The organism is Hominisplanchenecus murintestinalis (assembly GCF_943193015.1).
In the GTDB taxonomy this organism is placed as follows: Bacteria; Bacillota; Clostridia; order Lachnospirales; family Lachnospiraceae; genus Hominisplanchenecus_A; species Hominisplanchenecus_A murintestinalis.
This window is the reverse complement of the sequence record NZ_CALPCM010000011.1, coordinates 1-93,448: the sequence shown is the minus strand read 5'-3', so window position 1 is coordinate 93,448 and position 93,448 is coordinate 1. Positions and strand designations below refer to the sequence as shown.

Here is a 93,448-nt window from a genome sequence, read left to right as displayed (position 1 = left end):
AATCTATGCGAAAGGAGGACGCACCCTATGTCAAATTGCAAAGTAATCGCTTTAACCAACCAGAAAGGCGGCGTTGGCAAGACCACCACGGCGGTCAATCTGGGCGTGGCTCTGGCACAGCAGGGCAAAAAAGTTCTGCTCATTGATGCCGATGCACAGGCAAATTTAACCATGTCGCTCGGTTACAGCCGACCAGACGACTTGCCCGACACACTCTCCACCATCATGCAGGACATCATTGATGATAAGCCCGTCGATGTTTCCAGAAGCATCCTGCACCATGACGAGGGCGTTGACCTGCTCCCGTCCAACATTGAACTGTCGGGACTGGAAGTAAGGCTGATAAACGCCATAAGCCGTGAAAGCGTATTGAAAACCTGCATCAATGAAGTGAAAAAGAATTACAATACTGTCCTCATTGACTGTATGCCGAGCTTGGGTATGCTGACAATCAATGCACTTGCGGCTGCTGACAGCGTGGTTATCCCGACACAGCCCCATTATCTTTCTGCCAAAGGCTTAGAGCTGTTGCTTCGCTCCGTGTTTAAAGTGAAACGGCAGATTAACCCGCACCTGCGGATTGACGGCATCCTTATGACGATGGTAATGCCACGCACGAACATCTCTAAGGAAATCACGGCAACGGTAAAAAGTGCCTACGGGCAGAGAATCAAGGTATTCGATGCACAGATACCCCACTCCATCCGTGCTGTGGAAGCCACCGCAGAGGGAAAGAGCATTTTTGCCTACGACAAGGGCGGCAAGGTAGCCGCCGCTTACGAGCAGTTCGGAAAGGAGGTGGCAGAGCTTGGCGAGAAGCAGAGAAAGCAAAATCGAGCTGACCGCATACGATGACCTCTTTGAAACGGACGAGAGCCGTGCGGAAGCGAATCTAAGCAAAATAAGGGAAATCCCGATTGCGGAGATTGACGAGTTCCCAGACCACCCGTTCAAGGTCTTAATGGACGAGGACATGGAGCAGCTTGTGGACAGCGTAAGGCGGAGCGGCGTGATGACCCCTGCCACTGTCCGCCAGAAAGAGGATGGGCGGTATGAGCTTATCAGCGGTCACAGGAGGAAAAAGGCTTGCGAGATTGCAGGGCTTGAAACGCTCAAATGCGAAGTTAAGGAGCTGACCCGTGACGAAGCGATTATCGTCATGGTTGAGAGTAATCTCCAAAGGACTACTATCTTGCCGAGTGAGAAAGCCTTTGCGTATAAGATGCGGCTTGAAGCGATGAAGCGACAAGGACAGCGTACAGATTTAACTTGTTCCCCAGTGGGTAACAAGTTGCAAGGCGTAAAATCATCAGATGAACTTGCCGAGAAAGTCGGGGAAAGTAAAAATCAGATTTTCCGCTATATCCGTCTGACCGAGCTTGTACCCGAAATCCTGCAAATGGTTGATGAACGCCAAATTGCTTTCCGCCCTGCGGTGGAAATCTCCTATTTGTCCGAGGAACAGCAATATACGCTTTTAGAAGCGATGGGCTACAACGATGCGACGCCCTCTCTTGCACAGGCTATCAAGATGAAAAAGTTCATGCAGGAGGGAAAGCTCACGGATGAGGTTATCCAGAGCATCATGCAGGAGGAAAAGCCAAACCAGAAAGAAAAACCCGCCTTTAAGGACGAGCGGATAACCAAGCTCATACCGAAATCCATTCCCAGAGGGCAGGAAACGGATTTTGTCGTAAAGGCGTTGGAGTTTTACAACCGCCACTTACAGCGGAGCAAGGCTCACGAGAGGTAAGGCAGGAAAAATAGGGATTTTGGAGATGGACGCCGAGGGGAAAGTCTGCCCTTTGGGAAACAGAAAAAATTTTTTGACTTCCCCCTCTCCACACCTCTCCCCCTAGATACTGCCAGTAACTATCCGAGAAAAGAAATATTAAAAGCTGTCCAGATGGGCGGCTTTTTTTCTGCCAGAAAGTCAGCTATCAACATGAGAACGAACAGGAGGTAATGAATGAAGATATGTAAATTATTGAGGAGAGCTGCGGCGTTTGCTTTAGCTGCGGTCACGGCACTGTCCGCCGTCCCTGCCACGACAGCGTTTGCGGCAGGCGACATCGGCACGATTTCCTTTACCCACACTTACGACGGCGCAGGGAACGCAATCAGATATAATTCCAGTGCGAACATCGGCGGTCATACCGCAGGAGGGACGGGCGAATATAAGTACCGCATGTATGTGGACGGGGAAACGGCGTTCTGCCTTCAGCCAGGAGTGCCGCTGAAAACAGGAAATACGCTTGCAAAAGCGTCTTCCAACGCTTGGAACTCCCTTTCCGCAGAACAGAAAAAGGCGGTGGGGCTTGCCCTGCTTTACGGCTATCAGGGCAACAGCGGGAATCTGTCTGGAAGCGATGACGAGAAATGGCTTGCCACCCAGACCCTTGTATGGGAGTTCGTCACGGGATGCCGCAATTCTGCAAGCCCGTACAGCCAGACAAGCACGACCGTTTACAGCCTGCACTTTGGCTCGAACTATGCCAACAGCGGGGCGAGGGCGGCTTACGACCAGATTGTATCATTCATGACAAGGCACAGCACAATTCCGAGTTTTATGTCAGCAGGCAAGAAAGACATTACAAAGGAGCTTGCCTATAAGGACGGGAAATACAGCCTGACGCTGACGGATAAAAATAATTCCCTCTCCGAGTATTCCTTTACCAGCTCCGACAGCAATGTGAAAGTTTCCAAGTCTGGGAACAAGCTCACCATCACGTCAAAGAAAGCCATTGACGGCAAGGCGAGGATTACGGCGACAAGAAATAATACGCCGACGGTCAGCAGCGGGGCGATGATGATTGCCTATGGCGACCCGAACTTGCAGGATGTCATTACAGGCGTGGAGAACGTGGACACCATGACGGCGTATATCAACGTGGAAACGCCGACAGGGACGGTCGCACTGAAAAAGACTTCCGAGGACGGCGTTGTCAGCGGGATTTCCTTTACCATCAAAGGCGACGGCTTCAACAAGACCGTAAAGACAGATAAAGACGGAAATATCACGGTGGAGGGCTTATTCCCCGGCACTTACACCGTCACGGAGCAGTCCATCGACCGCTATGAGCCGCAGAAAACCCAGACCGTGACGATTATCGGGGGAAAGACTTCTACGGTCACATTCAGCAATACTTTGAAGCGTGGCAGTCTGGAAGTCGTCAAAACATCCGAGGACAATCTTGTGGAGGGCGTGAAGTTCCACCTTTACGGCACTTCTTTAAGCGGATTGGCGGTGGATGAATACGCCGTGACCGATAAGAACGGGCTGGCAAAGTTTGAGAATGTCCTTATCAGCGGCAGCACGCCGTACACCCTTGAGGAAGTGGACACGGCTATCCGCTACGTTGTCCCCGCATCCCAGACCGCCCCGATTGAGTGGAAAAAGGTCACAAAACGCAGTTTTACCAACATCTTAAAGAAATTCAATGTCACGGTATTAAAGACCGACATGGAAACGGGGAAGAAGCCGCAGGGCGACGCTTCCCTTGCAGGTGCGGTTTACGGCATCTATCAGGGCGAGGAATTAGTTGACACTTATACCACCGATGAAAACGGGCAGTTCACAACGAAGTATTATATCTGCGGGAACGATTGGAGCATCCGTGAGATTACCCCGTCCGAGGGCTATCTTTTAGATACTACAATCCACCATGTAGGGGCAGAGCCAGAGCTTTACACCGTGGAATATAATTCTGCCAAGAATGATGTAAACGAGCAGGTTATCAAAGGCAATATCGCCATCATCAAGCACACCGACAACGGCGAAACCCAGATTGAAACGCCAGAGGAGGGGGCTGTCTTTGAGGTATATCTGAAATCCGCAGGCGGCTTCGATGCGGCGGAGGAAACCGAGCGTGACACGCTTATCTGCGATGAAAACGGCTTTGCCCAGACAAAGGATATGCCGTATGGCATCTACACCGTACACCAGACCTCTGGATGGGACGGGCGTGAGCTGATGAAAGACTTTGACGTGTTCATCTGCAAGGACAGCCAGACTTACCGCTACCTTATCAACAACGCCAACTTCGAGAGCTATATTAAAATTGTTAAGAAAGACGTGGAAACGGGCAAAGTTATCCCCTATGCAGGGGCAGGCTTCCAGATTTACGACCCAGAGGGAAACCTTGTAACAATGAAATTCACTTATCCAGAAGTGACGGAGATTGACACGTTCTACACCACGGCAGACGGCGGTCTTATCACGCCGCAGACTTTGGAATACGGCAAGGGCTATTCTCTCGTTGAGGTGCAAGCTCCATACGGCTATGTCCTCGACTCCGAGCCAGTCTATTTTGATGTGGAGCAGGAAAACTCCGAGGAGGAAAGCGGTATTACCATTGTCAAGGTGGAACGCTCCAATATGGCACAGAAAGGAAAGATTACAGTATCCAAGTCTGGCGAGGTATTCAGTAGGGTATCAGGAAACAAGGGGCTGTACCAGCCGATTTTTGCCGTGGATAATTTAGAGGGTGCAGTTTACGAGATTACCGCAGCCGAGGACATTATTACAACCGATGGCACGGTCAGAGCCGAGAAAGGCGAAGTCGTAGATACGCTTACCACAGGGGAAGATGGTACGGCGGAATCCAAAGAGCTTTATCTCGGAAAGTATGAGGTAAAGGAAGTGACTGCCCCGTATGGCATGGTATTAAACGATGAAATCCATGCCGTGGAGCTTGTGTATGCGGGGCAGGAAATCGAAGTGACGGAAACAGGCACGGAATTTTACAATGAGCGTCAGCGTGTGGAAATCGACCTCAATAAAACTCTTGAGGTGGACGAAGCATACGGCGTAGGCAGCAACGGAGAAATCAAAGACGTCACGTTTGGTTTGTATGCAGCCGAGGAGCTGACCGCAGCCGACGGCTCTGTTATCCCTGCGGACGGATTGATTGAAGTCATCTTCCTTGATGAGAACGGTCACGGAAAGGCAATCAGCGACCTGCCGATGGGCAGCTATTATGTGCAGGAAATATCAACAAACGCAGCTTACCTTGTAAGCGATGAGAAATACCCTGTTGACTTTGAGTACGCAGGACAGGAAACAGCCGTCGTGAACATCACGGCAAATGAGGGAGAAGCCATTGAAAACGAACTGATTTACGGCTCTGTCAGCGGCAGGAAATCCAACGAGGACGGTGAGGATTTAGGCGGTGCGTTAATCGGCATCTTTCAGACGGGGACAACGGAATATACAAAGGAAAATGCGATTGCGACTGCCACATCTGAGGATGACGGCAGTTTTTCTTTTGGCGAAGTTCCGTATGGCACATGGGTAATCCGTGAAATCGAAAGCCCGAAAGGATATGTACTCTCCGAGGAAGAAATCAGCGTAACAATCGGCGAAGTAGATGAGGTTGTGGAAATCGAGCTTGTCAATTATTTCATCAAAGGCAATATTGCTCTGACAAAAGTAGACAAGGACTATCCCGACAACAAGCTCACAGGTGCGGTATTCGAGGTCTACTCTGATGCCAACGGCGACGGAAAACTGGACAAGAAAGATGAGCTGCTCGGCGAGATGGGCGAGGTGGAAAAAGGCGTGTACCAGATGAGCGACCTCAGATACGGCAAGTACCTTGTCCGTGAGAAAACCGCCCCGACAGGCTTTGTTCTGGACGAGAATGTTTATCCCGTATCCATCGAGGAAAACGGCAAGACCTACAACGTGGAGAATGAAGCGGGCAAAGGATTTTTAAATGAAGCGCAGAAAGGCTCATTAAAAATCGTCAAGACATCCTCTGACGGCAAAGTGGAGGGCTTCTCTTTCCGTGTGATTGGAAAAGATTACGACCAGACATTCAAGACGGACAAAAACGGCGAAATCGCCATTGACGGCTTGCGTATCGGCGAGTACACCGTGTCCGAAGTCAGCGATAAGGCATCCTCTGGCTATATCCTGCCCGCCGACCAGAAAGTGACCATCAAGACGGACGAAACGGCAACCGTAACCATGCACAACGAGCTGCGTGATACACCAAAAACAGGCGACGATTTTAACCTCGGCTTGTGGGTAAGCCTTGCGGCGGCATTTACAGTCGGTGCGGGAATCTTCGGGTTTGCAGGCTACCAGTGCGGAAGAAAGAAAAAGGAGGACTAAGGGATGAGGGCAAAGACAATCATTGCTGCCATTCTTGCCGTATTCATGGTAAGTGCGGCGGTATGGCTGAAAATCCGTAACAGGAAGAAATAAATTAAGACAGATTGATGTAGATCGGGGCGGTTGGAAGATACCGCCCTCTTTTCATGTATGGAGGTAATTATGGACAGTCTGAAAACCATTGAGGGCAAAGTCAGAGCCGTCCTGCAAGAGAATGAGGACGCCAGAAATGACGACATGGTGCTGTACCTTGCCCTCTGCAATCTTTATCTGAAAGGTGCTGGAGCTATGCCGCTTGCCCAGATACTTTTGAACCATAAGGAGCTTGGCTTGCCGAGCTTTGAGAGCGTGGGCAGGACACGCCGCAAATTGCAGGAGAAATGCCCAGAGCTTTTAGGGAGCGTGCGGATGCAGAAAGTCAGAGCCAAAGGCGAAAAGGCATACCGCAGATATGCAAAAGAATCGTGAGGTGAAAGATGCAGGATAAGTCTTTTGAATATGGTGGGCATCATTTTATCCCAGAGCGGCAGTTTACAAAGCGGGAAGATGATTTTTTTAAGATTACCCGCAGATTAAAGACAGATAGGGAACTTGGCTTTTTCGCCGCCGACTATTACGGCAGGGGAAGCCAGAAATTCCCTTATTCTTATGATGATTTTTATGCTGCATCCACGGACAGGAAGTGCGATATTTTCCGCTGCGTGGAGAACGGCAGGCTGTACGTCCCCTGCCAGTATGAATTGCAGCAATATATGGACGAAAAGCAAAAAGAGAGGAGGAACGCCTATGAACGGTGAAACACGCTCCAATCAGGGCTATGAAATCATAGAGGGCTGCACTATCGGGAACACGGAGCTTGTCATCGGGCATCACCCGAAAGCCCCGAACCCTTATGTATGCTGGTACTGCAAGGGCGGCGACAACTACTATTGGGGCTGCTACTGCAACACACTCGAAGCGGCGAGGGAAAAGTTGAATGAACGCTACCAGTCGGAGTGCCAGATGCCATATAACCAACAGCACGATAAAAAGGCGAAGCAGCGCGATGGGCGTGAGCGGTAGTATGGGCAGCAATGAAAACAACAAGAAGTATGACTGCACGATTTGTCCTTACCCCCGATATAAGGACAGCCGTGTTATCTTCTGCGACGTCTGCATCCGAAAGGTTTTGGACTGGCAGAGGGAGAAAAAGCAAAGAAAGGAGAAGCCCGATGGAGAATGAAGAAAAACGGATGATTAGCTCCTATGAGGTCACGCAGAGCATCCACATCGGCAAAAAGGAAGTCGTGTTCGGCATAGATGAGAAAGAGGAATACCCGTATCTTGTCTGCTGTTGCACTTACGACAACCCGCTGTCCGCAGAATGGGTGACCGATGCGGTCGGCTCTGACGACTATCTGGAAGCCATGCAGATGTTTACCGACAGGGTGCAGGAACAGATAGAAAGTGTAAGAGCCGAGCAGGAACAGTTCAAGTTTGACATGACCCCGTTTACCATAGACGACTGCATCCCAGACGACAAAAGCGGCAGCATTGTGGGCAAGGTCGTTGTCATCAATGCCGAGGTCAACCGCCATGAGTACAGGCATTCCGCCTACCAGCTTGTACTGGCGGACGGCGGTCACGGAGCGTTGGGCGGCAGGGGGCAGGCGGTGTTCGGCACTTCCCTTGCGGACGGCAAGCACGCCCGATGGGAACGGTGCGACGTGCTTGGGGAAATCAAGCCAGAGAAGATGCCCGTCTGGGCAAAGGAAGCACTCGCAAAAATCAAGGAACAGGAAAAGGCGAAAAAATCAAAGAGCAGGGAGGAACGCTGATGGAGGTACGGGCTTTGACGCAATCCGAACAGAAATACACCTACGCCCAGAGTATGCAGCTTGAGGGGCAGACGGGGTGCATCGGTCATCTCCGTGGGGACTTTGGCGGCTCTGGAAACGAGTTTCATACCGATTGGTCTGACACAAGGGAACAGTGGAAAACCGATGAATTTAAGGCAGGGCTTGACGATGTAATCAACGCCCTGCGTGAAGATAAGGGGCTTCTGCACAGCCGCCGTGATATGTCGTCGGCTGCAAGGCAATCCCCCGATGCCGCCTTTATGGGGAATTACTGTACTGAGTACGGCTTCCGTGTAGATACTGACAAACACGCTTTCCTGCTCCGTTGCAACCCGACAAAGGGCGACTATAACTTTTACTGCTACTGCTATGTGAAAGAATGGCTCGATAAGCATATATCCAGAGCGGAACAGGGAATCCACTTTATAGACCCCCATTACAAAGAGCTGTTCCGCATCCCCGATGGCGGGAAAATCATTATCAACTATGCGTGGGGAGAAAAGGCGGAAAAGACCTGCCGTTTCATTGACGAATGCCATACCGAGGTGGGCAGCAATCTCTACCATATCTGCGAGTTTGCCGAGCGTATGGAAAGGAACGGGCATAGCTGCGAGCCGAAGCCGCAAGAGCCGCCGTCCGCACAGAAAGCCCCGAAACACAAAGACCATGAACGATAGGAGATGTGACTATGAATATTCAGGATATAGCAAAAAGCAAGGAAAAGAAAGCGGTTTTTCATATGGTATTGGAGGAAGCCTGCCGGCAGTGGTGCGATGGCATTGAAGATGCGCCAGAGAGGAAAGACGGTGAGGGCTTTGCCGATTTTTTCTATGAGATTTTTGAGGATAAGGAAAAGGAATATGTTCAGCAGGTAAAAGAGATGAATGGCGGCAGGCTTCCCCTTTTACAGCCAAAAGACAAAGACCATGAACGATAGGAGGTATGGGATATGGCAGTCAACCCAAAAGCCATAAGAACCTTAAACAAGGTTCTGGACGCAGGCTTTACCGAAGAAAAAGCCATCGCCGCCATGACGATGGACGACATTCTCTCCATGCAGGGCATCACAGTGGCGGACATCACGCTCATCAACGAGCTGCAAAAGAGCATCAAGGGGAACAAGGTTATCTCCTTTCTGGGAGGTGGCATGGAATGAGCGCAGCAAGGCAGGTCTGCATGACGGACAGCAAAGGCAGGACGCTTTTTTCTGTTCCCGATGGCGGTATCATCCGTATGTTTTATGGGAACGGGGAGGATTATTTTGCCGTCTGCCGCTATCTGGACGAAACCCATGCAGAGATTGACGGCGTAAGGTACGCCGTTCGGGAGTTCGCAAGGCGAATGGAAAGAAATAAAATCAACTATGCCCCTGCTTAAATGTGGGGCATGGACAACAGGAGGATTGATATTTTTATGGAACAGATTGTTTTGTCGGGCGGTGATAAAGAGTGAGTACCGAGTTAATCAACCGCATCACGGTAAAAAAAGACGGCGTGTATGTATCTTCCCACAGCTCCAACGACACCTCGCCCTACCATTCATGGAGGTGCAAGGGCTTGTCGGAAATCTATGATGCCGAGGGTCAGAAAGGGCTTGACCGTGAGGTTATCCGTATGCTCTATGAGTATGCCGAGCTTCGTGGGACGCATAAGAGCCTTGCCCGTTACCGCTACGCAAAGGACGCCCCCGCTGCCCATGCCATTTATCAGAAATATATGGACAAAATAGACGACCGCTACGGGCAGATGGACGAAGCCGACCAGAACAGCGTCTGGTACAAGCCCACGGAAAAGGCAAAGGAGTACCGAGCCTATGAGCGGGACATGCGGGAAAAGATGTATTCCGAAATCGCTGAAAGATGCGGGGAATACGACAGGAAGCAGAAAAACAAAGATTTGGAACGATAAGGAGGTGTGAGCCTATGGCTGCAAAGTACCAGCTTATTACGGAGCTGTACCGCCGCACGGGAATGGCGGTCGCAAAGAACCCGCAGGCTTGGCAGGGCTTTTTATCCTCTGCCTGCCACAATTACAAGTGCCGCTTTGACGAGCAGCTCTTGATTTACGCCCAACGCCCCGATGCCACCGCCGTAGCCGAGATTGGCACATGGAACAGGCTCTTTAAGCGTTGGGTGAACAAGGACAGCAAGGGGATTGCGGTCTTTGACCCGAAAGGGCGCAGGAACACGCTGAAATACTATTTTGACGTTTCCGACACCCATGAGGGCTACTACGGCAGCCGAGCCGTCCCGATATGGCAGATGGATAAGCGGTATGAGCAGCCCGTCATGGAACGGCTTGCGGACAGGTTCGGCGGCACGGAGGGCGGCGACCTTGCCACGTTTTTAATTCAGACAGCGGAGAACGCCGTGGAGGGCAATTTACCCGATTACCTCTCACAGCTAAAGGGCTGCACGAAAGACAGCTTTTTAGAGGAACTGGACGACTATAATATAGAAGTGATTTACAAACGGCTTGCCGCAAACAGCGTCGCCTATATGCTGTTAAGCCGCTGCGGTCTGGATGCGGGAGGATATTTTGAGCGTGAGGACTTTGCGGAGATTATAAATTTTAACACGCCCCAGACATTGAACGCCATCGGCATCGCCACAAGTGACATTTCCGAGATGGCGTTAAGGGAAATCTCTGCGGCAGTCCGAAATGTGCAAATCGAAGCAAAATGTCAGAACCGCACATTTGCAAGGAACATTGCAAGCCAGTATGATAAAGGCAGGAAACAACCCGAAAGGAGCGAAAATAATGAGCGAAATCACTTACACGAAACAGGCGGACTACCTTATACCCGACCTGACATTACCGACAGAGCCAGAGCTTCCGCTTGGCAGGTACGCTTTGATGCACAGGGATTATCTGGAACAGCACAAAAGAGTGACCTATCTCAATCTGCTGACAGCGGGCAGACTGAACGCACACCTTTACCAGACCGAGCAGACGGCGTTGCAGAGGTTAGAGCTTCTGACGAAGCAGTTAGCAGCCGAGCAGGGAGTGACGGAGGAGCTGAAAGAGAAAGCCCCGATGCAGTGGCTCGGCATGATGAACAACATCCGCAGCCAAGCGGAGGAAACCATCTTGAGCGAACTGATTTACAATTAGAAAATTCAGAACCAGAACCAGAGCCGCAGTCGGACGGCGGCAGGCAGGAAGATAAAACAGACACGGCACAGACCGCAGAGCCAGAGGGACAGACGGAAAAAGGCAGCGTTGCCAACGAGGAAGAAGTTGCCGTCAATCTCCCGACCGTAGACGAACAGATTGAAAGGATAGCTGAAGCAGAGGACGAAAAAGCCTCTGCTTTTGTTGTTTCACAGGAGGACATTGATGCCGTCCTTGTAAAAGGGAACAGCGTTGCGAACGGGAAATACCGCATTTACCACCAGTTCCAGAAGCAGGAAGATAAAAAGAAGAACATTGATTTTCTGAAAAGGGAATATGGCACGGGCGGATTTTTTGTTAATTTTTCAGACGGCACGGAGGGGTATGTGTGGTACAGCGGCAAGGGCATCTCCATTGACCGTGACGGCATCTCCACCGAACACGACCTTGTTTTGAGCTGGTCGAAAGCGGAAAAACGGCTGCGGGAGCTGGTTAAGGATAACCGCTACCTCAATCCCAAAGAGAAAGACCATTACGCCGACTATCTGGAAAGCATCTCTGCCCCGCAGCATGAAATCGACACCCAGAGGAAACTGGCAAGGCAGCGTTTTATTGAGGAAAAAAGGGAGCTGCCCCCTGCGGACAAGCGGGACACGCTCGCCCTGCGGCTCTCCGACTTCATCCGTGACTTGGACGGCTATGAAAAAGACTTGTTGGGCGTGATTGGATGCAGGGATTTTGCGGATATGCCCGCCGACCTTATGGAACAGGCATTACAGCATCCCGACAACGTGCAGGAACTGTTAGACTTCCTCTCCCTTGTGCAGAAAAAGACGACCAGCGTTTACAGCCGCAGCAATGCGTGGCGATTCTCGCAGGAGCTTACGGAGCTGTACCCTCTCCGCTACCTCTACCACGAGGGCGACGTGGTGTATATCGGGGCGGACAAATATGAGATTACCGCCTTTGATGAGAACGCCGTGTCCCTGCGAAATGCGGAGTTCCCGTTGTTCGGAAAAGAGTTTAGCAGGGAGGATTTTGAGCAGAAATTAAAGGAGAACCCTGCGAACGACCATTTAAAAACGGTCATCACCGAAAGCCAGAAAACAGAAACACTTGCCGAGGAAAAGCCCGACAGCATCACCCTCTCAATCGGCTTCTCCGAGCATCCCGCTTTTTATGACAAGGAGCTGAACGACCGATTTACGGATTTGAGTTTCGCTCTGGGAAATAAACTGCTCGGCATTCTGGACGAAAAACAGAACCGTGAAAGGGAGAATGAGGAGAACCATGTCGGATGGTATCATAAGACCGATTTTGAAATCCATGCCGTCATCGGCGGCGAGGAATTTAATTATGAAGGGCGGTTTGACATCGGCGACGGCGAGGGGGATTTAATCGCCCATATCCGAAATTTTTATGAATATTCCCTCTCCCCCGACTGCCCGTTTATCCCAGAATGGAAACGGCAGGGCGAAGATTATTACCGAGAGAAAATGGAATCCCTGCGTCTGGGGCATGACGTGTTCATCCCATTCTTGGAGCGGAACACGGGGCTGACCCAAGAGGATGAAAAGCGGCTTGGCGATATAATGGCTACCGAGGAGGACTGGTTTCACAGGAGGAAAGAACCCACCGAGGAAGAACTATTGGAACAGGCGAAAGGCTGCATTGACGCATACTGCGATGCGGAGTTTGGCGGCGACGCCGAAGTGGACTATACGGATTTATCCAACGTCAAGATTGCCTTTCAGAATACCGAGGACGGCTTGCATGGGATACAGGTATCCGTCAACCTCTTGCAGTATCGCATGGAAACGTATGTGGACGGCGTTCTTGCAGAATATACGCAGTATAATGACCTTGCCGACCTTATCCAGAACGCACTTTCCAATCTGTACTACCACGATTTAGTGTCCTTGACGGAGGAACAGCTTGAGCCGTTCTATTGGGAGGAAAACAAAAAGGCGGCTGAAAACCCAAGCCCAGACATCATCTCTGATGAAACAGAACAGAAGCCCCATTACACGGTAGAGCAGACTTCCGATGCTTTTGCTGACCCATTTATCATACGGAATAATGAAGCCCCAGAGGACAGTGCCGACCGATATTACGACGTAGGCGGCATCTACCAGACCTTTGAAACCGAGGAAGAAGCACAGGAATACGCCGACACCTTAAACAGTGCGGAGCATATCACGGAGCTATTTGCAGCGAAAGATGCGGAGCGTGAGGAACAGCAGAAATCAGAGTCTGCCCCGTCTGGGACGGATGAAAAGCAGGATAATTCTGACCTTATCGGCAAAGAGCTTATGATTGACAACCGCCGTTATCTTATTGAGAGCGTCGGGAAAATCAGCGGCGACGTTTCCATGCGTGACATCACATTTCAGAACAACGTAGGCTTCCCGATAAACCGTGTGGAGAAAGTCGGCTATGTCCGCAGGCTCTTGGAGCAGGCAGAGAAAGAATTACCATCCGAAGAAAAAACAGAATCCCCCGCAGAGCCGACCACGGAAACCGTGGCGGAATACCCCGCCGTGGAGAACGGGCTTCCCTATGACATTGTGGTGGAGAAGATACGCTTTGACGAGCCAGAGCAGAAACCGCAGAGCCAGAATCTGGCAGACACGCTCCGCTCCAGACTGGAAAGGGCAAAAGACAGTGCGGGACATGCCGCATTGCAAGAGGATATAGACACCCTTTTCATGGATAAGAACGGCGACAGCCTTGTGGGGATTGCTTCGGACGAATGGCTGAAACAGCTTGCGTATATGCCCGATGATGAGTTCCGCAAATATGCGGACAGTTACCAGAAAGGCACTCTGAACGCCTATAAGCTGCTCCCCCTCTCCGCCGACTGCCATAACTACCGCATTACCGATGATACGTTAGGCGTTGGCGGCGCAAAAGAAAAGTTCCGAAACAATATGTCCGCAATAAGGCTTCTCCACGACCTTCAGATAGAAAACCGCCTTGCCACGCCCGAAGAACAGGAAACCCTTGCAAAATATGTCGGGTGGGGCGGTCTGTCGATGGCGTTTGACAGCAATAATGCGGCATGGGAGAACGAATATAAAGAATTAAAATCAGCACTCTCCGATGAGGAATACCATGCCGCTATGGAATCCACGCTGACAGCTTTTTATACGCCGCCTATTGTCATTAAGGCGATGTATGAAGCACTTGACCATTTGGGATTTTCACAGGGGAATATTTTAGAGCCGTCCTGCGGCACGGGCAATTTTTTAGGGTTGTTACCCGACAGCATGGAGAAATCAAAGCTGCATGGCATTGAGATTGACCCGTTATCGGGCAGGATTGCGAAGCAGCTCTACCAGAAAGCCAGCATTGCTATTGAGGGGTTTGAGGAAACGAAGCTCCCAGACAATCATTTTGACGTGGTGCTTGGCAACATCCCGTTCGGGGAGTTCAAAGTCAACGACAGCCGCTACAACGCCCAGAAGTTCCTAATCCACGACTATTTTATTGCAAAGGCACTGGACAAGGTGCGCTCAGGCGGCGTTGTGATGTTCATCACCTCTAAGGGGACGATGGACAAGACAAGCCCAGAAGTGCGGAAATATATCGCACAGAGAGCCGAGCTTTTAGGTGCGGTGAGGCTTCCCGACAGCACGTTTCGGGCAAATGCAGGAACGGAAGTCACGAGCGATATCCTTATTTTACAGAAACGTGACCGCATCATAGAGATAGAGCCAGAGTGGGTACACCTCGACACAGACGAAAACGGCGTCACGATGAACAGCTACTTTGTCCAGCATCCAGAGATGGTGCTTGGCGAGATGAAGATGGAAAGCACGAGGTTCGGCATGGACAGTGCCTGCAAAGCCTACCCCGACGTGCCGCTTGCGGGGCTTCTCCATGAAGCCATTCAGCGGATAAATGGCGAAATCCCAGAGATAGAAAATGAGGTTGACCGTATCTCTGATGAGCAGGAGAAAGCCATCCCCGCCGACCCGAACGTGCGGAACTTCTCTTTTGCCCTTGTGGGCGGCAAGGTCTACTTCCGAGAGAATAACGAGATGACCCCTGCAAACGTGTCCATGACGGCGGAGAACCGCATCAGGGGACTGTTGGAAATCCGTGACTGCGTGAGGAAGCTCATCCAGTACCAGACCGACGACTGCCCAGAGGAAATGATACAGACCGAGCAGGAAAACCTAAACCGATTATATGATGCCTTTACCAAAAGGTACGGCTTAATCAACAGCAGGGGGAACTACCTCGCTTTTGGGGCAGATGAAAGTTATTTCTTACTCTGTTCCCTTGAAGTGCTTGACGACGAGGGGAAATTCAAACGCAAGGCGGATATGTTCACGAAACGGACGATAAAGCCCCACCGAGAAGTGACTTTTGTGGAAACCGCCAGCGAAGCCCTCGCCCTCTCCATCGGGGAGAAAGCCCGTGTCGATTTGCCCTATATGGCACGGCTCACTTGCAGGTCAGAGGAAGAAATCATTAAGGAATTGCAGGGCGTTATCTACAAAGTGCCGTCTTGTGAGCCTGCAAGGTATGTGACCGCAGACGAGTATTTATCGGGGAATGTGCGGGAGAAACTGAAAGTTGCAGGGATAGCGGCAAAGTCAGACCCAGAGCTTGCAGTCAACGTGGCGGCTCTGGAAAAAGTCATCCCAAAGGATTTGCCTGCAAGCGAAATCTCCGTCCGTCTCGGCACGACATGGATACCGCAGGAGGATATACAGCAGTTTATGATGGAGCTTTTAACGCCGTCAAGCTATGCGGCGGGCAGGCTGCAAGTGCGCTACACGGCATATAACGGCGACTGGTTCATCGAGAATAAGAGTTCCGACATTGGGAATGTCAAGGCGGACAGCACTTACGGCACGAAGCGGGCGAGCGCATACCGCATTATGGAGGACACTTTAAATCTCCGTGACACCCGCATCTTTGACTATGTTTATGATGAACACAACAATAAAAAAGCGGTGCTGAACCATAAGGAAACCACGGCGGCGCAGGCAAAGCAGGAGGTGATAAAGCAGGCGTTTCAGGACTGGATTTGGAAAGACCCAGAGCGGAGGAACAGGCTTGTACGCTATTATAATGACACATTTAATTCCATCCGTCCCCGTGAATACGACGGAAGCCATATCACATTTGGAGGCATCAGCCCAGAAATCCAGCTAAGACCGCATCAAGTGAACGCCATCGCCCATATCCTATACGGCGGCAACACGCTCCTTGCCCACAAGGTAGGTGCGGGAAAAACCTTTGAAATGGTAGCCGCCGCACAGGAAAGCAAGCGGCTCGGCTTATGCCAGAAATCCATGTTTGTTGTGCCGAATCACCTTGTCGGGCAGTGGGCGTCGGAGTATTTAAGGCTCTATCCATCTGCCAATATCCTTGTGACTACCAAGCGGGATTTTGAAACGGGAAACCGCAAAAAGTTCTGCGGCAGGATTGCGACGGGGGCGTATGATGCGGTGATTATCGGGCATAGCCAGTTCGAGAAAATCCCCATCAGCGAGGAACGCCAGAGGGAACAGCTCATGCGGCAGCTTGACGATATAGAGATGGGGATAGACGACGTGCAGGCATCCCACGGGGAGCAGTTCACGGTCAAGCAGCTCATGAAAACGAGGAAAGCAATCAAGGCGAAGCTCGATAAACTCAACGACACCAAACGGAAAGACAGCGTGATAAACTTTGAGGAACTGGGCATAGACAGGCTCTTTATAGATGAGAGCCATTTTTACAAGAACCTTTACCTTTACACAAAGATGCGGAACGTCGGCGGCATCGCCCAGACCGAAGCCCAGAAGTCAAGCGATTTGTTTATGAAATGCCGTTATCTGGACGAAATCACGGGCAACCGTGGCGTGGTTTTCGCAACGGGAACGCCTATAAGTAACTCAATGGTCGAGATGTATTCCGTGCAGCGGTACTTGCAGTATGACACCCTCGCAAGGAACGGGTTGCAGCATTTTGACAGTTGGGCTTCCACGTTCGGCGAAACAGTCACGGCTCTGGAACTCGCCCCCGAAGGCACGAATTACCGAGCCAAGACGAGGTTTGCGAAGTTCTACAACCTGCCAGAACTGATGCAGATGTTCCGTGAGGTTGCGGACATCCAGACTGCCGATATGCTAAAGCTCCCCGTGCCAAAGGTCAATTACCACAACATCAAGACCAAACCGAGTGAAATTCAGAGCGAAATGGTGGCGGGGCTTGCGAAGCGGGCAGAGAAAATCCGTGCAAGACTGGTAAAACCACAAACAGATAATATGCTCAAAGTGACAAACGACGGGCGGCAGCTTGCCCTAGACCAGAGATTGATTGACCCGATGCTGCCAGACGACCCGAACAGCAAAGTCAACGCCTGCGTGGAAAATATGTACCGCATCTGGGAGGGACACGCCGACACAAAGGCTGCACAGCTCTTGTTTTGCGACCTCAGCACACCGAAAAATGACGGCATGTTTAATGTCTACGATGACATGAGGGAAAAGTTGATACGGCGTGGAATCCCTGCGGAGCAAGTGCGTTTCATCCATGAAGCGAATACCGACGCACAGAAAAAGGAGCTGTTCGCAAAGGTAAGGAGCGGCGAAGTGCGTATATTGTTCGGCTCTACCCAGAAGATGGGCGCAGGTACAAACGTGCAGGACAGGCTGATTGCCATTCATAACCTCGACTGCCCGTGGAAGCCGTCATGCTTGGAACAGCGTCAAGGTCGTCTGGAACGTCAGGGCAATATGTTTCCCGAAGTGGAAGTTTACCGCTATGTGACAGAACAGACATTTGATGCGTATCTCTATCAGCTTGTCGAGGGAAAGCAGAAATTCATCTCCCAGATAATGACGAGCAAAAGCCCCGTGCGTTCTGCCGAGGACGTGGACGAGGTCGCCCTCTCTTTTGCGGAGGTGAAAATGCTTGCCACGGGCGATGAACGCTTTAAGGAAAAAATGGATTTGGATATGCAGGTGGCGAAGCTGAAAGTCTTGAAGCAGAGCTACCTTTCCGAGCATTACGACCTTGAGGACAGGATACTGAAGCACTACCCGCAGGAGATTAAGGAGTATGGGGAACGCATTGTAGGATATGGAAATGATGCCAAGATTGCAAGCCAGCATATGCCGCAGGGCGAGGATAAATTCTGCCCGATGACCTTAAACGGCGTGACCTACAAAGAAAAAGCGGACGCAGGCGAAATGCTCCTTGCCATCTGCAAGGAAAACCCGCTGTCACAGCCGATACAAATCGGCAGCTACCGTGGCTTCCAGATGGAGGTTTTCTATGATACGGTCAATGCCCACTACTGCTTAAATTTATGCGGAATGAGGAAATACAAAGTGGATTTAGGAACGGATGCCCTCGGCAATTTAACGAGAATTGAGAATGAGATTGCCAAACTTCCCGCAAGACTGGAAGCCGCCAAGACCAGAAAGGAGGAAACCACCGCACAGCTTGAAACCGCAAAAGAGGAAGTGAAGAAGCCGTTTGCCTTTGAAAATGAGCTGAAAGAAAAGACGGAACGGCTGAACGCCCTCAATATCGAACTGAATCTGAATGAAAAAGACAAGACTGTTATTGACGATGAGCCAGAGCAGAACGATGAGCAGCCAGAGAAAAAAAGTGCGGACAGGGAGCGTTAAATCCAGTTTGCACATTTGTATTGAGTATTTCTGGGCAGTATAATAAAGGACGATTAGAAAAAATCGGAGGTGAGGAAGAATGTCTGATGCGTTCAGATTTGAAACTTTTGTAGATGTTCATGACAATGTTTTTAATGAATATCTCGGCTCTGTCATCGCAAAACTGTCCAAAGAAAATGAGGAATACCGTGCCATAAGAGCCGAGATTGAGGGCTTATATGAGAAACATCCGAAAGTCTTAGGCGTGTTTGACACGGAAACAGCGGCGGAACTGACCGAGGAAGAATGTGCCGCACTGATTAAAGTGATGGAGCTTAGGAACAAACTTACAGACATGGAGATGCAGTCGGTCTACTTCCGTGGCTGCTATGACAGCGTGGGGTATCTGAAAAAGGCAGGGATTTTATAACGGACTGACCGAGAAAAAGGCGGTATTGGCGTGAGTGTTGATGCCGTCTTTTTATATAGCTTAAAAGGAATAATATTTCTATGGAGCAGAAATGCAATAGCTTGACTGGCTTGAAAAATTCATAATCTGGATGTACAATAAGAGCAATAAATAAGAAGTTGCAGGTGAGAATATGAAAATAATATGGATAGATGGAACTTTTGGGAGTGGAAAGACTGCTGTTGCCAATGTAATTGCTAAAAGAATTAATAATATGTGTTTACTTGAGTTTGATGCTTTGCAAAAGGAATATAAACCAAATTCTATTTCTGATTTTTTTGGAGAAAGGTATCCTGAAGCGAAAAGATATTTGATTGATGCACTTAGAAATAAAATATTGACTTTGATACAAGGCGGAGATTATGATTATATAATTGTTCCGATTGCATTGATTAATGATTATTGTAATCAGAAACTTGTAAATACTTTTGTAGATGTTGAATGCTATCATTTTATCTTAACTGCATCAGAAAAGATTTTGTATCAACGTATAGAAAACCAAGAAAATAGAGATGTGGATTTAGCAAAAACGTATTTTCAAACTGCAACTATATATTTGAAAAATCATTATTCTGATGCAGTTAGAATAGATACATCAGATATGAATATAGATAGTGTCGCAGAGAAAATTATTAAAATGATAAAATAATAAACGGTAAAAATTGATTAAGAAGATTTCTATGAAGGAGCAGACGGTGGCATTTGAAAAGGCGGTTGAGTAAATGAAAAATGAAATGGATATATCGCGATTTGGAAAGAATCAATTAAAACGCAAAAAGAAAAAATGGATAAAGCCAGTTTTAATGGGTATCATTATCGCTATTTTATTTGTATTATTGTCCTTGAAGTGTGAAGAGGTGATACGATGTAGTATAGGCAAATTATCCATTGATAATGATGCTAACGCAACTTGGATTGGGTCGCTAGCATCGTACTGGGGTGGCATCATTGGTGGTGTATTTTCTGGAACGATTGCAATTTTTGGTGTTTTTTATACAATACAGTTTACCCGTGAAGCTGATAGAAAAAAGGAAAGACAAAGTATTCAGCCATTTCTTAATGTAGAAGTGGTGGGAAAACCATCTGGAACTGTAAAAAAATTTCAAATCGCAGATGAGCCAAAATATGTAGAGGGAAAAGCTACACAAGAGTTTTATCCTATATATTTATCTATTACAAATATAGGAAACGGATTTGCAAACACTTTAACTTTTGGAACGGGAGAAAACTTAACTGGTATAAGCTTTAAAGAAGTATTTACAGTAAATCAGAAAAAAGAAATATTACTAAATGTTCAAACATACAAAATGGGAAAAAGAGTCACATTTTTTATCTGGTTTGCGGACAGCATGACAAACGAGTATATTCAATATTACGAATTAAAACGAAATGAAGATGGTACAGGATATGATTTAGATGTAGGATATCCTAATTTAATAGAATAAATATTTTCTTTAGTCATTATAATTGAGAGAATGTTGTAGATTGAAACAGAAAGAATGCTGTCAAACAATAAATTACGGTTTTCAGACAACTTAAATTAGAATTAATATTGAATTTATTACATAGCCGAGAGGTTTTCATTAGCGAAAATCCTTCGGCTAAATTCATTTCTGGAGGTGATTTTATTTGAATGAGAAGTAACAGACCCTATGTGCAGATTGACCCCGACGTGCTTGAGCAGGCAAGGCAGATAGATTTACTCTCCTATCTTAGAGCCTATGAGCCGAGCAACCTTGTCAAAGTCAAAGGCACGACGAACGTCTACTGTACCGCCGAGCATGACAGCCTAAAGATTTCCAACGGAAAATGGTACTGGTGGTCGAGGGGCTTCGGCGGCTATTCTGCCCTTGACTATCTGATGAAAGTCAAGGAATACGGATTTGTGGAAGCCGTGGAAACCCTCACGGGGCAGACGATGGCGGACTGGAAACCGCCGCCCCCTGCCGTGAAGAAAGACGAGCCAAAGGTGCTGCTCCTGCCGCCGAAGAACAAAAATTGTGACAGGGTGGCAGAGTATCTTTTCGGGCGTGGCATTGACTACCAGATTATTCAAGAGTGCATTGCCGAGGGGATTATTTTCGAGAGTGCCGACTACCACAACGCCGTTTTTATCGGGAAAGATGAGAACGGAACGCCAAAATATGCTGCCTGCCGTGGCACGATGGGGAACTTCAAGCGTGACGCATCGGGCAGCGACAAGCGGTATTCGTTTCGGCTTCTGGCAAAAGACCCGACCGATGCCGTGCATTTATTTGAAGCCGCCATTGATTTATTATCCTATGCCACCTATTTAAAATGCGAGGGAAAGGATTATAAGGCAGAGAATCTTCTCTCGTTGTCGGGCGTATATCAGCCGAAGAAAGAGCTGAAAGAAAGCAAAATTCCTATTGCCCTCACGACTTTTTTGAAAGCAAATCCACAAATCAAGACCATATTTCTGCATCTGGATAAGGACAGGGCAGGTCGTTTATGTACCGCCGCATTGAAAGAATTATTGCAGAAAGACTACCAAATCGTTGATGAACCGCCGCCAGTTGGCAAGGACTTCAACGATTTTTTAATGTCCTATCTGGGGATTGCAAGGCAGAAACCGAGCCGTGAAAGAAGGGATGCCCGCTGACTGCGTGAAGATTTTTCTGTTAGGAACAACGTAACTATCATTAAATTTAAGACCAAAAGGGAGGAAAGACCGATTGAAAAACTATGAAGTGACCCTTGTCGCCCACTATGCAAAGACCGTTTCCATCCATGCCGACAGCCCCGAACAGGCGGCGGAGAAGTTAAAGACCGTCCTGTTTGATACCGACCTTGTGAAGTTTTCCCAAGAGGATTTTGTCTGCGGCGAAGCCGAGATTAACGACCCTATGGAGGATGCAGGGGAAGAAATCGAATCCGAGGGAGAGGATTTTGAGGACGGCTGCTGTTCGGAGTGTCCGTGCTTCAGAACGGTATGTAAAGGATGCTGTCATGAGGGTGGGGATTAAAGACACGTCTTACCAAGCACTGAATTTGGTTATCCATCTGCCGATGGAAACAAAATTCGCTTGTTAGGGGACAGTTCCCCTAATACCCCGTTAAAAGAACAATGTTAAAGTATGCCGCCATGCCGTGTGCGGTACGGCGGTCACAGAAAGGAATCCAAGAATGAGTAATTTCTTATATTTTATCCTCGGCACAACGCTCGGCGGCATGGTCGGCGTGGCGTGTATGTGCGTGCTGCAGATTAACAGGCTTTCCGAGGGAAAGGGGGATTTGGATGCGGAAACGAAACGTGCAGATACTGTTCCGACTGACCGAGGAAGAAGCTGAATACCTCTGCTCCCTTGCGGAAAGGTCGGGACACTCCAGACAAGCCCTGCTCCAGTCGATGGTCATGGGCTACCGCCTGTGCGAGAAGCCAGACCCAGAGTTTTATAAAATCATGCGGGAGCTGTCCGCCATCGGCAACCGCATCAACCAGCTTGCGGCAAAGGCGAACGCCTTAAACTTTGTGGACACGCCGATGCTCTACGACGAAGCGAAGCGGTGGCGGGATTTCCGTCTGGACGTGGGCAGGTGCTACCTTGTTCCGAGGAAGATGTCTGGCTGATGGCGGTCTGCGAGATATGGGACGTAAAGGGCAGGCTCGACCACCCCATCGACTATGCGGAGAACCCAGAAAAGACCGCCAACCCAAAATACACGGATGCGGATTTGCAGGCGATGGGCGACGTGATGAAGTATGCCACCAATGGGGACAAGACCGAGCATCAGTTTTTCGTCACGGGCGTAAACTGCGACCCTGCCACCGCAAGGGACGAGATGATGATGGCAAAAGCCCAATGGAACGACCAGAGCGAGATTGTCTGCTATCACGGCTTCCAGAGTTTTAAAGCGGGCGAGGTCACGCCAGAGCAGGCACATGAGGTCGGCGTGAAGCTGGCGGAGAAGATGTGGGGCGGCAGGTTCCAAGTGATTGTGGCAACCCACTTAAATACGGACTGCCTGCACAACCACTTTGTCGTCAACTCCATTTCTTATATTGACGGCAGGCACTACCACGACAACAAGAAGAATCTGCGTCTGCTCCGCCAGCGTTCGGATGAATTGTGTCGTGAGTATTCCTTATCGGTCATCGAACACCCAAGCGGCAGGAAGAAGCCCTATGTCCTATGCCAAGCCGAGAAGCAGGGCTTACCCACAAGGGATACCGTGGCACGGCAGGCGGTGGACGAAGCCATCTCAAAATCGTTCACGCTGAAAGACTTTGACCGCCAGTTGTCGGAAATGGGATACCGCATCAATTTTGACCCCAACCGAAAATATTGGACGATAATCGGAAAAGGATGGCAAAGACCGAAGCGGCTCTATAAGCTCGGCGATGACTACACCAATGAGCGGATAACGGAACGCATCAAGGAAAATTCCTATGCGGTCAAGTTCCAGAGCTTTTCCAAAGAACAGCCGCAGGTCAGAGTGATAAGGGTAAAAGGCACGTTAAAGGATGCCAAGAAAATCGGCGGCTTGCGTGGGCTGTATCTCCACTACTGCTACAAGCTCGGCATCCTGCCAAAAAAGAAACAACAGAATTACGCACGGCTTCACTATCTCCTAAAGGACGACCTTATGAAGATGGAAGCCATCACCAACGAAACAAGGCTGCTCTGCCGCAACCATATCGACACGGCGGAGCAGCTTTTGTCCTATAAAGGCTCTCTGGAATCCGAGATAAGTGAGCTGACCGAACAGCGTAAGGGGCTTTACTCCCAATCCCGAAAATCTGTCGGGGAAGAAAAAGAAGCGGTCAAGGCTCGGCTGTCGGAAATCACGGGGCGCATGAAAACAATCCGAAAGGAGGTCAGATTGTGCGAGGGAATCGAAGCCCGCAGCGACACCCTCAAGGAAAAATTAAATGTCATACGGGCAGATGAGAACAAAGAAAAAGGAAAGGAGCTGATGAAGCATGAACACAGGCGGCGAAGCGGCGGAGCAAATCGTAAGGATGAGCTTGGAGGGATTTGAGGTTGCTGCCAAAATCACGGGGGCGGGTGCGAAGAATATCGCCATCCTCTTATATTCCATCTTAAAGGAAGAACAGAAAACCAAAGGCAAAGCAAGGCTCACAAACATGCTCCGCTCTGGGAAAGAGTTAAAAGTCTTTACTGTCAAGAGCGGCGACTTGAAGAAGTTCACGCAGGAAGCGAAGAAATACGGCGTACTCTACTGCGTTTTGGCAGACCGCAAGAACAAAGACCCCAATGCGGAGGTGGATGTGATTGCCCGTGCCGAGGACGCATCGAAAATCAGCCGCATCGTGGAGAGGTTCAGCCTTGCGTCGGTAGATACTGCTTCCATCGTGACCGAAGCGGAAAAATCGAAAGGGGAAAAAGGAAAGGCGAGAGATACCAAGACCGCAGATGCAAAGGACGGTCAGCCAGAGCCAGACGTCGGCGTGGAGGAAAAGGCGGAGAAAGACAAACTCATGGACGCCCTTATGGGAAAACCCGTGCAGAAAGAGGAAAACGCCCCAAACCCCTCGGTGGCAAAGACAGAAAAATCCCCTCTGTCCGAGCCTACCTCAAAGCAGCAAAGGAAGCCCGCAGAGGGGGCTACTATGGCTAAGGCACAAAAGCCGTCAGTCAGGGAGGAACTGCGGAAAATCAAGGAGAGCCGTAAGGAGCAGGAAGCGGACGTTTCCCCTGCAAAAGAGAAATCTCCCGACAGGGGAAAGAAACCGCCCGCAGGAAAGACGGAGCATAAGCAGCCCCAGAAGCGGAAACGGAAACCAAAATCGAAAGGAGCAAGATAAGCATGAGCATTTATGACGTATTCAGCGGCGGAGGCAGACCTTTTAACAAAGAGGAATGGGCGACGCAGAAACAGGAGCAGCGGAAAGCAGCCTATGAGCTGATAGACACGACCTGCGAAAAAATGATGGCGGACGGAGGTGCGTTTCAGCAGTACCTTGACGTGCAGGGGCATTTTGACCGCTACTCCGTCAACAACGCCATCTTGGTTTCGGCGCAGATGCCCGAAGCGACGCAGCTTAAGGATTACGGCAGTTGGAAACAGAGCCGTGCCTATATGGACAAGGACGCACAGAAAATCACCATCCTTGAGCCGGGGAAAGAGTACGAGCGGGAGGACGGCTCAAAGGCGGTCGGCTATAATGCAAAAGTGGTCTACGACATTTCCCAGACCTCGGCAAAGGACAGGCAGCAGCCACAGGAGCAGAAAACCATGCGGGAGCTTGTGTCGGCGATGATTGACGCAAGCCCCGTTTCCTTTGTGCCAGTGGACGACCTTGAGCTGCCTGCGTTCTACGACAGCGCACAGCAGACCATCTTCATCAAGACGGGATTGAACGAAGAACAGCTCTTTGTCAGCATGGCAAAGGAAGTGTCGGCAGCGGTCTTTGACTTCAAGCACAAGGAGAGCCGTGACGTTTCAGAGTTCAAGTCGTTCTGCGTCGCCTATATGGTAAGCTCCCGCTACGGCGTGGACACAAAGGGCTTCCGCTTCGACAATATCCCGAAAGAGTTTGCGGGCATGGAAACGCAGGAATTTAAAGGGCAGCTTGGCTCGATGCGTGACGTTCTGGGCGAAATCCAGTCGGACATGTATAAGAGCCTTGAGAAGAACAAGCCGCCCAAATCCAAAGGGCAGGAACGCTAATCGGAGGTGCAGCCCATGAAAGAAGAACGATACCATCTGGCATTGGACAAATACGATAAGAACATCGTCCTCAACGCCCTCAACACCCTGCGGACGCAGCAGATACAGGAGGAACGCCCCACCGAGCCTGTTGACGAGCTGATAAGCAGGGTGGCATTCGCCCCGACCAGGAAAGTAAAGGTCGCCCCATGCAAGTGCCATGAAGAACGGTGATGATTACAAGGCGGGCTTAATCCTTTCTTTATGCGGGATTGTCCCTGTCGTGTGGCTTGCACTGCTGACTGCCCCTTATGTCAGCGGCGGCATCGTGGAGATAATGCAGAATTTATCCGTGGCAATCGAGAACCCGTTTTCCATAACGGTATGCGGGGACAGCGTAAGGACTGTCCTTATTTTCCTGCTTGCCTACGGCATGGGAATCGGCGTTTATTTCTCCACACGCAGGAACTACCGCAAGGGGGAGGAACACGGCTCTGCAAAATGGGGCAATGCAGGTACGCTTAATAAAAAATACCGAGATAAAAACGCATCGGAGAACAAGCTGCTGACCCAGAGCGTCCGCATCGGGCTTGACGGGAAGAAACACCGCAGGAACTTAAATATCCTCGTGGTGGGCGGCTCTGGCGCAGGAAAGACCAGATTTTTTTGTAAGCCCAACGTCATGCAGTGCAACACGTCAATGGTAATCTTAGACCCGAAAGGCGAGATTGTCCGTGACACGGGCGGGCTTTTGGAAAAGAAAGGCTATGAGGTGCGTGTGCTTGATTTAATCAACATGCACAAGAGCCACTGCTACAACCCGTTTGTCTATCTAAGAAACGGCAACGACGTGCAGCGGTTGGTAACAAATTTATTTAAGGCGACCACGCCGAAAGGAAGCCAGTCGCAAGACCCGTTCTGGGACACGGCGGCGAGTATGCTGCTTTTATCCCTCGTATTCTATCTGAAATACGAAGCCCCGCCAGACGAGCAGAATTTCCCGATGGTGATGGAGCTTTTAAGGGCGGGTGAGGTAAGGGAGGATGACGACGGCTATGTAAGCCCGCTTGACGAGCTGTTTGACCGCTTGGAGATGGTAAACCCAGAGCATATCGCTTTGAAGTATTACAGAGATTACCATTCTGGTTCGGCAAAGACACTAAAGAGCATCCAGATAACCCTTGCCGCAAGGCTTGAGAAGTTCAATCTGGAAAGCCTTGCATCTTTGACTGCCACGGACGAATTGGATTTACCGTCTTTGGGCGAGAAGAAAGTCGCACTGTTCGCACTGATACCAGACAACGACACCAGTTTTAATTTTTTGGTGTCACTTTTATACACGCAGCTATTCCAACAGCTATTTTACCTCGCCGACCACAAGTACGGCGGGAGCCTGCCCGTCCACTGTCAGTTCATTATGGATGAATTTGCGAACGTCAGTTTGCCAGATGACTTTGACAAGATACTGTCAGTCATGCGTTCAAGGGGCGTGTCGGTCAGCATCATTTTACAGAATTTGGCGCAGCTCAAAGCCCTGTTTGAGAAACAATGGGAAAGCATCGTCGGGAACGCCGACGAGTTCCTCTATCTCGGCGGCAATGAGCAGAGTACCCACAAGTTTGTGTCGGAGCTGTTAGGCAAGGCGACCATCGACACCAACACCTATGGGAAAAGCTCTGGGCGGAGCGGCAACTATTCCACCAACTACCAGATTTCGGGGCGTGAGCTTTTAACCCCAGACGAGGTGCGTATGCTTGACAACCGCTACGCACTTCTTTTTGTGCGTGGGGAACGCCCCGTCATGGATTTGAAGTACGACATCTTGAAACACCCGAACGTGAAACTGACCGCCGACGGTGGGAAGCCGCCGTATATCCACGGCGAGCCGACGCAGGCGGTCGCAACCTTTGTGTTTGGCGGGGATATTCCAAAAGACGCTGTTGCGCTTAATCCTGTCAGCACTTCCTATGAGCTTCTGTCCGATGAGGACTTGGAAGAAATATTCAATTTATAAGGAGGATTTACCCTATGAAACTTTTTCAGAAAAACGAGAACAACCAGAACAAAGCAACCCAGAAACTGCCGATGACAGGCAAGGTAAAAAGAGGTTTCCGCTGCTACTGCGTGGCGGTACTGGCTGCGGCTTTGATGCTTGGAACGTCCATGACCGCCTTTGCCGCCAATGACCCGATTGCCGTTGTCAACAACCTCTCCAATTTCATCTTCGGTCTGATACGGGCGGTCGGGATGATTATGCTCGGCTTCGGCATCGTGCAGGTCGGCTTGTCGCTGAAATCCCACGACCCGTCCCAGAGGGCGAACGGCTTCCTCACACTGGCGGGCGGCGTTGTGATTACCTTTGCGAAAGAGATTTTAACCCTCATCACGGGCTAATCCAAAACAGACTGAAATAACAGACTGACACAAGACAGGATAACGGGGCAGATCCGCTCTGCGGAACTTGCCCCGCTATCAAATTTTAAGAACGGAGGTGGTCGAATGTCAGACAACTGGGTAGTCCAGAACTTGGAGAACGCCCTTGACACATGGAATGAAAAGTTAGCCGAGATATGGCAGCTCATCACCCAATCCCCCGAAACCTTTAAGGGCGGTGCGATATGGAAAGTCATCGTTGACATCCACGGGGCGTTGCAGGCGATAGGGCTTGCCCTGCTCGTGCTGTTCTTTGTCGTCGGCGTGATGCGTACCTGCGGCGACTTCGCAAGCGTGAAGAAGCCCGAACACGCCTTGAAGCTGTTCATCCGCTTTGCCCTTGCGAAAGGTGCGGTCACTTACGGCTTGGAGCTGATGATGGCTCTGTTCAAAATTGTGCAGGGCGTGATTTCCGCCATTATGAAAGCCGCAGGCTTCGGCTCGGCGCAGAAAACGGTTCTACCACAGGAGATAGTGACAGCCGTGGAGGACTGCGGCTTTTTCGAGAGCATCCCCTTATGGGCGGTCACGCTGATAGGCGGGCTGTTCATCACGGTGCTGTCATTCATTATGATAATGTCGGTGTACGGCAGATTTTTTAAGTTGTATCTTTACACCGCCATCGCCCCCGTGCCGCTGTCCTCGTTTGCGGGAGAGCCGAGCCAGAGCGTGGGAAAGAGTTTCATCAAGAGCTACTCCGCCGTGTGCCTTGAGGGGGCAATCATCGTGCTTGCCTGCATCATCTTCTCGGTGTTTGCGGCGTCCCCGCCCGCAGTCAACCCCGATGCGGCGGCGGTCACGATGGTATGGGGCTATATCGGGGAATTGGTGTTCAATATGCTCGTCCTTGTCGGTGCGGTCAAGATGGCAGACCGTGTGGTAAGGGAAATGATGGGCTTGTAATTACCCCACAGGAAAGGAAAATTGAAATGAAAAAAGAAACGAAGTATTGCCAGAATTATAATATCCATCTGTTAAATGGAGAAGTCATTGAGGCTTCCGAAGCCTATGACCTGCCTGCTGAAAAAGGGCTGGTCGGAAAATTTGGAAAAGCGGACGATAACGAGATATTTGAAATCGGGGATGCCATTTCTGGGTTTGCATATATCCCGAAACGCAGCATCCTCTTTATTTCGACGGGAGACGTCCGAGAGGGGCGGTGCTGATATGGAAGTCAAGATAAATAAGGAAATCCGCAACTACACGGAATCCATGTTCTTCGGGCTGTCGATGCGGCAGTTCCTGTTTTCCGTGCTTGCCTGCGGCGTGGCGGTCGGCTTGTTCTTCCTGCTCCGTGGCAGGTTCGGGACGGAAACAGTAAGCTGGATGTGCATCTTGGGGGCTTCCCCTTTTGCGGTCATGGGATTTGTGAGGTACAACGGCATGACCGCCGAGCAGTTTGTGTGGGCATGGATAAAGTCGCAGTTTCTGATGCCGAAGAAGATTTTATTTGTCCCAGAGAATTTATATTACGATGCGATGAAGCAGGCACTGGACGCACATGAGAAAGGCTTGCCCGCCGTGCAGGATAAGAAACGGAAAAAGGGGAAACGCAGGAAAAAAAGAACAAAGACAGACGGGCGAAAGCAGCCCAAGAAATCAAGAAAGCGCAAGGAGGTAGATTATGATTAAGACGCTGAAAACGCTGTTCAAGCAGGACAGGGAGAAATTCATCGTGCCGAAGTCGGTGCAGGCGGTCATCCCGTTAAAGACCATGTGGGAGGACGGCATTTTCCTCGTGGGCAGGAACAAATACGCAAAGACATTTAAGTTTGAGGACATCAACTACGCCGTGGCAAGCCGTGAGGACAAGGAAGCGATGTTCCTCGAATACTCGGAGCTTCTTAACGCCCTCGATAGCGGGGCGACCACGAAAATCACGATAAACAATCGCAGGCTCAATAAAGCGGACTTTGAGCAGACCATCTTAATCCCGATGGCGGAGGACGATTTGGATAAATACCGCAAAGAGTATAACAAGATGCTGCTCGATAAAGCAACGGGGGCAAACTCCACCGTGCAGGATAAATATGTGACGGTTTCCGTCTGCAAGAAGAACATTGAGGAAGCGAGGAATTATTTTGCCCGTGTCGGTGCTGACCTTATCGGGCATTTTAACCGTTTAGGCTCGAAGTGTACGGAACTGGACGCTAACGACAAGCTGCGTATCTTCCATGATTTTTACCGCACGGGCGAGGAAACGGCGTTCTCCTTTGACATGGTGCAGACCATGCGGAAAGGACACGACTTCAAGGACTATATCTGCCCCGACTCCTTTGAGTTTGAGAAAGATTATTTTAAGATGGGGAATCGGTACGGGCGTGTGATATTCCTCAGAGAGTACGCAGCCTATATCAAGGACAGCATGGTGGCGGAGCTTTGTGAATTAAACCGTAACATGATGCTCTCCGTGGACGTTGTGCCTGTCCCGACGGATGAAGCCGTGAGAGAAGTAGAAAACCGTCTGCTTGGCGTGGAAACCAACATCACGAACTGGCAGAGGAAGCAGAACCAGAACAACAATTTTTCCGCCGTCATCCCCTACGACTTGGAGCAGCAGAGAAAGGAAAGCAAGGAGTTCCTTGATGATTTGACGACCCGTGACCAGAGGATGATGTTTGCGGTGCTTACGATGGTGCATACCGCAGAAACCAAAGAGCAGCTTGACAACGACACGGAAGCCCTGCTCACGACGGCAAGGAAGCATCTCTGCCAGTTTGCCGTGCTGAAGTACCAGCAGATGGACGGGCTGAACACAGCCCTGCCGTTCGGCGTGAGGAAGATTGATGCGTTGAGGACGCTGACGACGGAAAGCCTTGCGGTGTTTATCCCTTTCCGTGTGCAGGAAATCTACCATAAGGACGGCGTGTATTACGGGCAGAACGTCATTTCAAAGAACATGATAATCGCCAACCGCCGCCATCTTTTGAACGGCAATTCCTTTATCCTCGGCGTGTCGGGTGCGGGAAAATCCTTTACGGCAAAGGAGGAAATGACAAACATTATTCTGACCGACCCTAACGCCGATGTCTTGGTCATAGACCCCGAACGAGAGTACGCCCCTCTTGTGAAAGCCATGCAGGGCGAGGTTATCCACATCTCAGCGACGAGCGACAACCACATCAACGCAATGGACATGAACTCTGATTACGGCGACGGAGCGAACCCCGTCATCTTGAAATCAGAGTTTATTTTGTCTTTGTGCGAGCAACTTATCGGCGGGGCAAGTCTGGGGGCAAAGCAGAAATCCATCATCGACCGCTGCACGGCAAGCGTTTACCGCTACTACCAGCAGGGCAACTATATGGGTACGCCGCCGACCTTGCAGGACTTCCGTGAGGAGCTGTTAAAGCAGGATGAGCCAGAAGCGCAGGAAATCGCCCTTGCGATTGAGCTTTTCACGGACGGCTCACTCAACACCTTTGCCAAGCATACGAACGTGGATACCCACAGCCGCCTTATCTGCTACGACATTCTGGATTTGGGCAAGCAGTTACAGCCTATTGGTATGCTCGTCGTCCTCGACAGCATTTTAAACCGCATCACCCAGAACAGGGCGAAAGGCAGGAACACCTTTATTTTCATTGACGAGATTTACCTGCTCTTTCAGCACGAATACTCGGCAAACTTCCTTTTTACCCTCTGGAAGCGTGTGCGTAAGTATGGGGCGTACTGCACAGGAATCACGCAGAACGTGGACGACCTCTTGCAGAGCCATACGGCGAGGACGATGCTTGCCAACAGCGAGTTCATTATCATGCTGAACCAAGCGTCCACGGACAGAATCGAGCTTGCGAAGCTCCTTAACATTTCCGACCTTCAGATGAGCTATATCACGAATGTCGGTGCGGGGCAGGGATTATTGAAAGTCGGCAGCTCCCTTGTGCCTTTCGTCAATAAATTCCCACGCAATACAAAGCTGTATAAGCTGATGACGACTAAATTTGGGGAGTGCTAAAAGGATGGCAATTTTGGAAATGTTGACTTACAATAAATAGTTATACTCTGACAATAGAAAGCTATATTTTACAATAAATATCCATAATAGCGGCTCATGTGTGAATTTTACAATAATTATTCATACTGGCGCACTGGTATTTACAATAAAAAGTTATACTGGTGTGAAGTCGCTGAATGGATTGGTTGTAAGAGTGTTTTTTGTTGTCGGTGGAGGTATTGCTGTTGCGTGGAATGTTCCATGCGATGGCATTTTTATTTGCAAATCCAGTGTTTGTATAACTATCTATTGTCAAAATGGAGAAAGGAGTATGACTTATTATTGTCAAGAAACAGGAAAGGAATTGTGTTTATCCTGCCGACTGTCTGGAAGTGCTGCGGGAACTTCCAGACAGAAGCGTGGATGTAGTGATTGCCGACCCGCCGTATTACCGCATGAAAGGGGACTTTGATTTTGTGTTCCAGACAGTTTCGGAATATCTGGAATGGTGTCTGGCGTGGGCGGGGGAATGCCATAGGATTTTGAAGCCTACGGGTGCGTTTTACTGTTGGGGGAGCTGCCAGATGATAGACAAACTCTCTACCCACGTTTTAGACAAGTTTGACTGGATAAAGCGGAATCTGATTGTCTGGAATTACAGGACGGGGCGACCTGCGAAAGCGACCTATCGGAATGAAGCGGAGTTCTTGTGGTTTTACAGTAACCCCTTGCATGAAATAAACATTGATGCCGTCCGCATCCCGTATGATGAGGGCGGCGAAAAAGACAAGCGGAAAAACCCAAAGGGGAAATCCTGCGGGAACGTATGGGAGTTTCCGAGGATTATGCCCAATTATAAAGAAGCGACGGGGCATCCCACGCAGAAGCCAGAGAAGCTGGCGGAACGGATGCTGCTTGCAAGCAGCAGGGCGGGCGATTTAGTGGTAATCCCCTTTGCAGGCTCTGGGAGCGAGGTAGTCCAGTGCATCAAAAACGGGCGTGACTTTATCGCTTCTGAAATCAATGAAGTTTATGTGGAGAATATCATTCTGCCACGGCTGCAAAAAGAAACGGCTTGCAGCGTATCGGCACAGGAGAAAGGAGGATTTTTATGTCGGAGATAAGGTTTCGCAACGCAGCCCACCGTGATTTTTTTCTGGAAAGCATGATAAAGTGTAAGGTCAACGACTGCTATCACAGGGCGTTTTTCTATGTGATGGGGATTGCGGGGGAAACAAGGCAGAACATCAACGCCATGTTCGATTTTAAGACGGACTGCATCAAGCCAGAGGGGATGCACGCAGGCTGGCAGACGAGCGGCACGGTCAAAGTCTGCCACCTTGCCTTTAACCTCTGGAACGGTTACGCCGAGGAGGGGCGTGAGAAACTATTCACGCCAGAGGAATTGTTCTGCTGCGAGTTCGCCCCGTATTTCATGGAGGGCATCAAGGCACGGTATCCCGAATATTGCAGGGATTTACCAACGCCCAAGAAGCAGGCAGAGCATACACGGTAGCTGAAAACAAGAAAAAAGGAAATACCCTGCGGGCATACCTCTATGCCCAAAAGCAGGGCAAGAACAAAGAAACACCCTGCGGGCATACCATTATGCCCAGAAAGCAGGACAGAATAAAGAAAGGAATATTTTATGAATCTGAAAAACTATAAATGTATTCTCTGTATTACCGCCGCTGTTACCTTTTTAGGAGCAGCGGTTTTTTGTGGCTTTAAGATTTATAGCCATTACCAGCAGATAGACGAGCAGACGGAAGCCTTTGCGGAGATTGCAAAGGTCGTGGAGAACGCCGAGCCAGAGGAAGAACTGCCCAGAGATAAGGATACGCCCGTCAGCGAGGGAGAGGATATTCTTGCAAAGTACAAGGAACTGTATTTGCAGAATGAGGATATGGTCGGGTGGATTGCCATAGACGGAACAAGCATCAACTACCCCGTCATGCAGAGCAGGAACAGCCCGAATTTCTATCTGAAGCACAGCTTTGAAAAGGAATACAGCGATTTGGGAGTGCCGTATATCCAAGAGGACTGCGACCTTGCGGCAAGTGATAATCTGGTTATCTACGGACACCACATCAAAGGCGGCAGGATGTTCGGGGCGTTGGAAGATTATAAATCCAAGAGCTTTTATGAGAAACACAGGAATATCCAGTTTGACACCCTCACGGAGCAGGCAGAGTATGAAATTATTGCTGTTTTTAAGACCGTGGCGTACAGCTCGGAGGGCTACCGCTACTATGATTTTGTCAATGCGGAGAATGAAAAAGAATTTAATGCCTTTGTCGGGAAGTGTAAGGAACTTGCCTTGTATGATACGGGCGTGACCGCTGAATATGGGGATAAGCTCATTACCCTGTCCACCTGCGAATACTCCGCACAGAACGGCAGGCTTGCCGTGGTGGCGAAAAAAGCAGACTGACATGACCGCAAATCTTCTGGGAAAGGAGGTCGGATTTTATGGCTGATATAAAGACCAGAGATGCGGTCAAAGGTACGATTAAAACTTTAGACAAAGCCGCCATAGCAGGCAGTCGAATGAAATCCGCTTACGCTAAGACAAAGGACAAGGCGAAGCAGGGATATTATGCAGAGGAAAATTCCCCCACGGAATATGCCGCCGACAAGGTTTCCCATGCTTCGGGATGTATCAAGGACGAGGGCATCCACCAATTCAATAAGCAGGGGCAGAAAAACGCCGAAGCCACAAGAGAGAATATCGGTAAAGTAAAGGATAAAATCGCCGACTTTAAGGCAAAGCGGGCGAAGAAAGCCGCAGAGCAGAAAACAATGCGGAATAAGGCAGGACAAAACGCCATGCGTACAATGGGACAGGACGGCTTGCAGGAGGTTCAAGGGACTGCAAGCCGTCCCGCTGTTTCTGCTACTCATTCTACTCCTGTCAAGACCGAAACGCCCCAGACGGCGGCAAACTCACTAATAAAGACCAGACAACAGGGAAAGCGGACGATAAAGACAACCGCCAGAAATGCGGAAAAGTCCGTCAAGACCACAGCAAAAGGGACGGTCAAGGCGACGGAAAAAGGCGTGAAAACTGCAAAGGCGACATCCAAGACAGCGATTAAGACCAGGTCGCAGACTGCAAAGGCGGCGCAGAAAACGGCGAAAGCATCTGCCAAAGCCGCCCAGAAAGCGGCGCAGACGGCAAAAGCCACTGCAAAGGCGACAGCCGAAGCGACGAAAGCCACGGTCAAGGCTACCATTGCGGCGGTCAAGGCAATCATAGCGGGGACAAAAGCGTTGATTTCTGCCCTTATCGCGGGCGGCTGGATTGCCATTGTGATAATCATTATCGTCGTCCTGCTTGGGTGCGCCGTTTCCCTGTTCGGGGGCGGCAGCGACAGCACTTCCTATACCCCTGTCAGTGCGGAAGTGGAAGCCTACACGCCGCTGATACAAAAGTATGCGAAGCAGTACGGCATCCCCGAATATGTGGAGCTTATCAAGGCGGTGATGATGCAGGAAAGCGGTGGACGTGGACTTGACCCGATGCAGGCGGCGGAGGGGAGCTTTAACAAGAGATACCCCCATGAGCCGAACGGAATCAAAGACCCCGAATATTCCATCGAGTGCGGCGTGCAGGAATTAAAAGCAGCCCTTGTTTCAGCCGAGGTGGAGAACCCGATTGACATGGAGCGCATCAAGCTCGCCTTGCAGGGCTACAACTTTGGGAACGGGTATATCTCATGGGCAAAGAGCAACTACGGCGGCTATTCCTATGCAAATGCGGTGGAGTTTTCCGCAATGCAGGCACAGCGGCTCGGTTGGGAGAAGTACGGCGACACACAGTACCCCGCCCATGTATTACGCTACTACCCATACGGGAGGGCGTTTACAAGCGGAGGAAACCAAGCCATTGTGGAGGTTGCATTGACGCAGCTCGGCAACGAGGGCGGTCAGCCTTATTGGAGCTGGTACGGTTTTGGCGGGCGTGTGGAATGGTGCGCCTGCTTCGCATCGTGGTGTGCCGACCAGTGCGGCTATCTGGAAAGCGGCATCATCCCGAAATTTTCCCTCTGCTCGGACGGTGTGAACTGGTTCAAGGGCAAAGGGCAATGGCAGGATAAGAACTATGAGCCGCAGGCAGGCGACCTCATTTTCTTTGATTGGGGGAGCGACGGCTCAATCGACCATGTGGGAATCGTAGAGAAATGCGAGAATGGGACGGTCTACACCGTGGAGGGCAACTCTGGGGATGCCTGCAAACAGCAGAGCTATCCAGTCGGGAGCGGCTCAATATACGGCTACGGATGTCCAAACTATTAGTTGAACAAGGTAAAAGGAAACCAGAGGTCAATCCTCTGGCTGCTCTTTTGCCTTACATATCCCCTGCGCCGTCCCTGCTATGATTGTCAGCTCTGAATCATCGAATGTGTCAAAGAGTGAGTCCAACTGTCGGCGGAGTGAAGATTTTTGTATGTGTTTATCGGAAAATATGTATTGGTCAGCCGAGATGTCAAACATTGTGATAAGTTGGATGAATAGCATAAATCTTGGCTGCTGTCCCTCTTTTTCGATAGACTGGAGGTATCTTGGCGTAATGTCAAGCTGTTCGGCTAATTCCTCTCTTGTCAGACCATTTTTTTCACGGGCATCCTTGATTGCTTCTCCAAAAGGCATAAAGTCAAAAGTTTCTGGTACTTCATTCATAAAGTATCACCTCATTTTTCGTAAAAGTTCATACAGATATTTTACGGAAATCAAAGTTCTTATGAAACGAGGTGACATTTCTACATATAGGATATATGATTTCCTATGTATAGAAGTGAAAGAACTATCCCCTCTTTTTTATCCCCTTGCATAGAGTTGTTATTATTCTTTATAGCGTATATAATAATAATCGCAATCAAAATATGATACGGAAATTACAGAGATACCTTGAATCTATACGGCGATTAGGAAAATCTTAACAATTTCTTATTGGAAAGTGCAGGATTGCTTATGTGCAATTTAGTAAAATAAAACAAAAGGAAAGGAATGGACTGATATGGAGAATAAAATACTGATTGTAGATGATGAACAGGAAATAGCAGACCTTGTTTCCCTTTATCTTGAAAATGAGAATTTTACTGTATATAAATTTTATAATGCCAAAGATGCAATGGCTTGTATTGAAAGTGAAACCCTTGATTTGGCAATTTTGGACGTTATGCTGCCTGATATGAACGGTTTCCAAATATGCAAAAAGATAAGGGAGAAATATCGCTATCCAGTGATAATGCTCACGGCAAAGGGAGAGGAAATTGATAAAATAACGGGATTAACATTAGGGGCAGACGATTATATTACGAAACCGTTTTTGCCTTTAGAATTGGTCGCTCGTGTGAAAGCCCAACTAAGAAGATATAAAAAATACAATGTGGGAAATGAGCCAGAGGAAGATATTTTGATTCATTCTGGTTTAGTTCTAAATGTGAAAACGCATGAGTGTACTTTAAATGAAAAGCCTCTTTCATTAACGCCTACGGAGTTTTCTATATTACGGATTTTGTGTCAGCAGAAAGGAAATGTAGTCAGTTCGGAGGAACTTTTTCATCAAATATGGGGGGATGAATATTTCAGTAAAAGCAATAACACCATTACTGTTCATATTCGGCATCTTCGTGAGAAAATGGGAGATTCATTTGAAGAACCACAATATATAAAAACAGTCTGGGGGTGTGGATACAAAATTGAAAATTAAGATTTCAAAGACAACTACACTAATTGGCACTTGTATCCTCGGCATTGCTGCTTGTTTTGGATTGTATTATCTGGTAGATAAGGTTTGGAACGGCTTTTTTGTGGATTGGTTCACGGCTAAGTACATGAATACGCATGAGGTTTATTCTGCTGATGTGGGAAAAGATATTCTTGTTACAGAGCCTTTGTGGTCGGAGCTGAAAGTATTTATCTTGACAGTTCTGATTATAATCGTACTTATCTGCATTGCAATTACTTTTGCGGTTGCAAATTTACATGCAAAGGCAGAAGTGAGAAAATCCATCACTGCGACTTCGGTGATGCTGCATGACTTTATGATAGAAGAAAAAGGAAATATAGATATTTTTCCAAAAGAGTATGCCGAAATTTCAGCCCAGATGTCCGAAATAAAATCCACGATGCAGCGGCATGAACAAATGTTAAAGGAAGAAGCAAGCAGAAAAAATGATTTGATTGCTTACCTTGCACATGATTTAAAGACACCGCTTACCTCTGTTATCGGATATTTAGCATTATTGGATGAAGCACAGGATATGCCGATAGAACAAAAAACAAAATATGTAAATATTGCATTAAGCAAAGCACTTCGTTTAGAAAAGCTTATCAACGAATTTTTTGATATAACAAGATATAATCTGCAACAAATTGATTTGGAAAAAGAATCTATAAACCTCTGTCATATGTTGGTTCAAATGACAGATGAATTTTACCCGCTGTTAAATGCTCATGGTAATCAAACAGAGGTATGTGTTGATGAAGAAGTAACGGTTTATGGGGATTCTATGAAGTTAGCCAGAGTTTTCAATAACATTTTAAAAAATGCGATTTATTACAGTTACCCAGATACGATAATTAAAATATGGGCTGAAAGCACAGATACGGATGTTTGGATTTATTTTTGCAATAAAGGAAAGACAATTCCAGAAGGTAAGTTAAATTCTATTTTTGAGAAGTTTTTCCGTATGGATGAAGCACGTTCGACGAATACGGGAGGTGCAGGATTGGGGCTGGCGATTGCAAAAGAAATCATAACACTGCATGGAGGTAAAATTACTGCCGAAAGTGAAAACGAATCAACAACTTTCCGTATCTCTTTACCTATAACACATTAGTAAAATATATAGGCTCTCTTAGCATTTTCTTAGGAATTAGAAAATTGAATATTAAAGTATGGATAGCTTCTGTTCAGTAGAATGAATACTGAATAGAAGCTATTTGCTTTGTATGAAAAAGGAGGACTTCATAATGAATCAACAAAAGAAAGTTGCTGTTTTTTTTGGCGGCTGCTCCACGGAATATGCAGTTTCGTTACAGTCGGCATATGCGGTAATTAAGTGTATTGACACAAAGAAATATGTACCAATCTTAATAGGCATTGCCCCTCACTCTGGCAAATGGTACTGGTATCAAGGGGAACTGGAAAAGATAAAGGAGGATAATTGGCAGTCAGAAGAAAACTGTACGCCAGTATTTCCGTCTTTTGACAGAACAGTTCACGGGTTGTGTTATTTGGACAATCATCATTTAGAGATAATTTCATTCGATGCTGCATTGCCAGTTTTACATGGAAAGAACGGAGAAGATGGAACAATTCAAGGGGTTCTGGATTTGATGGGGATTCCTGTTATCGGATGTGGTTTATTATCTTCCGCTTTATGTATGGATAAAGAACTGGCTCACCGTATCGTAGAAATGAACGGAATAAAAGCTGCACGGTCTTTTACTATTAAGACAAATTATTCAGAGGAAATGGTTCAGAAAAAAGCCCTAGAGCTTGGTTATCCTTTATTCGTAAAGCCTGTACGGTCTGGTTCATCGTTTGGGATTTCAAAAGTCTTACATGAACAGGATTTGCTTTTAGCAATCGAGAGTGCCTTTGAGCATGATTCTACCGTTATTCTGGAAGAAATGGTTGATGGTTTTGAGGTTGGATGTGCAGTTTTGGGGAACAAGGATTCCGATTTGATTGTGGGTGAAGTTGATGAAATTGAATTGTCGGATGGATTTTTTGATTACACAGAGAAATATACATTGAAAACTTCCAGTATTCATGTACCTGCACGTATTTCTCCACAAAAGGCAAAAGAAATTAAAGAAACAGCTCTTGAAATTTACAAAGCATTAAGTTGCTGCTGTTTTGCAAGGGTGGATATGTTTTTGACTCCCGCAGGGGAAATTTATTTTAATGAAGTAAACACAATTCCCGGCTTTACGGAGCATAGCCGTTATCCCAATATGTTAAAAGAAGCAGGTCTGCCATTTGATGAAGTAATCGGACGCTTGATTGAAATGGGGGTATCGAAGTGACACAGATTGAATTAACAAAAGACAACACTTATCATGGGAACTTAATACTTGTAACGCCAGATTATCCGCTTATGAAGTTCCCGTGTATGAAAGATATGCAGCCAGCAATTAAGGAACAACCAGAAATACAGATGAATGAGCAGGCGGCTAATTTATTACAGCTAATATTAGCAAAAATTCATTGCAAAAATGAAATTGTAGCTGTAAGCGGTTTCCGCACACAGGAAGAACAGGAAAAAATATGGAATGATACGTTAGCCAAAAGCGGTCTTGATTTCACAAAAAAATATGTGGCAGTACCCAGACATAGCGAGCATCAGACAGGACTTGCCATAGACCTTGCAGAGAACAAGGAACAGATTGACTATATCTGCCCGCATTTTCCATATACGGGGATTTGTGGGGAGTTCAGAGCGACCGCTCCCCGATTTGGTTTTGTTGAAAGGTATGTGTCTGGGAAAGAACAGATAACGGGTATTGGAGCAGAACCGTGGCATTTTCGCTATGTGGGTTATCCCCATTCTGTCATTATGGCAGAAAAGGATATGGCTTTAGAAGAATACATTTGCTTTTTAAAGGAAACTACCGATTTAAGGCATCCTTATATTTATAACAGTTCTAAAGCGGACAAAATCGAAATTTCGTATGTTTTTTTAGATGGCGGTCACTCTATAAAACTTGATGTATCGGAGATGTCGCCGTATATGATTTCGGGTACAAACGAGGGAGGGGCTATTTTAAGTAGATGGAGGGAATATTATGCGTCATAAAACATTTGCAGGAATAGATTATTTCCGCTTAGTGGCTGCTTTCATGGTAATTGCAATTCATATATCGCCATTGTCAGTCTGGAGTGAGGGAATTGATTATTTAATTACCTATTGTATTGGGAGAATTGCTGTTCCATTTTTCTTTATGACGACAGGATATTTTGTATTAGCTCCCTATGTGCTTAGCAATTTTAAAAAGAAATATCCTCTCCGTAAATACCTTGTTAAAAATATAAGGCTGTACCTCATTGTGACCGCTGTTTATATACCTATTTCAATATATTCTGGGAATATGCCAAAATCTATCTTGGAGTTTATAAAGCAGCTTCTTTTTGACGGCACGTTCTATCATTTGTGGTATTTTCCCGCCGCAATTATTGGGTGTGTACTTCTTGCGTGTCTGACAAAAAAATCAGTTCAGGCAGCAGTTTACTTTTCGCTCATTGCTTATGTGATAGGAGTATTTGGTGATTCTTATTATGGTCTTATAGAAAACGTGCCTTTACTACGCACGTTATATACTGGCATTTTCTATGTCAGCAGTTATACAAGAAACGGTATTTTCTTTGCGCCAATTTATATCCTGCTCGGTGTGCTGCTGGCTGTTCCCGAATTTCATTGTGGGGAACAGGTATGTAAATGGGGACTTGCATTAGCATCGTTACTTATGCTTTTAGAGGGATGGATTACTTATTCTTTCCATATCCAAAAGCATAATAGTATGTATTTCTTTTTGCTGCCAGTGATGTATTTTTTGTTTCAATTACTGCTTAAAGTTTCTGGGAAAGCCCCCGCTTGGATACGGAATGGTTCAATGATGCTGTATATTATTCATCCTGCGGTAATTGTTGCCCAACGGTTAATCGCTAAAGTGACAGGACTTACAAAGATACTTGTGGACAATTCCTTTTTCCAATATATTTCGGTCTGTCTATTGTCATTGGCAGCCATGTTTATGATTCAAATATTTTTTGAAAGGGGAGGTAGAAATGTATCAAAAAGGTAGGGCGTGGATTGAACTGGATATAGACAATCTGGCTTACAATATAAGGCAATTCAGAAAAATACTTTCTCCTAAGTGTGCGATTATGCCCGCCGTTAAAGCAAATGCCTATGGACATGGTGCTGTCCTCATTGCAAAAGCATTGCAGGATTTGGAAATTAAAGATTTTTGTGTGGCATCAGTAAATGAAGCGGTTGAGCTTAGAAAAGCAGGGATTTTAGGGCAGATTTTGATTTTGGGATATACCTCGCCAAATCAGTTTTCTGATTTGGTGAAGTACAATCTTACACAAACGGTAGTTGATTACCCCTACGCAAAATTGTTAAATGACTTTGGACAAGTCATCTTTGTCCATATTGGAATAGATACGGGTATGCATCGTTTAGGGGAAAGAAGCGAAAACATAAAGGAAGTTTATAAAATGTGGGAGTTTGATAATCTGAAGATAACAGGTGTATATTCTCACTTGTGTATGTCCGATGGGGCTAGTGATGCGGAACGGGATATTACTCTAAAACAAATTGAGGAATTTAATATGGTAATAAACTTTCTGCATAGAAAGGGAATACATCATTTTAAAACGCACATACAAGGAAGTTATGGCGTACTGAATTACCCCGCTTTAAAGTTTGACTATGCACGATTAGGAATTGCACTTTATGGTGTATTAAGCTCTCCGAAAGATAGAATTATTTCTAATACAAAATTGAAACCAGTTTTATCATTAAAAGCCAGAATTGCGTGTGTAAAGCAGTTACATAAAGGCGAAGCACTCGGTTATGGTCTGACTTATAAGGCTGGAAAAGAAATGCAGATTGCTACTGTTTCAGTCGGATATGCAGATGGGATTCCCCGTGAATTGTCAAATAAGGGATTTGTTTTGATAAACGGGCAGAAAGCAGCTATTGTCGGTCGTGTTTGTATGGACCAGTTAATGGTAGATGTGACAGATATTAAGGGCGTGTCTTGCGGGGATGAAACCATATTTATTGGGAAAAGCGGAAACAGTGAAATCATGGCTGCTGACCTTGCAGATAGTATAAATACTATATCAAATGAGATTTTAAGCCAATTAGGAAGTCGTTTAGGCAGAGTATCAATAAAAAAATAATAGCGGAAGATAGCATTTTCTTATAGGTATAGCGGGAAGTTTAGAATAAGAATTTTGATTGGATTTATAACTCGTCAAATAAAAAAAACAGCGTTTTGGCGGGTTGTATTTTCATGCAAAAATAGTTTTTCTCTCCAAATCTGTTTCAAGTTTGGAGGGATTTTTATTGCCTGCAAATAGCAAGTTCCATTTACATATATCATATCGGGGATGGGTGGACAGCCTGTTAAAAAAATCCTTGTCAGTGCAAGGGGGATTTCTACCCAAGAAGTAGAAGTCAAATTTCTACATATAAGAACTAAAATATCTATAAACCGTAAAGGTGTGACAGCCCTTACGGTTTTTCTTTTGTCGTTTTTTGTAATATCACGCCGCAAGGCTTTTCTGGGTGTGGGATGCCGCTCTCCGCCTTTCAATCTGGATTATACAAAAAAATTCAGATTGGAGGTAACGGATTATGGCGTACAACAAAGCCAGAGAAGAAAGAAAATGGCGGATATGGAAAGAAGCCGAGGAAAAGCAGCTTAGGAGCTTGGGTGTCAGCGAGGGCGATATTGAAAAGCTCCGTGTCCATGATTGGGCGATATTCAATTCCGACAGACGGTACTATGAGAAATTGCAGGATGCGGGTACATATCTTGAGGAAGTGGCAGAGGACACGGCACAGCCCGAAGTAAAAACGATTGAGGAATTTTTGGACAGCATTGAAAATGCAGTGCTGTACCAAGAGCTGCATCAGTTGGATAAGCTCACGCTCCAAGCGTTGCTGATGAGGACGCAGGGCTTTTCAGTCACTGAAATTTCAGTGGAATTAAGTTTAAACAAGGAAGTCATTTACAAGCGTTTGAACAGGTTTAAGAAAAAAATTAAAAAACTTTTGGGATAGTGTCCAAAATCGCACTCTCCCATCGGCTACTGGGTGAGAGGGCAAAAACCTCTTGCCCAGTTTTCTTTTATATCGAAACGGGACGGCTCTTTGACAACCGAATACCCATTCACCAAATACATTCTCTTTGTGGCTGTAATAAGCGTAAGCGTGTGCAGCGGTACGCCATGACCCGCCGAAAGACGGCAAGCGGAAAATACCGACTGGAAATATCGGGCAGCTCCCGATTTCGCCAAAACCCACAAAGAGGACAATGATACTCCCGTCCAGCCACAGTCCGAGCGGTAACCAGTCCGCCGCAGGCAATGGGGGCGGCTCTGTCAGACCGACAGTTGGGGTGCAATTCCCGTGGCGTCAGTTCGCTGCTGACCGTTTGGTGACTTCCCTTGCGTTATCACGCATCAGCATTTTCGGGGTGTCGGGGACAAATAGAAAATGCCTTTTATCATAAAGCCAGATGCAGGGCGGTCAATGGAACAGGGCTTGTTTTATGCTTTTCCGACCTTAAATGCTTCCTTGCGTCTGTCTGTTACATAGGCAGGATATTCCTGCCTAAATCCAGATGGAGGTTATAAAGAATATGGAAAGAACAATCAGGCGTGGCGACATCTACTACGCAGAGCTTAATCCCGTTATCGGCTCAGAACAGGGCGGCACACGACCCGTACTTATCATTTCCAATAATATAGGAAACAGGCACAGCCCGACGGTCATTATCGCAGCCATTACGAGCCGAGTGCAGACAAAAGCGAAACTGCCGACACATACCGCCGTGAAAGATTACAAAGGGCTTGATAAGGACTCCATTATCCTGCTTGAGCAGATAAGGACGATTGACAAACAGCGGTTAAAACAGCATATGGGGACAATGCCCACGGACATAATGGCAAGGGTTGACAAGGCTCTTGCCATTAGCTTATCCATGAAGCAGCAGAAAGCGGGGTGTGGCGATGGAGCAGAATAGGGAGCAGGATTTTGTACATTACAGCATCCAATTCGCATGTTTGCAGAAGCTGAAAAAAAGAAGTTTAATTACGGTAGATGAATACGAAGCCATAAAGAAGCGGCTTATGAGAGATTACAATGTCGTTACGAACCTTGCGGCTTGACATTCATCAATAAATATTTTGGAGGTAAATCATATGAGCGATGTGCAGGTAATCAAAGCAAACCGTAGTGAAAACCGTATCCGTGGCAGAAAGGTCGAAGTGTTAAGGGTAGCCGCCTATTGCCGTGTCAGCACGGACAGTGAAGACCAGCTCAACAGCTATAAGTCACAGGTCACATATTACACGGATTTGATTAAGAAGAAACACGAATGGACACTGGCGGACATATACGCTGACGAAGCCATAACAGGCACGCAGGTAGCGAAGCGTGAGGATTTCCAGAGAATGATTAACGACTGTATGAATGGGGATATTGATATGGTGATTACAAAATCCATTTCAAGATTTGCCAGAAACACACTGGACACTCTGAAATATGTCCGTATGCTGAAAGAGAAAGGCATTGCCGTTTTCTTTGAAGATGAAAATATCAATACCTTAACAATGGACGGCGAGCTGCTGTTGGTGGTACTCAGCTCCGTCGCACAGCAGGAAGTGGAGAATATATCTTCCAATGTCAAAAAGGGATTGAAAATGAAGATGCAGAGGGGCGAGCTTGTAGGGTTTCAAGGCTGTCTGGGATATGACTACCATAAGGATACAAAAAGCATATCCGTAAATGAAAAGGAAGCTGAAATTGTACGGTATATTTTCAATCGGTATATTGAGGGCGCAGGCTGCACGGTCATCGGGAACGAACTGGAAAACTTGGGATACAAGACAAAGTACGGCAGTTCAAAATGGGTACAGTCCACAGTCATCGGAATTATCAAAAATGAGAAATACAAAGGCGACCTGCTTTTAGGAAAGACATTCACGGTTGACCCGATTTCAAAAAGACGGTTGGAAAACTTCGGGGAAGAAGATAAGTTTTATATCCGTGACCATCACGAACCGATAATCAGCGAGGAAATTTTTGAGGAAGCGCAGAAGATACTGGCGAAGCGGAACACAAACCGCAACGTGCATCAAGAGGGGCAGAAAAGAAACAAGTTCAGCAGGAAATATGCGTTTAGCTGCATGATAAAATGCGGATTTTGCGGCGGCACTCTGACACGGAGGAACTGGCACAGCAGCTCCGCATACACTAAGACAATCTGGCAGTGCGTCACTGCTACGAAGAACGGGAAAAGACATTGCCCACACTGTAAGGGAATCCCCGAAGAAGTGATTGAAAAAGCCTTTGTAAAGAGCTACCAGCTTTTATGCACAGACCAGCAGGAGATTGTTGATGAGTTCCTGCAAAAAGTTGAGGGAATCCTTAATGACGACACTTCTCTGAAGCGTCTGCCTAAGATTGAAAAGGAAATGGCTGACCTGCACAGGCGTAAGGAGAAGCTGCTTGATTTAAGGCTTGATAATAATATCGACAGGGACATTTACGAAAAGAAGAACCAAGAGCTGTCCGAGCAGTTAAAGAAGCTCCAAGAGGAACAGGAGCGGTTGATGGAATTGAGCAGGAATCAGGATAATACCAGAACACGGTTAAGGGAGTTCAGAAAAGTGTTAGGTTCTGGGGAGATACTGGAGAGTTTCGACAGGGTGGTTTTTGAAAGCGTGGTTGAAAAAATAGTCATCGGAGGTTATAATAATGAGGGAGTGGAGGAGCCTTTGAAGATAACCTTTGAGTATAAAACTGGTATCCACTCTAATTTTAATGGAAAGGATTTTAAGCCAAAGCGTAAAAACGCTGCGGCTGTACATAATGACGCAGAATTGTGTTCCTATACGAGTGACGAGGCTGAAAAATTGTGTTTACATAGTAGTTCCGACACATGTTGAGACGGTAGTTCAGTTGGTCAACATCGGCGTAAAGCCCGATTATACGGTGCGTTTGGAAATTGATGTAGATGAATTCTACAAGACCGTAGGCGAAGAAAAAAGACACTTCGTTAAGCCTGACCAGAATAACAAAAAAGATAAGTAAAACACTGATATTTAGGGCATCGGAAAAGAGAATAAGATTTTTAAAGACCTGATTATGATATCGAATGGGTATTGTAATCAGGTCTTTTTTGTTTTCCGGGAAAGGGGGAATTTCTTGAGATGAGAACCGTATTTTTAGGATTGCGGGCACCACCATCATTTGGTGGATATAGCCACCGCCAGAGTGTTGGTAAGCAGTTTTTATGCATGTTATGATGTGTACAACAAATAAATCTGATGGCGATATTTTGATATGGCGGTCAGGTTTCATATCACCCACGAAGTTGGAAAGCTCCGATGTGTTTCCGGACAATAATCAGTCGAAGGTTTGCCAGGTGTACCGAAGGATCTAGCGATGAAGGTCAAGCGAATCACGGACACTTCAAAAGTAAGTGAGCACAAGCTGCTAACATGGCGGAGCGATAATAACCCACGGAGGGATAAAATTGCATTTATGCAATTGCATAAATGCAACAGGTATTCCTTATCCTCGAAATGGCATGAGAGGAGATAGTCGTTTGGACGGCGTCGTGAACACGAAAGTGTCAATGGATGGCAAAAGTCATCGCCATGAAATGTTGAACATTTTGTGGTAGTGGGTCCCATGTGTACGGGCGTAAGGGGGACTGGAGACAGTCAGAGGTGCACCTACATAACCGGATTAGGTTATGAATCATGCAGGATGCTGTAATCTGCATCATATGTTTTAAGTACCCGAGCTTATATTCATATCATCTGCTGTGGCAGGTTTCCTGCAGGAAAAGGAGGAATGCCTAAAGATGAATGGTGTAGGTGGCAAAGAAGAGAGGCAGCTTATTAAGGAAATATGGCTTGATGATATTCAAAGTTTCAAAGCACATTATGGCTGTCTGGATTGCTTACATAAGGACCGGTGTCATGAGTGTTTTTCTCTCGGACGATGTATAATCGTTGATAATCCCGAAATCAACGGTATGATACAACCGGGAAGAGGAAGATGTGAAGGGTGTCCTTATGGCAATGGAACAGGAATCTGCTTTGGATTTTGTATCAGAGCCATTCTTAATGAATACAGAATAAAAGGATTCAGGAATGGAGGAAATTAAAATGGATACAAATATTCAGATTATTGGAGTAGATAATGGCAATTCACAGCATAAGACGAGACATACCTGTTTTACAACGGGGATTGCTCTTGTAGACGATAACCCTATCGTATATGACAACATATTAGATTACAATGGCAAATGTTACCGTATTGGTGGTGACAGAATTAATGTTCAGGATGACAAAGTCTGCAATGAGAATTTCTATCTGCTGACATTGGCTTCCATAGCCAGGGAACTTAATGCAAGAGGAACAGAGGCAGTCCGGAGAAACCATATTGTACTTGCAGCTGGACTTCCCATTGGAAGATATGGTGCGGAGAAAAAAGCATTTCGCAATTATCTTTTGAAGAACCGTATGGTACGCTTTCGTTATGAGAAAAAAGAATATGTAATCTTCATAGAAGATGTACTTGTTTATCCGCAGTGCTATGGTGCGATTGTGGGCAGGCTTCCGATGATGACAGGGCAGGAGATTGTGGTAGACATTGGATCATGGACGATAGACATCATGAAAGTGACTGACAGAGTCCCGGATCAGGCGACCATAGCGACAGACCCTAATGGTATCATTACCTGTATGAGGAGGATTCAGGAAGTATGTGTTGCTCAGACAAATGAGAAGATTGATGAGTATATGATCCGTGAATTTATCACAAAGGGAGATGTCAGGCTGGATCAGGAGTTTGTGGATATTATGGCAAAGGAATTTACCAGATATACGAAAGGGATATTCAGAAATCTTGCTGAGAGAGGTATCAATGTCAGAACCACACCGATTACTTTTGTCGGCGGTGGTGCGGTTCTTATGAAGAGGTATGCCGGAATCGACCAGAAGAATGTATCATATGTGGAAGATGTAAAGGCAAATGCAATCGGCTATGAGGCACTGGCGGGGCTGTATCTGAATGCACAGAGGAAAAAGGAAGCGTAGGTGATGTGATATGGCAGATTATATGCATTTTTCGCTCAGGCTGAACAGGGATATACCGGAACATAAGAGGATTATAAAGTTCCTTGATGAGATGGATCCGGGCAAATATAAGTCTAAGACGGCTTTTCTGGCTTCTGCGATTTCGTTTTATATTGCATGCATTGAGGATGGTTCTTTAGAGAAGCTGGAAGACAGAAAGTTCAGGGAACATGCCACGGATTATGTAACAAGAGACGAGTTTAATGCAAGGTTTGAAGGGTTATCCGATTCCATAGAAAAGAAAATTTACAGGGAAATCATTTCAGCTTATATCAAAACTCCGATTTCGGCATCTGCCATGGAGCCGGAAAATCAAAAAGATGCATCAGGGTATGGGGCAGATGATACAACACTTGAGAAAGATCTTGAACAGTATGCAGGAGTTATGGACAGCATAATGAGCTGGAGTTCCGATGATTCCTGAGAGGAGGTGAGGGCGATGAGACAGTTTGCAAGACTGGTAACATATCAGTTTTATCTTATGGCGATGTAACAATTAAATAATCAATCTGAACAATAGACGGTAAAAGGTATGCCATGCGTGGTGTACCTTTTTCTTTTATGGTCGAACAGATTGGGGCACAAAAAAGGAGGTTCAAATGAACAAAATTAAGCGGAAGTTAGCCTTGTTTATGGCGATGGTGTTTTCTGTCAGTACATTCGGGCAGACAGGCATAGCTGCATTTGCAGCAGCAGGGGGCATGGATGGAAAAGAGGAGATTGCCCTTTATGATAAGGATGTGAGGACAGACCTTGATGAGGATGAGGTTGCAAAGGCAGAGGATATCAATGTGCTGATTGATTCTGATTACGATGTAAGGGATGTTAAGGATGGTATCAGTTTTGATGATACCAAAGTCTCGGTTGCCTATGCGGAAGATATGGGAAATTTTGAACTGTCTAAAGCTGGCAGATATGATACTTATTATCTGGTAGAGCCTTTCAGTGGAAAGAAGCCATATCTGATACACAGGATTGTGACGGTAGACGAGCCGGATATTCCAGAGGCACCAAAAGAAGAAAGCACGGAAGAAGAGGAGAATGAAGACGATGAACCTGACCCTGTGGTCGGAGAAGAGCGTAATCCCGAAGAGCTTCCCCTTTCAGCGGGCGAACTTGAAAATATCCAGAGCAGCACGGCTACCTTCAGTATTATCCTTGATGATAATCAGGATGCCGAATTGATTGAAGAAGGAATTGACCCAGAAACGGGAGCGGTGGAGGAAACTCTTAAAGAGGATGCCTCCGGTGGAGACAGTGCATCGGCAGATACAGGCTTTTTTAGTAAAGTAGGCTCTCTTCTTTCAAAGGCTGTGGATGTTGTATTTCCCACTACGGTAGCCCATGCAGCAGAGAATAAAAATAAAATGAAGGTATCTTACTCCGGCTATGCGGGATACTGTGGTCACAGGACAGGTATCAAATATATCTCTGAGGAGGGAGATTATCATAAGCATCTTGTTTACTGCATGGATATGAAGAAAAATACCACGAATGGAACAGTAGATGCAGGCGGAAAGATTAAGGCAAAGATCACGTTCTGTCTGGTCAACGGTGCGAGGTCACTTGGTGGCAAGTGCCATACATCTAAGTATTCATCAGGCACAGCGGCAGCAGATTATTTTATCACGAGTGCAGCAATCCACGTCTTAAACGGTGAAGTAAAGCTTTCGTATTATAATGACGGAAGCGGTGTGTATAAGAACATCGAGCAGATGGTAAAGGATGCCAATAACCTTGATAAGTCGAAATACAACATGGAGACAGGCCTTACCAAGAGCGTCACATATACCATAGAACCTGCAAGGACAGAGTGGAAGGATATGGGTGACGGTCTTTATAGAACCGTGGATAAGTTTGTGCGTACAAAAAGCGGCACAATAACAGATGTGAAGTATCAGGTCAAGGGTGTTCCGTCTGGTCTTACGGTAGGAGAATCAAAGAAAGATTCCGGTGATATTGACGATGACAGTGACCTGAAAAAATACGATCTTTGTGTGGCACAGACGGATGCTGACAAGGCTTCTTCTAATTTTTATCTGTTCTGCAACGAAAAAGCGATGAAGAAAATCAATGACGCTGACAGCGTGATTAAGGTCGTTGCTCAAGCGTATTCTAATGAAAAGGGAGGACGTAAGTGGACTCCTACGGTTGTATCGCAGCAGAAGATCACGTTTTTAGAGGATTTTAACCCGGTATCTGCAAAGGCATCGGTAAAGGTGACTTCTAAGTTTCAGCTTGGTTCTATCTCCATCAAGAAGATAGATAAAAATACAGGAGTTCCGCTTGACGGTGCTTCCTATTATATGTATGAGGATGCAGACTGTAATGAGTTCCTTTGTGAATTAAAAGGAACCGGTGGTGGATATTATGCTTCCGGGGTGGAGACACTGACACAAAATAAGTATTATCTGGTAGAGATGGAAAATCCTGATGGCTATCAGCTTGACGAGACGGTGCATGAGGTAGATATATCCTGCTTTACCATATATGACGCTGACGGAAAGGTAATCCGGAAGGGTAAGGATTTTATCCACGAAGAGGAGTCTGAATATGTCGGAGTTATGATTGGCAAGAAGGATTCCTTTACGGGAAAAGAGATTACTACGGCAGGTTTTGCGGTATTTGGTGATGCAGCATGTACGCAGAGGACGGTAGTGGAAGCAGGAAAAGATGATACGTTAGTGCCGGTATTCCATTATGATGAGGATCTGGGAGCAGCTGTGTCAGCAGGCTTTAAGAAAACGCAGAACACTTATTATGTCAAAGAAGTCGAAATACCTGACGGGTATTCCAGGCTTAACACGGTCTGGGAAGTGCAGCCGGACAATGGAGAGACGTTCTATAAGGATGTGACGAATACTCCGATTCGCTGTGATGTTGTGGCGAAAAAGAAACAAAAGACGGAAGGGCTTATGGGTGATGCAACCTTAGTTGGTGCAACTTATGGTTTGTATGCATCGGAAGATATCAAATATCCGGATGGTTCCGGTACGGTCACATACAATGCCGCTGATCCAATCAGGTCTGATAAGGGCACCGATTTTAAGTTCAGTGATGTGACTGCAACAAAGGATGCTTTGCTTGCAACAGTAAAGACAGATGGCAATACGGAGTTTTCATTCAGCAATCTGTATTATGGCAATTATTATATTAAGGAGATTGAGTCGAGCGTAGGATGTCTTTTAGATACTACGGTGTATGACCTGAAATACAGGGAGGCAGAGGATATACATTCGGATATCTCCTTGAAACAGGAAGTGTATGAGGATGTGATAAAACAGCCATTTGAGATCATCAAAGTGTCAACAGACGGTGACACGGGAGAGACGGACAAAGTGCAGGGAGCGGAATTTACCGTCAAGCTCATTTCGGAAATCAATGAAAAGGGATGGGATGGAGCAGCAACGTATGATACCCTGATAACCGATGAAAAGGGGTATGCGAGGTCAAAGGAACTTCCCTTTGGTGAGTATCTGGTCAAAGAGACGAAAGTTCCAAAGGATCTTTATAAGACAGATGATTTTACGGTCAAAGTCACAGAGGATTCGAGGGAACCGCAGCCATGGAGAACACTTAACGATGCTCCTTTTAAGTCTTATATCCGTATTGTAAAAAAGGATGTGGAGAGTGGCGAGGTTGTGCTGTTATCCGGTGCGACCTTCAAAATCCGCAAGGGGCATACCGTACAGGAAACAGATGGAGAGGATGAAGAACAGGAGGATGATGAATCATCTTATGTCGAACAGAAAGTGGGAGATAAGAAGATATCCGAATTTGTCACGGATGAGACAGGAACGGTTACTACGCCTTTGGAATTAAAATATGGTGATTATGAGATTGTGGAAATCAAGGCTCCTGACGGTTATCTGATTACAGACGAGCCAAAGCCTTTCACGGTTACGAAAGAGGGTGCAGTCCAGGTCCTTGAGGACGAAGATGGCGATCCTGTCATTACGGTTGAAATTGAGAATAAGCCAGTCAAGGGAAGCGTCAGCATCCAAAAATCAGGCGAAGTCTTAGTTTCAGCAGAATATGATACCATCATAGACCGTATTTTTACAATGGTCACAGGAGATAACAGAAGTGTAACCTTTCAGTATGAGGAGCAGCCGTTAGCCGGAGCGAAATATCAGTTGATTGCTGATGAGGATATCTTCACACCGGATTATCAGAAGGATGCTAATGGAGAAAACAGGAAGATCGCAGTCTATAATGATATTCCTGTGGTAAGTGGAGCTGCTGTGGCAGTTCTTACAACAGATGAGAATGGTGAGGCGAGTGTGGATGGGCTTCCTCTTGGAAAGTATCATTTAGTTGAAGTGGAGGCACCGTATGGCTATGTCTTGGATGAAACAACGAAGGAAATCGCTCTCACCTATGAGGATGACCATACGGAAGTCATTTATGAAAATGCAGAGTTTTTTGACGAGAGAGTAAAGACACAGTTGTCGCTTATCAAGAAAAACTCTGTAAATCAGATCCCTGTAGAGGGTGCAATCTATGGTGTATATGCCACGGAGGATATCCTTGGCAGGGATGATACGGTGCTTGTGGAAGCGGATTCGCTGATACAGTCAGCAAAGACCGATGAAAATGGCGTGGCAGACTTTGATGCCGACCTGCCCATCGGAATGTATTATGTCAAGGAAATCGAGACTGCACCGGGCTATCTGATGGATGAGAGTGAGTACGAGGTAGACTTCACTTATCAGGATCCAAAGACAGCTCTTCTTACAAAGGAGATAGCGGTGGAGGAAACACCGATCATTGTTGAAATCTCGAAGAGTGATATTACGACAGGGAAAGAACTTACGGGAGCGAAACTGGAGATTGTCGATGAGAATGGTGAGGTTTTTGCAGCATGGACGACGGATGGAAAGCCATATACCATAAACCCAATCCCGGCAGGAGATTATACTTTGAGGGAGACGACTGCTCCTTATGGATATCGGATTGCAGAGGAAGTACCATTTACGGTAGAGGAGACAGGAGAAATCCAGAAGGTGGCAATGTCGGATGAGCGGGTGCTTGGAAAAATCCGTATCGTCAAGACGGACAGCTCCACCAAAAGGCCTCTTGAGGGTGTGGAGTTTGAGATTCGTGACGAAAAGGGAAAAGTGCTTGCAAAGCTAAAAACTGGCAAAGATGGTAAGGCAGTCACAGAGCCTGTCCCTATAGGCAGCTACAAAGAGGATGGAGCTTTTGATAAGGATCTTCACTATTATGTTGTAGAAACTAAGGCGCTGGATGGATATGTGCCAGATGATACGAAGCATGATATTGTGCTGCAGTATGACGATGATGCACCTGAGTTTGTCGAGTATACGCTGAAGGTCAAAAATAAACCGGATAAGCCAAGACTGCCGCAGACAGGTGGTAATTTCAATCCGTGGTTATTCGCCGGAGCCGGCATGGGAATTCTGATTGGTGCAGGCGTTTATTATTTTAGGAGACGCAGGCGTTTTCCTAAAATCAAAAAATGAATCGGTAACTGATGTGATGAGAAGCTGACAGGTTATGCTTCTCTGTTTTTTTGCCATCATGCCGGGGGTCAGCCTTGGCTGGTGGCTGTTTATTGCAAGGAGGAATTATAAGATGATGGATTACACAATGTTTAAGGAATTGGTAAATGATAAGTTTATGGATTATATGCCGGAGAAGTACAGGAATGGAACGCTTTCCATACGTAAGGTCAATAAAATCAACGGCAGCAAGGACGGGCTCAGCATTCTTCAGAAAGGCGAGCAGGGTGCTCCAACGATTTATGTGGATGATATGTATGAAAGGTTCAAGCAAAGTGATGGTTTAGAGGCTACCATAAAGGAGTTTGCAGACATTTATACCGAGGCGGCAGAGAAGATGCCGCTGCTTCCGGGTAGTCTGCTTACAGATGGTGCTAAGGATAAGATCTACATGGTGATCATCAATACGGAATCGAATAAAGATATCCTGAAAAATGCACCTCACAGGGAGGTCAATGATACCTCGGTCATTTACCGTATTATGGTGAGCGATGATGAGAAGGGCATCGGAAGTGCACTGATCACAAATCAAATTGCAGAAGAAATTGGCATGAGCGAGGAGCAGTTATTCAAACTTGCAGCCGAGAATACACCGAAGCTGTTCCAGCCTGTTGTAAAGCCGATGTCACAGGTGATATTCGGGATGCTTACGGAAGACGGAGGCATGCCAAAGGATGTTGCGGAGCAGGTTCTTGATGGTATGCGTGGAGAGAAAGAGATGATGTGGATTATATCCAACAATAAGGGTGTTTCCGGTGCCGTGAATATGCTCTTTGAAAAGAATCTTCATGAACTTTCCAGGGGCATGAATGATGACCTGTATATTCTGCCTTCCTCTATTCATGAGGTGATTGCAGTGCCTGCGAGTATGGGGAATCCGGAAGAGCTTGCCGAGATGGTACAGCAGGTCAATATGGATGTGGTTGATGTATCAGAAAGGCTTTCTAATCAGGTATATCACTATGACAGGGATGCAAGAAAGCTCTCGATGGCTACAGATACGCCAAATAAGGGCATCATAAACGCTGTAGCGGAGGTTGAACTTGTTTATGACAAAGAGCAGAAGCGATAGGAGGTACCGGGATGGAGGAAGTGGTTGAGATTGATGATATTAATACACTCATTGAAATGATAACGGATATTCCTGACGGCGTGATGCTTGAGATCGAACTCGGAGAGGAGGATGCAGATGATAGGAGAGAGGGCATTTAAGCTCGAAGTTGTCAGCATCCGGCTTGTGAAGGATGCACCTGTGTTTTCCAAAATAAAAATCAATACGCCGGAAACAGCGATAGAGGCCCTCGGCAATGTGATGTCTGACTTTGACAGGGAAGTGGTGGCGGTGGTTAATTTAAAGACTGACGGTACACCAATCAATGTGAACTTTGCCAGTGTGGGCACAATTAACGGTGCACTGGCAGAGCCGAGGGAACTCTTAAAATCAAGCATACTTTCCAATGCAGCGAATGTCATTATCGTTCACAACCATCCATCCGGTAACCTTGAACCGTCAAAGACGGATATATCACTTACGCACAGGCTGGTAGAGGTATTCTCGCTTATGGGAATACCTTTACTGGATCATGTGATTGTCGGTGGTGATAATAAGGTTTTTTACAGTATGCACGAGAAAGGTACAGTTGTGTTTGATCATCATGTGGTATATTCAGATCTTCTCGATACGCTGAAATTCCAAAGAGTAGCGGAAGAAGTGCCAAAGGGAATTGTTGCAGCGGACTGGAGAAAGGAGACACTTGGCTATGGGAATGTTCACGAAGAGCGAGTTAGAGATGGCAAAAAGCGTTGACTTAAAGGCTGTGGCATCTGCTATGGGATATACAATAAAGCGTGTCGGAAAACTTTATACGATAAAGGAAATGGATTCGATACGGATTTATCCGGATAATCATTGGTACAGGTGGTCCGGAAAGTCCAGTACAGGGATTACCGGAGGAAGCCAGATTGATTTCATGATGGAGTTTGGCGGCATGGACATAGGGGAAGCGGTGGATTATCTTCTTGATTTTTCAGGACAGGGCGGGAATATGACGGTTCAGGCTGTGGGTTCTGCTCCGGTCGAAAAGGAGCAGAAGCCGTTTTTACTTCCACCATCTTCGTCGAACAATCTGAGGATAATGAGGTATCTCACGGAAGAGCGAGGATTATCCGGGGAGACAGTCCGGTGGTTTATCGACAGGAAACTGATTTATGAATCAGAGCCATACCACAATGTCATCTTTGTTGGTTATGACAAAGCGGGAAAGGCAAGATTTGCAAGCATGAGAGGAACAAATGACGGCAAAGGAAAGATTTTTAAATGCGATGTCGCAGGCAATGATAAACGCTATGCGTTCCATGTGGAGAATGACAGTGATACCGTTCTGGTGTTTGAGGCGGCAATCGACCTGATGAGTTACTTTGAGATGTATCGCAGGCCGCAGGTTCATATGCTTGCACTTGGGATGACAGCAGACAATCCGTTACAGCAGTATCTGGGAGACAATCCGAAAATCCGAAATATAGGTTTTCGCTTAGATAATGATGAAGCGGGCAGGAATGCTTCTTATAAATTAGCAGAGAAGTATATCAGGCTGGGATACCGGACGGACATATCCTTTCCACCGGATGGGTGTAAGGATTATAACGATTTTATCAGAAACTATGCACATGGAAAGGCACGGGTGGATTCAAAAGGGGCAAGGTGATTTGGGTGCATGCAGCACCCAAACAGGCTAAATCTGTACCCGGCTGTGACCCGGAATGGTGTTTTTTGGGTGCATAGTGCACCCAAACAGGCTGATTCTGCACCCGGCTGTGACCCAAAATGGTGTTTTTTGGGTGCATAGTGTGACCCAAATCATATTTTTATGATAATCGGGGGTTTTAGGGGGCAAAGCCCACTAACCGGATGCATTTTTGAGACGATAGTCGAACAAAATGCGTATCTGGCAGTATCAGATTGAAAATACCTTTGCTGTGGCAGGCAGGGGTTCCAAGCAATTTCATTACGGATAAAAAGGAGGAATTTTTTCTATGAATGAGACGGCAAATTCTATTGATTCAACAGACGGACTGATAACCTTCTTAAGGACGGTGGACAGTCCTGTGAAGATACAAAAGAAAGGTGCACAGATTATTCTTAACAATCTGTCAGGGCACCGGGTGCAGCTTTTTGGAGATAAGGATGGAAAGTTGTATCTGTGTATGGAGGGTAAGGAGGCAGAAGAGACAACATTTGATGATGTTGTGGATCTGGTGTGTGAGTATAACTATGAGGAGATTTATCAAGCGGAAGAAGCTGTAAAGGCAGAGTCCGATTTTGTCCATAAGTGTAAAACCCGGAAGAAGTTAGAAGAGTTAAAAAAGGACAAGTGGATTCTCGATAAAATCTTCTATCAAACGAAGTATGGAAGAAAGGTAGGGGTAGTTGCGGATCGAATATGTACAGGGCTTTGTGAGAAGTTTAATCTTGTTCCGGTTTATAACATCCCTATGTATGAGAACCAGATTGTTTCAGAGGATGCGGCTTACGGGACGGTAGCAAAAGCAGAACCGGCGGAGCATCCTAAGGAAGAGCAGCATAATGAGACGCAGGAAGATGCAGCTAAAGAGGACGCAATATCAGATGACCACATTGTTGTATCAGATAAAGTTGATATAAAGCAGGAATCCTTTGATCATGATAAGGAGGAGGCAAAGGGGGCGAGATAAATGGCTATGAATTTGCGTAAGGCGTACCGGCTGACGGAGGAGCAGAATGAGGAACTTCAGGCGAAAGTATCGGAGCTTGGTATGACGGAATCCGAATTTATCAGGTTGCTTATCACACAGCGTCCCAAGGATTACCCGGAAATCAGGCATATGCTAAACAGCCTTATCAATGAGGTGAACCGGATTGGCGTAAATATTAATGAAATCGTCCATAACAATAATTCCATGCTTTATTCAGACGGCGATAAGACAAGGCTCTTGGCTTATATGCAGAAACTGAATGAAGTTGTGAACAGGGCGGTGAATGATATTGGCGATCACTAAGATTCTTTATATGAAGGAGAGCCAGTACGGTGATCCTGGCAGGCATTTAAAGCATAGCCTGAATTATATCCTTGCTTCGGAAAAGACCGGGGAAACGCTTTATACGGGAAGCGTAAACTGTCAGATACCATTTGCATATGAGCAGATGAAGTCAACCAAGGTACAGTTTGGAAAAACTGAGAAGCGGCAGGGCTATCATATCATCATTTCATTTGAGGAGGGAGAAATTGATGCTCCGACGGCTTATGAGCTTGTAGGTAAATTTGTGAATGAGTATCTGAAGAACGAATACCAGGCGGTCTATGCTGTGCATGATAATACAGCACATATTCATGGACATATCGTATTCAACAGCGTTAATTTTCTGACAGGGAAAAAGTTCCGTTATGAGAAAGGTGACTGGGCAAAATACATGCAGCCGATTACCAACAGGCTATGTGAAGAATATGGACTTTCCACTATCTCCATTGATAGAGAGGAGGCTGAGCCATCGGAGAATTATACGGAGTGGAAAGACAGCAGGGACGGCAGGTTTATGTGGTCTGACATGATAAAGAGAGATTTGGATGCTTGTGTATTAGAGGCATCAGATTTTGATGAGTTTGTTGCCTTGTTAAAAGGCAGGGGCTATGAAGTCAAACAGAATAAATACTTTGCCGTTAGACCTCCGGGACTATCAAGATACAGGAGATGCTACCGGTTCGGAGAAGATTATACGGAGGAGATCTTAAAGAGGCGGATCGTGACGGAGGATATGAAGCATTATCAGGAGAATCATTCCGAAATGAGGATTCTTAAAGTGGTCATTCCGTATCACCTGAAGCGGGCAAAACTGTCCGGTATGCAGAGACGGTATTTTGCAAGGCTTTATCGTATTGGGAAATTAAAGCAGCGTCCCTATAGTCAGGCATATAGGTATCGGGATGAGATACGGAAGATGTATAAGCTTCACAGGCAGTATATGTTTTTGAGTAAGTATGAAATCCATTCCATGGAAGATCTCAATCGGGTGCATGAGGAATTGCAGGATAAAAAAGCGGAGCGTTCCAAAGACCGCAGCAAGCATTATAAGCAATATGCGAGATTCAACATGCTTTTTAGAAAACTGGAGAGGATTGAGCAGCTTCAGGCGGCAGAGGTCACATATCAAAATGGCGACAGCTTTTTTGGTGACGAGCATGAAGAATATAAGCGTATTGAAAATGAGATCAACGATGAGGGTTATACAATTAAAGAACTTACGGAGTTAAGAGAGCACTACAAAATAAGAAATGTGTCATTTCGTGAGGAGGCAAAGGAAACAAACAGAGAAATCCGTATTGCTGAAAGTCTCATAAAAGAGAATGAGCAGGAGCAGGTTTCCGTTGTTAAAAATGATTTGATCGGCAGACAGCCTAAGAGATAGGCTGTTTTTTTGCGAGGAGGTTGATTATGGAAGGTAAAGCAAAGCAGGAAGAACTTATCAGTTTTTTCAAAAATAAGAATTATGATGAGGATGTCATAAAACAGGCAAAGGATGATTTTGAAGCCGGACTTAGTGTGGAACAGGTTTCAATCTATAAAGTCAGAAGACTGAAACAAAAGGAGAGATTACTTATTTCCAAAGGCTTTCGTCTTGGAATTCCTTTTGAAATGATTTCGGGCATGGTTGATCATCGTTATAAGGAGGCCCAGTTTGCTGCTGTAGTCAGCGAGTATGAGTCTGGTACAGAGATTTCTGTGATTAAGGAAGTATTGGATGAATTCCGTACCGGGCATGACATTACCGAGACTTTTAAGCAGGTTAAGGAACGGATGGCAGATACAAAGGAGAAACCGGCAGAGACTGACATTACTGAAGGGAATATGGATGATAATGCGACAGAAGCCTCAGATACTGTGGATAAAACTGCATCTGCCGGCAGTGGAGCAATTAGCGGTAAAGATTTTATAGAATCCATGAAGATGGTGATGGATACCTTTTCCAATACTATGCAGATGCAGTTTGAACGTATGGATAAGCGGGATGAGGAGTTAAGAAATTCATTGCATGACAAGGAAACGGAGAAGTTTCTTAATGACAGGATTACTAATCTTGAGAGCCAGCTTGCGGATTCTAAAAAGGATTTATCAGCTGCTTCGGGTGTGGTAAACGAGAAAGAAAAACAGATTCATTCCCTGCAGGTGGATGTGGATATACGGATTAAGGAATTGTTCCAAAAGGATGAGGAGATAAAAAAATTACGGGAGGAGATAGAGAGGATGAAGACAGAAAATAATTCTAATGGAGAAGTTAATCAATCTGCCGGCAAATCTTCTGTCAGTGAGACAGGAAAATCTGTTGTTTCAGAAAACAAAGCAAATCATACAGCCAACTATACCATGAATGTTACGATGCCAAATGGAAAGCAGATTCCGTTACAGGTGGAGCGTGATGAGAAAAAATCACAGTCCGGTCTTTCGGCACTGATGTCTAAGTTTTTACCAAAGGGACCGGCTAAGACGCTTCTTACAAGGATGATTGAGGGCAGGTACTCCGGAGAACAGCTTTCAGAAGTCATGTATGCCTATCAGAATCATCTCGAAGAAGCAGAAGTACAGGAGCTGTTGGATGCAAACCTTCCTCCGGAAGAGATGCATGGCATTATCAATGTAGTTGCCGCAGCGAAGGGCGGTGAAGAATAATGTCAGAGATTAGTGATGCAGTACAGATTATCCGTGTTGGATTTGAGGGCATGGAGATCGCAATGAAGGTTGGAAGTGCTTCGATCGGTATGATGCAAAGGACAATGAAGTTCATATACGGAATGCTCAATTTTGAGAAAAGCATGGGTAAGACTTCAATGAAACAGCTTTTGATGCGTGGTGGGGACTTGCAGGTTTTAGAGTTTAATAAACAGGATTTGTCAAAGGTTCAGAAGCTCGCTAAAAAGTATGGGATTTTGTATTCCGTTATGCCTGATATGGGAAGGGAAGGCAAGGTTGAAGTTCTTTTCCACAGCGAGGCAACACCGAGGGTCAATATGCTCATCGGTAAGTTAAAATCAGATACGATGTCGATAAAAAGCATGGACAAATTTTTGGAGGAGACCGATGATAAGGCACTTGGCGTATTTGATAAATTCTTAAAAAAAGAAAAGTCGGGAAACCATGATGTCCACGCTGATGCAAATCTTGACAGCCTGATAAAAAAAGTCGGACAGTATGCTAAAGATAAGCAAAGCATCAGTGTGGACGGAATTAAAAAAGATCTGTCCATTGATAAGGATATGGTAAAGGAGGCACTGGCAGAATTATTAAAAATCGGTGTCGTCGATAAGCCGGACGAAGCAGGACAGTATAAGGTAATCATGGATTCGGACTCTATAGATGCAAAGGTCAACCGTTTTCGGGAGCTTACGGACCGTATGCGTACCATAGCAGCGTCAAAGAATACAAATCTTATGGATATCACGATTGCAAAAAAGATGGTGATTGATGAGAATGATCATGCAGTAAAGACGCTGATTCCCGGTACATATAAGACTGGTGCAAGGTATATCTGGATTAATAAGTCAGACATTATGGAGATTTATAATGGTAAGACAATTCTTTCTTATCTGGACCGCAATAAGGATTATAAGATTTATTCCAAAGATAACAGGGTCATAGAGACTATCAAGGGAATAGACCTGTATCGGGAACACTATGATGCGGTAGCTTCGGGAATCCGTGAGCACTTTGAAAAAGAGATGAAGCAGAATGTGATAAGAGGTACACAGGTCAGAAAGAGGTGATGAGGTTTGAAAACGACTAAAAAGAAGCCATCCATTCCTCTGATTATCATAGGTGCCTTATTTGCGGCTTATGCCGGATATCTGGTAAATGGTGCGTGGCATCAGGGCATTGAGTTTGGTGATTTCGTAAATAACATGACACAAGTGCTAAGCTACCCGCTTAGGGATTATTATAATGAGAGCACTTTAAAAGCTGTTTGCATAGCAGAGGGCATATTTGCTATGATAATGTTGATGTATTATACCAGTCAGAGGAAAATGATGCCGGGCAGGGAGCATGGAACGGCAAGGCTCGCCACGCCAAAAGAAGTAAACAAGGTTATACGGGACACGGATGAAGCAAAAAACAGGATACTCAGCCAGAATGTCCGCATGAGCCTTGATACCAGACGCACGAAACTTAATAACAATGTTCTGATTATTGGAGGCTCCGGTGCAGGAAAGACTTTCTATGAAGTAAAGCCAAATCTGATGCAGAGAAATTCGTCTTTTATTATTACGGATCCAAAGGGGGAGATTCTCCGTTCGGAAGGTGAGATGTTAAAGGAGAATGGTTATAATGTGAAGGTTATCAATCTTTTGGAGATGGATAAGAGTGATTGCTATAATCCGTTTGTATATTTGAGGGAAGAAACGGATGTGGTAAAGCTGGTAACAAATATCATGTCTAATACAACACCTAAGAATGCATCGTCAAGTGATCCATTCTGGGACAAGGCAGAGGGGCTGTTTTTGCAGTCTCTTTTCTATTATGTGTGGCTTGAATGTCCGATTGCCACGAGAAATATGGCTACGGTCATGGAGCTAATCGGTAAGGCAGAAGTCACGGAAAAGGATAAGCCGTCAGAACTGGATAAACAGATGTCCTTTCTGGAGCATACTTCTCCGCTGGGAAGTAACCATCCTGCGGTAAAGCAGTACAAAAAGTGCATGAGAGGAGCCGGTGATACCATTCGTTCCATTATCATATCGGCAAATTCAAGGCTTGCAAAGCTGGAGAATAAGCAGGTTCTTCGTCTGTTATCAAAAGATGACTTAAATCTTGCGGAGCTTGGCACGGGAGTCAGCAATGACGGACACACGAAGACAGCACTATTCTGTGTGATACCGGATAGCGACAAGTCCTATAACTTCATTATTGGGATGCTTTATACGCAGATATTTCAAGAACTATATTATCAGGCAGACTTTAATTATGGTGGCAGGCTGCCAATCCATGTGACTTTTATGCTTGATGAGTTTTCAAATGTCGCACTTCCGGATGATTACTGTTCTTTGCTTTCTACGATGAGAAGCCGTGAGATATCGAGTGTTATCATTATACAGAACCTTGCTCAGATCAAGGCACTCTTTAAGGATACTTGGGAAACGATACCGGGCAACTGCGATACTCTGGTATATCTTGGTGGCAATGAGCAGAGCACGCATGAGTATATCTCAAAGCTGCTTGGAAAGGCAACGATTGATAAAAAATCAACTGGAGAATCACGGGGAAGACAGGGAAGTTCAAGCCGGAATTATGATGTGCTCGGTCGTGAGATTATGACACCGGATGAAGTGAGGAAAATGGATAATGCCAAGTGTTTAATTTTTATCCGTGGTCTTGACCCGGTGTTAGATAAAAAGTATTCCACACCGAAACATCCGATATTTTCACAGACTGCGGATGGGGATGGAAAGCCTTATGAGTATGAAAAAAAGACAGAGGATCATTTTATCGGGCAGCCATATGAACTTCTTAATGAACAGGGTGTCGAAAATTTTGTGAAGAGGAAGGAGAACGGTGAGAATGTGTTTATCCAGGATCTGACCTATGAGGAGTTCATGAGCCTCGATCAGGACAGAATGAATGAGTATTTGCTGACGGAGGAAGAACTGCATGAGAACCGGCAGTATCTGGAGTCATTGGAAGGACAGATGGAGATGAAAAATGTTCCCGACAGCGAGATGGAGGAACAGAGTACGAAATTGTTATCTGATCTTATTAAGGCTGCCATGGAGAGCAGGAAAAAAGAAAAGGAGCTGATAGCAAATGAGACTTTGGAGCAGAGACTTAAACGGATTTCATTTTCGCCACAAATTATAAGACTTTTTGATAAGGCAGCGGCGATGAAGATTCCCGAAGAAGAGATACTTAAGTATGCATATGAGGGAGTGTCCATGATAAAACTTGGTCAGTTTGTGAACAACTACCAGTCCAAAGCAAGGGCTGTGAGTTAATTATAATATGAACTATTAAGCGGGAGAGGTGTATGTCAGCTGATATACATCCCTCCCTGTTTTTTATGAAGGAGATTATTATGCAAAGATTAGTAAGAAATGTAATGAGCAAAAGGGCAGAACAGAAGGAGGGTTCTATGATGAAAAAGAAACGGAGTTTTATGAAACAGGTAATGATACCGGCATTTTGTGGTACCGTAACAGCCATGAATCTTATGACTGCGACCGCATTTGCGGCGGGCACGGAGGCGGTAACAAAGCCGCTTGACAGCTTAAAGACACTAATCATCGCTGTGATTGGTGCAATCGGTGTGATTATCCTTGCAAAGAATGTGATGGAGTTTGCACAGGCATACCAGCAGCAGGATTCATCCACCATGAATTCAGCGTTAAAAGGTATCGTGGCAGGAGTGATGATGGCAGGCATTTCTTCCGTGCTTTCTTTCCTTGGATTCTGATGATGGCAGAAATTACGCATAGGGCAGAGACATTCTCTGCCCGGAAAGGAAGGTGACGGGGAGTATGGATTTTTTTAAACTCGGAGGTGTTATCCTTGATTTGTTAAATATGGTGTTTGGTTTTTGGAATAACCAGGTATCACTTGTATTTGCACTTCTTGGTGAGTCTCCTGTGGAATTTAAGGACGGTGGTCCGTGGGGAGCGGTATCGGGAATTGAACCCATCTTTGTAGCGGTGGGTTCTTCTTTGGTGGTTCTATTCTTTGTGATTGGCTTTTGTTCGGAGTCCGTGGATATCAAAGAAGAAATGAGATTCGAGGTGATACTCCGTATGCTGATTAGGCTGGGGCTTGCCGAGTGGTTTGTGGCAAACAATGTAACAATCATGAAAGCAATCTTTACTTCCGTTGGCAATCTGGTCGGGCTTTTATCGGCCGGCAATACGGCAAAACTAAAGATTGCTGCAGAGCAGGCAGAGATTATAAAGGATTTGGGGTTTGGGGAGTCGCTGCTCATGTTGATACTGGCGGCATTGCTTTCCATTATCATCATTATCTGCGGTTTCTTTCTGATATATACGGTGTATTTCAGATTTATGAAACTGCTTATCATTGTTCCTTTAGGCTCTATCGCTTATTCAACAATAGGTGGGAACAGGATGGTGGCACATACGGCTGTCACTTACAGTAAATATTTTTTATCAGTGGTGCTCGAAGCAGTAGTAATGGCTCTTGCTATTATCATCTGTAATGCCTTGATTAATGCAGGGCTGCCATCGTTTACGGGAAATTATGCAGAATGGGCAAAGGCATTGATTTATCTTTGTGAGATGACATTTACGATTGCCCTTACGGTGGGAACTGTGAAAGGAGCACAGAGCCTTGTGAGTAAGGCGCTTGGAATATAGGCGTAATCACTTAATGAGATTGGAGGATGACTATGGTTATTGAGATAAATAAAGATATTGATCGTTATAAGGAATCGGTTGTACTTGGGCTTACAGCCAGACAGCTGGTTTACAGCATCATTTCGGTAGTGATTGGGGGCGGCATTGTTCTTCTTACATATCCGTATGTAGGACTGACAACCAGTGCATATATTGCCATCCCGGTGGTTGCTCCGATTGCATTGACAGGTTTCTATTCTTATAACGGCATGACATTTATGGAAATGATGAAAAAGAAGCTTCATTTTTCGTTCTGCAATAAAGCACTTACCTATGTTTCAACGGAGAGTGCGGAAGAAATCAAGAAGATACAGATGGCAGAGGAGACAACGGGTAAGAAGAAAGCAATTATTTTGAAGATGTACTTATAATGCATCGGAAAGGACGGATAATTATGGGATTATTTTCTGACGGATTTAAGGAGCTTAAAAAGGCAAGCGTGCCACTTTACAAGGCTCCGAAGTCCATACAGGAGACGATAGAGATTGAAAAAGTAGCGGTAAACGGTATCTTTGAAGTATCCAAAAACCGTTATACCAAGTGTTATCGTTTCCATGATATCAACTATACGACAACAAACGAAGAGGAGCAGATTGATATTTTTGAGAGATACTGTAAGTTTCTCAACAGCTTAGATTGTGCATTTAAGATCACGGTCAATAACAAGAATAAAGACATGGAGAGGCTGCGTGACGATATTCTGCTTTCCTGTCAGAGTGATGGCTATAATGAGTATCGCAAGATTTATAATGACATTATCGAAGAAAAAATCCGTGAAGGCAGACAGGGAATTGAACAGGAGAGATATCTGACCATCACGATTGAGAGAAAGAATTTTGAAGAGGCAAAGGCACAGTTTGCAACCATTGAGGCTACCGTGCACAAGGCATTTTCAGAACTTGGCACGGACATCATTGCACTTGATGGGAATGAGAGATTGAAAGTCCTTCATAACTTCTATCATCTGGGAGAGGAAGACACCTTTGATTTCGATATCAAGGATGCAGCTAGGGTAGGGGCAGATTTTCGCAATGATCTTTGTAACGGGATGTTGAAATATTATCCGGACCATATTGAGGATGAGGGGAAGCTTGTAAGGGCACTTTTTATCAAGAAGTATCCGAGTTCCCTCTCAGACAGGTTCTTAAATGAGATTACTTCTTTACCGGTTCATTCCGTGACGAGCATTGATGTGGTTCCAATATCAAAGGATATGACGACGAAGGTGCTTCAAAAGAAGTATCTGGGTATTGAGTCGGACATCATCAAGCAGCAGAGGGTCAGAAACAAGAACAATGATTTTTCTTCGGAGATTTCTTATGCCAAGAGGACGGAAAAGAAGGAGATTGAGCAGATCATGGATGATGTACGGGAGAATGACCAGTGCATGTTTTATGTGGCTGTGACAATCCTGCTTGTGGCAGAGAACAAAGAGGAACTCGAAAGCATGACAGAGTCTGTGGTTACGATTGGAAAGAGAAATTCCGTGATGGTAGATACGCATTATCTCAAGCAGAGGGAAGCACTCAATACAGCACTTCCTATCGGTGTGAGACAGGTGGAGACTATGAGGACGATGCTTACCCAGTCTTTGGCGGTGCTCTTGCCTTTCAATGTGCAGGAGTTAAATGATGCAGGCGGTAATTATTATGGCATCAACCAGATCAGCAAAAATGTGAATGTAGGAAACAGAAAGAAGCTCTTGAACGGAAACGGATTCATTTTCGGTGTGCCCGGTTCCGGCAAGAGCTTTTTTGCAAAGCAGGAGATGGGAAATGTTTTCTTAAATACCAATGATGATGTTATCGTGATAGACCCGATGAATGAGTATTTTGATATCGCAAGAACATTCGGCGGTGCCATCGTCAATCTTTCGGCTTATACCAAGAATTATGTAAACCCTTTGGAAGCAGATTTGTCACAGGTAAATGAGAAGGGAATCCGGGATGTGATTGCCGATAAGTCGGAGTTTATGCTTGGGCTTTGTGACCAGCTTTTAGGCTCAGCCCTGAATCAGAAACATCATTCCATTATTGACCGATGTGTAAAGGATCTTTACTTTGAAGCGTGGCGTAACCATAAAGTACCGTTGATGAGCGATTTTTATCATATCTTAAAGTCGCAGTCAGAGACCGAGGCACAGGAACTTGCCCTCTGTCTGGAACTTTTTGTGGAGGGTTCGCTTAATATTTTCAACCACCATACAAATGTGGATGAGGACAACAGGCTTACGGTGTATGGTATTCAGGACTTGGGTTCCCAGCTCGCCCCGGTCGCAATGCTCGTGATGATGGAAGCTATCCAGTCGAGAATCGTTGAAAACGGTCGAAAGGGCAGGGCGACATGGCTTTATATTGATGAGTGCCATGTCCTCCTAAATAGTGATTATAGTGCAACATATCTTCAGCAGCTTTGGAAAAAGGTTAGGAAACAGGGAGGACTTTGTACCGGTATCAGCCAGAATGTCACAGATCTTTTGCAGAATTATATTGCATCAACTTTGATTTCCAATAGCGAGTTCATTGCTCTTTTGAAACAGAGTAATATCGACAGTGCAAAACTTGCGGAGGTCATCGGTGTTTCTGACGCACAGCTTCGTTTTGTCAGCAATTCTCCAAGTGGAACGGGACTGATTAAGTGTGGTTCCATCGTGATACCGTTTGACAATACCATTGGTAAGGATACGGCACTTTATAAGCTCTACAATACGAATATCCACGAGAAGATTGAAGAGGGACTTATGGATGAATATCAGAATCTGAAAAGCAACAGTAAAGATATTGTGCCTGAAAATTCTGAACAGACTCAGGTTGAACAACCTGTGGAGACGTATAACAGTTGGATGATTTACTAAGGACGATGGTAATGCAGATAGAGTTTGCAGGAGTTTGAAAGGCAGGTGTACGGATGAAGATTCGTAAGGTAGAAGAAAAGCCCATGAAGCTTCATACCAAGGAAGGTCCGAAGCTTCGTATCAGGGCAAAAGGCAAGACGAAAACGGGGAGAATGAAAGTTCACAAAGTGAAAAAATCTCCGCTTTCCGGATTAAAACAGCGGGTAAAAACTTCTAATTCCTCCATTCAGATTAAGAAGCAGCAGCTTCATGTGCTGGGGAGAAAAGCAGCAAAGGAGATGGATGGGGGAGAGGAGATTGCTGACAGCATAGATGTGGCACTGGCATTTTCCTATCCTTTGGTGTCGGCGGCATCAAAAGGGGTAAAGCTGCTTCGGAATAAAAAGCATCAAAAGGATAAACAGCGAAAGGAAGACAAGTCTAAAGATAATAGAAAAAGAGGAGCTTATAGCCGCTCGGATTCTGATACGATAAATGCAAAAGAAGTCGAGCGGCGGAAAGCCGCCATAAAGACAAAGAATTCAAATTTGAAAAAGAAAGATGGTAAAGCAGGGGGAAATAAAAGAGAAGATTTATCTTATAAAAGTGGAAGGGGTTCTGCAAAAAGCAGGATGATAACAGCTTTTATCACTAATATGTGGGCTGATGAGGAGGAAAAGGCATCTCTGTCTACAGCAGCAAAACAGACCGTAAAAAGAGAGCTTGCCATACTGATAAAAAAGATTATGGCTACGGTGCTTCCGGGATTTCTTGGTCTTTTTTCTGTCGTTGCTTTATGTGGGGTGGCTGTGGTTGCAGTACTTGCAATCATATACAATTCCCCGTTTGCAATATTTTTCCCTCTGCCGGACAGCGGCACGGAAGATGTGAGGACAGTGCTTGTAGGTTATTATCAGGAGTTTAATGAGAAGATTTTTGAATTAGAGGAGAGTGGCGAAAACGTCGTTTACAAAAACTCGGAGGATGGTGTCCCGGTATCGAATTTTAATGATACCCTGATGGTTTATATGCTTCTATATGGTGATGGCAAGGCAGCATATGTCATGGATGAAGACGGAAAGAAGAATCTAAAAAAGGTCTTTGATGAGATGAATCGTATTGATGCAGCGAGCAGTGCGGTAGAGATGGATGTGGGGGATTCACTTGGCAAGGTATGGGTAACAGCATACTGTCCCTGTTCACAATGCTGCGGTCCTTATGCAAACGGCATCACGGCTTCGGGAAAGACTGCAAGGGCAAAGCATACCATAGCTGTGGATGCATACAATCCCATCGTGCCGATGGGGACAAAAGTTGTGATTGAAGGTACGGTTTATACCGTTGAAGATACGGGAAACCTTAATCACTATGGCAATGATTTTGATATTTTTTATGCGAAACATAATCAGACCAGCCAGTGGGGACGAAGGCATGTGGAAGCATACATTGCGGAGGGAAATACCAATAAGGTTTCGGTGACATCTTCAGGCGCAACTGTCCAAAACCTGACATATAAGGACTATATGAGCCAAAACGCTTTAACGGATGACCAAAAGGAAGTTCTTGAAGAACTGATGAGTGCAGATGCTTCTATTCTTGTTGCTTCAGGTGAGGTAGGGACACAGGTGGCACAGATGGCTATGACAAAGGTTGGCTGTGGATACAGTCAGGACAAGCGTATGCAGGAGGGATGGTATGATTGCAGTTCATTAGTTTACAGACTGTATAAAGAGGCAGGAATCATCCTAAATGAAACAGCATCAACGCAGGGAAAACAATGCTATCAAAAGGCTCAGATTATCAATAAAAAAGATTTGCAGCCCGGAGACCTCATCTTTTATTCGTATGAAGATAACGGACAGTTCCGTAATATTTCCCATGTGGCAATTTATGTGGGTGACGGGAAGATGGTTCATGCGGCGAATCCAAGCCGTGGTGTGGTATTAGACCCGCTGAGAACGGGGAATGTAGTGTTTTATGCGAGACCATACGGATAAAAGAACCGTAGCGTTTTCTGCTACGGCTTGTATCTCAATATCTTATTCCATGTAGAGTGAAATCCCATGCTCTCTAAAAGTTTTGAAGTGTTATCTTCAGATGATTTCTTCTGATACGAAGAAATGATAGTTCTGAGATTTTTATAGAACCGCTTAAAGTCATCCTTTGGAAGAAGATATCTCATGGCAATGACAATCGCAAACAGATCGTTCTTTCCAACGGAATAATTGGAACCGGTTTTAGGTACACCCAGCTTTTTATGTAACATGGTATCAGGGATGTCTGTATGGCTGTGATATAAAAACAGCCGCTCGTTATGTGCACAGACATTTCTGAAATCAGTAATCACTTTGAGAAGCTGCCGCAGTTCCCGCTCATTGACTGCTTCGTAACAATGACTGATTCTTGATTGTATATCACTTTGCATGTAGGAATACATCTTTGATATCTGACCTATGGTTAATGTGTTTACAACAGCCCATAAAGGCACATTTTGATATGTTTTTCGTTGATAAATGATATAGTCATGAGCCGAACTGTTATTGGCATTGTAAGCAAGAATCTGAACCAGCTTGTTTATTCCTCCCATGTTCCGTCTGGAATAGTTATAGTGGTTCGGATTTAGATAGTCATTTTGGCTGGATGAATACTTTTCGCAAAAATAATAGGATATCTGCGAGCGTATTCTCTGCTCAATATGGCAAATATACTTGAAAACCAAAAGACGGAGTTCCTCATCAAAGTCATATAGATTAACGATGTCTTCAAAGGTGGTGCCGGGCAGATAAGTATGTGTTGTGTAATCGTAAAAGATGGATTTGTAACCGTCAATAAGGGCGTAATACCGTATTTCCCTTAACTTTTCCTCAGCAAAAGAAGGATTGTTTATGGTCAATCCCTTTTTTGTGGTCAGATTATTGATTTGATCCTGATAATTCAGGAAAGGTTTGAGTTTAGGCATATACAGTATTCCTTTCAAAAAAAGAAGAGAGGACCCACAGATCCTCCCTCCGGTCACAGTCCTCTCGAGTATCTGCAACCTATCACTGCCCTTTATCTTAACACAGAATAAAGAGAATGACAATAGAAATTATATGTATTTTCAAATTTTTTATGCAAAGGAGCGTGTTTTTTATGAGTGTAACAGTAAATGATCTGGTGGTTTACCACTATGAGAAGCAGCCATCCGACTTCAAAGCCGGTGAGCTGCTTCATAACTTTAACGGTACGGATTACCGTGTGATGGAGAATTATGGCAGAGAAAATCTTCTGCTGATGCAGATGAATACAGGAATGTTTGTGGTTGGAGAGGGTGTGGAGGCATATAAAAGGTATCCGAAAGATGAAATCCCGACAGCAGAAAATATTCAGACAGGTATCGAGTGGGGAAGCGGAGTTTATCTGGGGAATGATATATCTGCCATAGATTTTAAGCAGCTTCATGAGGAGTACAGTGGACCGCCTGAACCAAACGAGCGGGGAGAATATGAAATTGAAATCAATGAAACGCTGTCGCACACAGAGAGCGTAAAGGCTGATTCGTACGATGAGGCACTTGATGATGTGAAAGACAGATATGACAGGAGCGAAATTGTGCTGGATGCAGAATCTTTTGCAGGTGTGGACTTTGTTCCTAAAAACAGAAGCAGATAAGGAGGGGTGCTCAATGAGTGTAGATTATAAATGCAGGCAAATCTATAATGATGTGATCCACGATGTCACGAAGACAGAGGAAGCATGGAAAAGTGTTCTTTCCCTTTGTGGCAGGATATACCGTTATGAGTTTGACAATGTTCTCATGGTCTATGCACAAAGACCGAAGTCCACTCTCATTGCGGACTTTGACACATGGAAAAAGGTTGACCGTTATGTAAAGCGTGGCAGTAAGGGAATTGCCATTTATCCATCGAGGGCACTTTCTCCATACTGCAGGTACGTCTTTGATATTTCTGATACGGGCGGCAGGAATGTAAAACTAACATGGATTCTTGAGGGGGACTATCTGACGGACTATGCAAAAAGGCTTGCCTGGGAAGGAAGCATTACTCTGACCGGTAATGAATCCCCTGTGGATCTGAAAAATAAAATCTGGGACTTTACAAAGTCCGAGGTCCGTGGTATATTAAGAGAAAAACACGCAATGCGTGTATCTGTATTAGCAGGTAAATTGGGTGATCAGATCGTCAGCAGCAGGCAGGATGTCAGGGATGACGGATTGCAGATTATTGAGAGGAGCATTTTCTATGTAGTCGCTGGAAGGTGTGGGTTTGACCAGCCTAAGGGAGAAAACGAGTTAGGTACGATAACGCAGATTGTTAAGGAAGATATGATTTTTGAACTTGGCAGTCTGGTCAGCGATGTGTCCTGTGAGGTATTAAGGAATATCAGCCGCAGCATAAAGGAAATCGAGCGTGAAAGGAGGATGTCATATGAGCGTGGCACTACAGTACAAAGAGGGAGCAGACGGGATGCTGTATCCGAACATCATAATGGAGAAGGAAAATCTGTCCCAAATCGGGAAATACGGTCTGATGGCGATGGATTATCTAAAGGAAAACCATTACGAGAGGTATCTGTCTCTGGCGAGATTTGGGAGATTAACGGAGATTTTGGCTCCGGTGAACGAGGAAGCGTATCGGATGGAGGAACAGATGATGGGGCAGTATCTGCGGTCCCATCCGGCGAAGAACCCGGCAGACACGATGGAGATGTGGAAAATCAGAGAGCGGGGACTGAGGCAGATACAGGAGATCATCGTTCACGATCTGATCAACAAGTACCATTAGAAAGCGAAACTGTAAAAGCGGACGAAACCCCGCATGCGCCCAATGACGGTGCGAAAGGAGAGTATCATCAAATCTCTTTTATGGATATGATGGCACCGCCTGACAATGAATTTGACAGGGAACTGAAAGAATTAGAGAGTTTCGGAGAAGAAAGAGGAGCTGATACAGCTTCTCTTTTTTCACATGTGGAGTCCGTTCTTTCAGAGCAGGAAAAAGAGGATTTAAAGGCAGGCAGGCATACCTACCTGAATCCGAAAAAAGAGCCTGTGCCGGAGGAGTACATTAAAACAGTGGTGCTTCGTGGCACAGGCTTTGCAGGCGGGGAAAAGCGTGTTTATGAGATTATGCAGTCTGAGCCTGTAAAGTCAGAACGTATCAAAAAGATTAGGGCTGAGTACGGAACAGGCGGTGCAGGCTGGCCCATAGAGGGCTATGGTCTGCACGGATATGACACATTTAAAGCGAATGGAATTCGTTTTCAGTGGCGGGATGAAGAGGGCGAGAAAGAGGGATATGTAGATTGGAATACGATAGAGGAAGTGATTTCAGCACTTGTTCTGACGGGAGAGTATTACACGCCGGAGAATGAATTTGCAGATACTGTTGAAGAGCTGGATGAATTTGCGATTCCTGATGAAGTCGGTGATATGGGCATCCCTGATAATAAACGTGCTTTAGACGAACACAATGAGGACGCATGGTATGGAATGGCACCGGAAGAACTTGCGGGAGAAGACGAAACTGTGACTTTTTCCGAGTATGGCAGGGAGTTCACGGACGAGGAGTCTTACCATGAAAAAATCAGGGAAATGTCTGGTAAAAGTGATAAATCCACAGTATCAGCAGATGAAGATGAGCTGCTGCAGAATAGTTCAGAAGGGTTCGCTTCCGACTTCCATATGTCTCCGTTCGCCACACAGTCAGCGGGCATGATGACAAGATATGACTGGAATATCAAGGCACTCCGCACATTGAAACAGATTCAGACGGAAAACCGTGCAGCCACGCATAAAGAACAGGAGGTTTTATCAAAATATGTAGGCTGGGGAGGGCTTTCACAGGCGTTTGATGCTAATAATGAGAAATGGGCAAAAGAATATGGAGAGTTAAAGGCACTTCTTACACCGGAGGAGTATAAGGCAGCTAAGGCTACGGTAAACAATGCCTTTTATACTCCATCCATTGTAGCAAGTGCCATAGGAAATGCTCTTGTACAGTTTGGCTTTAAAAAGGGAAATATCCTTGAGCCTTCGCTGGGGGTGGGAAACTTTTTTGGCTGCCTGCCGGGCTCAATGTCGCAGGCAAAACTCTTTGGCGTGGAGATAGATCCGGTATCGGCTGAGATTGCAAAGCTTCTTTATCCGTCGGCGAAAATTGAAATCAAAGGATTTGAAAAGACCGCTTATCCCGATAATTTTTTTGATGCAGTCATCGGCAATGTGCCGTTTGGTGATTATAAGGTATTTGATCCAAAGTATAACAAGTTGAATTTCAAGATACATGATTATTTTCTTGCAAAGAGCATTGATCAGGTGCGACCGGGCGGTGTTGTGGCGGTCATTACGACAAAGGGGACGCTTGACAAGAAGAATAATTCCATCCGGAAGTATATTGCAGAAAGGGCAGAGCTGTTAGGTGCAGTCAGATTACCGGTTTCTACTTTTTCGGGTAATGCTGGTACAGAGGTCACAAGTGATATCCTGTTCTTTCAGAAGAGGGAGAGAAAGATTACGGCAGAACCGGACTGGATTCATCTTGGCTTTTCGGAGAATGGAATTCCAATTAACAGTTATTTTGCAGAGCATCCGGAGATGATGCTGGGTACGATGAAGTATGACAAGGGGAGATTTGGTGAGAACAGCAGTTATACGGTATGTGTGAATGATGATGCGGACTTTAATCTTTACGAGGCATTAAATAATGCTATTGCAAACATTCATGCAGAATATAAGGATTTTGAACTGATTTCCGATAAGGAGGAGAGTATCACGGCAGATATCCCCGCTGATCCTGATGTGAAGAATTTTACCTTTACGGAACAGGAAGGGAAAATTTACTTCAGAAAAGACAGCAGGATGTATGAGTGGGAGGCAGGTGATAAGACAGTAAAGCGCATCAAAGGGCTGATGAAAATCAGGGAATTGACAAGGAAAGTTATTGATATTCAAACCAAGGGTGCAAGCGAAGCAGAATTAAAGGCTGCCCAAAAAGAATTGTCAGATACTTATGACCGTTTTGTAAAAAGTTATGGTTATATCACAAACAGGGGTAATTCCATGGCATTCCGTGAGGATGCAGACTATCCGCTTCTATGTTCCTTAGAGATTGTGGACGAGGATGGGAATGTGGAGAAAGCGGAGATGTTCACAAAGCAGACCATCAAAGCAAAGCAGGACATTACTCATGTGGAAACGGCAGTAGAAGCATTAAATCTTTCCATTAATGAGTTTAACGGGGTCAATCTTCCCTATATGCTCTCTGTATATGAGCCGGATATTAGCGGGTATATGGATAAGATTAGAGAGAAACAGCCGGATGCGGATAAACCGCAGGAAATAAACGCCGTTGCAGAACCTATGGCATTTTCTGCCGGAGGGACAGGCAATTCCGACAATATTCATACAGAAGCAGAAGAGGTTAGGCTTTCTGACCATCTCCGCTTTGAGCTGATGCGGGAAAAGCTGATTGATGAACTGAAAGGTGTAATTTTCTGTAATCCGGAAAGTTACAACGAGAATGACCGCAACCGTGGCTGGGAGACGGCAGATGAATACTTATCGGGCAATGTCAGGGATAAGTTAGTGATTGCCGAGGCAAATGCCAAGCTGAATCCTGAGATTTTTGGCACAAATGTGGAAGCACTTAAAGAGGTGCAGCCAAAAGACCTTGATGCATCAGAGATAGATGTGCGTATCGGTACGACATGGATTGAGCCGGAGGATTATCAGGCATTCATCTATGAACTTCTGGATACTCCATATTGGGCAAGGGATGATGGGAGTCTGTATCGGAGAAACAGTATCAAAGTGAATCTGAACCGTTTTTCAATGGAGTGGTTTATCGAGAATAAGTCAAGGGACAATCATTCCGTGGCGGCTACCAAGACTTATGGTACAGGCAGGATTGATGCGTATTCCATTTTTGAATCTACCCTCAATATGCGTGTTGTGACGGTCAGGGACCGTATCGAGGACGGTGGCGGCAAATACCATTATGAAGTTAACAAGGAAGCCACTATGCTTGCAAGGGAGAAGCAGAACCAAATCAAAGAGGAGTTTCGGAACTGGATATGGAAAGAACCGGACCGCAGGCAGAAGTATGTGGATTACTATAATCAGACATTCAATAACATCCGTCTGCGTGAGTATGATGGAAGCCATCTGGAATTTCCAGGGATGAATCCGGATATCCATTTAGAAGAGCATCAGGTCAATGCGATTGCTCATGTGCTCATGGGCGGGAATGCACTTCTTGCCCATTGCGTTGGTGCCGGCAAAAGTTTTGAGATGATGGCATCTTGTATGGAACAGAAGCGTCTTGGGCTTGTAAATAAGACGGTGATGGTGGTTCCCAAATCGCTGATCGGGCAGACGGCAAGCGAATTTCTTCGTCTTTATCCGTCGGCTAATATTCTTGTGGCATCGGAGAATGATTTTTCCAAAAAACGCAGACAGCAGTTTATCGCCCGTATTGCAACAGGGGATTATGACTGCATTATCATGTCGCACTCGCAGTTTGAGAAAATCCCAATATCAAGGGAGCGTCAGCAGGAGCTTATGAACCGCCAGATTGATGAGCTGAACATAGCGATAGCGGATATCAAAGCGGAGAATGGCGAAAACTGGTCTGTGAAGCAGATGGAGGCACAGAAGAAACGGCTGGAGGAGCAGATGAAGGAGCTTGTTGAAACTGTGGACAGAGATGATGTCATTACCTTTGAGGAATTAGGGATAGATTCGATTATGGTAGATGAGGCACATGCCTTTAAGCGGCTGAGCATTTTTTCTAAAATGACCAATGTGGCAGGGATAACGGGGGCAGGCAGCAAGAGGGCGATGGATATGTACTTAAAATGTCAGTACATCAATGAAATTAACGGTGGCAGGGGCATTGTATTTGCCACAGGAACGCCTGTTTCCAATACAATCTGTGAGATGTATGTTATGCAAAGCTTTCTTCAGAAAGATGCCTTAGAGCAGCTTGGCATTTATCATTTTGACAGCTGGGCGGCAAATTTCGGTGAGGTTACAACATCTTTGGAATTGTCCGTAGAGGGCAATGGTTTCCGTTTCCGGAACCGTTTCAATAGGTTCGTGAACCTGCCGGAGTTAATGAACCTTTTTAAGGAAGTGGCGGATATCCGTACCCGTGATACTCTTGATTTGAAAGTACCGGGGCTTCGGGATGGGAATTATAAGATTGTTTCATCTGAACCTGACTGGTATACGAAGCAGGTCATGGAAGAATTTGTACAAAGGGCAGAGCGTATCCACAGTGGAGGCGTAGATCCGAGCGAGGACAATTTCTTAAAGATTACAAATGATGCAAGGCTTCTCGGTACGGATGCAAGGCTTCTTTACCCGGAAGCACCCGAAAATCCCGGAGGTAAGTTAAATCAGGTAGCAGACAATGTATATGAGGAATACAAGAGAGCTGAGGACCTTGGAATCATAGGTACCCAGCTTGTTTTTTCGGATATTGGAACACCGAAGTCCGGCTGGAACGAGGAGATGCTTGAGCCGGATTACTATAAGAACGGACATGATTTTGATGTGTACAACTTCATCAAGACCGAGCTTGTGAGGCGTGGCATACCGGCAGAAGAGATTGCTTTTGTACATGATGCGAAAACGGATGCTGCCAGGGAGACGCTTTTTAAGGATATGCGGCTTGGCAATAAGAAGATTTTGATCGGTTCTACCGAGAAATGCGGCACCGGTGTCAATGTGCAGACGCATCTTGTGGCAATGCACCATTGTGACTGCCCATGGAAACCATCAAGTATCGAGCAGAGAGAGGGGCGGGGATTGCGGCAGGGCAATGAAAATGAGTCCGTGGCAGTCTATCGTTATGTCACGAAAGGCACTTTTGATGCGTATTTGTGGAGCGTGGTCGAGAACAAGCAGCGGTTCATCTCTCAGATCATGACTTCAAAGTCCATCGGCAGAAGCTGCGAGGATATCGACGAGGTCACTTTCCAGTATGCTGAAATCAAGGCGGTTGCAACAGGAAATTCTCTTATAAAGGAGAAGATGCAGATTGACAATGATGTGCAGAGGCTGAAACTTTTGAAGGCTTCATACAACAGCCAGCACTATCAGCATCAGGATAATTTCATGGTGAAACTGCCAAAGCTCATTAGTGCGGCAACGGAAAAATTAAGCAATGTAAGGAAAGATGTGTCTTTCCGTGATGAGATGGCTGAAAAATCCCCCGATTTTGAGATAGAGGTATTTGGCCCGATCATGCTCAGTGACAAAAAGCGGAAAGAGGAGAAGGCAGCTTCACAGATGTCTCTTGACGGGGATAAGCCTGTAGAAGGAACGGTCATCCGTACTGACACAGGAGCCATTTATAAGGAGAGGGCAGACGGTGGTACGGCTCTGCTTGCAGCAATATCAAGAGCAAAGACAGGTATCCGCACAGAAATAGGCAGATATAAAGGTTTTACCTTATCCGTGGAAAAGAATTTCATGGGAATCAACTATTTGTTCCTGACCGGCAAGACAGATTATTCCATTGAGGTTTCAAGCTCGCCGGTAGGCATGATGGTCCGGATGGAAAATGAGTTTTCAAAAATTCAGGAGAAGATCATTTTTCTTGAGCAGAAGCTTGAAACTTATCACAGGGATATGGAGAGAGCCAAAGCTGACTTTGAAAAACCGTTCGAGCACGAGGAAGAGCTTCAGCAGAAATTGAAACGCCAGTTTGAAATCAATACAGAGCTTGATATTGATAAGTCAGAGGGTGCAAAGGAGGAAAATTTTGATGCCAGCAGGTCTGATGACAAGGATAAAGCGGATGTTCATGAACAGGACAAAGACAGGGACGAGCAGGAAGAAAGCTACGGTATTGCAGATGCTAATGCAAGAAGTGGTGATATCAGATAGGGGAGGAAACGGGTGAAAAATATTTTTTCACCCGGCAAGTTTGTGTCAGCGCTGCGACACAAACATTGCGTTAATGCGCAAAGGACAGCGCAGAAAAGAGGAAAATATGAGCAGGCGTAAGTTTATATTCGTTGTTATGATTGGGATTGCTTTTGTGGCGGTCCCTTTTGTTTTCAGGGCAATAGACAGGAACAATTCTGATAAGCATATCAGGGAATTTGAGGTGAATGATGATGAGACAGATGAAGGGGAGAAGAATCAGGGCAAAGCCTCCGGTGGTAAAAAGAAATCTTCCAAGGAGATACCAGACGGTGCCGTCGGCATTATTGAGATCAAAAGTCTCGATATCTGCTATCCCATTTTTGAGGGAGCGGACAGTACACAGTTAAATATGGGGATTGGTCATATGGAAAACACAGCACCCTTATGTGAAAAAGGGAATGCCGTACTCGCCGGACACAATGGAAGCAGGAGAGGGGTATTCTTCACAAATCTAAGCGGTATCCGTATTGGTGCAAAGGTCAGGGTAACAAATAAGAAAAAGGTCACGCATACCTATGAGGTGTATGAGACCGGAGTGTATGGACCATATGACGAGACGGTGTATGCAGCATCGGAAGAGGAATGCCTGACACTTTTTACCTGTGCGTATTCAGGGTCAAGGAGGTTCGTGGTGAGATGCAGGCTCATTAATCCGGTGCCGGAACCGACTGAATCTCCACAGGAGAATGGGCAGGCAGAACAGGAGTGATTCTGTCTGCCTGTCATAACTATCAATTTATACAGCGTGATTTTTACGCAGAAAGTGAGGCTATTATGAATTATCGTATCAATGTATTTGAAGTAAAAAACAGCGACAACAATGTAAAAGCATATGCTAATGTAGCATTTGGAGAGTCATTTGTGGTAAGGAATATCGCTATCGTGGCGAGAAAGGACGGAGAGGGTCTTTTTGTGGATATGCCGTCATATCGCAGTAATGAAGTGGATATCAATGGCAATCCTGTTTACAAGGATATCGCAAACCCAACCACAAAAGAGTTTTATCAGGAGCTTACGGATAGTATCTTAAAGGCTTATGAGCAGCGTGCGGAGCTTGGAAAGGATGGTCTAAAGATTGGCAATGACAGTACGGAGCCTGTGTTCAATGTATCGGTGACAACGATTGACAGAGAGGGAAGCCACACAAAAGGGCTTGCGAGAATGTATATCGAGGATTCTTTTGTCGTGCAGAATATCAGTATTGTCGAAGGAAAGAGGGGCCTGTTTGTTTCTATGCCGGCTTATAAGAACAGCCGGGGAGATTATCAGGATATCGCATTTCCTATCACTAAGGATTTCAGGGGAAAGCTCTTTGAATCCATTCTTGCTGCTTACAAACAGGAAAAGGACAGACCAAGAGAAGCTGCTCCAAAGAAAGAGGCAGAAAAGTCACATGATGACGGTTTTCTTGAAGCCGGGGATAAGGACACGCTCCCCTTTCGTTAATGAATAAGTATGTTTTTGAGGAACCGGGGCTTTATGCCCCGGGGAAAGGAGAAAGTTTTGTAATCAAGACTTGACAGATACACGCAATACGTGTATTATGTAAGTAATAAATAGAAGTATTCACGATGATAAAAGGATGGAGGAGATTGATATAGCTATTGATGCGATGAAAGAGATCAAGAAAATGCGTGAAGAAGCTGGAATGACAAAAAAGATGTTTAGCGACTTCTTTGGAATCCCATTTAGGACACTTCAGGATTGGGAAGCAGGACTTAGAAAACCGCCTGATTATGTGGTGCGGCTTCTTCCTTATAAGCTGAAAGCAGAGTGGGATTATGATAAACGGAGACCTAAGACTTCAGAATCCACAGAAAGCGAGGGATGATAAGAGGATATATACAGTGGAATTTTGGAGTCATGAAATAATAAGTCCTGACGGACTTATATTGCAAGTTGCTTCGCAACTTGAGGATGCACAAAAATCATGTGCAAGAAGAGTGAAAAATAAATTTTTCACTCGCCAAGTTTGCGTTGCGAGCATCGCAAACTTGGGTGCATTAGCTGCTCGCAAAGGAGGCTCGCAGCATGAGCACAATTATGAAATATAAATATAGCACTCGCAGGGGAAAATGATCTGGAGTACATGGAGAAAGCCTGTGGCGGTGTGGTCGCCGGCCGCTGGTGATTCTGACGAAACAGCAGGATCTGCTGATAGTCCGAATGTGAGTTGCCATCTAATGTGAATCAGTCTATATGGTTCAAAGAAAGGAAGGCGATTGATATGAGGACAACTATTACAAAGAAACCGATTTGGAAGATGCTTACAGCGGTATTATTAGTCATGCTGTTTCTGTCTGTACCGGTGGAAGTCAAAGCGGCTAAAAGGCTTACTGCAAAAAAGAAGACTTTATCTGTTGGGCAGGAGTATAATCTGAAAATCAAGGGTTTGTCTAAGAAAGAGAAAAAAAGCAAAAGAAAAGTATCGTGGGAAATATCAGATAAGAGCGTGGTTGTATTTAAGGGAAAGAAGAAATATGGAGTTACCATCAAGGCGAGGAAAGCCGGCACGGTAAAGGTTACAGGTGTTTATAAGGGTAAGAAATATAGATGTAAGATAAAGGTTATCGGAAATGATGAACTTTCAGAAAAGCAGGAAGAAGAAACGGATTGTTCTCAGTCTGGCAAGGCGAAGCTGAATGCAGGCGAAGCAAAATTATATTACCTTGCGGACGAAGATAAGCAGTTCATCACACAGCCATACGGTCATACAGGCAGCTTTCAATTTACAGTCTCAGGAGTTCCAAAGGATGAGATTATAAAATGGAGCATTGAGCCGGGCAAAAGTGCAAATTGCTTTCATGTTACGGATAACGGAAATGTCAGCTTGGTCATGGATCCGGCGATTTTAGACGAGGCGGGTAATGCTACGGTAATAGCGAAACTGGAGAATGGAACAAAGTTGAAAGCCAATCTCTACGGATATTCAGAGCGAGGCATCGCAGTAAAGCAGGTTATCGAGGATTTTAAGAAAAATTATATAAGCTCAGACATGACACAGTTTGAGAAGATGGAGACCATAGCAAAATATGTGGAGCAGGAATATGATTATGTGCCTTATCAGTCTGATTGGCGGTATATGGTTATCAGTGGCGGAGGAGATTGTTTTTCAAGCAGATACTTTGTCAAATATTTATGCGAATCCGTTGGGATGAAAGCGCTTTCTTGCATAGGTGAAAACTATCACGGGAATACGCTGGTTCAGGCAGACGGTAAGATGTACATCGTTGTGACGGGATTTAACGAGCCGAGACCCAGGCGGTACATGATTCTGCAACCGTCAGATGAAAACCTTCAGAATATAGCGAAAGAGAGCAGGATAGACTTGTCGTACTTCGACTAGAGACGGGAAATTCTGATGGCAGATCAAGAGAAAAAATATTCCTTTTGTCGAATGATGTCGCAATATAATTAAGAAAAAGCCTTGACTTTTGTGATATACACTAGTTAAATTATATTTGTTAGATGTAAGAAGTTATACATAACAAATTATTAACAATGAAACATACGCAAGGAGAAGAGATGAACAGAAAAGAGGCAAAAAAGATAATCAAGGATATTGCGAAAAGAGAAGGAAAAATTGAAAAAATAATAAGAGACGAGATGAAGGAGGCAATAGCCATAGGGTATATGAATGCCGGGAAACAAGCTTTGTGGATTGATTTATTTGGGGCAGGACATATACCGGAACCTGAAGAATTTATTTTGAAGCTAAGCGGACAGATAAAAGGAGAACATAATGTAAAGCAGATGTTTTCTTAGGATTTTGGCTGGTATTCTAATAAGTCAGAGATGCTACAATTTAATGTGTCACATATACGAACCAATACATCGGTATCAAGTCTGGTTATTGTGTTGTTCAGATATCCGTTTAATTGCGAGCGTTGTAATTCTGCCCGTTGGCAAAATTTGTTTTTGCTCAAACCGGTTTTCTTTAGTAGTTCATCCAGATGGATGACAATAGTGCCTCTGTCCGACATGGTATACCTCCTTAAGTCTTTTGAGTTTATTATATACTTTGCTTATCTGAAAAATCAGTTATAATATGTTGTAGGTAAGAAGTTATACGAAGTATACTGGAGGGCGATATATGTTAAGTGTAGAGGATATGAAACTGTTGATTGAAACAGAGGATGAGATACACCAGATGGACAAAGTTTTTGAACAGCTTACGGGACAGGGACATGCCAATGGTGATTTTATAAAATTAGATAATGTTTATGATGTGATTCAGCGCAATGCTCACTCTGTATACATAGGTTCGGAAGAGGCAGACCTGAAATTTATGGAAATATTATATGACAAGCAAAAGACGGCAGTTGAGCGTGCAGAAATTTTGTTAGGCGGCAATGTGTAGGATATTGAACAGATTAGCAGAGAAAGGGGAAAGACCATGACGACGGAAGAGATAGAAAATTTGCGTAAAGTACGGATGGGAGAAGTATTAGAGGAACAGTTAAAGGAAGATGCTAATTTTGTGCAGGCACAGAAAGAATGGCGTGCTGCTGTTAATGAATTTGATGCATTGGTGCCAATGACAAAAAAACAGTGGCTTGCGTTTGACAATGTAGAGAGTATTTTTTTGAATTACAGTGTAGCCTATGGAGAAGCTGCATACAGATTGGGCTTTTCAGATGGGATTCAGATTGGAATGGAACAGAAGTTTGACGAGAGAAAATCCTTTCTGACTGTTGAAGATATGACAAGACTTATTTCTGTTTATGATGCAGTCAGTCAGCTGAAACAGCTTTTGCTTGGAGATGCGGATGAACAAGGGGAAGAAAACGGATTGTTTCATGTTTTTGAAGAGATTTTTAATATCATTAGAGAGGCATCCAGTTCTAAAATTCGGTTTTTGGGGGAAGATGCGATTGATAAGATTGTCTTTATCTTGAATGATGAAACAATGAAACCGGAAGAGAGGGCAAAAAAATTATTGGCATTGGATTGAGATTGGCATTAAAACGTTAGGAAAATGCACGAAGCTGTGGTACAATGTTATTTTAGAAGAGAACAGCAATCGGAATTTGAATATTTAAAACAAACGGAGGTAGAGTATGTGGTTTTGGTGGTTTATGTTTTGTTGTGATATATTAATTCCTGTTACTATGATTGCATGCGGGCGGATGATGTGGAAACACTGTCCTAAAAATATAAATGGTTTAATGGGATATCGTACCTCTCGTTCTATGAAAAACATGGATACGTGGAAATTTGCACATGAACATTGTGGAAAGTTATGGTGGAAAATTGGTTGGATTATTTTGATACCATCTATAATTGTTCATATTCCGTTTTATAAAACAGATGATAATACGATTGGAGTGGTAGGTGGGATTTTAGCAACAGTGCAAGTTATTATTTTGATAGCTTCAATATTTCCAACCGAAAGAGCGTTAAAAAGAAATTTTACAGATGACGGGATTAGGAGATAAATAGGGATTCATCAGACGATTTAATGAGAGAAAATTCTGAATTTATGGTGAGGTAGATAATGAAAGAGGAGATAATAACAACTGATTCTGGAAGTGTTTATTATTGGTTATCAGATTGCTTTGACCATGATAAGCCAACTCTGTTCTTTTTACATGGAATGACAGGTGATCATTCTATGTTTCAAGAGCAGATGGGATATTTTTTTGATAAATATAATCTCGTTTTATGGGATGCTCCGGCTCATGGAAAGTCCAGGCCATTTGAGGGTTTTACCTATGAGAAAGCCGCAAACATCATCAAACAAATATTTGAGAAAAGCAATATTACACAGGCTGTTTTTGTCGGGCAGTCTATGGGTGGGTTTATCACACAAGCTGTAATAAAACGATTTCCAGCAATCGTGAAAGCATTTGTTGCAATTGATAGCACACCATATGGAAATAGTTATTATTCAAAGTCTGATGTTTTTTGGTTGAAACAAATTGAATGGATGGCTTATCTTTGTCCGCTAGGATGGCTGAAAAAGGCAGTGGCAAAGCAGGTCAGTGAAACTTCAAATACATATAATAATATGCTTAGTATGCTGTCTGTGTATGATAAAAAAGAACTGTGCTACTTAATGGGAATAGGATATGCGGGATTTTTAGATGATAATTGTAATTTGGATATAAGTTGTCCTGTGTTGTTATTGTTAGGCGAAAAAGATAGAACTGGTAAAGTAAAATTATATAATAAAATGTGGTCGAAACAGACAGGATATGATTTAATTATCGTAGAAAATGCGGGTCATAATTCAAATGTGGATAATCCTGTAGTAGTGAATCAGAAAATAGAAAAGTTTGTGGAAGGATTAGATCGTTTAATTCCTGTCGGAGAGTGATACAACAAAACTCCAACCGGTGTTTGATTACTTGTTAATTTCCAATTTTAATCACAGGGAGGAATACATTGAAAAGTTTGATTACGAAGGTGCTCAGTATATGTATTGCCGTAGTAATTGCAACATACCTGATTATTTATGCGCAAAATGCCATGATTACAAAGGTGCTTAGCGTGTGTATTGTTGCGGAAATGGTAATATACTGGATTGTTTATGCGGAAAATACAAGAAAACGAAAAAAACAGGAATCACAGAGACATGACTATTTATATGCAAAAGACAGCGATTTGCCGTTATCTGTAAATTGGAATGAGATCAATGATTTTTTGCTGGATTCGGAATATGGCGTAAATATGCCGGAGGCACAGTGGTTTATGCTGGATTGGGCTAGGCAGCCCTGTGTGGAGGATGGAATAAAGGAAGGAAAATTTTCCATGAAATCTTTTCGTGTGTTACAGGCTTTAAGTAATGATATGAAACACATTTTTTATGAGGTGCGGTTTTATTATGACCGTGGTCCGAGTGTAGAAGATAAAAGCACGAAGTACGAAGCTGTAAAATGTCTGCACCACTCACCTGGACGATAAGGATGCCTGCAGCATGAAGTCCATCCGGGAAGACAGCATCATGGCGGCCTTTACGACCATGATGAACAAGCTGATCTTCGCAAGGGACAAGGTCCTTCTTACCTTCTCAAACGCACTGAAGACTGCTGAAAAAGCAGAGTACCTGGATGAGTTTACAGCCTTGGAAGAGGGACTTGAGAAGAACCTTCAGAAGAGACAGCAGATCACACAGCTTTTCACGAAGGGCTACCTTGACCCTGCAGTCTACGCACAGCAGAACGATGAGCTTCTGAATGCGAGTGCAAGGATTATCGCCGAGAAGGATGCTATCATTGCAAAGATCAGCGGCGGCAGCAGGCAGAAGGAAGCACTGGAAGACATCCTCCACTACACTTCGGGGGCTTCCATGGTGACAGAATTTGACGAAGACCTTTTTACAAGATTTGTGTACAGGGTCATCGTTTACAGCAGAACGGAGATAGGATTCGAAATGAAATGCGGACCCGTCTTCCGGGAGAGGATTTGATTATGAAGCACACACCATACGGATACGATATTGTGGGCGGTGCGGCGGTCATCAACGAAGAACAGGCTGCCAACCTGCGAAAGCTGTGTGAGAACTACCTTTCCGGCATGTCCTTTGTCCAAGCGGCAAAGGAAGCAGGGTTGGAGATGAAGCACAGCGGTGTCAAGAGACTGATGCAGAACCCGCGCTACCTTGGGGACGATTTCTACCCTGCGATACTTACTGCTGAAATCGCCCAGGCAGTGGAAGCCGAAAGGCTGGGAAGAGATGCCCTTTACAAGGGTACTAGATACACAAAGGAAGCGGTGACCACGGTGGTTCCAACAAGGTTTGCAATGAAGCGTACCGATCCGAAATACCAGGATCCCATCAAGCAGGCAGAATACGCCTACAGTCAGATAAAGGAGGCGAAGTAAATGCAGGCACTGGCACAGAATGTTACCGTCATTCCGGCACGAAGACGAGTCGGTTCGCAGAGAACGGCTGCCCCGGTGCAGAAGATCAGAGTAGCCGCCTACTGCCGTGTCTCCACCGATTCCGAAGAACAGGAAACCAGCTATGAGGCACAGGTCAGTCATTACACGGAGTACATTAAGAGCAAGCCGGAATGGCAGATGGTTGAGGTTTATGCCGATATGTAAAATCGCATTTTGATACAATTCAATCTCACAATATGTGCAGAAAAAGGCTTAAATAAAGGCTTTTGGCAGATTTGGTATTTGCTGGAAGCCTTCTCTTTTGTCTTCTAAAATACCAGTTATCCTTTGCAATGTGATTATGAACCACCCTAAACCCATTTGAACCCCTTTTTAAGGCAAAATAAAAAAGTATCAAAAAAGAAAACTCGCAGGTAGCAATGTGTAGATATTTGTTGTCATATTATCTTGTTGGCTTGCGTACCACAATTTAATACAATGCACCCAAGCATGAGTCTGGGCGCAAATTTTAATGATATGAAGATTATGGAAAAGTGATCAGACGAGGGAACGGTAAAATTATTGTAGTGAATAATAACCTTGTAGTTCGACAATGAATTGCAAGGTTATTTGTAACCCGACAAAGTATGGTGTAGCCATATTGTGTTATCAACCGTAGGGTTTATAATTGGATTAGTGCTGATGGAGGTAGATGATGACAACATCAAATATGATAAGAGAATTGTGTGAGAAAAGGCATATTAGTTTGGCAGAACTTTGTAGACGCATTGGTCAGACTCCACAAAATTTTAATAAGAAATTAAAACGTAATACAGTTTCTTTTGAAGAAATGTTAATAATTGCGGAAACATTGGGAGTCTGCTACGAGCAAGCATTTATATTTCCTGATGGTAGAAAAATTAGTTTACATACAGAAGGATGAGAGCAAAATGTCGCATTGCAATAAAAAAATGTTGTCATTTTTTAACTACAAAATGTAATTTATACTGGTATTTCTATTTTGGAGATTGTAAAAATATTTTGTTATTGTTCCGGGAAAGGGTGATAACATCATATTTTGGCGGAGGGAGAAGAGTAATGTATCGTATTGCGGTTATTCAAAATGAAGTCGAAATGCAACATTCGGGATATGTTGACTCTGTTCCGAAGTATAGAAAACAGGATTTTGACTTGCATGAACATGTTTTTAATCGTTTTTCAAGTGTTAATATTGGTGAATTGTTTAAAGAGGGGGAAAATTATCTACTCGACTATGACTGTGTCATTATTGGAACCAATGCTACCAGTGATGGTGATGTGTATAACATTCTCTGTAATGAAGAAAATAAGTTAATTCTTGAAAAATTCATTTCTATGGGAAAAGGAGTTTTAATCTGCTCTCAGAAAAAATTGCAAGAAGACCCAGATGCAGATGAGAGCGAATATAGGGCAAGAAAAACATATTTTCTTCCAGAACCGTATGAATATAAGGTTGTATCAAGACCTTCTAAAGAAGGTTCTGATGAGGGGAATATTACAGTTTTCAATCAAGAACCAAATAGTATTCAGAAGTTCTTGTGTTCTTTTCCTCAAATAATTGAAGATAAGACAATTTTTGAACATTGCATAAAAAATGATTTTCAAACACATTTTTATCGTGACTATATTGTACCATTAAATGATTCGTCATATTTTCCAGTGTTGTTGGATGAACGTGAATTTGCAAGGAATACATTAATGGTAGCTAGACCTAGAAAAAGTGAGAAGATTGTTATTTCAACAATGGCATTGGATTGGGCTGGTCATTATGAGCTTATTGAAAATATCCTATATTATCTTATTATCGGAATACCAACAGTTGCATTCGTTGATAAAAAAGATCAGATTGCTCAAGATTTTCAGTTTCTGATGTCAGAAGCAGAATTGTCAAATATTTCTTACTTTACTTATTTATCTGTAGCTGAAGTCATTGATAGTAGGTTACGTCAGTATCATACTCTTTATGTTTTTTCGCCTTCTTATTCTGAAAACGAGGTGGCAGAGTTCTGGGAAAGCCATGTTAAAGAACAAGGCGGATATACTAAGCTTTTCTATTATAAATACATAAACAATGAACTTGTGTTAGTTAATTTTTCATATTTTAGTTATATTGATGCTCAAAAGCATGAGGTTGAGACATGGCTTAAGAGCGAATATAAGGACGGCCTTTGGGGGAATAGCTTTTGGAAGACATATGATGCATTGTTTGCATTGCATCGCATGGGAGAGGACATTTCTCCATATTTACAAGGTACTTTTTCTAAAATAGAAAAGCATTATCGCAACGGAAGTTATGATGGGGTATTGGCTCCAACATGTGGTTTGTTTGAACTGGAGGCTCTCATTACGCAGGATGAGAATCTTAGAAAAGAGGTTCCTAAAGTTGAAGAGTATTTAAAGGAAACTCAGGACTGGCTTGTTGAAAGATATAATGGAACATCAAGCTACAATAAGAAGTTTATTATTCGGTCTTTTCACAATTCTGGATTTTTTGATGCATTTATTTCATCAAGGTCAAATTTTGAGAATGAGTTGTTTGAAGTGGCAACAGATGGCTCTGTAAAGGACAAACTTGAGGTTGATTTATGTCTTGATGTGGAAGTTTGCCTAATTTACTTAAAAACGTATAGGGAACGAAAGGAAATAAAGATAAGAATTAATGAGTGTATAGACAGCATATTAAGCACTCAAATGCAAAATGGGCGTTGGGATAATAACTTAGGAAAAACCGCTCGATTATTAGTGTTTTTTATTGCACATCAGTCACGGAATGAGTTCAATCGAAAAAAAGAGGAAATTAACGAGGCTATATCACGTGGCGTTATTGCACTTCGCAATTCCTATCAAGGTAATAATTGGGAAAACAATATTGTTACCACAGCTAATGCTATTACGACTATTGTGTCGCATGATCAAATAGCCGCATATAAGTCAAAGGATTTTTTAAATCAGGTAAACAAAGAAGCAAAACTGGCAGATTCATATAATTCCTTGATTTTGGCTCTGGATACAATTGATATTCTAACAAAAAAATACGGAAAAGCGGAGGCCGAACTTCAGAAACTCCAAAATGTAACTAAGAAGTTTGAGATTAGTCAAGGAAGATTACATATAATGACTTCTGTGGCAACGGTTTCAGTTTTGTTAGTGCTTTCATATTATTTGTTTTTAGTGCTTAAAGATATTGAGCTTTTCAAGTCGATGATATTACAGTCATTTATGTGGATACCGATTGTTGTAGGTGCTGCAATAACTGGCTTAATTGGATTTATGCCAAAGATTATAACTTGGTCAAGAAAGAAAAATCCTAAATGATAAATCTATATTTAGAATACTGCAAGTTTTCTGGGATATCCTAAGTAGAGTTATAGAGTTATCGTATATTTGATTACCTTATATATATATTATAGACTACAGTTTTTAGTTGTGATGGAGGTATATTATGCTTACAAAATTTATTGATGTAGTTACTGATCAAAAATTGAATATCGATAGTATCATTGTTACTAAAGGAAATGAGAGATTTGAACATTTTTTTACAAATGACGATGAGGGGAACATTCGGTCTATTAGCAAAACTGTCAGTTGTTTAGGTGCTGGCAAAGCTATAGAGAGAGGATTATATTCGCTTGATACAGATATTCTCCCTTTTTTTGATTTAAGCAAAATTGTAAACACTAGGAATATTCCATATTTGGAAAAAATGAAAATTCGACATTTGCTTAATTTGACAATTGGTCAAGATAAGGGATTAATGTTTAGCAAGGACATTAAGCAACTTCCGGCTGATACAGATTTTCTTTATTATATTCTGAATTATGATATTAATCATGATCCGGGTACTCACTTTGTTTATAACAATGCAGCAACATATTTGCTGTGTGCAATCACGCAGAAGGTTACTGGTCAATATTTTCGTGACTGGGTTCAGGAGGAATTGTTCGATGAAATGGGTGTCACCCTTGGTGAATGGGAAAAATCTTGGCAAGGGATTTGTCTAGGTGCATCAGGCTTGAAACTAAGGAATAGTGATATGCATAAAATCGCATTGCTTCTTTTAAATGGCGGTACTTATGAGGGAAAACAATTCATTGACAAAGAATGGATTTCCATGATGAATACTCCGCAGTTTTTTACCGCAGATTTGCCTGATTATGTGAAAAAGCAAGGACGTTGTATTAATAAGATGTCTTACGGATTTGGGCTGTGGATATGTGGAAATGGTACCCTTGAATATCCAAAGACACATTATTTTTGTGATGGAACTGATGGACAGCTTTTAATTGTATCACCAAATGATCAAATGGCTATTACAATTCTTTCTCATCAAAAGGATATGAATCCTATTTATGATGCTATTTGGTATTTTTTTAGTTAAATGCTATGAAAAGATAAATATATAAGAAAGGCACATGTGCATATTTTGCATTGCTGTTATGCCTTTTTGTGAGGCTATGGATGATAGTGTTTTGCTATTCTGTAGCCTTATGTTTTGATATGGTAAGAAGGTGATTATATGTTGTTAAATGAGATTGAGAAAAGTCCTACATCAGCGTTTGACTATTTAGAACGTCAGGTAAATGATGGCTCCAAAAGTGGATTCACAGATGTACATAATACATCAACTCAGACTAATCCATTTTATAGCGATGGATATCACATAATGAAGCTTGTCTCAAAGAAAAATAATATAGAATGCTTTGGTATTCCAAATCGTGACAATAATTTGTTTGGTAATGATGAAAGCATTTTTATTCATCCAGACTGGCTGCTTCCACAAAACAACGGAATAATTTCAAAGGCGGGGAAAGTAGAAGAAAGTTTATGGGTAATACCTACATCTAGTTCGAGAACAGTACATGTTGATGGAAGTGGTGTTTATATTAAACTTCATTATCCAGGCGTAATAGGACGGTTAAACCGCAAACTCGGTTTTCAAGAGCTTATATCAGGAATTGAAATAACATCTATACTTGAGGAAGCACACCATAATAACAAACTTCCAGCTTATTTTGGTTACATGCCAGAATCATACGGCAGGTTACTTCGAGATGGACAAAATGAGATTGGATATATTATTCGAGAATTACCCGAAACAATCAAAGATTATTATCTTGTTCCAGGTTTCTCTTTGTTTTCATCTGATCGAAATGTGCCTGATGCACCGCAATTATTAAAACAAATTCTTGAGCGGAGTAATTCTCCTATAGAGTTCTTTTTTGAAGAGATATGTTTTAAATTGATAGATATATTTTTTTGGTGTGCATTTGAAGAAGGTTTAATTCCTGAGATGCATTCTCAAAATGTGGTATTTGCATTTAATAAGGAGTGGAAAGTCGAGAAAATTGTTTTACGTGACTTTGAGTCTATTGATAAAGATATTAGCATTAGATGCAAGTTGGGAAAACACACAAACTTTGAAGAGTATCCATATAAATGTATTTTAAGTGATGACAAAAATTATTTAAAACGTCACAGTTTTATGTATGATCATAAATTAGGTGAATATTTGTTAGATCCGCTCATAGGGTGTGCAGCACCTTTATTACATATAAATACTATAGATACTCGCAGGAAATTAAAGAATTACGTGCGAGAGGTATATGGTAACACTATAAAGAATTTCTTTCCTCCTGATGGGTGTTGGTATAAATACCCGAATATTGAAATTGACCGTAGTACAAATGAAAGACCTTTCATATCAATGGGCAGTGCATTATACAGATAGTTAGTAAGCGCTTAATTTTCAGCCGTTGCTAAAGTAAAAATGCCCCAGTTATTTTCGGCAACTGAAGCACATTGATAATT

The 93,448-nt window shown here is 44.8% G+C and carries 86 protein-coding genes; 83 read left to right on the top strand and 3 right to left on the bottom strand.

The window, feature by feature from the left end:
* The first annotated feature begins 27 nt into the window (after positions 1-27).
* The 36 genes from NFR99_RS06450 to NFR99_RS06275 all read left to right on the top strand — a co-directional run bounded on the left by NFR99_RS06450 (position 28) and on the right by NFR99_RS06275 (position 36,459).
* Positions 28-855 carry a ParA family protein gene (locus NFR99_RS06450; protein ID WP_217925332.1) on the top strand — a complete coding sequence of 276 codons (828 nt, stop codon included), beginning with the start codon at positions 28-30 and terminating at the stop codon, positions 853-855.
* Positions 809-1,753, top strand: coding sequence for a ParB/RepB/Spo0J family partition protein (locus NFR99_RS06445; protein WP_217925333.1), 945 nt, complete (start codon positions 809-811; stop codon positions 1,751-1,753). Before NFR99_RS06450 ends, NFR99_RS06445 begins: the two co-directional genes overlap by 47 nt.
* A gap of 216 nt (positions 1,754-1,969) precedes the next feature.
* Entirely contained in the window at positions 1,970-6,118 is a 4,149-nt protein-coding gene (locus NFR99_RS06440) for a SpaA isopeptide-forming pilin-related protein (protein WP_135976931.1), read from the top strand.
* Positions 6,119-6,280: 162 nt separating this feature from the next.
* Positions 6,281-6,586 (top strand): hypothetical protein, encoded by a 306-nt coding sequence (locus NFR99_RS06435; RefSeq protein ID WP_135976932.1) that lies wholly within the window; start codon positions 6,281-6,283, stop codon positions 6,584-6,586.
* Positions 6,587-6,594: 8 nt separating this feature from the next.
* Positions 6,595-6,915, top strand: a complete 321-nt coding sequence (locus NFR99_RS06430) for a hypothetical protein (RefSeq protein WP_135976933.1) — start codon at positions 6,595-6,597, stop codon at positions 6,913-6,915.
* Entirely contained in the window at positions 6,905-7,180 is a 276-nt protein-coding gene (locus NFR99_RS06425) for a hypothetical protein (protein WP_135976934.1), read from the top strand. Before NFR99_RS06430 ends, NFR99_RS06425 begins: the two co-directional genes overlap by 11 nt.
* The gene (locus NFR99_RS06420; RefSeq protein ID WP_168354855.1) at positions 7,164-7,340 is read left to right on the top strand and encodes a hypothetical protein; all 177 of its coding nucleotides are present in this window, start codon (positions 7,164-7,166) and stop codon (positions 7,338-7,340) included. The genes NFR99_RS06425 and NFR99_RS06420 overlap by 17 nt, the downstream gene beginning before the upstream one ends.
* Positions 7,330-7,935, top strand: coding sequence for a hypothetical protein (locus tag NFR99_RS06415; RefSeq protein WP_135976935.1), 606 nt, complete (start codon positions 7,330-7,332; stop codon positions 7,933-7,935). Before NFR99_RS06420 ends, NFR99_RS06415 begins: the two co-directional genes overlap by 11 nt.
* Positions 7,935-8,633, top strand: a complete 699-nt coding sequence (locus tag NFR99_RS06410; RefSeq protein WP_135976936.1) for a hypothetical protein — start codon at positions 7,935-7,937, stop codon at positions 8,631-8,633. The genes NFR99_RS06415 and NFR99_RS06410 overlap by 1 nt, the downstream gene beginning before the upstream one ends.
* An 11-nt stretch (positions 8,634-8,644) precedes the next feature.
* The gene (locus tag NFR99_RS06405) at positions 8,645-8,893 is read left to right on the top strand and encodes a hypothetical protein (RefSeq protein WP_135976937.1); all 249 of its coding nucleotides are present in this window, start codon (positions 8,645-8,647) and stop codon (positions 8,891-8,893) included.
* A 12-nt stretch (positions 8,894-8,905) separates the two neighbouring features.
* Entirely contained in the window at positions 8,906-9,112 is a 207-nt protein-coding gene (locus NFR99_RS06400) for a hypothetical protein (protein WP_135976938.1), read from the top strand.
* Complete coding sequence (locus NFR99_RS06395) at positions 9,109-9,333, top strand: hypothetical protein (protein WP_135976939.1); 225 nt, start codon at positions 9,109-9,111, stop codon at positions 9,331-9,333. Before NFR99_RS06400 ends, NFR99_RS06395 begins: the two co-directional genes overlap by 4 nt.
* 71 nt (positions 9,334-9,404) lie before the next feature.
* Positions 9,405-9,863 carry a hypothetical protein gene (locus NFR99_RS06390; RefSeq protein WP_217925334.1) on the top strand — a complete coding sequence of 153 codons (459 nt, stop codon included), beginning with the start codon at positions 9,405-9,407 and terminating at the stop codon, positions 9,861-9,863.
* Between the two features lie 753 nt (positions 9,864-10,616).
* On the top strand, positions 10,617-11,069 hold the full coding sequence (locus NFR99_RS15545) for a TnpV protein (RefSeq protein ID WP_416388328.1): 453 nt from the start codon (positions 10,617-10,619) through the stop codon (positions 11,067-11,069).
* A 746-nt stretch (positions 11,070-11,815) separates the two neighbouring features.
* Positions 11,816-18,706, top strand: a complete 6,891-nt coding sequence (locus NFR99_RS06380; RefSeq protein WP_416388329.1) for an LPD25 domain-containing protein — start codon at positions 11,816-11,818, stop codon at positions 18,704-18,706.
* A 79-nt stretch (positions 18,707-18,785) separates the two neighbouring features.
* Positions 18,786-19,115, top strand: coding sequence for a DUF6664 family protein (locus tag NFR99_RS06375; RefSeq protein WP_135976782.1), 330 nt, complete (start codon positions 18,786-18,788; stop codon positions 19,113-19,115).
* Between the two features lie 172 nt (positions 19,116-19,287).
* Complete coding sequence (locus tag NFR99_RS06370; protein WP_120391767.1) at positions 19,288-19,803, top strand: AAA family ATPase; 516 nt, start codon at positions 19,288-19,290, stop codon at positions 19,801-19,803.
* 73 nt (positions 19,804-19,876) lie between these two features.
* The gene (locus NFR99_RS06365; RefSeq protein ID WP_120391766.1) at positions 19,877-20,599 is read left to right on the top strand and encodes a hypothetical protein; all 723 of its coding nucleotides are present in this window, start codon (positions 19,877-19,879) and stop codon (positions 20,597-20,599) included.
* A 188-nt stretch (positions 20,600-20,787) separates the two neighbouring features.
* Entirely contained in the window at positions 20,788-21,777 is a 990-nt protein-coding gene (locus NFR99_RS06360; RefSeq protein ID WP_120391765.1) for a DUF3991 and TOPRIM domain-containing protein, read from the top strand.
* 73 nt (positions 21,778-21,850) lie between these two features.
* Entirely contained in the window at positions 21,851-22,141 is a 291-nt protein-coding gene (locus NFR99_RS06355) for a hypothetical protein (RefSeq protein ID WP_120391764.1), read from the top strand.
* Positions 22,142-22,301: 160 nt separating this feature from the next.
* Positions 22,302-22,466 carry a DUF3789 domain-containing protein gene (locus NFR99_RS06350; protein WP_135976783.1) on the top strand — a complete coding sequence of 55 codons (165 nt, stop codon included), beginning with the start codon at positions 22,302-22,304 and terminating at the stop codon, positions 22,464-22,466.
* The gene (locus NFR99_RS06345; protein WP_120444496.1) at positions 22,414-22,746 is read left to right on the top strand and encodes a plasmid mobilization protein; all 333 of its coding nucleotides are present in this window, start codon (positions 22,414-22,416) and stop codon (positions 22,744-22,746) included. Before NFR99_RS06350 ends, NFR99_RS06345 begins: the two co-directional genes overlap by 53 nt.
* Entirely contained in the window at positions 22,746-24,158 is a 1,413-nt protein-coding gene (locus tag NFR99_RS06340; protein ID WP_135976784.1) for a relaxase/mobilization nuclease domain-containing protein, read from the top strand. Before NFR99_RS06345 ends, NFR99_RS06340 begins: the two co-directional genes overlap by 1 nt.
* Positions 24,100-24,945 carry a PcfB family protein gene (locus NFR99_RS06335; RefSeq protein ID WP_135976785.1) on the top strand — a complete coding sequence of 282 codons (846 nt, stop codon included), beginning with the start codon at positions 24,100-24,102 and terminating at the stop codon, positions 24,943-24,945. The genes NFR99_RS06340 and NFR99_RS06335 overlap by 59 nt, the downstream gene beginning before the upstream one ends.
* 2 nt (positions 24,946-24,947) lie before the next feature.
* Positions 24,948-25,811, top strand: coding sequence for a hypothetical protein (locus tag NFR99_RS06330; RefSeq protein WP_217925338.1), 864 nt, complete (start codon positions 24,948-24,950; stop codon positions 25,809-25,811).
* A 15-nt stretch (positions 25,812-25,826) separates the two neighbouring features.
* Positions 25,827-26,024: a hypothetical protein gene (locus NFR99_RS06325; RefSeq protein WP_135976787.1), complete on the top strand. Its 198-nt coding sequence runs from the start codon at positions 25,827-25,829 to the stop codon at positions 26,022-26,024.
* Positions 26,011-27,804 carry a VirD4-like conjugal transfer protein, CD1115 family gene (locus tag NFR99_RS06320; RefSeq protein ID WP_135976788.1) on the top strand — a complete coding sequence of 598 codons (1,794 nt, stop codon included), beginning with the start codon at positions 26,011-26,013 and terminating at the stop codon, positions 27,802-27,804. Before NFR99_RS06325 ends, NFR99_RS06320 begins: the two co-directional genes overlap by 14 nt.
* Before the next feature lie 14 nt (positions 27,805-27,818).
* Positions 27,819-28,184 carry a glutamyl-tRNA amidotransferase gene (locus NFR99_RS06315; protein WP_217925339.1) on the top strand — a complete coding sequence of 122 codons (366 nt, stop codon included), beginning with the start codon at positions 27,819-27,821 and terminating at the stop codon, positions 28,182-28,184.
* A 105-nt stretch (positions 28,185-28,289) separates the two neighbouring features.
* Positions 28,290-29,126, top strand: a complete 837-nt coding sequence (locus NFR99_RS06310; protein ID WP_016296645.1) for a VirB6/TrbL-like conjugal transfer protein, CD1112 family — start codon at positions 28,290-28,292, stop codon at positions 29,124-29,126.
* A 26-nt stretch (positions 29,127-29,152) separates the two neighbouring features.
* Positions 29,153-29,389 carry a hypothetical protein gene (locus NFR99_RS06305; protein ID WP_135977097.1) on the top strand — a complete coding sequence of 79 codons (237 nt, stop codon included), beginning with the start codon at positions 29,153-29,155 and terminating at the stop codon, positions 29,387-29,389.
* A 1-nt stretch (position 29,390) separates the two neighbouring features.
* Positions 29,391-29,855: a PrgI family protein gene (locus tag NFR99_RS06300; protein WP_217925340.1), complete on the top strand. Its 465-nt coding sequence runs from the start codon at positions 29,391-29,393 to the stop codon at positions 29,853-29,855.
* Positions 29,848-32,181, top strand: coding sequence for a VirB4-like conjugal transfer ATPase, CD1110 family (locus tag NFR99_RS06295; RefSeq protein WP_217925341.1), 2,334 nt, complete (start codon positions 29,848-29,850; stop codon positions 32,179-32,181). Before NFR99_RS06300 ends, NFR99_RS06295 begins: the two co-directional genes overlap by 8 nt.
* 398 nt (positions 32,182-32,579) lie before the next feature.
* Entirely contained in the window at positions 32,580-33,284 is a 705-nt protein-coding gene (locus NFR99_RS06290) for a DNA-methyltransferase (RefSeq protein ID WP_251353240.1), read from the top strand.
* Positions 33,272-33,676 (top strand): DUF6075 family protein, encoded by a 405-nt coding sequence (locus tag NFR99_RS06285; RefSeq protein WP_135976865.1) that lies wholly within the window; start codon positions 33,272-33,274, stop codon positions 33,674-33,676. The genes NFR99_RS06290 and NFR99_RS06285 overlap by 13 nt, the downstream gene beginning before the upstream one ends.
* Positions 33,677-33,814: 138 nt before the next feature.
* A complete protein-coding gene (srtB, locus tag NFR99_RS06280; RefSeq protein WP_135976869.1) occupies positions 33,815-34,594 on the top strand; it encodes a class B sortase in 780 nt (259 codons plus the stop codon).
* Positions 34,595-34,632: 38 nt separating this feature from the next.
* Complete coding sequence (locus tag NFR99_RS06275) at positions 34,633-36,459, top strand: lysozyme family protein (RefSeq protein ID WP_217925344.1); 1,827 nt, start codon at positions 34,633-34,635, stop codon at positions 36,457-36,459.
* Positions 36,460-36,486: 27 nt separating this feature from the next.
* Here NFR99_RS06275 and NFR99_RS06270 read toward each other — a convergent pair whose 3' ends face one another.
* Entirely contained in the window at positions 36,487-36,843 is a 357-nt protein-coding gene (locus tag NFR99_RS06270; RefSeq protein ID WP_135976863.1) for a helix-turn-helix transcriptional regulator, read from the bottom strand.
* 337 nt (positions 36,844-37,180) lie between these two features.
* On the opposite strand from NFR99_RS06270, the gene vanR reads away from it, so the two are divergent.
* The 28 genes from vanR (at position 37,181) to NFR99_RS06135 (ending at position 70,835) form a co-directional block, all read left to right on the top strand.
* The gene (gene vanR / locus NFR99_RS06265; protein WP_135976862.1) at positions 37,181-37,876 is read left to right on the top strand and encodes a VanR-ABDEGLN family response regulator transcription factor; all 696 of its coding nucleotides are present in this window, start codon (positions 37,181-37,183) and stop codon (positions 37,874-37,876) included.
* On the top strand, positions 37,866-39,008 hold the full coding sequence (locus NFR99_RS06260) for a sensor histidine kinase (protein ID WP_251353239.1): 1,143 nt from the start codon (positions 37,866-37,868) through the stop codon (positions 39,006-39,008). The genes vanR and NFR99_RS06260 overlap by 11 nt, the downstream gene beginning before the upstream one ends.
* Positions 39,009-39,141: 133 nt before the next feature.
* A complete protein-coding gene (vanG, locus tag NFR99_RS06255; protein WP_135976860.1) occupies positions 39,142-40,203 on the top strand; it encodes a D-alanine--D-serine ligase VanG in 1,062 nt (353 codons plus the stop codon).
* Positions 40,200-40,973: a D-alanyl-D-alanine carboxypeptidase family protein gene (locus NFR99_RS06250; RefSeq protein WP_217925345.1), complete on the top strand. Its 774-nt coding sequence runs from the start codon at positions 40,200-40,202 to the stop codon at positions 40,971-40,973. The genes vanG and NFR99_RS06250 overlap by 4 nt, the downstream gene beginning before the upstream one ends.
* Positions 40,963-41,979 (top strand): acyltransferase family protein, encoded by a 1,017-nt coding sequence (locus tag NFR99_RS06245; RefSeq protein WP_135976859.1) that lies wholly within the window; start codon positions 40,963-40,965, stop codon positions 41,977-41,979. Before NFR99_RS06250 ends, NFR99_RS06245 begins: the two co-directional genes overlap by 11 nt.
* Complete coding sequence (gene vanT / locus NFR99_RS06240) at positions 41,963-43,087, top strand: serine racemase VanT catalytic subunit (protein WP_135976858.1); 1,125 nt, start codon at positions 41,963-41,965, stop codon at positions 43,085-43,087. The genes NFR99_RS06245 and vanT overlap by 17 nt, the downstream gene beginning before the upstream one ends.
* 457 nt (positions 43,088-43,544) lie before the next feature.
* Positions 43,545-43,973 (top strand): RNA polymerase sigma factor, encoded by a 429-nt coding sequence (locus tag NFR99_RS06235; protein WP_135977083.1) that lies wholly within the window; start codon positions 43,545-43,547, stop codon positions 43,971-43,973.
* A 580-nt stretch (positions 43,974-44,553) separates the two neighbouring features.
* Positions 44,554-44,937: a type II toxin-antitoxin system PemK/MazF family toxin gene (locus NFR99_RS06230; protein WP_135977015.1), complete on the top strand. Its 384-nt coding sequence runs from the start codon at positions 44,554-44,556 to the stop codon at positions 44,935-44,937.
* Positions 44,924-45,082, top strand: coding sequence for a conjugal transfer protein (locus NFR99_RS06225; RefSeq protein ID WP_135977014.1), 159 nt, complete (start codon positions 44,924-44,926; stop codon positions 45,080-45,082). Before NFR99_RS06230 ends, NFR99_RS06225 begins: the two co-directional genes overlap by 14 nt.
* Positions 45,083-45,115: 33 nt before the next feature.
* The gene (locus tag NFR99_RS06220; protein ID WP_251353238.1) at positions 45,116-46,864 is read left to right on the top strand and encodes a recombinase family protein; all 1,749 of its coding nucleotides are present in this window, start codon (positions 45,116-45,118) and stop codon (positions 46,862-46,864) included.
* A gap of 1,230 nt (positions 46,865-48,094) precedes the next feature.
* A complete protein-coding gene (locus NFR99_RS06215) occupies positions 48,095-49,027 on the top strand; it encodes a ParM/StbA family protein (protein ID WP_251353237.1) in 933 nt (310 codons plus the stop codon).
* A gap of 10 nt (positions 49,028-49,037) precedes the next feature.
* Entirely contained in the window at positions 49,038-49,490 is a 453-nt protein-coding gene (locus NFR99_RS06210; RefSeq protein WP_251353236.1) for a hypothetical protein, read from the top strand.
* Positions 49,491-49,665: 175 nt separating this feature from the next.
* Positions 49,666-54,552 (top strand): SpaA isopeptide-forming pilin-related protein, encoded by a 4,887-nt coding sequence (locus NFR99_RS06205; RefSeq protein ID WP_251353235.1) that lies wholly within the window; start codon positions 49,666-49,668, stop codon positions 54,550-54,552.
* 112 nt (positions 54,553-54,664) lie between these two features.
* Complete coding sequence (locus NFR99_RS06200; RefSeq protein ID WP_251353234.1) at positions 54,665-55,663, top strand: DUF5688 family protein; 999 nt, start codon at positions 54,665-54,667, stop codon at positions 55,661-55,663.
* A gap of 11 nt (positions 55,664-55,674) precedes the next feature.
* Positions 55,675-55,803, top strand: coding sequence for a hypothetical protein (locus NFR99_RS15310; protein ID WP_277613453.1), 129 nt, complete (start codon positions 55,675-55,677; stop codon positions 55,801-55,803).
* On the top strand, positions 55,781-56,398 hold the full coding sequence (locus tag NFR99_RS06195; protein ID WP_251353233.1) for a JAB domain-containing protein: 618 nt from the start codon (positions 55,781-55,783) through the stop codon (positions 56,396-56,398). The genes NFR99_RS15310 and NFR99_RS06195 overlap by 23 nt, the downstream gene beginning before the upstream one ends.
* On the top strand, positions 56,352-57,296 hold the full coding sequence (locus tag NFR99_RS06190) for a DUF3991 and TOPRIM domain-containing protein (RefSeq protein ID WP_251353232.1): 945 nt from the start codon (positions 56,352-56,354) through the stop codon (positions 57,294-57,296). Before NFR99_RS06195 ends, NFR99_RS06190 begins: the two co-directional genes overlap by 47 nt.
* A gap of 328 nt (positions 57,297-57,624) precedes the next feature.
* Positions 57,625-58,302 (top strand): hypothetical protein, encoded by a 678-nt coding sequence (locus NFR99_RS06185; RefSeq protein WP_251353231.1) that lies wholly within the window; start codon positions 57,625-57,627, stop codon positions 58,300-58,302.
* A complete protein-coding gene (locus tag NFR99_RS06180) occupies positions 58,303-58,626 on the top strand; it encodes a MobC family plasmid mobilization relaxosome protein (RefSeq protein WP_251353230.1) in 324 nt (107 codons plus the stop codon).
* The gene (locus NFR99_RS06175) at positions 58,607-60,031 is read left to right on the top strand and encodes a relaxase/mobilization nuclease domain-containing protein (protein ID WP_251353229.1); all 1,425 of its coding nucleotides are present in this window, start codon (positions 58,607-58,609) and stop codon (positions 60,029-60,031) included. The genes NFR99_RS06180 and NFR99_RS06175 overlap by 20 nt, the downstream gene beginning before the upstream one ends.
* Before the next feature lie 26 nt (positions 60,032-60,057).
* The gene (locus tag NFR99_RS06170; protein ID WP_251353228.1) at positions 60,058-61,290 is read left to right on the top strand and encodes a hypothetical protein; all 1,233 of its coding nucleotides are present in this window, start codon (positions 60,058-60,060) and stop codon (positions 61,288-61,290) included.
* Positions 61,290-62,381, top strand: a complete 1,092-nt coding sequence (locus NFR99_RS06165; RefSeq protein ID WP_251353227.1) for a PcfB family protein — start codon at positions 61,290-61,292, stop codon at positions 62,379-62,381. Before NFR99_RS06170 ends, NFR99_RS06165 begins: the two co-directional genes overlap by 1 nt.
* 6 nt (positions 62,382-62,387) lie before the next feature.
* The gene (locus NFR99_RS06160) at positions 62,388-64,601 is read left to right on the top strand and encodes a VirD4-like conjugal transfer protein, CD1115 family (RefSeq protein ID WP_251353226.1); all 2,214 of its coding nucleotides are present in this window, start codon (positions 62,388-62,390) and stop codon (positions 64,599-64,601) included.
* A gap of 161 nt (positions 64,602-64,762) precedes the next feature.
* A complete protein-coding gene (locus tag NFR99_RS06155) occupies positions 64,763-65,059 on the top strand; it encodes a hypothetical protein (protein ID WP_465221055.1) in 297 nt (98 codons plus the stop codon).
* A 64-nt stretch (positions 65,060-65,123) separates the two neighbouring features.
* Entirely contained in the window at positions 65,124-65,966 is an 843-nt protein-coding gene (locus tag NFR99_RS06150) for a hypothetical protein (RefSeq protein ID WP_251353225.1), read from the top strand.
* A 32-nt stretch (positions 65,967-65,998) separates the two neighbouring features.
* Positions 65,999-66,376, top strand: coding sequence for a PrgI family protein (locus NFR99_RS06145; RefSeq protein WP_251353224.1), 378 nt, complete (start codon positions 65,999-66,001; stop codon positions 66,374-66,376).
* Between the two features lie 23 nt (positions 66,377-66,399).
* On the top strand, positions 66,400-68,859 hold the full coding sequence (locus tag NFR99_RS06140) for a VirB4-like conjugal transfer ATPase, CD1110 family (RefSeq protein ID WP_251353223.1): 2,460 nt from the start codon (positions 66,400-66,402) through the stop codon (positions 68,857-68,859).
* 53 nt (positions 68,860-68,912) lie between these two features.
* The gene (locus tag NFR99_RS06135) at positions 68,913-70,835 is read left to right on the top strand and encodes a C40 family peptidase (protein ID WP_251353222.1); all 1,923 of its coding nucleotides are present in this window, start codon (positions 68,913-68,915) and stop codon (positions 70,833-70,835) included.
* A gap of 20 nt (positions 70,836-70,855) precedes the next feature.
* Here NFR99_RS06135 and NFR99_RS06130 read toward each other — a convergent pair whose 3' ends face one another.
* Entirely contained in the window at positions 70,856-71,797 is a 942-nt protein-coding gene (locus tag NFR99_RS06130; RefSeq protein ID WP_251353221.1) for an Abi family protein, read from the bottom strand.
* 173 nt (positions 71,798-71,970) lie between these two features.
* Between NFR99_RS06130 and NFR99_RS06125 the strand changes: the two genes are divergently transcribed.
* The 7 genes from NFR99_RS06125 (at position 71,971) to NFR99_RS06095 (ending at position 83,539) form a co-directional block, all read left to right on the top strand.
* Positions 71,971-72,489 carry a DpnD/PcfM family protein gene (locus tag NFR99_RS06125; protein WP_251353220.1) on the top strand — a complete coding sequence of 173 codons (519 nt, stop codon included), beginning with the start codon at positions 71,971-71,973 and terminating at the stop codon, positions 72,487-72,489.
* Between the two features lie 13 nt (positions 72,490-72,502).
* Complete coding sequence (locus NFR99_RS06120) at positions 72,503-79,732, top strand: helicase-related protein (protein WP_251353219.1); 7,230 nt, start codon at positions 72,503-72,505, stop codon at positions 79,730-79,732.
* A 106-nt stretch (positions 79,733-79,838) separates the two neighbouring features.
* Positions 79,839-80,483, top strand: coding sequence for a class D sortase (locus NFR99_RS06115; RefSeq protein ID WP_251353218.1), 645 nt, complete (start codon positions 79,839-79,841; stop codon positions 80,481-80,483).
* Between the two features lie 65 nt (positions 80,484-80,548).
* The gene (locus NFR99_RS06110) at positions 80,549-81,220 is read left to right on the top strand and encodes a SpoVG family protein (RefSeq protein WP_251353217.1); all 672 of its coding nucleotides are present in this window, start codon (positions 80,549-80,551) and stop codon (positions 81,218-81,220) included.
* A 136-nt stretch (positions 81,221-81,356) separates the two neighbouring features.
* Positions 81,357-81,605 carry a helix-turn-helix domain-containing protein gene (locus tag NFR99_RS06105; protein ID WP_251353216.1) on the top strand — a complete coding sequence of 83 codons (249 nt, stop codon included), beginning with the start codon at positions 81,357-81,359 and terminating at the stop codon, positions 81,603-81,605.
* A 396-nt stretch (positions 81,606-82,001) separates the two neighbouring features.
* Positions 82,002-83,120 carry a hypothetical protein gene (locus tag NFR99_RS06100; protein WP_251353215.1) on the top strand — a complete coding sequence of 373 codons (1,119 nt, stop codon included), beginning with the start codon at positions 82,002-82,004 and terminating at the stop codon, positions 83,118-83,120.
* A 179-nt stretch (positions 83,121-83,299) separates the two neighbouring features.
* Positions 83,300-83,539 (top strand): hypothetical protein, encoded by a 240-nt coding sequence (locus NFR99_RS06095; RefSeq protein WP_251353214.1) that lies wholly within the window; start codon positions 83,300-83,302, stop codon positions 83,537-83,539.
* Here NFR99_RS06095 and NFR99_RS15470 read toward each other — a convergent pair.
* Positions 83,536-83,757: a helix-turn-helix domain-containing protein gene (locus NFR99_RS15470; protein WP_251353213.1), complete on the bottom strand. Its 222-nt coding sequence runs from the start codon at positions 83,755-83,757 to the stop codon at positions 83,536-83,538. The genes NFR99_RS06095 and NFR99_RS15470 overlap by 4 nt on opposite strands.
* A 110-nt stretch (positions 83,758-83,867) precedes the next feature.
* On the opposite strand from NFR99_RS15470, the gene NFR99_RS06085 reads away from it, so the two are divergent.
* The 12 genes from NFR99_RS06085 to NFR99_RS06030 all read left to right on the top strand — a co-directional run bounded on the left by NFR99_RS06085 (position 83,868) and on the right by NFR99_RS06030 (position 93,368).
* The gene (locus NFR99_RS06085; protein ID WP_251353212.1) at positions 83,868-84,134 is read left to right on the top strand and encodes a hypothetical protein; all 267 of its coding nucleotides are present in this window, start codon (positions 83,868-83,870) and stop codon (positions 84,132-84,134) included.
* Positions 84,135-84,170: 36 nt separating this feature from the next.
* Positions 84,171-84,728, top strand: a complete 558-nt coding sequence (locus NFR99_RS06080; RefSeq protein ID WP_251353211.1) for a hypothetical protein — start codon at positions 84,171-84,173, stop codon at positions 84,726-84,728.
* Between the two features lie 106 nt (positions 84,729-84,834).
* Positions 84,835-85,212, top strand: a complete 378-nt coding sequence (locus tag NFR99_RS06075) for an SdpI family protein (RefSeq protein WP_251353210.1) — start codon at positions 84,835-84,837, stop codon at positions 85,210-85,212.
* A gap of 59 nt (positions 85,213-85,271) precedes the next feature.
* The gene (locus tag NFR99_RS06070) at positions 85,272-86,093 is read left to right on the top strand and encodes an alpha/beta fold hydrolase (RefSeq protein WP_251353209.1); all 822 of its coding nucleotides are present in this window, start codon (positions 85,272-85,274) and stop codon (positions 86,091-86,093) included.
* A gap of 68 nt (positions 86,094-86,161) precedes the next feature.
* On the top strand, positions 86,162-86,680 hold the full coding sequence (locus tag NFR99_RS06065; protein WP_251353208.1) for a hypothetical protein: 519 nt from the start codon (positions 86,162-86,164) through the stop codon (positions 86,678-86,680).
* A gap of 40 nt (positions 86,681-86,720) precedes the next feature.
* Complete coding sequence (locus NFR99_RS06060; RefSeq protein WP_251353207.1) at positions 86,721-87,185, top strand: hypothetical protein; 465 nt, start codon at positions 86,721-86,723, stop codon at positions 87,183-87,185.
* Positions 87,186-87,187: 2 nt separating this feature from the next.
* Complete coding sequence (locus tag NFR99_RS06055; protein WP_251353206.1) at positions 87,188-87,601, top strand: recombinase family protein; 414 nt, start codon at positions 87,188-87,190, stop codon at positions 87,599-87,601.
* Positions 87,602-87,826 carry a recombinase family protein gene (locus tag NFR99_RS06050; protein ID WP_330642126.1) on the top strand — a complete coding sequence of 75 codons (225 nt, stop codon included), beginning with the start codon at positions 87,602-87,604 and terminating at the stop codon, positions 87,824-87,826.
* Positions 87,827-88,316: 490 nt separating this feature from the next.
* On the top strand, positions 88,317-88,544 hold the full coding sequence (locus NFR99_RS06045) for a helix-turn-helix domain-containing protein (RefSeq protein WP_251353205.1): 228 nt from the start codon (positions 88,317-88,319) through the stop codon (positions 88,542-88,544).
* A 155-nt stretch (positions 88,545-88,699) separates the two neighbouring features.
* Positions 88,700-90,955, top strand: a complete 2,256-nt coding sequence (locus NFR99_RS06040; protein ID WP_251353204.1) for a hypothetical protein — start codon at positions 88,700-88,702, stop codon at positions 90,953-90,955.
* Between the two features lie 127 nt (positions 90,956-91,082).
* On the top strand, positions 91,083-92,018 hold the full coding sequence (locus NFR99_RS06035) for a serine hydrolase domain-containing protein (protein WP_251353203.1): 936 nt from the start codon (positions 91,083-91,085) through the stop codon (positions 92,016-92,018).
* Between the two features lie 138 nt (positions 92,019-92,156).
* Complete coding sequence (locus tag NFR99_RS06030) at positions 92,157-93,368, top strand: IucA/IucC family C-terminal-domain containing protein (protein WP_251353202.1); 1,212 nt, start codon at positions 92,157-92,159, stop codon at positions 93,366-93,368.
* The last annotated feature ends 80 nt before the right edge of the window (positions 93,369-93,448 follow it).

Excerpts from the sequence above, each read along its gene's own strand:
- NFR99_RS06300 (WP_217925340.1), top strand. The coding sequence starts at position 29,391 with ATGGAAGTCAAGATAAATAAGGAAATCCGCAACTACACGGAATCCATG.
- NFR99_RS06435 (WP_135976932.1), top strand. The coding sequence starts at position 6,281 with ATGGACAGTCTGAAAACCATTGAGGGCAAAGTCAGAGCCGTCCTGCAA.
- NFR99_RS06230 (WP_135977015.1), top strand. The coding sequence starts at position 44,554 with ATGGAAAGAACAATCAGGCGTGGCGACATCTACTACGCAGAGCTTAAT.
- vanR (WP_135976862.1), top strand. The coding sequence starts at position 37,181 with ATGGAGAATAAAATACTGATTGTAGATGATGAACAGGAAATAGCAGAC.
- NFR99_RS06070 (WP_251353209.1), top strand. The coding sequence starts at position 85,272 with ATGAAAGAGGAGATAATAACAACTGATTCTGGAAGTGTTTATTATTGG.
- NFR99_RS06080 (WP_251353211.1), top strand. The coding sequence starts at position 84,171 with ATGACGACGGAAGAGATAGAAAATTTGCGTAAAGTACGGATGGGAGAA.
- NFR99_RS06150 (WP_251353225.1), top strand. The coding sequence starts at position 65,124 with ATGGATTTTTTTAAACTCGGAGGTGTTATCCTTGATTTGTTAAATATG.
- NFR99_RS06200 (WP_251353234.1), top strand. The coding sequence starts at position 54,665 with ATGATGGATTACACAATGTTTAAGGAATTGGTAAATGATAAGTTTATG.
- NFR99_RS06325 (WP_135976787.1), top strand. The coding sequence starts at position 25,827 with ATGAAAGAAGAACGATACCATCTGGCATTGGACAAATACGATAAGAAC.
- NFR99_RS06130 (WP_251353221.1), bottom strand. The coding sequence starts at position 71,797 with ATGCCTAAACTCAAACCTTTCCTGAATTATCAGGATCAAATCAATAAT.
- NFR99_RS06115 (WP_251353218.1), top strand. The coding sequence starts at position 79,839 with ATGAGCAGGCGTAAGTTTATATTCGTTGTTATGATTGGGATTGCTTTT.
- vanG (WP_135976860.1), top strand. The coding sequence starts at position 39,142 with ATGAATCAACAAAAGAAAGTTGCTGTTTTTTTTGGCGGCTGCTCCACG.
- NFR99_RS06310 (WP_016296645.1), top strand. The coding sequence starts at position 28,290 with ATGTCAGACAACTGGGTAGTCCAGAACTTGGAGAACGCCCTTGACACA.
- NFR99_RS06350 (WP_135976783.1), top strand. The coding sequence starts at position 22,302 with ATGAGTAATTTCTTATATTTTATCCTCGGCACAACGCTCGGCGGCATG.
- NFR99_RS06155 (WP_465221055.1), top strand. The coding sequence starts at position 64,763 with ATGAAACAGGTAATGATACCGGCATTTTGTGGTACCGTAACAGCCATG.
- NFR99_RS06380 (WP_416388329.1), top strand. The coding sequence starts at position 11,816 with ATGCCCGCCGACCTTATGGAACAGGCATTACAGCATCCCGACAACGTG.
- NFR99_RS06420 (WP_168354855.1), top strand. The coding sequence starts at position 7,164 with ATGGGCGTGAGCGGTAGTATGGGCAGCAATGAAAACAACAAGAAGTAT.
- NFR99_RS06345 (WP_120444496.1), top strand. The coding sequence starts at position 22,414 with ATGCGGAAACGAAACGTGCAGATACTGTTCCGACTGACCGAGGAAGAA.
- NFR99_RS06100 (WP_251353215.1), top strand. The coding sequence starts at position 82,002 with ATGAGGACAACTATTACAAAGAAACCGATTTGGAAGATGCTTACAGCG.
- NFR99_RS06295 (WP_217925341.1), top strand. The coding sequence starts at position 29,848 with ATGATTAAGACGCTGAAAACGCTGTTCAAGCAGGACAGGGAGAAATTC.
- NFR99_RS06275 (WP_217925344.1), top strand. The coding sequence starts at position 34,633 with ATGGCTGATATAAAGACCAGAGATGCGGTCAAAGGTACGATTAAAACT.
- NFR99_RS06285 (WP_135976865.1), top strand. The coding sequence starts at position 33,272 with ATGTCGGAGATAAGGTTTCGCAACGCAGCCCACCGTGATTTTTTTCTG.
- NFR99_RS06210 (WP_251353236.1), top strand. The coding sequence starts at position 49,038 with ATGGCAGATTATATGCATTTTTCGCTCAGGCTGAACAGGGATATACCG.
- NFR99_RS06030 (WP_251353202.1), top strand. The coding sequence starts at position 92,157 with ATGTTGTTAAATGAGATTGAGAAAAGTCCTACATCAGCGTTTGACTAT.
- NFR99_RS06410 (WP_135976936.1), top strand. The coding sequence starts at position 7,935 with ATGGAGGTACGGGCTTTGACGCAATCCGAACAGAAATACACCTACGCC.
- NFR99_RS06055 (WP_251353206.1), top strand. The coding sequence starts at position 87,188 with ATGAAGCACACACCATACGGATACGATATTGTGGGCGGTGCGGCGGTC.
- NFR99_RS06175 (WP_251353229.1), top strand. The coding sequence starts at position 58,607 with ATGATATTGGCGATCACTAAGATTCTTTATATGAAGGAGAGCCAGTAC.
- NFR99_RS06360 (WP_120391765.1), top strand. The coding sequence starts at position 20,788 with ATGAGAAGTAACAGACCCTATGTGCAGATTGACCCCGACGTGCTTGAG.
- NFR99_RS15545 (WP_416388328.1), top strand. The coding sequence starts at position 10,617 with ATGTGCAAATCGAAGCAAAATGTCAGAACCGCACATTTGCAAGGAACA.
- NFR99_RS06095 (WP_251353214.1), top strand. The coding sequence starts at position 83,300 with ATGAACAGAAAAGAGGCAAAAAAGATAATCAAGGATATTGCGAAAAGA.
- NFR99_RS06245 (WP_135976859.1), top strand. The coding sequence starts at position 40,963 with ATGCGTCATAAAACATTTGCAGGAATAGATTATTTCCGCTTAGTGGCT.
- NFR99_RS06170 (WP_251353228.1), top strand. The coding sequence starts at position 60,058 with ATGGAAGGTAAAGCAAAGCAGGAAGAACTTATCAGTTTTTTCAAAAAT.
- NFR99_RS06135 (WP_251353222.1), top strand. The coding sequence starts at position 68,913 with ATGAAGATTCGTAAGGTAGAAGAAAAGCCCATGAAGCTTCATACCAAG.
- NFR99_RS06415 (WP_135976935.1), top strand. The coding sequence starts at position 7,330 with ATGGAGAATGAAGAAAAACGGATGATTAGCTCCTATGAGGTCACGCAG.
- NFR99_RS06340 (WP_135976784.1), top strand. The coding sequence starts at position 22,746 with ATGGCGGTCTGCGAGATATGGGACGTAAAGGGCAGGCTCGACCACCCC.
- NFR99_RS06075 (WP_251353210.1), top strand. The coding sequence starts at position 84,835 with ATGTGGTTTTGGTGGTTTATGTTTTGTTGTGATATATTAATTCCTGTT.
- NFR99_RS06335 (WP_135976785.1), top strand. The coding sequence starts at position 24,100 with ATGAACACAGGCGGCGAAGCGGCGGAGCAAATCGTAAGGATGAGCTTG.
- NFR99_RS06085 (WP_251353212.1), top strand. The coding sequence starts at position 83,868 with ATGTTAAGTGTAGAGGATATGAAACTGTTGATTGAAACAGAGGATGAG.
- NFR99_RS06035 (WP_251353203.1), top strand. The coding sequence starts at position 91,083 with ATGCTTACAAAATTTATTGATGTAGTTACTGATCAAAAATTGAATATC.
- NFR99_RS06120 (WP_251353219.1), top strand. The coding sequence starts at position 72,503 with ATGAGTGTAGATTATAAATGCAGGCAAATCTATAATGATGTGATCCAC.
- NFR99_RS06365 (WP_120391766.1), top strand. The coding sequence starts at position 19,877 with ATGAAAAATGAAATGGATATATCGCGATTTGGAAAGAATCAATTAAAA.
- NFR99_RS06205 (WP_251353235.1), top strand. The coding sequence starts at position 49,666 with ATGAACAAAATTAAGCGGAAGTTAGCCTTGTTTATGGCGATGGTGTTT.
- NFR99_RS06440 (WP_135976931.1), top strand. The coding sequence starts at position 1,970 with ATGAAGATATGTAAATTATTGAGGAGAGCTGCGGCGTTTGCTTTAGCT.
- NFR99_RS06400 (WP_135976938.1), top strand. The coding sequence starts at position 8,906 with ATGGCAGTCAACCCAAAAGCCATAAGAACCTTAAACAAGGTTCTGGAC.
- NFR99_RS06110 (WP_251353217.1), top strand. The coding sequence starts at position 80,549 with ATGAATTATCGTATCAATGTATTTGAAGTAAAAAACAGCGACAACAAT.
- NFR99_RS06405 (WP_135976937.1), top strand. The coding sequence starts at position 8,645 with ATGAATATTCAGGATATAGCAAAAAGCAAGGAAAAGAAAGCGGTTTTT.
- NFR99_RS06060 (WP_251353207.1), top strand. The coding sequence starts at position 86,721 with ATGGCGGCCTTTACGACCATGATGAACAAGCTGATCTTCGCAAGGGAC.
- NFR99_RS06045 (WP_251353205.1), top strand. The coding sequence starts at position 88,317 with ATGACAACATCAAATATGATAAGAGAATTGTGTGAGAAAAGGCATATT.
- NFR99_RS06185 (WP_251353231.1), top strand. The coding sequence starts at position 57,625 with ATGAATGAGACGGCAAATTCTATTGATTCAACAGACGGACTGATAACC.
- NFR99_RS06370 (WP_120391767.1), top strand. The coding sequence starts at position 19,288 with ATGAAAATAATATGGATAGATGGAACTTTTGGGAGTGGAAAGACTGCT.
- NFR99_RS06125 (WP_251353220.1), top strand. The coding sequence starts at position 71,971 with ATGAGTGTAACAGTAAATGATCTGGTGGTTTACCACTATGAGAAGCAG.
- NFR99_RS06225 (WP_135977014.1), top strand. The coding sequence starts at position 44,924 with ATGGAGCAGAATAGGGAGCAGGATTTTGTACATTACAGCATCCAATTC.
- NFR99_RS06450 (WP_217925332.1), top strand. The coding sequence starts at position 28 with ATGTCAAATTGCAAAGTAATCGCTTTAACCAACCAGAAAGGCGGCGTT.
- NFR99_RS06195 (WP_251353233.1), top strand. The coding sequence starts at position 55,781 with ATGATAGGAGAGAGGGCATTTAAGCTCGAAGTTGTCAGCATCCGGCTT.
- NFR99_RS06315 (WP_217925339.1), top strand. The coding sequence starts at position 27,819 with ATGAAACTTTTTCAGAAAAACGAGAACAACCAGAACAAAGCAACCCAG.
- NFR99_RS06105 (WP_251353216.1), top strand. The coding sequence starts at position 81,357 with ATGGAGGAGATTGATATAGCTATTGATGCGATGAAAGAGATCAAGAAA.
- NFR99_RS06320 (WP_135976788.1), top strand. The coding sequence starts at position 26,011 with ATGAAGAACGGTGATGATTACAAGGCGGGCTTAATCCTTTCTTTATGC.
- vanT (WP_135976858.1), top strand. The coding sequence starts at position 41,963 with ATGTATCAAAAAGGTAGGGCGTGGATTGAACTGGATATAGACAATCTG.
- NFR99_RS06215 (WP_251353237.1), top strand. The coding sequence starts at position 48,095 with ATGGATACAAATATTCAGATTATTGGAGTAGATAATGGCAATTCACAG.
- NFR99_RS06165 (WP_251353227.1), top strand. The coding sequence starts at position 61,290 with ATGTCAGAGATTAGTGATGCAGTACAGATTATCCGTGTTGGATTTGAG.
- NFR99_RS06235 (WP_135977083.1), top strand. The coding sequence starts at position 43,545 with ATGGCGTACAACAAAGCCAGAGAAGAAAGAAAATGGCGGATATGGAAA.
- NFR99_RS06425 (WP_135976934.1), top strand. The coding sequence starts at position 6,905 with ATGAACGGTGAAACACGCTCCAATCAGGGCTATGAAATCATAGAGGGC.
- NFR99_RS06180 (WP_251353230.1), top strand. The coding sequence starts at position 58,303 with ATGGCTATGAATTTGCGTAAGGCGTACCGGCTGACGGAGGAGCAGAAT.
- NFR99_RS06145 (WP_251353224.1), top strand. The coding sequence starts at position 65,999 with ATGGTTATTGAGATAAATAAAGATATTGATCGTTATAAGGAATCGGTT.
- NFR99_RS06305 (WP_135977097.1), top strand. The coding sequence starts at position 29,153 with ATGAAAAAAGAAACGAAGTATTGCCAGAATTATAATATCCATCTGTTA.
- NFR99_RS15470 (WP_251353213.1), bottom strand. The coding sequence starts at position 83,757 with ATGTCGGACAGAGGCACTATTGTCATCCATCTGGATGAACTACTAAAG.
- NFR99_RS06040 (WP_251353204.1), top strand. The coding sequence starts at position 88,700 with ATGTATCGTATTGCGGTTATTCAAAATGAAGTCGAAATGCAACATTCG.
- NFR99_RS06140 (WP_251353223.1), top strand. The coding sequence starts at position 66,400 with ATGGGATTATTTTCTGACGGATTTAAGGAGCTTAAAAAGGCAAGCGTG.
- NFR99_RS06330 (WP_217925338.1), top strand. The coding sequence starts at position 24,948 with ATGAGCATTTATGACGTATTCAGCGGCGGAGGCAGACCTTTTAACAAA.
- NFR99_RS06375 (WP_135976782.1), top strand. The coding sequence starts at position 18,786 with ATGTCTGATGCGTTCAGATTTGAAACTTTTGTAGATGTTCATGACAAT.
- NFR99_RS06270 (WP_135976863.1), bottom strand. The coding sequence starts at position 36,843 with ATGAATGAAGTACCAGAAACTTTTGACTTTATGCCTTTTGGAGAAGCA.
- NFR99_RS06220 (WP_251353238.1), top strand. The coding sequence starts at position 45,116 with ATGAGCGATGTGCAGGTAATCAAAGCAAACCGTAGTGAAAACCGTATC.
- NFR99_RS06050 (WP_330642126.1), top strand. The coding sequence starts at position 87,602 with ATGCAGGCACTGGCACAGAATGTTACCGTCATTCCGGCACGAAGACGA.
- NFR99_RS06190 (WP_251353232.1), top strand. The coding sequence starts at position 56,352 with ATGGGAATGTTCACGAAGAGCGAGTTAGAGATGGCAAAAAGCGTTGAC.
- NFR99_RS06395 (WP_135976939.1), top strand. The coding sequence starts at position 9,109 with ATGAGCGCAGCAAGGCAGGTCTGCATGACGGACAGCAAAGGCAGGACG.
- NFR99_RS15310 (WP_277613453.1), top strand. The coding sequence starts at position 55,675 with ATGGAGGAAGTGGTTGAGATTGATGATATTAATACACTCATTGAAATG.
- NFR99_RS06430 (WP_135976933.1), top strand. The coding sequence starts at position 6,595 with ATGCAGGATAAGTCTTTTGAATATGGTGGGCATCATTTTATCCCAGAG.